At 70.5% G+C, this 112651-nt stretch carries 95 protein-coding genes, 4 pseudogenes and 1 riboswitch (2 of these 100 cut by a window edge); of the genes and pseudogenes, 40 read left to right on the top strand and 59 right to left on the bottom strand.

Annotated features, from left to right (window positions below):
• Positions 1–519: the end of a virulence factor family protein gene (locus RDV84_RS02645; protein WP_057946290.1), read on the top strand. The gene continues 936 nt to the left of window position 1, outside the view; the window shows 519 of its 1455 coding nt (coding positions 937–1455); the start codon falls outside the window, past its left edge; it ends in the stop codon at positions 517–519.
• A 50-nt stretch (positions 520–569) separates the two neighbouring features.
• Here RDV84_RS02645 and mprF read toward each other — a convergent pair.
• Together mprF and RDV84_RS02635 are read right to left on the bottom strand one after the other, a co-directional pair.
• A pseudogene (gene mprF / locus RDV84_RS02640) lies at positions 570–3149 on the bottom strand (bifunctional lysylphosphatidylglycerol flippase/synthetase MprF); the annotation flags it as partial.
• Positions 3150–3269: 120 nt separating this feature from the next.
• Entirely contained in the window at positions 3270–4235 is a 966-nt protein-coding gene (locus tag RDV84_RS02635) for a LysR family transcriptional regulator (protein WP_309152359.1), read from the bottom strand.
• 101 nt (positions 4236–4336) lie between these two features.
• Here RDV84_RS02635 and RDV84_RS02630 point away from each other — a divergent pair, with 101 nt between their 5' ends.
• Positions 4337–5347, top strand: a complete 1011-nt coding sequence (locus tag RDV84_RS02630; RefSeq protein WP_309152358.1) for a zinc-dependent alcohol dehydrogenase family protein — start codon at positions 4337–4339, stop codon at positions 5345–5347.
• A 133-nt stretch (positions 5348–5480) separates the two neighbouring features.
• On the opposite strand, the gene RDV84_RS25795 is transcribed toward RDV84_RS02630, so the two are convergent.
• The 5 genes from RDV84_RS25795 to RDV84_RS02610 all read right to left on the bottom strand — a co-directional run bounded on the left by RDV84_RS25795 (position 5481) and on the right by RDV84_RS02610 (position 9405).
• Entirely contained in the window at positions 5481–5609 is a 129-nt protein-coding gene (locus RDV84_RS25795) for a DUF6053 domain-containing protein (RefSeq protein WP_425606318.1), read from the bottom strand.
• Between the two features lie 18 nt (positions 5610–5627).
• Positions 5628–7340, bottom strand: a complete 1713-nt coding sequence (locus tag RDV84_RS02625; RefSeq protein ID WP_309153672.1) for an endonuclease — start codon at positions 7338–7340, stop codon at positions 5628–5630.
• 327 nt (positions 7341–7667) lie between these two features.
• Complete coding sequence (locus RDV84_RS02620; RefSeq protein ID WP_057946293.1) at positions 7668–8078, bottom strand: helix-turn-helix transcriptional regulator; 411 nt, start codon at positions 8076–8078, stop codon at positions 7668–7670.
• A 504-nt stretch (positions 8079–8582) separates the two neighbouring features.
• Positions 8583–8954 carry a cupin domain-containing protein gene (locus RDV84_RS02615; RefSeq protein ID WP_057946294.1) on the bottom strand — a complete coding sequence of 124 codons (372 nt, stop codon included), beginning with the start codon at positions 8952–8954 and terminating at the stop codon, positions 8583–8585.
• Positions 8955–9126: 172 nt separating this feature from the next.
• Entirely contained in the window at positions 9127–9405 is a 279-nt protein-coding gene (locus tag RDV84_RS02610; protein ID WP_309152357.1) for a hypothetical protein, read from the bottom strand.
• A 176-nt stretch (positions 9406–9581) separates the two neighbouring features.
• Between RDV84_RS02610 and RDV84_RS02605 the strand changes: the two genes are divergently transcribed.
• The 3 genes from RDV84_RS02605 (at position 9582) to groL (ending at position 12832) form a co-directional block, all read left to right on the top strand.
• Positions 9582–10394, top strand: coding sequence for an AraC family transcriptional regulator (locus RDV84_RS02605; protein WP_309152356.1), 813 nt, complete (start codon positions 9582–9584; stop codon positions 10392–10394).
• Between the two features lie 389 nt (positions 10395–10783).
• Positions 10784–11071 carry a co-chaperone GroES gene (locus RDV84_RS02600; RefSeq protein ID WP_057946296.1) on the top strand — a complete coding sequence of 96 codons (288 nt, stop codon included), beginning with the start codon at positions 10784–10786 and terminating at the stop codon, positions 11069–11071.
• A gap of 120 nt (positions 11072–11191) precedes the next feature.
• On the top strand, positions 11192–12832 hold the full coding sequence (gene groL, locus RDV84_RS02595; protein WP_078998496.1) for a chaperonin GroEL: 1641 nt from the start codon (positions 11192–11194) through the stop codon (positions 12830–12832).
• Between the two features lie 96 nt (positions 12833–12928).
• Here groL and RDV84_RS02590 read toward each other — a convergent pair whose 3' ends face one another.
• Positions 12929–13291 (bottom strand): hypothetical protein, encoded by a 363-nt coding sequence (locus tag RDV84_RS02590; RefSeq protein ID WP_078998498.1) that lies wholly within the window; start codon positions 13289–13291, stop codon positions 12929–12931.
• 151 nt (positions 13292–13442) lie between these two features.
• On the opposite strand from RDV84_RS02590, the gene RDV84_RS02585 reads away from it, so the two are divergent.
• Positions 13443–15551 (top strand): esterase/lipase family protein, encoded by a 2109-nt coding sequence (locus RDV84_RS02585; protein ID WP_309152355.1) that lies wholly within the window; start codon positions 13443–13445, stop codon positions 15549–15551.
• Positions 15552–15575: 24 nt separating this feature from the next.
• Here RDV84_RS02585 and RDV84_RS02580 read toward each other — a convergent pair whose 3' ends face one another.
• The 3 genes from RDV84_RS02580 to RDV84_RS02570 form a co-directional block, all read right to left on the bottom strand.
• Entirely contained in the window at positions 15576–15941 is a 366-nt protein-coding gene (locus RDV84_RS02580; protein ID WP_309152354.1) for a hypothetical protein, read from the bottom strand.
• A gap of 23 nt (positions 15942–15964) precedes the next feature.
• On the bottom strand, positions 15965–16450 hold the full coding sequence (locus tag RDV84_RS02575) for a hypothetical protein (RefSeq protein ID WP_309152353.1): 486 nt from the start codon (positions 16448–16450) through the stop codon (positions 15965–15967).
• Between the two features lie 291 nt (positions 16451–16741).
• A complete protein-coding gene (locus RDV84_RS02570) occupies positions 16742–18700 on the bottom strand; it encodes a multicopper oxidase family protein (protein ID WP_309152352.1) in 1959 nt (652 codons plus the stop codon).
• Positions 18701–19964: 1264 nt separating this feature from the next.
• Between RDV84_RS02570 and glnE the strand changes: the two genes are divergently transcribed.
• Positions 19965–22796: a bifunctional [glutamate--ammonia ligase]-adenylyl-L-tyrosine phosphorylase/[glutamate--ammonia-ligase] adenylyltransferase gene (gene glnE / locus RDV84_RS02565; RefSeq protein WP_309152351.1), complete on the top strand. Its 2832-nt coding sequence runs from the start codon at positions 19965–19967 to the stop codon at positions 22794–22796.
• 165 nt (positions 22797–22961) lie between these two features.
• On the opposite strand, the gene RDV84_RS02560 is transcribed toward glnE, so the two are convergent.
• Positions 22962–23888 carry a mitochondrial fission ELM1 family protein gene (locus RDV84_RS02560; protein WP_309152350.1) on the bottom strand — a complete coding sequence of 309 codons (927 nt, stop codon included), beginning with the start codon at positions 23886–23888 and terminating at the stop codon, positions 22962–22964.
• A 162-nt stretch (positions 23889–24050) separates the two neighbouring features.
• Here RDV84_RS02560 and RDV84_RS02555 point away from each other — a divergent pair, with 162 nt between their 5' ends.
• From RDV84_RS02555 to RDV84_RS02530, 6 genes are all read left to right on the top strand, one after another.
• Complete coding sequence (locus RDV84_RS02555) at positions 24051–24638, top strand: malonic semialdehyde reductase (RefSeq protein WP_250446173.1); 588 nt, start codon at positions 24051–24053, stop codon at positions 24636–24638.
• 134 nt (positions 24639–24772) lie between these two features.
• Positions 24773–25351: a YceI family protein gene (locus RDV84_RS02550; RefSeq protein ID WP_123649673.1), complete on the top strand. Its 579-nt coding sequence runs from the start codon at positions 24773–24775 to the stop codon at positions 25349–25351.
• 92 nt (positions 25352–25443) lie between these two features.
• A complete protein-coding gene (locus tag RDV84_RS02545; RefSeq protein WP_057946304.1) occupies positions 25444–26187 on the top strand; it encodes a pirin family protein in 744 nt (247 codons plus the stop codon).
• 253 nt (positions 26188–26440) lie between these two features.
• Positions 26441–26641, top strand: coding sequence for a zinc-finger domain-containing protein (locus tag RDV84_RS02540; RefSeq protein WP_057946305.1), 201 nt, complete (start codon positions 26441–26443; stop codon positions 26639–26641).
• 34 nt (positions 26642–26675) lie between these two features.
• Positions 26676–27791: a glycosyltransferase family 4 protein gene (locus RDV84_RS02535; protein WP_078996768.1), complete on the top strand. Its 1116-nt coding sequence runs from the start codon at positions 26676–26678 to the stop codon at positions 27789–27791.
• A gap of 58 nt (positions 27792–27849) precedes the next feature.
• On the top strand, positions 27850–29160 hold the full coding sequence (locus tag RDV84_RS02530; RefSeq protein WP_309153671.1) for an O-antigen ligase family protein: 1311 nt from the start codon (positions 27850–27852) through the stop codon (positions 29158–29160).
• A 71-nt stretch (positions 29161–29231) separates the two neighbouring features.
• On the opposite strand, the gene lpxL is transcribed toward RDV84_RS02530, so the two are convergent.
• Positions 29232–30161, bottom strand: a complete 930-nt coding sequence (gene lpxL / locus RDV84_RS02525) for an LpxL/LpxP family Kdo(2)-lipid IV(A) lauroyl/palmitoleoyl acyltransferase (RefSeq protein ID WP_309152349.1) — start codon at positions 30159–30161, stop codon at positions 29232–29234.
• Positions 30162–30766: 605 nt separating this feature from the next.
• On the opposite strand from lpxL, the gene waaA reads away from it, so the two are divergent.
• Positions 30767–32062 (top strand): lipid IV(A) 3-deoxy-D-manno-octulosonic acid transferase, encoded by a 1296-nt coding sequence (waaA, locus tag RDV84_RS02520; protein ID WP_057946308.1) that lies wholly within the window; start codon positions 30767–30769, stop codon positions 32060–32062.
• 441 nt (positions 32063–32503) lie between these two features.
• On the opposite strand, the gene RDV84_RS02515 is transcribed toward waaA, so the two are convergent.
• The 5 genes from RDV84_RS02515 to RDV84_RS02495 form a co-directional block, all read right to left on the bottom strand.
• Complete coding sequence (locus tag RDV84_RS02515; protein ID WP_057946309.1) at positions 32504–32836, bottom strand: hypothetical protein; 333 nt, start codon at positions 32834–32836, stop codon at positions 32504–32506.
• A gap of 369 nt (positions 32837–33205) precedes the next feature.
• Complete coding sequence (locus tag RDV84_RS02510) at positions 33206–33481, bottom strand: hypothetical protein (protein ID WP_139381862.1); 276 nt, start codon at positions 33479–33481, stop codon at positions 33206–33208.
• Positions 33482–33762: 281 nt separating this feature from the next.
• A complete protein-coding gene (locus tag RDV84_RS02505; RefSeq protein ID WP_057946311.1) occupies positions 33763–35190 on the bottom strand; it encodes a TolC family outer membrane protein in 1428 nt (475 codons plus the stop codon).
• Between the two features lie 88 nt (positions 35191–35278).
• Positions 35279–35947, bottom strand: a complete 669-nt coding sequence (locus RDV84_RS02500; protein ID WP_057946312.1) for a protein-L-isoaspartate O-methyltransferase family protein — start codon at positions 35945–35947, stop codon at positions 35279–35281.
• 173 nt (positions 35948–36120) lie between these two features.
• A complete protein-coding gene (locus tag RDV84_RS02495) occupies positions 36121–36804 on the bottom strand; it encodes a TetR/AcrR family transcriptional regulator (protein ID WP_078996772.1) in 684 nt (227 codons plus the stop codon).
• Between the two features lie 254 nt (positions 36805–37058).
• Between RDV84_RS02495 and RDV84_RS02490 the strand changes: the two genes are divergently transcribed.
• Positions 37059–38051 (top strand): efflux RND transporter periplasmic adaptor subunit, encoded by a 993-nt coding sequence (locus RDV84_RS02490; protein ID WP_309152348.1) that lies wholly within the window; start codon positions 37059–37061, stop codon positions 38049–38051.
• Between the two features lie 128 nt (positions 38052–38179).
• Complete coding sequence (locus RDV84_RS02485; protein ID WP_309152347.1) at positions 38180–41344, top strand: efflux RND transporter permease subunit; 3165 nt, start codon at positions 38180–38182, stop codon at positions 41342–41344.
• Positions 41345–41616: 272 nt separating this feature from the next.
• On the opposite strand, the gene glpK is transcribed toward RDV84_RS02485, so the two are convergent.
• From glpK to RDV84_RS02390, 19 genes are all read right to left on the bottom strand, one after another.
• Positions 41617–43122, bottom strand: coding sequence for a glycerol kinase GlpK (gene glpK / locus RDV84_RS02480; protein WP_309152346.1), 1506 nt, complete (start codon positions 43120–43122; stop codon positions 41617–41619).
• A 126-nt stretch (positions 43123–43248) separates the two neighbouring features.
• Positions 43249–43968, bottom strand: coding sequence for an MIP/aquaporin family protein (locus RDV84_RS02475; protein ID WP_309152345.1), 720 nt, complete (start codon positions 43966–43968; stop codon positions 43249–43251).
• Between the two features lie 235 nt (positions 43969–44203).
• Positions 44204–45709, bottom strand: a complete 1506-nt coding sequence (gene glpD / locus RDV84_RS02470) for a glycerol-3-phosphate dehydrogenase (protein ID WP_309152344.1) — start codon at positions 45707–45709, stop codon at positions 44204–44206.
• Positions 45706–45966 (bottom strand): hypothetical protein, encoded by a 261-nt coding sequence (locus RDV84_RS02465; protein WP_309152343.1) that lies wholly within the window; start codon positions 45964–45966, stop codon positions 45706–45708. Before RDV84_RS02465 ends, glpD begins: the two co-directional genes overlap by 4 nt.
• Before the next feature lie 69 nt (positions 45967–46035).
• Positions 46036–47124: a 3-isopropylmalate dehydrogenase gene (leuB, locus tag RDV84_RS02460; RefSeq protein ID WP_309152342.1), complete on the bottom strand. Its 1089-nt coding sequence runs from the start codon at positions 47122–47124 to the stop codon at positions 46036–46038.
• A complete protein-coding gene (leuD, locus tag RDV84_RS02455) occupies positions 47114–47734 on the bottom strand; it encodes a 3-isopropylmalate dehydratase small subunit (RefSeq protein ID WP_309152341.1) in 621 nt (206 codons plus the stop codon). The genes leuB and leuD overlap by 11 nt, the downstream gene beginning before the upstream one ends.
• Positions 47735–49165 (bottom strand): 3-isopropylmalate dehydratase large subunit, encoded by a 1431-nt coding sequence (gene leuC, locus RDV84_RS02450; RefSeq protein ID WP_309152340.1) that lies wholly within the window; start codon positions 49163–49165, stop codon positions 47735–47737.
• 144 nt (positions 49166–49309) lie between these two features.
• Positions 49310–50926: a 2-isopropylmalate synthase gene (locus tag RDV84_RS02445; protein ID WP_309152339.1), complete on the bottom strand. Its 1617-nt coding sequence runs from the start codon at positions 50924–50926 to the stop codon at positions 49310–49312.
• Complete coding sequence (locus RDV84_RS02440; RefSeq protein ID WP_309152338.1) at positions 50923–52071, bottom strand: threonine dehydratase; 1149 nt, start codon at positions 52069–52071, stop codon at positions 50923–50925. The genes RDV84_RS02445 and RDV84_RS02440 overlap by 4 nt, the downstream gene beginning before the upstream one ends.
• A 2-nt stretch (positions 52072–52073) precedes the next feature.
• Positions 52074–53105, bottom strand: a complete 1032-nt coding sequence (locus RDV84_RS02435; protein ID WP_057946322.1) for an aminotransferase class IV — start codon at positions 53103–53105, stop codon at positions 52074–52076.
• A complete protein-coding gene (locus RDV84_RS02430; protein WP_057946323.1) occupies positions 53096–53332 on the bottom strand; it encodes an ACT domain-containing protein in 237 nt (78 codons plus the stop codon). The genes RDV84_RS02435 and RDV84_RS02430 overlap by 10 nt, the downstream gene beginning before the upstream one ends.
• Positions 53316–55064, bottom strand: a complete 1749-nt coding sequence (gene ilvG / locus RDV84_RS02425) for an acetolactate synthase 2 catalytic subunit (RefSeq protein WP_309152337.1) — start codon at positions 55062–55064, stop codon at positions 53316–53318. Before ilvG ends, RDV84_RS02430 begins: the two co-directional genes overlap by 17 nt.
• A complete protein-coding gene (gene ilvC, locus RDV84_RS02420) occupies positions 55064–56098 on the bottom strand; it encodes a ketol-acid reductoisomerase (protein WP_309152336.1) in 1035 nt (344 codons plus the stop codon). The genes ilvG and ilvC overlap by 1 nt, the downstream gene beginning before the upstream one ends.
• Positions 56099–56151: 53 nt before the next feature.
• Positions 56152–57894 carry a dihydroxy-acid dehydratase gene (ilvD, locus tag RDV84_RS02415; RefSeq protein WP_309152335.1) on the bottom strand — a complete coding sequence of 581 codons (1743 nt, stop codon included), beginning with the start codon at positions 57892–57894 and terminating at the stop codon, positions 56152–56154.
• Between the two features lie 147 nt (positions 57895–58041).
• Positions 58042–58221 (bottom strand): hypothetical protein, encoded by a 180-nt coding sequence (locus RDV84_RS02410; RefSeq protein WP_057946327.1) that lies wholly within the window; start codon positions 58219–58221, stop codon positions 58042–58044.
• A gap of 180 nt (positions 58222–58401) precedes the next feature.
• The gene (gene thrC / locus RDV84_RS02405; RefSeq protein ID WP_309152334.1) at positions 58402–59709 is read right to left on the bottom strand and encodes a threonine synthase; all 1308 of its coding nucleotides are present in this window, start codon (positions 59707–59709) and stop codon (positions 58402–58404) included.
• A 103-nt stretch (positions 59710–59812) separates the two neighbouring features.
• On the bottom strand, positions 59813–60802 hold the full coding sequence (locus RDV84_RS02400; RefSeq protein WP_425606320.1) for a homoserine kinase: 990 nt from the start codon (positions 60800–60802) through the stop codon (positions 59813–59815).
• Positions 60799–63390, bottom strand: coding sequence for a bifunctional aspartate kinase/homoserine dehydrogenase I (gene thrA / locus RDV84_RS02395; protein ID WP_309152333.1), 2592 nt, complete (start codon positions 63388–63390; stop codon positions 60799–60801). The genes RDV84_RS02400 and thrA overlap by 4 nt, the downstream gene beginning before the upstream one ends.
• A 442-nt stretch (positions 63391–63832) precedes the next feature.
• Positions 63833–64402: a YbhB/YbcL family Raf kinase inhibitor-like protein gene (locus RDV84_RS02390; RefSeq protein WP_309152332.1), complete on the bottom strand. Its 570-nt coding sequence runs from the start codon at positions 64400–64402 to the stop codon at positions 63833–63835.
• Between the two features lie 129 nt (positions 64403–64531).
• Here RDV84_RS02390 and RDV84_RS02385 point away from each other — a divergent pair, with 129 nt between their 5' ends.
• Together RDV84_RS02385 and RDV84_RS02380 are read left to right on the top strand one after the other, a co-directional pair.
• Positions 64532–64717: a hypothetical protein gene (locus RDV84_RS02385; RefSeq protein ID WP_309152331.1), complete on the top strand. Its 186-nt coding sequence runs from the start codon at positions 64532–64534 to the stop codon at positions 64715–64717.
• A 245-nt stretch (positions 64718–64962) separates the two neighbouring features.
• Complete coding sequence (locus tag RDV84_RS02380) at positions 64963–66096, top strand: M23 family metallopeptidase (RefSeq protein WP_309152330.1); 1134 nt, start codon at positions 64963–64965, stop codon at positions 66094–66096.
• Between the two features lie 72 nt (positions 66097–66168).
• Here RDV84_RS02380 and RDV84_RS02375 read toward each other — a convergent pair whose 3' ends face one another.
• The gene (locus RDV84_RS02375) at positions 66169–66798 is read right to left on the bottom strand and encodes a hypothetical protein (RefSeq protein WP_425606321.1); all 630 of its coding nucleotides are present in this window, start codon (positions 66796–66798) and stop codon (positions 66169–66171) included.
• Positions 66799–66909: 111 nt separating this feature from the next.
• Positions 66910–67018: riboswitch (TPP riboswitch) on the top strand.
• A gap of 109 nt (positions 67019–67127) precedes the next feature.
• Here RDV84_RS02375 and thiC point away from each other — a divergent pair.
• The 7 genes and pseudogenes from thiC to RDV84_RS25780 form a co-directional block, all read left to right on the top strand.
• Positions 67128–69005, top strand: coding sequence for a phosphomethylpyrimidine synthase ThiC (thiC, locus tag RDV84_RS02370; protein ID WP_309152329.1), 1878 nt, complete (start codon positions 67128–67130; stop codon positions 69003–69005).
• 198 nt (positions 69006–69203) lie between these two features.
• Positions 69204–69884 carry an ion channel gene (locus tag RDV84_RS02365; RefSeq protein ID WP_057946333.1) on the top strand — a complete coding sequence of 227 codons (681 nt, stop codon included), beginning with the start codon at positions 69204–69206 and terminating at the stop codon, positions 69882–69884.
• Between the two features lie 378 nt (positions 69885–70262).
• Positions 70263–72617, top strand: a complete 2355-nt coding sequence (locus tag RDV84_RS02360) for a winged helix-turn-helix domain-containing protein (protein WP_309152328.1) — start codon at positions 70263–70265, stop codon at positions 72615–72617.
• A gap of 144 nt (positions 72618–72761) precedes the next feature.
• On the top strand, positions 72762–73685 hold the full coding sequence (locus RDV84_RS02355) for a helix-turn-helix domain-containing protein (RefSeq protein WP_057946335.1): 924 nt from the start codon (positions 72762–72764) through the stop codon (positions 73683–73685).
• A gap of 598 nt (positions 73686–74283) precedes the next feature.
• Positions 74284–74745, top strand: a complete 462-nt coding sequence (locus RDV84_RS02350) for a hypothetical protein (RefSeq protein WP_309152327.1) — start codon at positions 74284–74286, stop codon at positions 74743–74745.
• A gap of 106 nt (positions 74746–74851) precedes the next feature.
• The gene (locus RDV84_RS02345; protein ID WP_057946336.1) at positions 74852–77788 is read left to right on the top strand and encodes a TonB-dependent receptor plug domain-containing protein; all 2937 of its coding nucleotides are present in this window, start codon (positions 74852–74854) and stop codon (positions 77786–77788) included.
• 125 nt (positions 77789–77913) lie between these two features.
• A pseudogene (locus RDV84_RS25780) lies at positions 77914–78099 on the top strand (DUF6053 domain-containing protein); the annotation flags it as partial.
• Here the strand turns inward: RDV84_RS25780 and ppa are convergent.
• Positions 78066–78614 (bottom strand): inorganic diphosphatase, encoded by a 549-nt coding sequence (gene ppa / locus RDV84_RS02340; protein ID WP_057946337.1) that lies wholly within the window; start codon positions 78612–78614, stop codon positions 78066–78068. The pseudogene RDV84_RS25780 and the gene ppa sit on opposite strands and share 34 nt — an antisense overlap.
• 388 nt (positions 78615–79002) lie before the next feature.
• On the opposite strand from ppa, the gene RDV84_RS02335 reads away from it, so the two are divergent.
• Together RDV84_RS02335 and RDV84_RS02330 are read left to right on the top strand one after the other, a co-directional pair.
• Positions 79003–79995 (top strand): sterol desaturase family protein, encoded by a 993-nt coding sequence (locus tag RDV84_RS02335; protein ID WP_057946338.1) that lies wholly within the window; start codon positions 79003–79005, stop codon positions 79993–79995.
• Entirely contained in the window at positions 79992–80519 is a 528-nt protein-coding gene (locus RDV84_RS02330) for a discoidin domain-containing protein (RefSeq protein WP_309152326.1), read from the top strand. Before RDV84_RS02335 ends, RDV84_RS02330 begins: the two co-directional genes overlap by 4 nt.
• Before the next feature lie 114 nt (positions 80520–80633).
• Here RDV84_RS02330 and RDV84_RS25775 read toward each other — a convergent pair.
• Positions 80634–80786 (bottom strand): annotated as a pseudogene (locus RDV84_RS25775) (DUF6053 domain-containing protein); the annotation flags it as partial.
• A gap of 48 nt (positions 80787–80834) precedes the next feature.
• Between RDV84_RS25775 and RDV84_RS02325 the strand changes: the two are divergent.
• Together RDV84_RS02325 and RDV84_RS02320 are read left to right on the top strand one after the other, a co-directional pair.
• Positions 80835–82370: a M91 family zinc metallopeptidase gene (locus RDV84_RS02325; RefSeq protein WP_309152325.1), complete on the top strand. Its 1536-nt coding sequence runs from the start codon at positions 80835–80837 to the stop codon at positions 82368–82370.
• Positions 82371–82704: 334 nt separating this feature from the next.
• Complete coding sequence (locus RDV84_RS02320; protein WP_309152324.1) at positions 82705–83235, top strand: hypothetical protein; 531 nt, start codon at positions 82705–82707, stop codon at positions 83233–83235.
• Positions 83236–83339: 104 nt separating this feature from the next.
• Here the strand turns inward: RDV84_RS02320 and RDV84_RS25770 are convergent, their stop codons facing one another.
• The 8 genes and pseudogenes from RDV84_RS25770 to RDV84_RS27280 all read right to left on the bottom strand — a co-directional run bounded on the left by RDV84_RS25770 (position 83340) and on the right by RDV84_RS27280 (position 87864).
• Positions 83340–83414 (bottom strand): DUF6053 domain-containing protein, encoded by a 75-nt coding sequence (locus RDV84_RS25770; protein ID WP_425606451.1) that lies wholly within the window; start codon positions 83412–83414, stop codon positions 83340–83342.
• A 61-nt stretch (positions 83415–83475) separates the two neighbouring features.
• Positions 83476–84402, bottom strand: coding sequence for an alpha/beta hydrolase family protein (locus RDV84_RS02315; RefSeq protein ID WP_309152323.1), 927 nt, complete (start codon positions 84400–84402; stop codon positions 83476–83478).
• A gap of 186 nt (positions 84403–84588) precedes the next feature.
• Entirely contained in the window at positions 84589–84909 is a 321-nt protein-coding gene (locus RDV84_RS02310) for an OmpA family protein (protein WP_241833694.1), read from the bottom strand.
• A gap of 168 nt (positions 84910–85077) precedes the next feature.
• A pseudogene (locus RDV84_RS02305) lies at positions 85078–87102 on the bottom strand (sodium-translocating pyrophosphatase); the annotation flags it as partial.
• Between the two features lie 405 nt (positions 87103–87507).
• Positions 87508–87558: a DUF6053 domain-containing protein gene (locus tag RDV84_RS25765; protein ID WP_425606452.1), complete on the bottom strand. Its 51-nt coding sequence runs from the start codon at positions 87556–87558 to the stop codon at positions 87508–87510.
• Positions 87559–87585: 27 nt separating this feature from the next.
• A complete protein-coding gene (locus tag RDV84_RS25760; RefSeq protein ID WP_425606453.1) occupies positions 87586–87660 on the bottom strand; it encodes a DUF6053 domain-containing protein in 75 nt (24 codons plus the stop codon).
• Positions 87661–87687: 27 nt separating this feature from the next.
• Entirely contained in the window at positions 87688–87762 is a 75-nt protein-coding gene (locus tag RDV84_RS25755) for a DUF6053 domain-containing protein (RefSeq protein WP_425606454.1), read from the bottom strand.
• Positions 87763–87789: 27 nt separating this feature from the next.
• Positions 87790–87864 carry a DUF6053 domain-containing protein gene (locus RDV84_RS27280; protein ID WP_486624530.1) on the bottom strand — a complete coding sequence of 25 codons (75 nt, stop codon included), beginning with the start codon at positions 87862–87864 and terminating at the stop codon, positions 87790–87792.
• 8 nt (positions 87865–87872) lie between these two features.
• Here RDV84_RS27280 and RDV84_RS27275 point away from each other — a divergent pair, with 8 nt between their 5' ends.
• Positions 87873–88061 carry a hypothetical protein gene (locus tag RDV84_RS27275; RefSeq protein ID WP_486624541.1) on the top strand — a complete coding sequence of 63 codons (189 nt, stop codon included), beginning with the start codon at positions 87873–87875 and terminating at the stop codon, positions 88059–88061.
• Positions 88062–88118: 57 nt separating this feature from the next.
• Positions 88119–88649: a hypothetical protein gene (locus RDV84_RS02300; RefSeq protein ID WP_198944591.1), complete on the top strand. Its 531-nt coding sequence runs from the start codon at positions 88119–88121 to the stop codon at positions 88647–88649.
• Between the two features lie 104 nt (positions 88650–88753).
• Here the strand turns inward: RDV84_RS02300 and RDV84_RS02295 are convergent, their stop codons facing one another.
• From RDV84_RS02295 to RDV84_RS02275, 5 genes are all read right to left on the bottom strand, one after another.
• On the bottom strand, positions 88754–89563 hold the full coding sequence (locus RDV84_RS02295) for a hypothetical protein (protein WP_078996799.1): 810 nt from the start codon (positions 89561–89563) through the stop codon (positions 88754–88756).
• A 317-nt stretch (positions 89564–89880) separates the two neighbouring features.
• Positions 89881–90339 (bottom strand): VOC family protein, encoded by a 459-nt coding sequence (locus tag RDV84_RS02290; protein WP_309152322.1) that lies wholly within the window; start codon positions 90337–90339, stop codon positions 89881–89883.
• A gap of 265 nt (positions 90340–90604) precedes the next feature.
• Positions 90605–91498: an AraC family transcriptional regulator gene (locus tag RDV84_RS02285; protein ID WP_309152321.1), complete on the bottom strand. Its 894-nt coding sequence runs from the start codon at positions 91496–91498 to the stop codon at positions 90605–90607.
• A gap of 11 nt (positions 91499–91509) precedes the next feature.
• Entirely contained in the window at positions 91510–92388 is an 879-nt protein-coding gene (locus RDV84_RS02280; RefSeq protein WP_057946347.1) for a hypothetical protein, read from the bottom strand.
• Positions 92389–92524: 136 nt separating this feature from the next.
• Positions 92525–93817 carry a 6-phosphofructokinase gene (locus RDV84_RS02275; protein WP_309152320.1) on the bottom strand — a complete coding sequence of 431 codons (1293 nt, stop codon included), beginning with the start codon at positions 93815–93817 and terminating at the stop codon, positions 92525–92527.
• A 196-nt stretch (positions 93818–94013) separates the two neighbouring features.
• Between RDV84_RS02275 and RDV84_RS02270 the strand changes: the two genes are divergently transcribed.
• From RDV84_RS02270 to RDV84_RS02255, 4 genes are all read left to right on the top strand, one after another.
• Positions 94014–94592 carry an adenylate kinase gene (locus RDV84_RS02270; protein WP_057946349.1) on the top strand — a complete coding sequence of 193 codons (579 nt, stop codon included), beginning with the start codon at positions 94014–94016 and terminating at the stop codon, positions 94590–94592.
• A gap of 16 nt (positions 94593–94608) precedes the next feature.
• Entirely contained in the window at positions 94609–95013 is a 405-nt protein-coding gene (locus RDV84_RS02265; RefSeq protein WP_309152319.1) for a hypothetical protein, read from the top strand.
• Entirely contained in the window at positions 95010–96374 is a 1365-nt protein-coding gene (mpl, locus tag RDV84_RS02260; RefSeq protein WP_309152318.1) for a UDP-N-acetylmuramate:L-alanyl-gamma-D-glutamyl-meso-diaminopimelate ligase, read from the top strand. The genes RDV84_RS02265 and mpl overlap by 4 nt, the downstream gene beginning before the upstream one ends.
• A 1071-nt stretch (positions 96375–97445) precedes the next feature.
• Entirely contained in the window at positions 97446–98030 is a 585-nt protein-coding gene (locus tag RDV84_RS02255) for an LON peptidase substrate-binding domain-containing protein (RefSeq protein WP_057946352.1), read from the top strand.
• A gap of 19 nt (positions 98031–98049) precedes the next feature.
• On the opposite strand, the gene RDV84_RS02250 is transcribed toward RDV84_RS02255, so the two are convergent.
• Positions 98050–100059 carry a bifunctional DedA family/phosphatase PAP2 family protein gene (locus tag RDV84_RS02250; protein WP_250445950.1) on the bottom strand — a complete coding sequence of 670 codons (2010 nt, stop codon included), beginning with the start codon at positions 100057–100059 and terminating at the stop codon, positions 98050–98052.
• A 158-nt stretch (positions 100060–100217) separates the two neighbouring features.
• Here RDV84_RS02250 and RDV84_RS02245 point away from each other — a divergent pair, with 158 nt between their 5' ends.
• Positions 100218–100874 carry a protein kinase family protein gene (locus RDV84_RS02245; RefSeq protein ID WP_078999722.1) on the top strand — a complete coding sequence of 219 codons (657 nt, stop codon included), beginning with the start codon at positions 100218–100220 and terminating at the stop codon, positions 100872–100874.
• Positions 100875–101172: 298 nt separating this feature from the next.
• Positions 101173–101988 carry an SDR family oxidoreductase gene (locus RDV84_RS02240; RefSeq protein WP_057946355.1) on the top strand — a complete coding sequence of 272 codons (816 nt, stop codon included), beginning with the start codon at positions 101173–101175 and terminating at the stop codon, positions 101986–101988.
• Positions 101989–102093: 105 nt separating this feature from the next.
• Here the strand turns inward: RDV84_RS02240 and RDV84_RS02235 are convergent, their stop codons facing one another.
• The 3 genes from RDV84_RS02235 to RDV84_RS02225 all read right to left on the bottom strand — a co-directional run bounded on the left by RDV84_RS02235 (position 102094) and on the right by RDV84_RS02225 (position 106496).
• Entirely contained in the window at positions 102094–103365 is a 1272-nt protein-coding gene (locus RDV84_RS02235) for a DUF3472 domain-containing protein (protein ID WP_309152317.1), read from the bottom strand.
• 562 nt (positions 103366–103927) lie between these two features.
• Complete coding sequence (locus RDV84_RS02230) at positions 103928–105574, bottom strand: M20/M25/M40 family metallo-hydrolase (protein WP_198944683.1); 1647 nt, start codon at positions 105572–105574, stop codon at positions 103928–103930.
• Between the two features lie 49 nt (positions 105575–105623).
• Positions 105624–106496 carry an ion transporter gene (locus RDV84_RS02225; protein ID WP_057946357.1) on the bottom strand — a complete coding sequence of 291 codons (873 nt, stop codon included), beginning with the start codon at positions 106494–106496 and terminating at the stop codon, positions 105624–105626.
• A 135-nt stretch (positions 106497–106631) separates the two neighbouring features.
• Between RDV84_RS02225 and RDV84_RS02220 the strand changes: the two genes are divergently transcribed.
• The 3 genes from RDV84_RS02220 to RDV84_RS02210 all read left to right on the top strand — a co-directional run bounded on the left by RDV84_RS02220 (position 106632) and on the right by RDV84_RS02210 (position 110654).
• A complete protein-coding gene (locus tag RDV84_RS02220) occupies positions 106632–107852 on the top strand; it encodes an acetylornithine/succinyldiaminopimelate transaminase (protein WP_309152316.1) in 1221 nt (406 codons plus the stop codon).
• Positions 107853–107865: 13 nt separating this feature from the next.
• A complete protein-coding gene (locus RDV84_RS02215; protein ID WP_309152315.1) occupies positions 107866–108303 on the top strand; it encodes an HIT family protein in 438 nt (145 codons plus the stop codon).
• Positions 108304–108551: 248 nt separating this feature from the next.
• Complete coding sequence (locus RDV84_RS02210) at positions 108552–110654, top strand: TonB-dependent siderophore receptor (RefSeq protein ID WP_309152314.1); 2103 nt, start codon at positions 108552–108554, stop codon at positions 110652–110654.
• 87 nt (positions 110655–110741) lie between these two features.
• Here the strand turns inward: RDV84_RS02210 and hemL are convergent, their stop codons facing one another.
• A complete protein-coding gene (gene hemL / locus RDV84_RS02205) occupies positions 110742–112025 on the bottom strand; it encodes a glutamate-1-semialdehyde 2,1-aminomutase (RefSeq protein ID WP_078999735.1) in 1284 nt (427 codons plus the stop codon).
• On the bottom strand, positions 112018–112651 hold the 3' portion of the coding sequence (thiE, locus tag RDV84_RS02200; protein ID WP_309152313.1) for a thiamine phosphate synthase. 29 nt of this gene lie beyond the right edge of the window; the window shows 634 of its 663 coding nt (coding positions 30–663); the start codon falls outside the window, past its right edge — the gene reads right to left on this strand; its stop codon occupies positions 112018–112020. Before thiE ends, hemL begins: the two co-directional genes overlap by 8 nt.

Raw genomic sequence — 112651 nt, 5'->3', positions numbered from 1 at the left:
CTGGTCCGCGCCGGGGTGCCGGTGGTGGGCGTGGATTCGCTGCGCTACTTCTGGACGCCGCGCACGCCGCAGAGCTTCGGCGCCGACCTCGACCGGATCGTGCGCTACTACCGCGCGCAGTGGAAACGCGACAACGTGCTGCTGGTGGGGTTCTCGCAGGGCGCCGACGTGCTGCCCGGCGCGTACAACCGACTGCCCGCGGCGACCCGCGCGACGGTGCGGCTGACCGCGCTGATCTCGCCCGGACAGAACGCCGAATACGAATTCCACCTCAGCAACTGGATCGGCAGCAGCGGCAAGGGCCTGCCGATCGCGCCGCAGGTGGCGAAGATGCCGGCCGCGCGGGTGTTGTGCATCTACGGCAGCGAAGACGCCGACGCGCTATGCCCGCGCCTGCCCGCGGGCGGCGCGCGGATCGAGAAGATGCGCGGCGACCATCACGTCGACGGCGATTACGACGGCGTCGCCGCGCGGGCGCTGTCCGCGGCCGGGATCGCCGCGGCGCCCGCCTCGCCCTGAGCCGGCGGCGCGCTGCGCGGAAAACGCGCGACGTGGCGCTCGCCTTCGTCGTGGCGGCGCGGGTCCAGCGAGATCAGCCGGGTGACGTCGAGCAGCGCCGCCGGCAGGTGCATGCCGCCGGGCGCGGCGAGGTAGCGGGTGCGCCAGACCGGATCGAACTTGGCCTTGAACCGGCGCAGGCCGACGAAGCCGTAGAAGCGCTCGCCGTGGCGCGCGATGAGGTTGGCGAAGCGGTTCCAGCGTCCGGCCAGGCGATGCTGGGCCAGCCCCGACAGCGGCGCCATGCCCAGCGAGAAACGCTCGAAGCCTTGCTCGCGGCCCCACAGCAGCAATTCGGCGAACATGAAATCCATGCTGCCCTTGGGCGCGTCGGCCGCGTGCCGCATCAGGTCGATCGACAGCTCGCGGCCGTTGGTCGCGTTCCACACGTTGGCGAAAGCGACGATGCGGCCCTCGTGCTCGACCAGCGCCACCGGCAGGCGCTCCAGGTAGGCGTTGTCGAAACTGCCCAGCGAGAAGCCTTTTTCCTCGCCTGACTTGAACTCGAGCCAGTCGTCGGAGATCTCCTCCAGCGTCGCCAGCAGCGGCGCCACCTGCTCGGCCGGGACGATGCGGAAGCTCAGGCCCGAGCGCTTGCCGCGGTTCCAGGCCTGGCGCAGGTCGGCGCGGTTGGCGCCTTGCAGGCTGAAGTCGGCCAGCGGCACCAGCGCTTCCTCGCCGAGCTTGACCAGGGTCAGGCCGAGGTCGAGATAGGTTTGCCAGTGCTGTTCGCCGACCTGGTAGAACACCGGCCGCACGCCCATCCGGTCGGCCTCTTCGCGAAAGCGCCAGATGAGTTCGCGCGCGACTTCCGGCGGGCCGACCGGGTCGCCCATCGAGATCAGCGAACCGCCGTAGCGCTGCATCATCGCCAGCCCGCGTTGTTGCGGGTCCAGCAGCAGCGCCTTGTCGCCGGTCAGCGCCAGATGCGCCTGGCTGTCCTCGGCCTGGGCCAGGATCGGCCGGATCAGCGCGAGCTGGGCTTCGTCGGCCGCCGGCAGCGCGGTGCGCGCGGCGTGCAGCAGGCGCGCCAGGCCGAACGCGATCACCGCCACGCTGACCAGCAGCATCGCCCGCAGCGCGCGCGGGGCGTTGCCGGAGACCAGGAATTCCCACCACAGCTCGTTGCGGTATTCGACGTGGCTGTAGGCGAAGAACAGCAGCCAGATCGCCGCGACCAGCACCAGCCCGAGGTTGCGCAGCCAGCGCCACGACCAAGCCTCGTCGAGCAGCGCGCCCTGGCGGTAGAACTCGCGCCGCGCCGCCCACAGCGCCAGCGCCACCAGCGGCGGCGCCAGCGCCAGCAGCCAGTGGCCGCCGCGCAGCCAAGACGGCAGCGGCAGCAGGATGCACACGCCCAGCGCCAGCGCCCACGCCGCGTGGCTGCGCCGCTGCAGGCCCTGGCCGATCAGCAGCAGGCCGACGCCGCCGAGGCTGGCGAGCAGTTGCGAGGTCTCGATCAACGGCAGCGGCGCATGGGCGAGGCGGTGCTGCGGCTTGGGCAGGGTGCCGTCGAGGATCAGCGCGGCGCCGAGCACGAACGCGGCCAGCGCGATCACGTGCGGCAACCACGGCCGCACCGCCAGCCACGCGGTGCGCAGCGCGCCGGCGCTCTGCGCGACCGGCCCGCGCGCGGAGGCGACCAGGCCGAGGATCGTCGCCAGCACCAGCGGCGCGGCGTAGTAGGTGATGCGGTAGGCCAGCGCCGCGGCCAGCAGGCTGGCCGGCGCCACGCTCGGCAGCAGCTTGAGCAGGCTCCATTCGAACACGCCGATGCCGGCCGGCACGCTCGACACCAAGCCGGCCAGCACCGCCACCAGATACAGGCCGACGAAACCGACGAAGCCGGTGCCCGATTCGGGCGGGATCGACGGCGCCAGCAGCACGTACAGCGCGCCGCCGGCCAGGGCCAGTTCGACCACGCTCAACGCGGTGACGCTGAGCACGGTGCGGCGGTCGGGCAGCCACAGCGCGTGTTCGCGAAAACGCAGGGTGCGGCCGTCGCGGCCGACCGCGAGCAGCAGGCCGAGGAAGGCCAGCGCGATCGCGGCGCCGGCGACGCGGATCGCGTTCGCGCTCAGCGGCAGCAACAGCGCCGCCGGCGCGGGTTCGAGCATCAGCGCGCAGGCCAGCAGCACCCAGGCACCGAACACGAAGCCGAGCGTGCTCATCAGCACCACCTGGCCGATGTCGGCCAGCGACAAGCCGGCCGCGCCGTAACCGCGCAGGCGCACCGCGCCGCCGGTCAGCGCGGCGAAGCCGAGGGTGTGGCCGACCGCGTTGGCGAGGAACGCGGTGAGGATCAGCCGCACCGGTTTCACCTTGGCCGCGTTGCGGCGCAGGCCGATGGCGTCGAATCCCACCAGGCAGGCGTAGCTGGCGAGGCCGAGCAGAAACGCCGAGGCGATACGAACAGCATCGAGCTGCCGGAACGCGTCCTTGATCGCCCGCACCCCATGCCCGCTGAATTCCCCCGCCAGCGCATGCAGCGCCAGGGCCAGGATCGCCAGGCTGGCGAGCATCGGCAGGGCGCGGCGCCAGTGCGAGGGCGCGGTGGCGGCAGGGGACGTGGCGGCGGTCTGGGAACTCATGCGGCGGGGCGGGCGGGGGGCGGTAAAGCTTTCAGCAAACCGCGCTAAAACGGAATGAGGAGGCGGGGCGGGTTCGTATCGACAGGTAACGGCCGGCAGGCCGTGGGCGCGGGGCCGCGCTCAAACCGCGGGCGCCGGGCCGGCGGCGCCGGCGTCGGCGCGGGCCGCGCCGTCCAGCAGCCGGTCCCACACCGCCGGCGCGCCGACGATGCTTTCGAGGAAGGCCACGAAGGCCTCGACCTTGCGCGGCCGGTACTCGCGCCCCGGATACACCGCGTGGATGCCGATCGGCAACAGGCTCCAGTCCGGCAGCACTTCCACCAGCCGGCCCGCGGCCAGCTCCTGCGCCACCGCGAACGTCGCGGTCTGCAGGATGCCTTCGCCGCGCAGCGCCGCATCCACCAGCGGCGCGCCGTAGTTCGCGCGCAGCCGGCCGCGCACCGGGATCCGCAGCGGCTCGCCGCGGCCGTGGAATTCCCAGCTGGCGTTGCCGCGGAACAGGGTGTAGTGCAGGCAGTCGTGCTCGCTCAGCTGGGCCGGCGCGGTCGGCATCCCGCGCCGGGCCAGGTACTGCGGCGCGGCGACCAGGATGCGCCGGGTCTGGGCGATGCGCCGCGCGATCAGGCGCGAATCGGCCAGCGCGCCGATCCGGATCGCGCAGTCGAAGCCTTCGCCGATCAAATCGACGAAGCGGTCGTCGAACTGCACGTCCAGCTCGATCCCCGGATGCCGGGCGAGGAATTCGCCCAGGTGCGGCATCACGTACAGGCGGCCGAAGTTCATCGGCAGCGACACCCGCAACTCGCCGCGCGGCTGCGCGGCGCGGTCGCGGGCGCGCTCGCCGGCGGCGAGGATCTGCGCCAGCGCCGGCGCCACTTCGGCGTGATAGTCGCGGCCGGCCTCGGTCAGGCTCAGCCGGCGGGTCGAGCGGTTGAGCAGCTTGACCCCGAGCCGCGCCTCCAGCGCATTGAGCCGGCGGGTGATCGCGCCCGGGGTCAGTTCGAGCTGGCGCGCGGCGGCGGTGAAGCTGCCGTGGCGCAGAACCGCGTCGAAGGCTTCGAGCTCGGAGTACAGGCCGGCGGACATTATTGAGATCGGCTCAATGATCAGTTGTCGCGCCGATCCTATATCGGCGGGGACGGCAACAATAGCCTGTGCGTCCCGACCCCATCCCTGCGGAGCCCGTCATGGACGCCTTCCAACTGCACGGCACCACCCTCGATTCCCTGCGCCGGGTCGAACAGCCCGAACCGCGGCCCGGCCCGGGCCAGGTGCGTGTCCGCGTCGCCGCCGCCTCGGTCAACTACCGCGACTACGCCCTCGCCACCGGCCGCTACCAGGCCGACCTGCCGCGCCCGTTCGTGCCGCTGTCCGACGGCGTCGGCCGCATCGACGCGCTCGGCGCCGGCGTCGCCGGCTGGACGGTCGGCGAGCGGGTCCTGGGCCACTACACCACCGCCTGGCTGGACGGACCGTTCCGCTCGGCCAACCACCTCAGCAAGCTCGGCGGCCCGCTCGACGGCTGGCTGGCGCGCTGGATCGTGCTGCCGGCCGACGCGATCGCGCGGGTGCCGGCCGCGCTCGACGACGCGTCCGCCGCGACCCTGCCGGTGTCGGGCCTGACCGCGTGGAGCGCGCTGCGCACGCTCGAACTCGCGCCCGGCGCCAGCGTGCTGGTGCAGGGCAGCGGCAGCGTCTCGCTGATGGCGCTGCAACTGGCCGCGGCGCGCGGGCTGGACGTGATCGCCACCAGCGGCGACGCGGCCAAGGCGCAGCGGCTGCGCGAACTCGGTGCGCGCGCGGTGATCGATTACCGCAACACGCCCGACCTCGCCGCGGCGGTGCGCGGCCTCACCGGCGGCCGCGGCGTCGACGGCATCGTCGACGTGGTCGGCGGGCCGCAGTTCCTGAACCTGTTGAACGCAGCGGCCGACAACGCGCACATCGCGGTGATCGGCTTCCTCGACAGCATGAACGTGGACGGCAACCTGATCGGGCCGATCATGGCGCGCCAGCTCAACATCCACGGCGTCAGCGTCGGCAGCCTGCGCGACTTGCGCGCGTTCCTCGACGAAGTGGACGCGCGCGGCATCGCGCCGGCGGTCGGCGAGCGCTTCGCGTTCGAGCGCGGCGCCGAAGCGATCGCCTCGATCGCCGACCGGCGCGGCTTCGGCAAGCCGGTGGTGCTGTTCGATTGAGCGGCGGCGCGGCCGCGGCTTCGGCTGTTGTAGGAGGGCCTTCAGGCCCGATGCCTTCCGCTTCTGTGGGAGGGCCTTTGGGCCCGATGCTCTTCGCTTTTGTGGGAGGGCCTTCAGGCCCGATGCTTTTGTTTCAGGTCGCGGCGACCTGAGCGACGAGCATCGGGCCTGAAGGCCCTCCCACAGAAAGCGGGCCCGCATCGAAGCCAAGATTTCCGCAGCCCCGAAAAAGCGAAGGCCCGCATCGCGCGGGCCTTCGCATGCAGCGGTTACGACGCGATCACGGAATCAGCTGGCAGCTCGCCGGCTTGGTCGAGGTGAACAGCGCCGAAGTCGCCCACTCGGGATGATCGACGAACGGGTTGCGGTTGCCCTGGAAGCTGAAGATCACTTCGTTGCGCGCCTTCTCCGCCGCATCCGGCGGATCGGCCTGGTGCCACTGCAGCAGGGTGCTGAGCAGGCCCATGTAGGCCGGCGAGGACGAGGTGACGACGATCTTGCTGCGGTCGTCGGTCAGCTCCAGGTCCGGTTCGCCCTGCCCGGTGTTGGGATCGTTGCCGCCTTCGTAGCGGATCGCCATGTACAGCACCGCGCGGGCGATGTCGCCCTTGCGCGGGCTCCACACCTCGAACGAACCGCCGTTGCCGTCGGGCGTCTTGAACCAGTTGGAGTTGCCCGGGTACACGCCGCTGCCGCCGCCGGTGCCGTTGTTGACCTCGGTGACGCGCTCGCCGCAGCCGCTGGTCTTGGAGCAGTTCGCCAGCGGCTTGTTGCCGCGGTCGGCGTTGTAGGCCGAGTCGGTCAGGTACAGCATGTGGGTGTCGGTGTACGGCGCGTTCGGCAGGCCCTTGTTGCCGGTGGTCGAGCCGAAGCCCAGCGAGTTCGGCCAGGTGTGCTCGCGGTTGTAGCGCAGGCCGCTGCCGCTGCCGGCACGCTCGGTGACCTTGACGTAGCTGCGGTTGCGGTACGCGTCGAGGATGCGGCCGGAGTTGTTGGGATCCTCGTCGGCGATCTCCAGGATGGTCCAGGTGTTGGTGGTGCCGCCGCTGTACGGATAGACCGTGTGGCCCTTGATCGTGGCGTGCAGCGAGCAGCGCAGCTGGCTCGGGCTGGAGGTGTTGACGTGCTGGTAATAGCCGGTCGGCGTGCCGCCGCCGCTGGCGACGGTGAAGTTCACCACCGTGTTCGCGGCCGGGTTGGCGCCGCCGCCGTCGGTCACCTTGCTCGCCACCACGGTGAAGGTGCAGGCCTCGCCCGCGTGCAGCGCGGTGCCGGTGGAGGCGGTCACGGCGGTGCCGCTGGACGGATAGGCCAGCGTCACCGCGCCGGTGGTCGCGCACTGCAGGGTCAGCGCGCCGGCGGCCAGGCTCACCGCTTCGCTGAAGTTGACCGACAGGTCGCCCGCGGCCGGGAAGTTGGTCGCGCCCGCGGTCGGCACGGTCGAGGTCACGCTCGGCGGGGTGTTGGGCTGGGTGCCGGCGAAGGTCTGGCCGCTGTTGCAGGCGCCGAAGGTCTGCGTCGCCGAGGCGCGCCAGCCGAAGTTGGCGTAGGCGCTGCCGTTGCCGCCGAGCTGCAGCGAGGTGCCGGCGGCGGTGGAGCCGGATTCGGACACCGGCAGGTTGACGCTGGTCTTGCCCTTGGCCGGGCCGTCGGCGGCGGTGATCTGGCCTTCGTAGCTCAGGAACTGGACCACGTTGCCGGCGCCGTCGACCAGCGCCATGCCGTCGTTGGGACCGTTCTGCAGGCCGTTGGTCGGGTAGGTCAGGGTGGCGATGCGCGCGCTGCCGCCGCAGGTCACCGCGCTGCCGGCCGGCACCAGGTCGTTGTCGTACATCGTCGCCGCGCCCGGAGTGGCGCCGTTGTAGAGCACGATGCGGTAGTCGCTGAGGGTCTCGCCGGCGGTGGCCACGACCTCGATGCGCTCGCCGACGTCGCCGGCGGCGGTGGCGTCGTCGTAGTGGAATTCGTTGATGAACACCGCCGCCGGCGCCATCGTCGGCAGCAGCGAGGCGATCGCGACGGACAGCAACCCGGCGCGGCGCGCAATGCGCGCGCGCGAGGAAGCGAGAGGACGACCAGCAACGGACTTGCGCATCAAACGGCTCCTTGTGATTGGCGTCGCGCGCGCGGCCGCGGGCAGGTGCGGCCGGGCGGATCGGGGAAGTTCGGCGCCCTCCCCAGGGCGCGCGCCTGCGAGTCTAGTCGGGGTTTGTGACAGCGCCCGAGGAGGGCGGTCACATCCGCACGAAAAAATCGCGACCGGGTTCGCGCAATCGCGCATCCGGCTGCGAACTGCGGCACATCCCGCGGCCGCCGGCGGTCACGTCCCGCCGCGCGCCTTGCCCAGCGCGCGGCTGCGGCCGGTGCGCGACTGCGCCAGTTGCTCGGCGATCTCCACCAGCGGCACCCGCGCCCGCGCCGGCGCTTCGCGGAACGCCGCGAGCAGGCGCAGTTCCAGCGCGTCCTCGACCAACAGCGCGTCGGCGGCGGCGACCGAGTCCATCGCGGTGTCCTGCGACAGGTTCATGCGGCCGCGGCCGGTGGCCAGCCATTCGAACTGCACGCCGGTGGCCAGCGCGACTTCGCGCAGGTGGGTAACGCTGGGAAACTTGCCCTGGGCCGACTCCCAGTGTCCGACCGCGCTGCGTTGCACCCCGACCGCGGTGCCCAGGGCGGCCTGGGACAGGCCGGCGTGGCGGCGGGCCAGGCGGATGCGCTGCTGTGGCGTCATGTGACCTCCTGCGCAAAATTTCAGGGGTTTTTCCGCACTTGCTACCACTGTTCACCGGGTGAGCGATAGACGCCGCAGCCTGTGCGCTTTCGTTGTCGTCGTGCGTAAGGCGGTTCAATCTTTACAAGCGCTTGGCGGATAGAACAAGTGTTCGAGCTACCGAAAGTAGCGCGTTCCGCGGGGCCGACGGGTGGCAAGCGCAAAAAGGAGCCCGGAAGATGGCCCCACGCTGATACGGACGTCGGCTTACGACACGACGTCGGTTCGGGGGAAAGGGCGCAGGATCGCCATGCTCAGGACAGCCATCTCCGCACCAAAGAGCGCGTTCCACGGGACGCGCTCTTTCTTTTTGGGCGTTGGTTGGATGCATGGCGGCGGAGCGGAAAGCGTCGGGCCTGAAGGCCCTCCCACAAAAGCTATCCCACAAGCGCGGCAGTAGCGATGCACTAGCTGCTGTGGGAGGGCCTTCAGGCCCGACGCTTTCCGCTCCGCCGCGACACTGCCTCACTCCACCGGCCGCAACTGCTCGGCCAGCGAACGGGTCTTGTCGGTGACCTCTTCGCCGGTGTGCTGGGTGCTCTTGCGCTCGATCAACAGCAGGTGGCATTCCTCGTCGGCCACCGGGTTGTGGCGCACGCCCTTGGGCACCACGAACAGCTCGCCTTCGCCGAGCTCGACCGTGCGCGACTCCATCTCGATCCGCAGCCGGCCTTTGAGCACGTAGAACAACTCGTCCTCGTCGGCGTGGCTGTGCCAGGCCAAGGTGCCGTGCACGCGCGCGACCTTGACGTAGGCGTCGTCGACTTCGGCCACCACCCGCGGCGACCACAGTTCGGCGAGCGAGGCGGCGATGCGGGCGGGCGAGGCGATCGACATGGCGGGACCTGGCGGGGGGCGGGGTCGCGACAGTGTAGGCGCTTGCGCGACGGAAGCGCGGGACTTGCGCGCTGGCCGCAATGACGCGGATGCAGGCGCTGCGCAGGCTGCTACCTCGCGGCGGCGGGTTTGCGTCGTATGTGCGGTGTCGCGGTCGCGGCTCGCGCCGCTCCTACAGGGGCTTCGGCGGCAGCGCGGCCAAGTGTGCGCGGACCCAGTCGCGTACGCCGGCGTCGCGGATTTCCAGCACGTCGAACAAGCCCAGCGCGCGCAGCGCCGGCAGCAGTTCGCGGGTGTCGCGCTCGGCCTGCGCGCGCGCTTCGGCGCCGGCGGCCGGGTCGGCGAGCACGCGCGCGTTGGCGAGGAACGCGGCGACCGAGCCCTTGCGGGCGAGGACGTCGCCGAGGCGGACTTCGTTCTGCTGGTCGGGAAGGACATCTTCGGCGCGCATAGGGACTCCTTGGGATGGAAAGGTCTGAAAGTAAGGCCGAACAAAACTGCGGTAATCCGACGTCCGGAGGCCGCCGCCGAGGAGTCGGGCGGGTCGGCCGGATCGGTGCGTCCATGCTGGGCCGCGCGCGCCGGCTCTGCTACGTTGCCCCGGCCATCCGCTATCGCGTTCCGGCCATGTCCGATCCCCTGCTCGCGCGCGAACGCCTGGACGCCGCCGATGCGCCGTTCCTGCTCGCCGCGCGCCTGCGCGCGCCGGGCGTGCGCGAGACGCCCGAACATCGCCACGCGCGCGGCCAGTTGCTCGGCGCCGACCGCGGCCTGCTCAGCGTCGGCACCGGCCGCGGCCGCTGGCTGGTGCCGGCCAGCGACGCGGTCTGGGTGCCGCCGCACCAGCCGCATTCGTTGCGCTCGCACGGCGCGGCCTTCAGCGGCTGGAGCGTGTACGTGGCCGAAGCCGAATGCGCGGCGCTACCGGCGCAGCCGTGCGCGCTGGCGGTGTCGCCGCTGCTGCGCGAGGCGGTGGCGCGCGCGGCCGGCTGGCCGGCCGGCGCGCCGCTGGACCCGGCGCAGGCGCGGCTGGCGCGGGTGCTGATCGACGAGATCGCCCTGGCCGCCGGCGGCGAGGACGGCGGCCGGCTCGGCCTGCCGATGCCGCAGGACCCGCGCCTGCTGCGGGTCGCCCGCGCCTTGGCCGACGCGCCGGACGATCCGCGCGGCCTGGCCGCCTGGGCCGGCCTCGCGCACCTGTCCGAGCGCAGCCTGACCCGGCTTTTCGCCGCGCAGACCGGCTACAGCCTGCTGCAGTGGCGGCAGCGCGCCCGGCTGTTGCGGGCGCTGGAGCGGCTGGCCGCCGGCGAGGCGGTCACCGCGGTGGCGCTGGCCTGCGGCTACGACAGCGTCAGCGCGTTCACCGCGATGTTTCGCCGCCACCTGGGCGCAGCGCCGACCCGCTACCTGCAGGGGCGCGAGGACGCAACGGCGGACTGAGCCCGGCTGTTGTGGGAGGGCCTTCAGGCCCGACGCTTTTCGGTCCGGTCGGGCGATCTGGCACAAAAGCGTCGGGCCTGAAGGCCCTCCCACACAGCCCCGGGGTCTCAAGAGCCTTCCTGCAACCGCTCCGGGGCCTGAAGGCCTTCCTCAGCCGCTTCCGGCCCGAAGGCCCTCCCAGCGCCGCCGGCCGGCCCCGCGGACCGACCGCTGTCACCGTTCCGATGCAGGATTCGTCGCGCTCCCCCTTGAAAGCCGTTCGGGGCGCCCTATCTCCGGTCAGGTCCCGGTTCGCCGGGCGCTTTCGTCCCCGGCATTGGCACTCGCCTGGTACGACTGCTAAAATTCCCGTTCTTTACCCGCCAATTCAATTACTTACAGAGGTCGCCATGAATCTCAAGCCGCTCCACGACCGCGTTGTCGTCAAGCCGATCGAAGCCGATGAAGTCTCGGCCGGCGGGATCATCATCCCCGACGCCGCCAAGGAAAAGTCGACCAAGGGCGAAGTCGTCGCCGTCGGCCCGGGCAAGGCGCTCGACAACGGCAGCGTGCGCGCGCCGCAGCTGAAGGTCGGCGACAAGGTCATCTACGGCCAGTACGCCGGCAGCAGCTACAAGCAGGACGGCATCGAGTACAAGGTCCTGCGCGAAGACGACGTCCTGGCGATCGTGGGCTGAGAGCCGGCAACGGGGCATCGGGAAGCGTAGAGCGCTTGCGCCGACGTCCGATCCGCCCCTCCCGCCCGCCGCTCTCGCCATCCCCTAGTTCCTCATTCCCTATTCCCGGAGTTCGCAACAATGGCTGCCAAAGAAATTCGTTTCGGTGAAGACGCCCGCGCCAAGATGGTGCGCGGCGTCAACGTGCTCGCCAACGCCGTCAAGGCCACCCTCGGTCCGAAGGGCCGCAACGTCGTGCTCGAGAAGAGCTTCGGCGCGCCGACGATCACCAAGGACGGCGTGTCCGTCGCCAAGGAGATCGAGCTGGCCGACAAGTTCGAGAACATGGGCGCGCAGATGGTCAAGGAAGTCGCTTCCAAGACCTCCGACAACGCCGGCGACGGCACCACCACCGCGACCGTGCTGGCCCAGGCGCTGATTCGCGAAGGCATGAAGGCGGTCGCCGCCGGCATGAACCCGATGGACCTCAAGCGCGGCATCGACAAGGCCGTGACCGAGGCCGTGGTCGAGCTGAAGAAGCTGTCCAAGCCGTCCTCGACCTCGAAGGAAATCGCCCAGGTCGGCGCGATCTCGGCCAACTCCGACACCAACATCGGCGACCTCATCGCGCAGGCGATGGACAAGGTCGGCAAGGAAGGCGTCATCACCGTCGAAGACGGCTCGGGCCTGGAGAACGAGCTCGACGTGGTCGAGGGCATGCAGTTCGACCGCGGCTACCTGTCGCCGTACTTCATCAACAACCAGCAGTCGATGCAGGCCGAGCTGGACGATCCGTTCATCCTGCTGCACGACAAGAAGATCTCCAACGTGCGCGACCTGCTGCCGGTGCTGGAAGGCGTCGCCAAGGCCGGCAAGCCGCTGCTGATCGTCGCCGAGGAAGTCGAAGGCGAAGCGCTGGCGACCCTGGTCGTCAACACCATCCGCGGCATCGTCAAGGTCTGCGCGGTCAAGGCTCCGGGCTTCGGCGACCGCCGCAAGGCGATGCTGGAAGACATGGCCGTCCTGACCGGCGGCACCGTGATCTCCGAGGAAGTCGGCCTGCAGCTCGAGAAGGCGACCATCAAGGATCTGGGCCGCGCCAAGAAGATCCAGGTCTCGAAGGAAAACACCACCATCATCGACGGCGCGGGCGAGAGCTCGGGCATCGAGGCGCGCATCAAGCAGATCAAGGCGCAGATCGAAGAGACCTCTTCGGACTACGACCGCGAGAAGCTGCAGGAGCGCGTGGCCAAGCTCGCCGGCGGCGTCGCGGTGATCAAGGTCGGCGCCGCCACCGAAGTCGAGATGAAGGAAAAGAAGGCCCGCGTCGAAGACGCGCTGCACGCCACCCGCGCTGCCGTGGAAGAAGGCATCGTCCCGGGCGGCGGCGTCGCGCTGATCCGCGCCAAGGCCGCGATCGGCGGTCTGAAGGGCATCAACGAAGACCAGAACCACGGCATCGCCATCGCCCTGCGCGCGATGGAAGCGCCGCTGCGCGAGATCGTGACCAACGCCGGCGAAGAGCCGTCGGTCATCCTCAACAAGGTCATCGAAGGCAAGGGCGCCTACGGCTACAACGCCGCCACCGGCGAGTACGTCGACATGATCGAGGCCGGCATCCTGGATCCGACCAAGGTCACCCGCACCGCGCTGCAGAACGCCGCGTCGATCGCCGGTCTGATGATCACGACCGAAGCGATGGTCGCCGAGCTGCCGAAGAAGGAAGAGCCGGCGATGCCGGGCGGCGGCGGCATGGGCGGCATGGGCGGCATGGACTTCTGATCCGGCCGTTCGCCGTAGCGAACCGAAAAACCCCGCCGCGAGGCGGGGTTTTTTTATGCCTCGGGCCCGCGCCGCCGCGGCCGCGCCGCGCGCCGCTCAGGCTTGGCCGATCGAAAACGCCAGCGTGGTGCCGCGAACGCTGAAGACGGCGGTTTCGCCGTTGGGCGCGTAAGCCACGTCGGGACCGTTGCGGCGCACGCCGCCGACCGCGCCGACCCGCAGCCGCACCCGGTCGCCGACCTCGAGCGGCTGGCCGTGGAAGCGCAGTGCGCTCAGGTCGACGCGGCGGGTCTGGCCGGAGTGGAACGGGCCGACGCGATGGCTCTGGCTGATCGCGCGGCCGCCGTCGAGGCGCTGGACGACGAAGCGCAGGACGAAGGCGGCGTCGTTGCTGCAGTCGATGTGCTGCACGTGCGGGTCGGGCGCGCCGGATTCGGCGGAAAATTCGGATGGATGCATGCGGGCGCCTCGTGCGCGCGGGATCGAAGGATCGGGGAGTCGCGGCGGGCAGCGTCCCGGCCGACCCGCGCGGAGGCGCGCGGCGGGCCGGTATTTACGCCGGCTCGGCCGCGCTCGACAATGCCAACGGTATTCCCCCTGCGGATCGGACATGCGCGTTCTAGTCGGCTTGTTGGCGGGCCTGTTGCTGCTGGGCGGCAGCGGTTGCGCCGTGGTCAAGGTCAAGGAGCGCGCGTTCGGCGACATCGCCGCCGAGCGCAACGTCGATGCGCTCAGCGGCGGACGGCTCAGCATCGCCTCGTCCACCGCGCTCAATTCCGCCGGGCTCGATCCGGCCGCCTGCGCGCGCGATCCCGATCCGTGCATCGCGCAACTGCGTCCGCTGAGCTCGGCCGAGGAGTGGCTGGCGACGTCGGCCGAACTGCAGTTGCTACGCATGAACGCATTGCCGGCGACGGTGGAGCGCAGCGCCGAAGCCGGCGCGTTCAAGCGTTCGCGCCAGGCCGCGGCCGAGATCGCGCAGGTGCCGGCCGATGTCGCCGCCGCCGACCCGCGCACCCGCGCCGCGGTCGCCACCGCGCGCTACGCCTACGCTTATCTGTTCGCGACCGCGCGCACGCCGGAGCAGCGCGTGTTCGAGGCGCGCCAGCAGCAGGTGCTGCAGTACTACAACCGCGCGGTCGAGGCCATCGCCCAGGCCGCGTTCGCGGCCAGCGCCGGCAAGGCCGAGGCGGCGACGCTGGACGTCGGCGGGCTGGAACTCGGCGCGGTGCTGCACGGCTACGACCCGGCCGACATCCGCCAGGACCCGCAGGCGCTGCTGGCGTCGGACACGCTCGGCTTCGCCAACCTGCGCGCGGTGTACCGCCGCGACGGCTTCGGCACCGCGCTGGTCGCGGTGTTCCCGCCGCGCCACGGCGCCGATGCCGCGTCCGCGAGCGCCGAGTCGGCCGCGGCCGATTCCGAAAGCGCGGCGTCCGCGAACGCCGCCGCCGCGAACGCTACTTCGCCGGCCGCGTCGTACACGTTCGCGAACGCGCCGCGCCGGCGCCCGACCGCCGGCGTCCGCAACGACGCGCCCTACCGCGACACCCGCTACCTGCCGGTGACGGTGACCCTGCGCTTCGACGGCGAGGGCCTGGACGGCGTGCTCGCCAGCCGCCGCGCGCAGTTGGATGTGTACAACCCCTACCGCATCGACAGCGAGACCATCGCCGGGCGCAAGGTGCCGCTGGCGGCGAACTACTCGGCCGCGTACGGCATCTGGCTCGCGCGTTCGGAACTGGCGCGGCTGAGCCTGTCGAGCCTGCTGCGGCCCAAGCAGGCGCGCGCGTTCAAGCCGCGCGTCTACCTCAACCAGCCCTACGATCCCGACAAGCGCGTGATCGTGCTGATCCACGGCCTGGCCAGCAGTCCGGAGGCCTGGGTCAACCTCGCCAACGAACTGCTCGGCGACGAATCCCTGCGCCGCCGCTACCAGCTGTGGCAAGTGTTCTATCCGACCAACATCGACATGCTGTCCAATCGCGCGGCGATCGCATCGGCGCTGCAGCAGACCTTCCGCCACTACGACCCGCAGGGCGACGACGTCGCCAGCCACGACGCGGTGCTGGTCGGCCACAGCATGGGCGGGGTGATCGGGCGGCTGCTGCTCAGCGACAGCGGCGGCCACGTCGCCGACGCGATGCTCGAAGGCTTGGACCCGGCGCTGATCGCGCGCGTGCGCAAGGACCCGTTGCTGCGCCAGTTGACCGTGTTCCAGCCGATGCCGCAGTTCGGCCGCGCGGTGTTCATGGCCTCGCCGCAGCGCGGCGCGGTGGTCACCGACGGCTGGCCGCTGCGGATGGTGCGCAAGCTGATCCGGTTGCCGCTGGACGTGCTGCGCGAAACCGCCGAACTGATCCAGCGCTACGACGTCAGCGAATCCGACCTGGAGCGCATCGGCCTGCGCAAGGGCAAGCCGCCGACCGGGCCCGACGATCTCAGCCCGAACTCGCGCTTCATGCACGCGACCCGCGACCTGTCCATCGAACCGGGCCTGCCGTACCACGTCATCGTCGCCCAGCGCGACCCGAAACTGCCGCTGGCGCAGTCCGACGACGGCGTGGTGCCGTACCCCAGCGCGCACATGGACGGCGCGGTGTCGGAGAAGGCGATCGCGTCCGGCCACAGCGTGCAGGAGACGCCGCAGGCGATCGCCGAACTGCGGCGGATCCTGCACGAGGACGTCGCCACCTTCGAGAGCCGCGGCAAGCGTTGAGCGCCGCCGCCGCGGCGGCACCGCTCAGCGGTGCGCGGGCTGCGGCTGCGATGGGGTCTGGGTTTCGCTCTGCACCGGCGCGGGCGTCGGCGTTTCGCGCGGCAGCGCCGACGCCTGCCGGCTCGATTCCTCCACCGGCGTGCGCAGCGCGTCCTGCATCGCGACGCCGGCGCGGCGGTGGGCGGCGCTGCCGCCGGCATGGGCGTCGCTCTTGAGTTCGAAATGCCGCAGCTCGCGGCTGTCGGCCGCCGCGTTCAATTGCCGGGTCAGCGCCGGCGAACGGACGATCGCCGCCTCCAGGTTGCGCGCGGCTTCCGCGGTGACGCCCGGTTGGCGCGCGAACTCGTCCAGGCGTGCGCGCAACCCCGTTCCGATGGGTTCGGCGCTCATGCTGCCTCCTTGCGTCGCTGGCGTTATTCGACCGTGATCAGGCTGACGCACTCGTGCTCGTAGGCGTCGTCGGATTCGGCGCGGGTGTAAATGCGGATCCACAACTGCGGACGCTGGAAGCTCCAGCCCAGCGGCCGGTCGTGCTCGGCCGTCATCGGGCTGCGCTGGTAGCCCAAGCCTTCCAAGGTCTTCGCGTAGCGCTCGAAATCGGGAGTGCAGATCGCGCTGGCGTCGGCGTCCTCGCGCTTGCGCCGGTATTCGAAGCGCAATTGCGGGCGCTGCGAGCCGGCCGGCACCAGCAGTTCGAGCGAGTAACCCCAATCCGGCCCGAGCGAAGCGCCGGTGCGGGCGCTGTTTTCGGAGCGTCGCAGGCTCCAGCCGGTGTCGCGCTCGATCCGTTCCGCGCTGAGCTGCTCGCGCGCGCCCAGGTCGGCGAGCAGTTTCAACACGGTTTCGCCGACGGCTTCGGCGTCGGCCTTGTGGCCGGGAGATTCGTCGGAAGGATTCATCCTGGACTCCTTGACGGACACCTTGGCCGGACCGGCCGCGGCGCAGGCGCTCAACAACACGATGCTCAATGCGCAGGCCAGCGCCGGGGCGGTTCGGCCGGAAGCGGTACAGGCTGGGCGAAGGCGGAAAGGCATCCGGGGCGTCCTGCGTGCGTCGGCTCGGTATGGATCAAACCGCGGGCGCGGGCAAGCGGCGGCGCGAATCGCTGGATAAATCGTGGATTTTTCGCCCCGATCGGGCCCCGCGCCGGCCAGGCTCCGCGCGCGGCGGAGCCTGGCCGCACACCGCGGTCAATGGTGCGCGTTGGCCGGAATCCCGCCGCCCTTGCCGTCGGGCACCAGCATGCGCACGTTCTGCATCATGCCGCGGTCCTCGTGGTCGAGTATGTGGCAGTGCAGGACGTATTCGCCGATGTAGCGCTCGTAGCGGGTGCGGATCACCACGTTGTAGCCCTGCTTGACGAACAAGGTGTCCTTCCAGGTGCCGCGCAGGTTGGCGTACTGCGGGTCGGAGGCCTCGCCGCTCTGGCTGACGTCGTTGCCCTTGGGGTCGTAGATCGCCACCACCTGGAACGGATTGACGTGGATGTGGAAGGGATGGCCGCCGCGCTTGGAGGTCAGCGTCCATTCCTCGGTGCGGCCGAGCACCAGGTCGCGCGCCTGGGTCGGCGCGTAGGAGTTGCCGTCGACCTGGTACTGGTCGTCGTCGGTGATGTTGAAGAACAGCGATTGCTGGCCGTTCACTTCGTCCTTGGGGATGTCGCGATGCGGCACGAACGCGCTCAGGCGCAGGCCGTTGTCCAGATCGGCGAGCACCCGTTGCTGCACGTCGGCGGGCATGTTGCGCTGGGCCGAGGCGCCGAGCTGGCGCGCGATCAGGGCGCGCGTGCCGATCTGCTCGGCGAAGCCGCTGACTTCGGCGATGCCGAGCAACTGGCGGTCCTCGGCGGCCTGGGTGACGCTGGCGCTGGCCGGCGCGGCCGCGTCGATCACGCAGTAGCGGCCGGGCCGGGGGAACGCCACCAGCACGTCGCTGCGGTAGCCCGGCTGCAGCACGTTCTCGCGCTTCTCGATGATCTGCCCGTGGGTGAGGCCGTCGGCGGCGACTTCGAACTGGCTCAGCACCTCGCCGGTGCAGTTCTTGCCGACCCAGGTCTCCAGCGCGTCGCCGGCCAGCCCCACCGGCGAGGACGCGCGGCTGCGCAGTTCGCGCAGTTGCAGGTTGACGGTGTCGCGCACGCCGGCGTGCAGCAGCCGCCAGCGCTCCAGCCGCCCGGCCTGAAGGCCGGAGAAGGTCGGCAGGACCACGCCGTTGACGCTGGTGTAGCGCCCGGACTTCTGCCAGGTGCCGAAGCCGAACTGGTCTTCGTAGTTGTCGATCCGGCCGACGTCGCCCGGATCGCAGATCCAGCGGCCGTCGGCGGCGGTCTTGATCTTGCCCTCGCCGTTGCGGCAGGCGTAGGCGACCTGCTGGAACATCAGCAGGCGCTCGGGCATCGGCTGCTCCGCCGAGGCGTCGCGCAGCAGGGTGTCGAGATCGCCGTTGCGGGTCGGCGAGGGCAGGCGCTGGCCGCGCACCAGCAGCGCGCCGGCCATGCCGCTGGAGACCTGCAGCGCGGTCGAGCCGTGCAGGTGCGGGTGGTACCAGAACGTCCCGGCGGGATGGTCGGCCGGCAGGTTGTACTCGTACTCGAACGCCACGCCCGGGCGCAGGGTCAGCAGCACGTTGTCGCTGTTGCCGGTCGGGCTCACCCACAGGCCGTGCGAATGCAGGTTGGTGGAGTTGAAGCAGTGCGGCGTGTTGAGGCTGGGCTGGGCGCAGTCGGGTTCGGGCTTGAGGTCGTTCTTGAGCGCGATGCGCACGGTTTCGCCCGGCGCGGTGACCACGGTCGGCGCGACGAAGGGAATCGCCGGGTCGGTGCCGGGGCTCTTGTAGGAACGCAGTTCGACGGTGTCGTAGCGCGAGGTGCCCGGGTTCCAGATCTGCGAGGTGGTCGTGTCGACGACCAGTTCGAGCCGCGCCTCGCGCGTGTCCAGCGGCCGCGCGCCCTCGGCGGTGAGCAGCTTCTGCGCGGTTTGCGGCGCGTCGGTGGAGCGCTGCATGAGCGCCAGCACCGGCGGCGCGGCGGCGCGCTCGGCGCCGGCGTCCTGGGCCAGCGCCGCGCCGGGCGCGGCCAGGGCCAGGCACAGCGCCAGCGCGTTGCGCGGGCGCGCGATGGCGGGCGCGGATTTGGGAGCGGAAATGTCCATGCGGAACCCCTGTGGCATGAAGCGTGCCGTCGCGGCACGGTGGTGCCGGCGCGCGCGGCGCGAACGGGCGCGCCGCGCCGCGGCGGCGGCTCGGTGAATCGGATTGCGTGTCGTCCCCTGCGGCGCCGCGCGCCGCGGCGATCGCGGCGCGTGCGCAGCGCGGACCCTCGCGCGCGGGCGAGGGCCGCCCGATGCCGCGCGCCGCGCGCGATTCGCCGACCCAGCGCGAATCCGTTCGCGATGCGCGCGCTGCCGCGGCATCGAGTGCGGGCCGTCGCGTCGCGGCGGCCGTTCGCGCTCGCTTGATGAACGGTGAAAGCCGGTGCGGCAGGACAGCGCGATGGGCCGCTGCGCAGTCGGGTGCGAGGTCCGGGGTGGGCGTCGTTCGCGGCATGCGGCGGCATCGCGCGCGGGAGGAGGCGAGCGCTGTCGCCGATCGCGACGACAACGCGCGGCGCAGCGTTGCGCCGTGCGACCGACGCGCGCTGCGGTGCGCGAGCTAACGCGGCCATGCGTGTTCGCCGCTTGCGCTTTCGCTGCGAGGCCACGGGGCGTTCGCGACGCGCGCGGTCGTGGCGGGATGCTGCGCCGACGCGCGGCATTCCAATCCGGCATCCCGATGCAGAGGATCGCTGGCGCGAGCGCATCGGTCGGCTCGAACGCCCGCTCGCCGCGGGCGCGACCTACCCGAGCAAGCCGCGCCGGACAAGCCGAGCCGGGCAGGCACCGAGCGACACCCGAGCCGCGCGGCTGCGGCCTGGGGCACGAATCGCCTGCGACGAGCGCCACGGGCGGAATGCGGTTTAGCGCAAATCGCGCGGCCACTCCCTATTCAGGTTTCGGCGAACAGCGCGCGGCGGTTCGCCCGAGGTCTGATCGGGGTTTCACCTGTCATCGGTAACAAACCTTGCGCCGCAAGGTTTTCGCGTTGGCGGGCGGTTTTGCGCGAGAGCGTTTCAAATGAACCGGCAAGTTCTGTTTTGCAGTGCAGCGTGCAAAGCCCCTAACGGTTCCTTCACGATCAGCCCGCATCCCGACGTGGGGGAGGGAGCAAGCCCGCAACCGGTTCATCCGGAAGCGGGCTTTTTTATTGCCCGGCTTTTTTATCCGCAGCTTCGCGCGATCGGGCGCGCAGCGTCCACACGGGCGGGCCGGCGCGGTCGCCTCGCGTGCGCGCCGGACGAACGCGCGGCGGCTTCGGCGCACGCCCTGCGAAGAGGCTTCGATCCAAGGCCACCCGCGGCGCCATGCGATCATCCGGCGCATGCATGCTTCCGTCCCCGCCGCTCCCGTCGCCGACTTCTCCGCCCTGACCGAACGCGCGCTCGCGCGCCTGCGCAACGCCTCCGACGATGCGCGCGCCGCGCTCGAAGACCCGGCCTTGGCCGCGCGCGTGGCGCGCGTGGCGGTGGTCAGCGACTTCGCCATCGACACGCTCGCGCGCCAGCCCGCGCTGCTGCTCGCGCTGGCCGCCGACGACGGCGCCGCGCCGCTGCCGCCGCAGCTGGACGCCGAAGGTCGCGCCGATTGGGCCACGCGCCTGCGCCGCTACCGCGCCGCCGGTTCGACCCGGCTGATCTGGCGCGACGCGCTCGGCCTGGACGCGGTCGGCGACACCTTGCGCGGCAGCACCGAACTGGCCGAAACCTGCCTGCGCCTGGCCCACGACGCGCTCGAAGACGAGTTCGAGCGCCGCTACGGCGCGCTGCGCACGCCCGCCGGCGAACGCGTGCGGCTGGTGGTGTTCGGCCTGGGCAAGCTCGGCGGCGGCGAGCTCAATTTCAGTTCCGACGTCGATCTGGTCTACGCCTACGAGCACGATGGCAGCACCGAATTCGACGGCCGCGACCCGGCGCGCGCGCTCGACGCGGAGAGCTACTTCGCCAAGCTAGGCCAGCAGTTGGCGCGGCTGCTCGACGAACTCACCGCCGAAGGCTTCAGCCATCGCGTCGACCTGCGCCTGCGCCCGTACGGCAACGCCGGCCGGGTGGCGTGGTCGTTCGCGGCGATGGAGCAGTATTTCCAGCGCGAAGGCCGCGACTGGGAACGTTACGCCTGGCAGAAGGCGCGGCCGGTGGCCGGCGATCTCGACGCCGGCGAACGCTTCGTCGATGCGCTGCGGCCGTTCGTGTATCGGCGCTATCTCGATTTCGGCGCGCTCGACGGCCTGCGCGCGATGAAAGCGGCGATCAGCGCCGAGGTCGCGCGCAAAGAGCTGGCCGACGACATCAAGCGCGGGCCCGGCGGCATCCGCGAGATCGAGTTCCTGGTCCAGGCGCTGCAGCTGATCCGCGGCGGCCGCGAGGCCGAACTGCGCGGCCGCCGCCTGTTGCCGGCGCTGGACGCGCTGGTCGCGCAGCGCCAGATCGGCGAGGACGCCGGCGACGCGCTGGCCGACGATTACCGTTTCCTGCGCCGGCTGGAGAACCGCCTGCAGATGCTGCGCGACGCGCAGACTCATGCGTTGCCCGGCGGCGAGGCCGAGCGCGCGCGCATCGCCGCCGGCCTGGACTACGCCGACTGGGACGCGCTGCGCGCCGAGCTGGAGCGCCGCCGCGAACGCATCACCGCCGAATTCGACGCGCTGCTGGCGCCGCGCCGCCGCCGCGCCGCGCCCGACGCGCTGACCGCGTACTGGCGCGCGCTGCCGGAGGCCGGCGAGGCGCAGGCGCTGTTGGACGCGGGCTTCGACGCCGCCGGCGATGCCGACGCGGCGCTGCGCGATTTCGCCCGCAGCCCCGGCGTGCGCGGCCTGTCCGACGCGGCGCGCGCGCGCCTGGACCGGGTGCTGCCGGCGCTGCTCCAGGCCGCGGCGGCGTCGAGCCAGCCGATGCTCGCGCTCAAGCGCCTGCTCGCGTTGCTGCACAACGTGCTGCGCCGCAGCGCCTATCTGGCCTTGCTCGACGAACAGCCGGCGGCGCTGTCGCGATTGGTCGAAGTGGTCTCGCGCAGCGCGTTGCTGGCCGAGCGGCTGGCCTCGCATCCGTTGTTGCTGGACGAACTGCTCGATGCGCGCGTCGCCGGGCCGTTGCCGGACCGCGAGGAACTGCTCGCCGCCTGCGCCGGCTTCGATGCCAGCGGCGATGTCGAGGAAGCCTTGCAGGCGATCAACGAAACCCGCCAGGCGTTGAGCTTCCGCATCGCCATGGCCCTGCGCGACGGCCGCCAGTCGGCCGAGGACAGCGCGCGGCAACTGGCGTGGCTGGCCGACGCGGTGGTGGCGCAGGTGCTGGCGATGGCGCAGGCCGAAGTCGCCGCCGCGCACGGCCGGGTGCCCGGCGCGCGCTTCGCCGTGCTCGGTTACGGCAGCCTCGGCGGCGAGGAACTGGGCTTCGGTTCGGACCTGGATCTGGTGTTTTTGTACGAGGCGCCCGCGGTCGAGGGCGGCGCCGCGTCCGACGGTGCGCGCGCGCTCGACGCGCCGCGCTGGTTCGCGCGGCTGGCGCAGAAGATCGTCGCCCTGCTCGGCGCGGTGACCGCGGCCGGGCGTCTGTTCGACGTCGACGTGCGGCTGCGCCCGGACGGCGCCAAGGGCCTGCTGGTGTCGTCGCTGGCGAGCTTCAGCGAGTACCAGGACGAGCGCGCCTGGACCTGGGAACACCAGGCGCTGGTGCGCGCGCGCTTCATCGCCGGCGATGCCGGCCTGGGCGAGCGTTTCGAGCAAGTCCGCGCGCGCACCCTGACCCGCGCGCGCGACGGCGGCAAGCTGCGCGGCGACGTCGCCGCGATGCGCGCGCGCATGCGCGCCGAACTCGACCGCAGCGACGCGGCGTTCTTCGACCTTAAGCAGGGCGAGGGCGGGCTGGTCGACCTGGAATTCCTGTTGCAATACCTGGTGCTGCGCGACAGCGCGCGCGCGCCGGCGCTGCTGGCGCCGCGCGATACGCCGGGCTTGATCGAGGCGGCCGAACGCGCCGGTGCGCTGGAGGCGGACACCGCGGCGGGTTTGCGCGGCGCGCATCTGGCGCTGCTGGCGGCGGGGCTGGAATGCACTTTGGACCGGCGCCCGCGGCGGGTGGCGGAGACGGCCGGGATCGCGCAGGCGCGCGCGGCGATCGGCGCGGCGATGGTGCGGTTCGGGTTGCGCGAGGGGTGATCGGGCGGGCCGGGCGCGGCGATCGGAGCGGAACGCATCGGGACTGAAGTCCCTCCCACAGGAGCCGTCGCCGCCCTGCGCCGGCTCTTGTGGAACGGACTTCGGCTCTTGTGGGAGGGACTTCAGTCCCGACGCTCTTGTCTCAGGCCGCCGCGCCGCTCGCGATCACACGCCCAGCCGCGCCGTCACCATCGCCGCCACCCGCGCCGTCTCGCGCAGCGGCTCCACCGGAAACGGCCGCAAGTGCGGATCGAACGCATGCGCGCGGCGCAGGCCGATCAGGCTGTCGACGAAGCGCCGCGGCCGGCCTTCGACCCGGTCGATGCCGAACACGAACAACGGCGCGCGCGTGGCCGCGGCCTCGGACAGCATGTTGACCGAGTCGGCGGTGCAGACGATGCGGTCGGCCCAGCCGAGCAGGCCGGGGTAGGGGTTGGCGCCTTCGCCGGGTTCGTACCACGACACCTGCGGCAGCGACGCCAGCCGTTCGCGCAGGCGCGCGCGGATCTCCGCCGGGGTACGCCGCGAGGTCGTCGCCAGCAGGCTGCCGCCCTCGCGTTCGAGCTGGGCCTGCAGGCGCGAGGCCAGCGCGTCGAAGGCGGCGCGGTCGAAACGGGCGTGGGCGCTGGAGCCGCCCAGCAGCAGCGCGGTGCGCGGGCCGGGCAGTCGGCCGAAGGCGGGGAAGGTCTTGCGCGCGCCGGCCAGCCACAGGTCGTCGACCGGGTTGAGGCTGCCGAGCAGGGTGATCACGTTGGGGCCGCGCAGGCCGTCGTGCTCGGGCGCGATCACCAGGTCCCAGTGACCGGGCGGGATGCGCGGGTCGAGGATCTGCACCGCGCGCGCGCCGGTGTCGCGCATCAGCCGGGTCGCCAGCGCGGCCTGGCGGCCGCAGCCGATGACGAGTTCCGGGCGCTCGCCCCGCAAGGCCTGGGCGAAGTCCTCGCCGAAGGCGCGATCGGCGCCCGGCAGCCGTCGCGGCGAGGCCCAGCGCCACGGCGCCCGCGGTTGCAGCACCCAGGGCCGGGCCGGGCGCCCCAGGGCCAGGGCCAGGGCGGAGGCCTGGCGTTGGTTGCCGGCGAGGCCGTCGGTCAACAGCCAGGTTGCAGTAGTGGCGTCATTCTTCGCCGAAATGCCGTTTCGTTGCACAGATGCGGGTAATCCGTTCCGGGAGTGTCGATTTAGCGGCCGGGTCGAGACTCTACACTTCCGTCTCCCGATCACTTGCCCCAGCTTGGCAGCCCCATGGAGAAGACGATGTCCAAGGCCCTTCCCGACGACGCCCTCGATCAGCTGTTCCGCAGCGCCCGCACCCACAACGTGCTCGGCGGCGAGATCAGCGACGAGACGCTGCGCCAGCTCTACGACCTGACCAAGTGGGGCCCGACCAGCGCCAACGGCTCGCCGGCGCGGTTCGTGTTCGTGAAGTCCCCGCAGGCCAAGGAAAAGCTGCGCCCGGCCCTGTCGGAAGGCAACCTGGCCAAGACCATGGCCGCGCCGGTCACCGTGATCGTCGCCCACGATCTGGAGTTCTACGAAAAGCTGCCGTACCTGTTCCCGCACGACGACGCGCGCAGCTGGTTCGCCGGCAACGACGCGGCGATCAACGTCACCGCGTTCCGCAACGGCAGCCTGCAGGGCGCCTACCTGATCCTGGCCGCGCGCTCGCTGGGCCTGGACACCGGCGCGATGTCGGGCTTCGACAACGCCAAGGTCGACGAGGCCTTCTTCGCCGGTACCAAGATCAAGTCCAACTTCCTGATCAACCTGGGCCACGGCGACCACGACAAGCTGTTCCCGCGCTCGCCGCGGCTGCCGTTCGACGAGGCCGCGCGCATCGAGTGATGCGTGCGCGCCGGCACGGTTCCGCGCCGCCGCCGCCCTGGCGCGGCGCGGGCCGGGCGATAGTGGTTCCCCCGCAACACCGCGACACCTACAACGACCAGCGTCCACCCGACGACATTCCGAGGAGTTCTCCAATGAAGCGCATCCTGCTCGCCGCCGCCCTGGGCCTGGCTTTCGCCGGCGCCGCCACCGCCGCCCCGGTGACCTACAAGATCGACCCCAACCACACCGACGTGATCGCCAGCTGGAGCCACTTCGGCTTCTCCAACCCGATCGCCCACTTCGGCAAGGTCGACGGCACCATCACCTACGACCAGGCCAAGCCCGCGGCGTCCTCGGTGCAGGTGACCATCCCGCTCGACGGCCTGGCCTCGCACGTCGGCGATTTCGACGAACACCTCAAGAGCGCCGATTTCTTCGACGCCGCCAAGTACCCGAACATCACCTTCAAGAGCACCAAGGTCGAAGCCGCCGGCGCCAACAAGCTCAAGGTCACCGGCGACCTGACCGTGCACGGCGTGACCAAGCCGGCGGTGCTGGACGTGAACATCAACAAGATCGGCGAGCAGCCGATGGCCAAGCGCGCCGCGGCCGGCTTCGACGCCACCACCACGCTCAAGCGCAGCGAGTTCGGCATCGGCAAGTACGTGCCCAACGTCAGCGACGAGGTCAAGATCCGCATCACCACCGAAGCGATCGTGCCGAAGAAGTAAGCGGCTCCGCTTGCGAACGGCGTCGCCCGCGGGCGGCGCCGTTCGCGTTTTAGCGGCCCGAAGCACGCCGCGTTGCGCGCTAAAATGCCGCGATGATCATCCAACGCCTTTCCCGCGAGCGCGGCCGCGTCCCGGCCGACGGCAGCGACAGCCTGCACACGTTCTCCTCGGGCGGTTACTACGACCCGGCGTGGATGGGGTTCGGCGCGTTGCGCGTGTTGCGCGAAGTCCGCGCCGAGCCCGGCGCCGGCCTGGCCGTGCATCGCCACGCCAACATGGACGTCTTCAGCTACGTGCTGGAAGGCGCGATGGGCTTCGAAGGCGCGGCCGGTTCTGAGTTCGGCGAGGCCGCCGAGGGCGACATCGTCACGGGCGCGGTGCGCGCCGGCGAGCTGCAGTGGCTCGGCGCCGGCCACGGCATGCGCCATCGCGCGTTCAACGCCGCGGCCGACGCGCCGCTGCGGTTCCTGCAGATCTGGATCCAGCCCGACCGGCTCAACGCCCGGCCCGCGTACGCGCTGTCGGCGGCGCCGGCCGCGGACGCGGGCGGCTGGGTCCTGCGCGCGTCGCGCGACGGCGGCGAAGGCGGAGTGCCGGTGCGGCAGGACCTGCGGCTGTTCACCGCCGCGCTCGCGGCCGGCGCGGACCTGCGCCGCGCGCTCGACGCCGGCCGCGCGTACTGGCTGCAGATCGTGGCCGGCGAGGTCCGCGCCGACGGCCGCGCGCTGGCCGCCGGCGATGCGCTCGGCCTGGTCGCCGAAACCGGCGAACTGGCGCTGACCGCCGGCGAGCGCGGCGCGCAGGCGCTGCTGCTGGAGCTGCCGCCGCCGGGCTGATCGCGGGCCTTGCCGGCGTTGCCGTCGCAGTGTCCGGCGCGTAACGGCCCGGGACGACCCAATACGGCCTGACACGGCGCCTCGCTGCGGCAAACCTCCGGCCCGGCGCGGCCCAACGCGTCCGCAGCGCTTGTCCGCGTCTGGCGCCAACCCCGCGTCGCCGCGGCCTCGCCGCCGCTGGCGCGGCCGCGTACACGCGCCGCCGCGCCCACGCTGCTAAAATGCCTGCCCGCGTCGCCACCCGTCGTGCCCCATGACCACCGCAGCCAACGCCCACCCCACCCAGGCCAACGCCGATCAGCGCTACACCGTGACCCGCGCCGACCTGCCGCTGAGCTGCCCGCTGCCGTCGATGGCGCTGTGGAACTCGCATCCGCGCGTGTACCTGCCGATCGAGGCCGAGCGCGAGTGCCAGTGCCCGTACTGCGGCGCGCACTACACCCTGGTCGACTGACCTCGCCGCCATGACTTCGCCGCAGCCGACTCCCATGCGCCGGCTGACGGCGATGCAGTTGCTGCCGGCGCTGGAATCCGGCGGCGTCGAACGTTCCACCCTGGAAATCGCCGACGCGCTGGTGCGCGCCGGCCATCGCGCGATCGTGGTCTCCGCCGGCGGCCGGCTGGTGCCGCGGCTGCTGCAACTCGGCGCCGAGCACATCGAGCTGCCGATCGGGCGCAAGTCGCCGTCGACCTTGCTGCATGCCTTCAAGCTGCGCCGGCTGATGACCGAACTGGGCGTGGACCTGCTGCACCTGCGCTCGCGACTGCCGGCCTGGGTCGGTCTGCTGGCCTGGCGCGGCCTGCCCGACGGCGCGCGGCCGGCGCTGGTGACCACGGTGCACGGGCTCAACTCGCCGTCGCGCTACAGCCAGGTGATGACCCGCGGCGAACGCGTGATCTGCGTGTCCGACACCGTCCGCGACTACGTGCTCCAACACTATCCCGACACCGATCCGGCCACGCTGCGGGTGGTGCCGCGCGGGATCGACCCGGCCGCGTTCCCGCGCGCGCCGTGGCCCGACCGCGACGCGCGCGCCTGGGCCGCGGCGCAGCATCCGCAGCTCGCCGGCGACGGCCCGCTGCTGTTGCTGCCCGGCCGCGGCACGCGCTTGAAAGGCCATGCCGACGGCCTGCAACTGTTGGCCGACGTGCGCGCCGACGGCATCGATGCGCGGCTGTGGCTGCCGGGCGCGCGCGAGCCCGGGCGCGAGGACTACATCGAGGAAATGCAGCGGTTCGCGCAAGGCCTGGGCATCGCCGACGCGGTCGCCTTCACCGCGCCGACCGACGCGATCGCGCGCGCCTACGCCGCCAGCGACCTGGTGCTGCAACTCTCGCGCAAGCCCGAGGCGTTCGGCCGCACCGTGGTCGAGGCGCTGGCCTGCGGCCGGCCGGTGCTGGGCTGGAACCACGGCGGCGTCGGCGAACTGCTGGCGCGCCTGCAGCCGCGCGGCGCGGTCGCGGCGTTCGATCCGCTCGCGCTCAAGCGCGGCGCTTGCGAATTGCTAACGCATGCGCCCGCGCCAGTGGATACGATGGCGTTTTCCCTGCGCGCCATGCAGGAGGCCACGCTTGCCGTCTATGCCGAACTCGTCGATGCCTGAGCCGGCCGCGCCGTCGCCGGGCGCGTCCGCGTCGTTCGCCGCGGACGCGGTCGGCGCGATGCGCGCGCCGCCGCCGCAGGAGATCGTCGGCTGGCGCTGGGCGCCGGCCTGGGTGCTGGCCTATGTCGCCTTGCTGTTCGCGCCGGGCTTCGCCGAGACGGTGTTGAGCCTGGGCGCGCTGACCATGCTGGTGAAGCTGACGCTGGGCCGCATGCGCACCGGCCCGCGCCTGCTCAGCGACGCCGCCTGGGCGCTGACCAGCGCCCTGTTCGCGGCGTACTGGCTGCCCGAACTGGTGTCGGCGATCGACGCGGTCGACCCGGCGCGCGCGCTGCGCGAGGCCGCGGTGGACCTGCGCTATCTGCCGTTCCTGTGGCTGGTCGCCGCGGCGGTGGCGTCGCGGCGCGGGCGCAACATCACCTTCGGCGGATTGGCCGCGATCCTCGCGCTGTGGATCGCCGACGCGCTGTTGCAGGCGCTGTCCGGCGGGATCGAGAGTCCGTTGTTCCGCGCCATCGACGCGGCCAAGCAGGCGATCAGCGGGCACGGCATGTGCACCGCGAGCGAACTGGCCGTGGTCGATCGCCTCGGCGGCGTGCTCGGCCCGTGCAACCTCAAGCTCGGCCAGGTCATCGCCAGCTTCTCGCCGTTCCTTCTCTATGCCGTCGGCCGCCGCTTCGGCCTCGCCGGTTGGCTGACCGCGACCGCGCTGACCGGCATCGTGGTGGTGCTGGCCGGCTCGCGCGCCTCGTGGATCACCTTCGCCCTGGTGCTGCTGCTCAGCGGCTGGCGCCTGCTGGGCTGGAAGAAGCTGTTGGCGTTGTTCGCCTGCGGCCTGCTCGCGCTGGTGGTGCTGGACCGCAGCTCCAGCCAGGTGCACGAACGGCTGGTGCGCACCGCGCACATCGTCAGCGCCGACGTGGCCGGCCTCGACGACGCGCTGTCGGGGCGCGCGCGGATCTGGCGCGCGGCCGGCTGCATGATCGCCGCGCATCCGCTCAACGGCGTCGGCGCGCGCGGTTTCCGCGAAGCCTTCCCGGGCTGCGACCCGATGCCCGGCGTGACCACGTCCTGGGGCGACGGCCCGGCCCTGCATGCGCACCAGCTGCTGCTGGAAGTGCTCAGCGAAACCGGCGGGTTCGGCCTGCTGCTGTGGCTGGCCGGCGCCGCGTTGGCCTGGCGCGCCTGGGCCTTCGCCGACGCGCAGGCGCGCGAACGCGCGCGCCCGGCGATGGTGGCGCTGGCGGTGACGGTGTTCCCGCTCAACACCCACCTGGCGTTCTATTCGACCTTCTGGGGCGGGCTGACGCTGCTGCTGGCGGCGTTGTATGCGGGCAGCCTGCTGGCCCAGCCCAGGAGCGAGGGGTGAGCGCGGAGGAGTGAGGAGTGAGCGAGAGCCGCTTGCGTCGCCGCTCTCGCTCACTCCTCACTCCTCCACGCTCACTCCTCAGGTTTCTTATACGGCGAAACCATCCCCGCCGGCCGGCGCTTGAAGCGCCGGTGGATCCACAGGTACTGGCTCGGCGCTTGCCGCACCATCGCTTCGATCTGGGCGTTGACCCGCGCGCTGTCGGCGGTGGCGTCGCTGGACGGGAAGTCCGACAGCGGCGCGCCGACGCGCAGGATGTAGTCGGCGCCTTCGCGGCGATGGAAGAACGGCACCACCGCGCAGCCGGCCAGGCGCGCGAACTGGTGGGTGGCGGTGATCGTCGCCGCCGGCACGCCGAAGAACGGCGCGAACACGGTGTCCTTGCCGCGCATGTCCTGGTCCGGCGCGTACCACAGGAAGCCGCCCTGCTTGAGGTGGCGCATCGCCGGGCGGATCTCTTCGTTGGTGAACATTGCCGCGGCGTAGCGCAGGCGGCCGCGCTTGACCGCCCATTCCATCACCGGATTGCGGTGCTTGCGGTACATGCCGGCCAGCGGCAGGCGGTCGCACATCAGCCGGCCGCACATCTCCAGGGTCATGAAGTGGCCGGACACCATCAGCACTCCGCGGCCGGCGGCACGGACCTCGTCGAGCAGCTCCAGGCCTTCGATCCGCACCGTGCGCCGCATCGGTTCAACCCCGCCCCACCAGGCGCGGGCGAATTCGAAGAAGCCGATGCCGAGGTCGCGGAAACTCTCGCGCAGCAGGACCTCGCGCTCGGCCTCGCTCTTCTCGGGGAAGCACAGTTTCAGGTTGATCTGCGCCGCGCGCCGGCGGGTGCCGGCCGCGCGCAGCGCGAACGCGCCGATCAGCGCGCCGAGCCGGCGCTGCAGGCCCCACGGCAGGCGCGCGCCGGCGCACATCGCGGCCAGCGCCAGCCACATCGGCCACAGCCGCGGCGAGAGCAGGGAAGGACGGGGGGGCAGGGCGGGTTCGGCCATGGCGATAGTTTATTCGCTGCGGGCGGCGATGCCGTGAGCGCAACGCATCGCCCGGCGCCGAGGCGTGGCCCGTGGCGCGGCGGGCGATGAAGGGGCGACGTGGGATCGGGCGACGCGGGTTTGGGCGAAATCGTGGCGTGGGTACCGCGACCATGGCCTGGCGTCGCCGTATCGCCACGCCGCCCGCTCCCACGTCCATGTCCATGTCCATACCTGCACCGTGCCGTCGGGCCGTTCCGACCCCGTCGTTCCGGCGAAAGCCGGAATCCATTTTGACGTTGCCGTTGATGCAGCGCCTGAGCCGCAGCTCACCGCGAACGCAAAACAGCGGCGGACTCGCGACGGGAATCGCGAACCGCCGCTCTTGTGGGAGGACCTTCAGGCCCGACGCTTTTGTGTCCGAAGCGACGCGGCGATCCGAGCGGAGATCATCGGGGCTGAAGCCCCTCCCACAAAAGCGGCCAGGTCGCGGTTTTCGCCGGAGCGACGAAGCCCGAACGACGGAGCCCGAACAGCGCCGACGGCAGACGGCCGCAAACGCCGGATCTGCTTCATGAACACCGCCTCCACCCCGAACCGCCGCCGCAGCCTTTATCCTTGGCGCCATGCGGAAGGATTTGATCGAGCGCCTGTTGCGCGGCCTGTATTCGGTCGCCCTGTACCTGTTGGCTCCGGTCACGGTCTATCACCTGATCTGGCGCGGTTTTCGCCAGCCGGCGTATTTCCGCGGCTGGCTGGAGCGCTACGCGGTCTACCGCGGGCCGGCCCAGACCCGCACCCTGTGGCTGCATGCGGTTTCGGTCGGCGAGGTCAACGCCGCGATCCCGCTGGTCAACGCGCTGCGCCGCGGCCGCCCGGACCTGCGCCTGCTGGTGACCACGATCACGCCGACCGGCGCCGACCGCGCGCGCGCGGCCTGGAGCGATTCGGTCGAGCACGTCTACCTGCCCTACGACCTGCCCGGCGCGGTCGGCCGTTTCCTCAAGCATCACCAGCCGTGCGCGGCGCTGATCATGGAAACCGAGCTGTGGCCGAACCTGCTGTTCGGCTGCCGCGACCGCGGCATTCCCGCCTACATCCTCAACGCGCGCCTATCGGAGCGTTCGCTGCGCGGCTATCGGGTGCTGGCGCCGCTGGTCAGCCGCGCGTTGCGCACGGTGCGCACGGTCGCGGCGCAATCGCACGCCGACGGCCAGCGCTTCGTCGAACTCGGCGCCGATCCGCGCCAGGTGGTGGAGACCGGCAACCTCAAGTTCGACGTCAGCGTGCCCGATGCGCTGGAAGACTTCGCCCAGGAATGCCATCGCCACACCGGCGAGCGCCCGGTGTGGATCGCCGCCAGCACCCACGAAGACGAAGAGGCGGTGACGGTGGCGATGCACCGGCACCTGCGCGAGCGTTTCCCCGGGCTGCTGCTGCTGTGGGCGCCGCGCCATCCCGAGCGTTTCCGCGTGGTGGCCGAGAACGCGCGCAGCGCCGGCTGGCAGGTGTCCACGCGCTCGCGCGCGCGCTGGCCGCAGCCGGGCGACGACGTGTTCGTGATCGACACCCTCGGCGAACTGATGAGCTTCTACGCCTGCGCCGATGTGGCCTTCGTCGGCGGCAGCCTGCAGCCGATCGGCGGCCACAACCTGCTCGAACCGGCCGCGACCGGCACCGCCATCGTCACCGGCCCGCACTTGCACAACTTCGTCGAGATCGCCCAGCGCCTGGACGACGCCGGCGCGCTGCGCATCGGCCAGGACGCCGAGCAGGTCGAAGCGGCGGTTGAGCGCCTGCTGGCCGATCCGGCCGAGCGCGCGCAGATGGTCGCCGCCGGCCGCGCGCTGGTGGAAACCGGCCGCGGCGCGCTGGCGCGGACGATGGCGCTGCTGCAGCCGGCGTTGCCGCCGCGGCAGTGAGGCCGTGGCGGTGAAGCTGCGTTGCTGAAGCCGCGTTGCTGAAGTCGCGCGGCTGACGGCGGGCGATAGACGACGGGCCATAGACGATCAGCGACAGACGGCGCGCGGTGGATGGCGATCGATCGACGCCGCGCCATCGCCATTGCGCGATCGATGGCGAACGACCGATGCGCGGGCGACGCCGCAAGCTCGGATAGACCGGGCAGTCGGCGTGGCGGCTGCCGATGCACCGTGTCGCTGCGTACGCCGGTGGCCGTACGTGCCGTGTTGCGGCGGACGAACTTCGCGACGCTCGAGGCGTCTGCAGACTGCAGTCTGTTGTCGCCGGCGACCGCGCCGCGCCCGACCGGCGATGGCTTGCTGCGCGCTGCCGAAGCGCCCGAAGCGATTGCGCCGGCACGCGCCGGCGCAATCGAGGCGATGCCTGCCTTGGCTTACGACTCAGAAGTTGCCGGTCTGATTGTTGTCGCCGTCCGGGACTTCCTTGGTGCAGGCGACCGAACCGGTGGCCTCGTAGCTGGTGACGATGAAATCGCCGCCGCCCTGATCGGTGCCCAGGACGCGGAAGATCTTCGCGCTGGGCTGGCCGGCGACGCTGCCGCCCTGCGCGGTGCAGGCGTTTACCGCGGCCTGTTTGGCGTTGGCGAGCGCGGCGGCTTCGGTGTTGCCGCGGACCAGGCTGGTGGCGTCGAAGCGGACGGTGCGGGCGTGGGCGGCGCTGGCGAACAGCGCGGCGGACACGGCGGCGGTTGCGACGAGAGTGCGCAGGGTCATGAGGTCGTTCCTGAGTTGGGAGGATTGCGGCCGCGTCCGAGGGATGCGACCGGGAGCGCCGCGCGATCGGCGACGACGCGTCCGTTCACGAAGCTAATCGCGCAGCGCGGCCGTCGCTGTCGCTGCGCGTCGGGCTTTTCCCAGGCGCCTGTGACGCTGTGCGCGGAAGCGGGTGCAATCAGACGAATCAGAACGTTTTTTTCGCTCTGCCGCCGGACGCGCGGCGGCGACGACGTAGCCTGTGCGGCGAACGAAAAGCCGCCGTGCAGGCGGCTGGTGTATGCATCGCGAAGGCAGGCATCGCGAACGCGCGCGGCGCCGTTCCCGGCGCCATCGCGCGCGCCGCGAACGGCGCGCGCGGGCGAAGCCTTATTGCCGATGGCAGACGATGCTGGCTTCGGCGAAGAGCACATAGTTGTAAGGGTCGGGATGGATGCCGAGGACGGTCACCGCCCCGGCGCGGTCGCCGTTGCCTTGGCAGTACGCGACGAGTTCGCGACTGACGTTGGCGACGGCTTCTTGTTCGGTGAGGCCGCTGGAGGACGCAGTCGCGGTGTAGCTGCCGGCGGCGACGGCGGCGGACGAGGCGGCGAGCAGCGCGGCGAACGCCAGGCGCGAAAGCGGTTTGCGGACGGACAGGTTCATGATCGGCTCCATGCTGGGAAGGAAGCGCTTCGTGGCGAAGCGGCGGCGCCGCGCGGGTGGGGGCCGCGACTACGATTCTTGTGCGCCGTCGCGCTGCACGGACAGCGGCGGATCGGACGAGGGCGGCCGCGCGCGTGACGACGCTAGCGATAGCGGCGCTTTCGGACGCGTCTGAAGACGCTCCCGCGCGGCATCTCCCACCGATTCCCGCGCAATCGCGCGCAACGAAAAACCGCCGGAAGACCGGCGGTTTTTCGTCGTTCCCGCTGCGCAGCCGCGCGTCAGCGCATCGTCGGCGGCGGCGCCAGGTTGGTGGCGGCTTCGGCGGTCAGCAGGCGGTTGACGTCCTGCACGTCGGCGATGTCGAGCGAGCCGGCGGCCTGTTCCAGCAGCAGGCGGTTGAGCAGGAAGTTGTACTTGGACTGGGCGTAAGACTGCTGCGCCTGCAGCAGCGTGCGCTGGTTGTTGAGCACGTCCAGCACGGTGCGGGTGCCCACTTCCAGGCCGACCTGCGAGGCGTCGTACGCGGCCTGCGCCGAGACCACGGCGAGGCGGCGCGCTTCGACTTCGCTGATGCCGGCGACCAGGGTCTGGTAGGCGTTGCGGGTGTTGCGCACCAACTGGCGGCGTTCGAGTTCGTACTGGTCCTGGGCGGCGTCGCGGCGCGCCAGCGCCTGGCGCACGCCCGACTGCACCGCGCCGCCGGCGTACAGCGGCACCGAGAAGGTCAGGCCGATGCTGGGGCCGTGGCTGGCGCTGCCGGGCTGGCCGAAGGTCTGGCCGAGCGCGTGGGTGTCGCCCCAGGTCGCGTTGTCGCCGTAGCCGCCGGTCAGGCTGAGCGTCGGCCAGTGGCCGGAACGCGCGGTTTCCACCCCGATGTCGGCCGATTCCACCGCCAGCTTGCGCGCGCGCAGCGCCGGGTTGGTGGCGACCGCGTTGTCGACCCAGGCGTCGACCTGGCGGGTTTCCGGCAGGTTCGGCTTGAAGTCGGCCGGCAGCGCCTTGAGCGTGGTCACCGGCTGGCCGGTGATCTGGCTCAGGCCCTGGTAGCTGTCCTCGACCGTGTTGCGCGCGGTGATCGTCAGCGCGCGCGCGTTGTCGTACTGGGCGCGCGCTTCGTGCACGTCGGTGATCGGCGCCAGGCCGACTTCCAGGCGCTTGGTGGTGTAGTCGAACTGCTTCTGCAGCGCGGTCTCGGCGGCTTCGGCGGCGGCCAGGTTCTCCAGCGCCACCAGCACGTTGAAGTAGGCCTGCGCGGTGCGCACGATCAGGTCCTGGCTGGCCGATTCCAGGGTGAAGTCGGCCGCTTCGCTGAGCTTGTTCTCGCTCTGCAGGTTCTTGATCAGCGAACGGTCGAACAGCACCTGGCTGGCGTTGATGCCGTAGCTGCGGTTGGTGCTGTCGGAACGCACGTCGGTGCCGTTGGGGATGTCGACGTCGTCCGGATCGGTCGAGGAGCCGTTGCGGGTGGCGCGGTACACGCTCTCGCTGCGGCTCTTGGTCAGCTTGGCGTCGGCCGACAGCGAGGGCAGCAGACGCGCGCGCGCCTGGATGCGGCCTTCCTTGGTCGCCAGCCGGTTGGATTCGGCCTGGGACAGGCTCGGATCGCTCTGCCGCGCCTGTTCGTAGGTCTGCAGCAGGTCTTCGGCCGACGCGGCCGCGGGCAGCAGGCCGACGACGAGGGCAAGAACGAGCGGACGGCGAATCATGCGGCTTCCTTGAACTTGCGTGTTTTGATGGGTCCGCATGCTGGCACGCGGGCTCTTACGGGGTGCTGACGTACAACTGACAGGACGGTCAGAACTCGAAGGCGGGCGCGGGCGCGGCGCCTTGCAAGTAAGCCAGGTCGGTTTCGAACAACGACTGGATGCGCGAGGCGTTGACTTCGTTGCGCTCGCCGCCGCCGACCAGCACCGCTTCCATGGCCGGCGAACGGCCGCGGACCACGAACAGGCGGCCGCCGGGCTGCAGCCACTGCAGCCACTGCGCCGGGATCTGCGACACCGCGCCGGTGACGCAGATCGCGTTGAAACGGCGGTCGGTGCTGTAGTTCAGCGCGTCGGCGTCGACCACCTGGGCGTTGAGGATGGTCTGCGCGGCCAGGCGCTGGCGCGCGGTCGCGGCGAGGTCGGGGTGGATCTCCAGGCTCACCACTTCGCGCGCCAGGCGGCCCAGGCAGGCGGTCAGGTAGCCGCTGCCGGTGCCGATCTCGAGCACGTCGTCGGTCGGGTCCACCGCCAGCGACTGCAGGGTGCGGCCTTCCATCACCGGCTTCATCATGAACTCGCCGTGGGCCAGCGGCAGGGCCAGGTCGGCGTAGGCGAGGTTCTTGTGCGCGTCGGCGACGAACGCCTCGCGCGGCAGCTCCGCCAGCACGTCGAGCACGCGCGGGTCGAGCACGTCCCAGGGCCGAACCTGTTGTTCGACCATCAGTTCTCGGGCCTTGGCGTAATCGATCGTAGTCATTGGGGGTTCTTCGGAATTCGTGCGCGGGAACCGCGAATTCTACCGGGACCGCGCGCGCCCGGCGGAAAAAGAATTAACCACCCGGGCAACCTGGCTCAGTGCCGAAAGTCACCAGAACTCCTGGCACGCCGGGGACTTAGCGTTGCGCGCGGGCGCCGCCAAGCTCGGCACGGTCAGCCCCCGCGCCGCGCATAGGCGCGCAGGAACATGTCCACCGAGGCCTCCAGGTGGGCGCGGGTTTCGGCCTTGCCGGGCAGGGGATAGCCCAGCATCAGCAAGGCGTACGGCTCGCCCTTGAGCACGGCGAAGAACTGGCGCGCGGCGGTGTCGGCGTCGGCCAAGTCCAGTTCGCCGGCCTCGGCCCGGCTGCGCAGCAGACCGGCGAATTCCTCGTGCAGGCGCTGCGGGCCCACGTCCCAGAACAGTCGGGTCAGCGGCGACTGGGCCAGTTGCGGGGTGCACAGCAGGCGGTGGATGCGGATCGCCTCGGGCGCGCTGGCCATCTCGAAGAAGGCCTGGGCGATCGCCAGCAGGCGCTCGCGCAGTGGCGTGCCGGGCTCGGGCGCGAACAGCAGGGCCGGCAGGTGCTGCTCGCAATGGGCGCGCACGGCGGCCGCGAACAGCGTCTCCTTGTCGCCGAAATGGCTGTAGACGGTGAGTTTGGAGACGCCGGCCTCGGCGGCGATCTGATCCATGCTGACGCCGTCGTAGCCCTCGATCAGGAACAGCCGCTTGGCCGCCTCGAGGATGGCGTTGCGCTTGCTCAGGTCCTTCGGGCGGCCGGGGCCGGCCGGCTTCGCGGCGGAAGCCTTCTGACCGGCGGCATCGGTTTGGCTGGAGGGTCGGGGCGAGACCATGCTTAAATACTGGACTGTTGGGTTTGATATTTATACAGTACTGGCAAGTACATTAATTCTCAAAGAGGCCGTCCGCAATGCGCAGCCGGATTTTTTCTGCCTCCGTCGCAGATCATGCCTGCTTCGGTCATGTCCGTCCCGCAGGCCGCTTTCCCGTCGCCGGCGCTTCCGCCCGGCTGTGGCCGGCGGCCGCACTGGTCCTGGCCCTGAGCGCTTGCGGCGGCGGCAAGCCCGCCGCTGAGGGCGCGCGGCCGGTGCTGGTGGCCAAGCCCGGCGGCGCGGTCGCCGCGATTTCGGCCTACGCCGGCGAAGTGCGCGCGCGCGAGGAAAGCCCGCTGTCGTTCCGGGTCGGCGGCAAGCTGGTCGAGCGCAAGGTCGACGTCGGCGCGCACGTGGCCGCCGGGCAGGTGCTGGCGGTGCTCGATCCCGGCGATCTGGACGCGCAGACCCGCGCCGCCCAGGCCCAGCTGGCCGCGGCCGAGGCCGAGTACGCCCGCGCCCGAGCCGACCAGGTCCGCTACGAGCAACTGGCCAAGGACCAGTTGGTCAGCCGCTCGACCAAGGACGCCCAGGACGCCCAGGCCAAGGCCGCGCAAGGCCAGCTCAATTCGGCCCGGGCCAATTGGGAAGTGGCGCGCAACCAGTCGGGCTACACCCAGTTGCGCGCGCCGGCCGCCGGGGTGATCGCCTCGCGCGCCGCCGAGGCCGGGCAGGTGGTCGCCGCCGGCCAGCAGGTGTTCGCGCTGGCCGCCGACGGCGCGCGCGAAGTCGCCTTCGCCGTGCCCGAAGGCGTCATCGCCGCGTTCAAGCCGGGCCAGCAGGTGCAGGTGGAGCTGTGGTCGATCCCGGGCAAGCGCTGGCCCGGACGGGTGCGCGAAGTCGCCCCGGCCGCCGATCCGGCCTCGCGCACCTACGCCGCGCGGGTCGCCGTCGATGCGCCCGCCGGCACGCTGGAACTGGGCCAGAGCGCGCGCATCTACCAGGCCAACCCCGCCGCCTCGGGCCTGAGCGTGCCGCTGGCCGCGGTCCAGCAGACCGGCCAGGGCCGTGCGGTGTTCGTCGCCGATCCGCGCACCGGCACGGTCAAGCTCAAGCCGGTCGCGACCGGGCCCTACGGCCCCGAGCGGGTGCCGGTGCGCGCGGGTCTGGGCCCGGACGACTGGGTGGTGGTGGCCGGCGGCCATCTGCTGCGCGACGGCCAGAAGGTGGCGCCGGTGGATCGCGAGAACCATCCGGTGGAGCGGTGAACGCCGCCGCCCCGCCCGCTCGCGCCGACGCTTCGCCGCGCCGCGCGCCGCGCCCGCACCTTCCGGCCCGCCGGACCCCGCGCCCGCTTGTGTGCGCGCGTTAAAGAACGCAAGAGCGAACCGACCCCATGCGCTTCAATCTTTCCGAATGGGCGCTGCGCCACCGCAGCCTGATCGTCTACGCGATGCTGGTGCTGGCCCTGGCCGGCGCGATGTCCTACCTGCGCCTGGGCCGCAGCGAGGACCCGGCCTTCACCTTCAAGGTGATGGTGGTGCGCACGCTGTGGCCCGGCGCCACCGCCGAGCAGGTCTCGCGCCAGGTCACCGAGCGGATCGAGAAGAAGCTCATGGAGACCGGCCAGTACGAGTTCATCCGCTCGTACTCGCGCGCCGGCGAGTCGCAGGTGATCTTCGCCGCCAGGGACTCGATGCGCTCCAAGGACATCCAGCCGCTGTGGTACCAGGTGCGCAAGAAGATCGGCGACATCCGGCCGACCATGCCCGACGACATCGTCGGCCCGTTCTTCAACGACGAATTCGGCGACACCTTCGGCAACATCTACGCGCTGACCGGGCCGGGCTTCGACTACGCCGTGCTCAAGGACTACGCCGACCGCGTGCAACTGGCGCTGCAGAGCCAGCCCGACGTCGGCAAGATCGAGCTGTTCGGCGTGCAGGACGAGAAGATCTGGGTCGAGCTGTCGAACGTGAAGCTGTCCACCCTCGGCGTTCCGGCGCAGGCGGTGCAGGATGCGCTGAACCAGCAGAACGCGCTGGTGCCGGCCGGCTTCTTCGAAACCCCGTCCAGCCGCGTGCCGATCCGCGTCGACGGCCAGTTCAAGACGGTCGAGCAGATCCGCGAGTTCCCGATCCGGGTCGGCGACCGCACCTTCCGCCTCGGCGACGTCGCCGACGTGCGCCGCGGCTTCGCCGACCCGCCGCAGCCGCGCATGCGCTTCATGGGCGAGGACGCGATCGGCATCGGCGTGTCGATGAAGGAAGGCGGCGACATCCTCAAGCTCGGCAAGACCCTGGAAACCGAATTCGCGCGCCTGCAGCAGACCCTGCCGGCCGGCATGCAGCTGCGCAAGGTCGCCGACCAGCCCGCGGCGGTGGAGGAGTCGGTCGGCGAGTTCGTGCGGGTGCTGGCCGAGGCCGTGGCCATCGTGCTGCTGGTGAGTTTCTTCTCGCTCGGCCTGCGCACCGGCCTGGTGGTGGCGCTGTCGATCCCGCTGGTGCTGGCGATGACCTTCGCGGTCATGGACTTCTTCGGCGTCGGCCTGCACAAGATCTCGCTCGGCGCGCTGGTGCTGGCGCTGGGCCTGCTGGTCGACGACGCGATCATCGCGGTCGAGATGATGGCGATCAAGATGGAGCAGGGCTACAGCCGCCTGCGCGCGGCCGCGTTCGCCTGGGAAAGCACCGCCTTCCCGATGCTGACGGGTACCCTGATCACCGCGGCCGGCTTCCTGCCGATCGCCACCGCCGCGTCGAGCACCGGCGAGTACACCCGTTCGCTGTTCGAAGTGGTGACCATCGCGCTGTGCGTGTCGTGGATCGCCGCGGTCGCGTTCATTCCGTTCCTCGGCGACAAGCTGCTTCCGGACTACGGCCATGCGGCCGCGCCGCCGAAGCCCGGCTCGCTGGCCGCGCGCTGGAACGGCGCGCGCGAGGGCCTGGCCCGACGCGTGCCGGCGCTGCGCGAGGTGATCGCGCCGAAGCCGGCGATCGACGGCCACGCCCACGATCCGTACGAGTCGAAGTTCTACGTGCGCTTCCGCGGCTGGGTGCTGTGGTGCGTGCGCCGGCGCTGGCTGGTGATCGCGGTGACCGTGGCCGCCTTCGTCGGCTCGATCTTCCTGTTCCGCTTCGTGCCGCAGCAGTTCTTCCCCGACTCGGTGCGGCCGGAGCTGATGGTCGACATGGAACTGGCCGAAGGCAGTTCGTTGCGCCAGACCGCCGAGCAGGCCGCGCGCCTGGAAGCGCTGCTCAAGCAACGCAAGGACCTGGCCAACTACGTGGCCTATGTCGGCACCGGTTCGCCGCGCTTCTATCTGCCGCTGGACCAGCAACTGCCGGCGGCCAACTTCGCCCAGTTCGTCTTGATGCCCAAGAACCTCGAGGCGCGCGAAGCCTTGCGCGAATGGGTCATCCGCGACGTGGTGCCGCGCTTCCCCGAGCTGCAGTTGCGCGTCACCCGGCTGGAGAACGGTCCGCCGGTCGGTTACCCGGTGCAGTTCCGCGTCTCCGGCGAGCACATCGACCAGGTCCGCAAGCTCGCCTACCAGGTGCGCGAGAAGATCCGCGAGAACCCGCACGTGGCCAACGTGAACCTCGACTGGGACGAGCCGAGCAAGGTGGTGCGCCTGCAGGTCGACCAGGAACGCGCGCGCGCGCTCGGCATCAGCTCGGCGCAGCTGTCGCAGTTCCTGTCCAGCTCGCTGTCGGGCTCGCACATCAGCACCTACCGCGAGAGCAACCGCCTGATCGAGATGCTGTTGCGCGGCCCGGACCAGGAGCGCATCCAGCTCGACATGCTCGGCAATCTGATGGTGCCGACCAGCAGCGGCCGCAGCGTGCCGCTGACCCAGATCGCGACCCTGGAGTACGGCTTCGAGGAAGGCATCATCTGGCATCGCGACCGCCAGCCGACCATGACCGTGCGCGCCGACATCTACGACGGCACCCAGCCGGCGAGCGTGACCGCGCAGATCTCGCCGACCCTGGACGCGTTGCGCGCGCAGCTGCCGTACGGCTATTCGATCAAGGTCGGCGGCAGCGTCGAGGATTCCTCGCGCGGGCAGAAGTCGATCAACGCCGGCATGCCGCTGTTCCTGTTCGTGGTGTTCACCCTGCTGATGCTGCAACTGCGCAGCTTCTCGCGAGCGTTCATGGTGCTGCTGACCGCGCCGCTGGGCCTGATCGGGGTGACCTTGTTCCTGCTGGTGTTCCGGGTGCCGTTCGGGTTCGTGGCGATGCTGGGCACGATCGCGCTGGCCGGCATGATCATGCGCAACTCGGTGATCCTGGTCGATCAGATCGAACAGGACCGCGCCGAGGGCCACGAGCCGTGGAAGGCGATCGTCGATGCGACCGTGCGCCGCTTCCGCCCGATCGTGCTGACCGCGCTGGCGGCGATCCTGGCGATGATCCCGCTGTCGCGCAGCGCCTTCTTCGGGCCGATGGCGGTGGCGATCATGGGCGGGTTGCTGGTCGCGACGGCGCTGACCTTGCTGTTCCTGCCGGCGTTGTACGCGGCGTGGTTCAAGGTGAAGGTGCCGGAGCAAGACTGAGTCGGGGTTGTGGCTCCGGCTGCGGTCGCGATTGCAGCCGCGGCTGCGGCCGCAGCCTCGCCCGCCCAACCCATTGCTCGTTGCGAAAAACCGTCATTCCGGCGAAAGCCGGAACCCATTTTGATCTTGCCTTTCGTTGTTGATCTTGCCTTTCTTTGCCCGCGAGCAGCGATAGCAACAGCAACAGCAAAGTCAAAATGGGCTCCGGCTTTCGCCGGAATGACGGGGTTGTGCGTGGCGCAGCGGAACGGATCGGGTTACGGGGTTGCCGCCTACGCATGCCCGACGCTGAAAGCGAGCGTAGCCTCGATCGCCCGCTTCCACCCCGCGTACAGCTTCTCGCGCTCGGCCTCCAGCATCTTCGGCGCGAAGCTGCGCTCGATCTGCCACTGCTGCGCGATCTGTTCGCGGCTGTCCCAGAAGCCCACCGCCAATCCCGCCAGATACGCCGCGCCGAGCGCGGTGGTCTCGTTGATCCGCGGCCGCTCCAGGGCGACATCGAGGATGTCGGCCTGGAACTGCGCGGTGAAGTCGTTGGCGATGGCGCCGCCGTCGGCGCGCAGCGAGGTCAGTTCGATCCCGGCGTCGGCCTGCATCGCGCTGAGCACGTCGCGGGTCTGGTAAGCCAGCGATTCGAGCACGGCGCGGACGAAGTGTTCCTTGCTGGTGCCGCGGGTCAGGCCGAACGCCGCGCCGCGCACGTCGCTGCGCCAGTACGGCGCGCCCAGGCCGACGAAGGCCGGGACGAAGTACACGCCCTCGGTCGAGCGCGCGCGCTCGGCGTAGGCCTGCGAGTCGCTGGCCTTGCCGAGCATGCGCAGGCCGTCGCGCAGCCATTGCACCGCCGAGCCGGCGACGAAGATGCTGCCCTCCAGCGCGTACTCGACCTTGCCGTCGATGCCCCAGGCGATGGTGGTCAGCAGGCCGTTGTCCGAACGCACGGCCTTTTCGCCGGTGTTCATCAGCAGGAAGCAACCGGTGCCGTAGGTGTTCTTGGCCATGCCGGCCTCGAAGCAGGCCTGGCCGAACAGCGCCGCCTGCTGGTCGCCGGCGACGCCGCAGATCGGCACCGAGTTGTTGAAGAAATGGCGCGCGCCGGTGTGGGCGTAGACCTCGCTGCTGGAGCGGACTTCCGGCAGCATCGAGGCCGGCACGCCGAGCATCTCCAGCAGTTCCGGGCACCACTGGCGCTTGTGGATGTCGTACATCAACGTGCGCGAGGCGTTGGAGTAGTCGGTGACGTGGGCCTTGTTTTCCGACAGGTTCCAGATCAGCCAGGTGTCGATGGTGCCGAACAGCAGGTCGCCGCGCTCGGCCTTGGCCCGCGCGCCCTCGACGTTGTCGAGGATCCACTTGACCTTGGTGCCGGAGAAATACGCGTCGATCAGCAGGCCGGTGCGTTCGCGCACCATCGCCTCGTAGCCGTCGGCCTTGAGCTGCTCGCAGATCTGCGCGGTCTGCCGCGACTGCCAGACAATGGCGTTGTGCACCGCCTGCCCGGTGTGGCGGTCCCACACCACGGTGGTCTCGCGCTGGTTGGTGATGCCGATTCCGGCGATCTGCGACGCGCTCACCCGCGCCTTGGTCATCACCTCGATGGCGGTGGTCTGCACGCTGGCGAGGATCTCGCTGGGATCGTGCTCGACCCAGCCCGGCCGCGGGAAGATCTGCTCGAACTCGCGTTGCGCCACCCCGACGATGCTGCCGTCGCGGTCGAACAGCATGGCGCGCGAGCTGGTGGTGCCTTGGTCGATGGCGAGGATGTAGCGCTGGTTCATGGCGGTCAGGGCGAGGAGTGAGCGGAGAGGAGTGAGGAGCGAGAAAAAGCTTCAGGCCGCGGGCGGAGGATAGCGTGGAGGCGAAGGGAGCGCTTTCGCTCACTCCTCACTCCTCTGCGCTCGCTCCTAGCCGTAAACGGCTTGGAACGCGAACGCCCCCAGCACCGCGCCGACGATCGGCGCGACCACCGGCACCCAGGCGTAGCCCCAGTCCGAGCCGCCCTTGCCGGCGATCGGCAGCAGCGCGTGGGCCAGGCGCGGGCCGAGGTCGCGCGCGGGATTGATGGCGTAGCCGGTCGGGCCGCCGAGCGACATGCCGATCACCACCACCAGCAGGCCGACGCCGAGCGGGCCCAGGCCCGGAGCGAAGTTGTTGGCGCCGATGGCGAGCGCGCCGAAGGTCAGGGCGAAGGTGCCGATGACTTCGGTCAGCACGTTGGCCTTGGTGTCGCGGATCGCCGGCGAGGTGCAGAAGATCGCGCGCTTGAGTTCGGGATCGTCGCTGACCCGCCAGTGGGCGAGATATGTCAGCCACACCAGGGTCGCGCCGACGAAGGCGCCGGCGATCTGGGCGATCACGAAGCCGGGCACCAGCGCCCACGCCAGCTTGCCGATCGCGGCCAGGCCGATAGTCAGCGCCGGATTCATGATCGCGCCGCTGGTCGGACCGGCGATGCAGATGCCGATCAGTACCGCCAGGCCCCAGGCCGCGGTGATCACGCCCCAGCCGGCGCCTTGCGCCTTGGACTGGTTCAGCAGCGCGCCGGCGACCACGCCGTTGCCGAGCAGGATCAGCATCGCGGTGGCGATGAATTCGCTGAGGTATTGCGCCATCGGTGTCGCCATTGCGGTGGATCTCCTTGGTGTCGCAATTACATCGATGTTGTCGGACGGCTACCTGTAGGAGCGGCGCGAGCCGCGACCAACCGAAGCGCCGAACGAAAGCGCTCCATCCGAAGCCCGGCAAGACGGTAGAGCCCGGCATGCATTCGCAACTTCGGACTGAGGCGTGGCATTGCGTCGCTTCGGTTGGTCGCGGCTCGCGCCGCTCCTACAGGGAGGTTTGGCGAGAACGCGGCGGTCATGTGCGCTGCGCGACATAGCGCTGCAGGGCCTCGCGCCCCGCGGCATCGAAGCGCAGCCCGAGCTTGGAGCGCCGCCACAGGATGTCTTCGGCCGTGCGCGCCCATTCGAAGTCGATCAGGTAATCCACTTCGGCCCGGTACAGATCGGCGCCGAAGCGCTCGCCGAGGTCCTCCAGGCGCACGCAGCTCTCGACGATGCGCAGCGCGCGGCTGCCGTAGTTGCGGCACAGGCGGTAGGCCAGCGGGTCCGGCAGCCACGGCCGGCGCAGGCTGAAGTCCTCGAAAAACGCCTCGAAATCGGCGTCCGGCAGGTCGCCGCCGGGCAGCTTGGAGGCGCCGGTCCAGGCGCCGCGGCGGTTGTCCAGCAGCGGCGCCAGGGTGTCGCAGGCTTCCTCGGCGAGCTTGCGCGCGGTGGTGATCTTGCCGCCGAACACGCTCAGCAGCGGCGCGCCTTCGCGGTCGAGGTCGAGCACGTAGTCGCGGGTGACCTGCGAGGCCTTGTCGCTGTCGTCGTCGAGCAGCGGGCGCACGCCGCTGTAGGTCCAGACCACGTCCTCGGCCAGCACCGGGCGCTGGAAATAGCGCGAGGCGGCGGCGCACAGGTAGTCGATTTCCTGGGTGGAAATGCGCGGCGCCGACGGGTCTTCGCGGTAGTCCACGTCGGTGGTGCCGATCAGGGTGTAGTCGTGTTCGTAGGGAATCGCGAACACGATGCGCCGGTCGGGCTGCTGGAAGATGTAGGCGTGGTCGTGGTCGAACAGGCGCGGCACCACGATGTGGCTTCCCTTGATCAGGCGCAGGTTGCGTTGGTGGGCGACGTGCGCGACCTGGTCGAGGAAGCTCGCCGCCCACGGCCCGGTGGCGTTGACCAGGGCGCGCGCGCGGACCTGGCGCAGCGCGCCGTCGGGGCCGCGCAGTTGCGCCTGCCAGTGCCGCGCGCCGCGTTCGGCGCCGATGCAGGCGGTGCGCACCCACACCTGCGCGCCGCGTTCGGCCGCGTCCATGGCGTTGAGCACGCACAGCCGCGCGTCCTGCACCCAGGCGTCGGAATAGACGAAGCCGCGGCTGAATTCCTCGCGCAGCGGCCGACCGGCGATGTGCTTGCGCAGGTTGACCGAGCGCGAGCCCGGCAGCTCGCGGCTGCGGCGCCCGCCGAGGCGGTCGTAGAGGAACAGGCCGATGCGGATCATCCACGCCGGACGCAGGTGCGGCTGGTGCGGCAGCACGAAGCGCAGCGGCCAGATGATGTGCGGGGCCATGCGCAGCAGGCGCTTGCGTTCGGCCAGGGCCTTGCCGACCAGGGCGAACTCGAACTGTTCGAGATAGCGCAGCCCGCCATGGATCAGCTTGGTGCTGGCGCTGGAGGTGTGCGAGGCGATGTCGCCGCGCTCGCACAGCACCACGGACAATCCGCGTCCGGCCGCGTCGCGCGCGATCGCCGCGCCGTTGATGCCGCCGCCGACGATCAGCAGGTCGGCCGTGGGTGCTTCTGCTTCGGTCATGCGGTTTCGGGGGCGCGTTCGCTTCGGACTGCGGGCTGCGTGGCGCCTGCCCAGGGTGCGTCGGGATGATCGCACAGCGTGTTGCCGCGATTGTTGCCTGGGTTCACATCAATGGCGAGTGAGGGATCGATGTCGGTCGCGCGCCGGCGCGCGGACGAAAAAAAGCCCGATGCGAGGGAGCATCGGGCGAGGGGAATGGTGTTGCCGGAGAGAGCGGTGGGTCCGCTTTGTTGTCGGGGAATGCGGTCGCGATGCATGGGCCCTGTGCCGTTGGGAAGGAGTCCGCGCCGTCGCTCTCCCGCCGGGAGAGCGACGGCCGCCGCGTTTCAGTCGCGCAGTTCGGCGACGTGGCAGGGCAGGTCGAGCTGGGCCAGCACCGCGGCGGTGAACTGGGCGGTGGTCGCGGCCTCGCCGGCCGGGGCCAGGTCGGCGGTCAGCACGCCGGCGTCGAGCACCGCGGCCACCGCCTGTTCCAGGCAGGCCGCTTCCGCGTCCAGGCCCAGCGAGTGGCGCAGCAGCAGGGCGGCGCTGAGGATCGTGCCGCAGGGGTTGGCGATGCCGCGGCCGGCGATGTCGGGCGCCGAGCCGTGGATCGGCTCGTACAGGCCGACCTTGCCCTCGCCCAGCGAGGCCGAGGGCAGCAGGCCGAGCGAACCGGCCAGCATCGAGGCTTCGTCGGTGAGGATGTCGCCGAACATGTTCTCGGTGACGATCACGTCGAACGCGCGCGGCTTGGCGATCAGATGCATCGCCATCGAATCGACCAACTGGTGTTCCAGGGTCACGTCGGGGAACTCCTCGCGCGCCACCCGCGTCGCCACCTCGCGCCACAGCCGCGAGGTTTCCAGCACGTTGGCCTTGTCCACGCTGACCACGTGCCCGCGGCGGCCGCGCGCCAGCTGGCAGGCGCGGCGGACCACGCGTTCGATCTCGGCCACGCTGTATTCGCACAGGTCGCTGGCGGCCGACGCGCTGCGCTGCTTGTCGCCGAAATAGATGCCGCCGGTGAGTTCGCGCACCACGATCATGTCCACGCCGGCGAGCAGGTGCGGCTTGATCGGCGAGGCGCCGAGCGTGGCCGCGTGCGGCTGCACCGGGCGCAGGTTGGCGTACAGGCCCAGGCCCTTGCGCAGCGCCAGCAGGCCCTGCTCGGGGCGCACCTTGGCCTTGGGGTCGGACCACTTCGGCCCGCCGACCGCGCCGAGCAGCACCGCATCGCTGCGCTGGCAGGCCTGCAGCGTCGCCGCCGGCAGCGGCTCGCCGCTGGCGTCGATGGCGGCGCCGCCGATCAGGTGGCGCTGCAGTTCGAACTGGTGGCCGTAGCGGGCGGCGAGCGCCTGCAGCACCTGGACCGCGGCGGCGGTGACTTCCGGACCGATGCCGTCGCCTTCGAGAACGACGATGTCAGCGCGCATGGACTTGCTCCTGTGGGGATTCTTGGTGGGCCGCGGCGCGGCGTTGTTCGTAGACGTGGATGGCGTCGAGCTGGCGCAGCAGGTAGCCGAGCTGGTCGACGCCCTCGATCAGGCAGGTCTGGGCGAAGGCGTCGAGCGGGAACTGGACGCTGCGCCCGTCGGGCAGGTGCAGGCGGCGGTCGCGCACGTCGATGCGGAGCTCGATGCCGGGCCGGTCCAGCAATTCGTCCAGCAGTTCCTGCTCGACCACGATCGGCAGCAGGCCGTTCTTGAGCGAGTTGCTGCGGAAGATGTCGGCGATTTCGCTGCTGATCACCGCGCGCAGGCCCAGGTCGGTCAGCGCCCACGGCGCGTGTTCGCGCGAGGAGCCGCAGCCGAAGTTGCGTCCGGCGACCAGGATCGCGGCACCGGCGTTGGCCGGCTTGTTGAACTCGAACTCCGGGTTCGGCGCGCCGTCGGCGAGATAGCGCCAGTCGTTGAAGGCGAACCTGCCCAGGCCCTTGCGCTCGGTGGTGGTGAGGAAGCGCGCGGGGATGATCTGGTCGGTGTCGATGTTGCGTTCGCGCAGCACCACGGTGCGCGAGACGACTTCGGAGATGCCGTTGGACATTTACGCGACCTCCTTGACGTCGGTCAGATACTCGCGCGGATCGACCACGTGACCAGCCACGGCGCAGGCCGCGGCGGTCAGCGGCGAGGCCAGCAGGGTGCGCGCGCCCTTGCCCTGGCGGCCTTCGAAATTGCGGTTGCTGGTGGACACGGCCAGTTGGCCGGCGCCGACCAGATCGCCGTTCATGGCGATGCACATCGAACAGCCCGGCTCGCGCCATTCGGCGCCGGCCGCGCGCACCACCGCATCGATGCCCTCGGCCTCGGCGTCGCGCTTGACCTGTTCGGAGCCGGGCACCACCAGCATGCGCACGCGCGGATGCACGCGGCGCCCGCGCAGCACCTGCGCGGCCTGGCGCAGGTCGGACAGGCGCGAGTTGGTGCAACTGCCGACGAACACCACGTCAACCGGCCGCCCCGCCATCGGCGCGCCGCCGTCGAAACCCATGTAGGCCAGCGCTTTGGCTTCGTCGGCGTCGTCGGCCTGCGGCAGGCGCGCGTCGATCGCCGCGACCTGGCCCGGGTGCGTGCCCCAGGTCAGGGTCGGCTTGATCGCGCCGGCGTCGATATGCACTTCGCGGTCGAACGCGGCGCCGTCGTCGGTCTTGAATGCGCTCCAGCGCGCGACCGCGCGATCCCAGTCGGCGTCGCGCGGCGCGCGCGGGGTGGCGGCGAGATAGTCGAAGGTGACCCGGTCCGGCGCGATCAGTCCGGCGCGCGCGCCGGCCTCGATCGACATGTTGCAAACGGTCATGCGCTCGTCCATCGACAGCGCGCGGATGGTCGAGCCGCGGTACTCGATGACGTGGCCGGTGCCGCCGTTGACGCCGATCGCGCCGATGATGTGCAGGATCAGGTCCTTGGCGCCGACGCCGGGCGCGAGTTCGCCTTCGACGTTGATCGCCAGGGTCTTGGGTTTGCGCTGCAGCAGGCACTGGGTGGCCAGCACGTGGCCGACTTCGCTGGTGCCGATGCCGAAGGCCAGCGCGCCGAACGCGCCGTGGGTGGCGGTGTGGCTGTCGCCGCAGACGATGGTCTGGCCGGGCTGGGTCAGGCCCAGTTCCGGGCCGATCACGTGGACGATGCCGCGGTGCGCGCTGTCGTAGTCGAACAGTTCGACGCCGTGGCGCGCGCAGTTGCGGCGCAGGGTGTCGACCTGGTGCTCGGCTTCGGCGGTGTAGTAGGGCAGGCGGCCGTCGGCGCCGGCGGGCAGGGTCGGGGTGGAGTGGTCGAGCGTGCCCTTGGTCAGGTCGGGCCGGCGCGGGCCCAGGCCGCGCGCTTCGAGTTCGGCGAAGGCCTGCGGCGAGGTCACTTCGTGGATCAGGTGCAGGTCGATGTAGAGCACCGCCGGCGCGGCCTCGGATTCGGGCGCGACCAGGTGGGCGTTCCACAGTTTGTCGAACAAGGTGGTGGGTTGAGTGGCTGCAGTCATGGTGGAGTCGACTATGGCTTTGTGCTTTGAGTTATTGGTTTTCCTTCTCCCGCGTGCGGGAGAAGGTGGCCCGAAGGGCCGGATGAGGGCGCGCGGCCCTCACCCCAACCCCTCTCCCGCAAGCGGGAGAGGGGCTTTGGTGCTTTATGCGGTCGCGGCGACCTTGCGCGGCGCCGCCGCCGGCTGCGGTTGCCGCTGCGTGCGCACCACGCGGTTCGCCAGTTCCAGCCACGCCAGCGCGCTGGCCTCGAGGATGTCGGTGCTGGTGCCCGAGCCGGTCAGCTCGACCCCGTCCACGCGCGCGGTCACGCTGGCCTGGCCCTGGGCGTCGTCGCCGGTGGTCACGCTCGACACGTGGTAGTTGTCGATGTTCAAGTCCACGCCGGTGGCGCGCGCCAGCGCGGCGAACATCGCGTGCACCGGGCCGTCGCCGACCGCGGCTTCGCTGACGGTGGCGCCGTCGGGATCGACCAGTTGCACGCTCGCGGTCGGCAGGCTGCCGTCGGATACGCCGGTGCTGACGTGGGCGCGCACCAGCCGGTAGCCGCGTGCGGCCTTGGCGTCGGCGCCGAGCACCAGCGCTTCCAGGTCGGCGTCGAACACTTCGCGCTTCTTCTCGGCCAGGGTCTTGAACGCGGCGAACACCGAATTCAGGCGCGCCTCGTCCAGGCTGAAGCCCAGCGTCTGCAGGCGGTCGCTGAGCGCGGCGCGGCCGCTGTGGCGGCCCATCACCATCTGCGACTGGGCCCAGCCGACGTCTTCCGGCGCCATGATCTCGTAGGTGCCGCGGTGCTTGAGCATGCCGTGCTGGTGGATGCCCGACTCGTGCGCGAACGCATTCTGGCCCACCACCGCCTTGTTGCGCTGGACCACCATGCCGGTGATGCGCGAGAGCAGGCGCGAGGTCGGCACCAGCCGGCGGGTGTCGATGCGGGTGGTCGCGTTGTAATAGGCGTTGCGCACGCGCAGCGCCATCACCAGTTCTTCCAGCGCGCAGTTGCCGGCGCGCTCGCCGATGCCGTTGATGGTGCACTCGACCTGGCGCGCGCCGCCTTCGATCGCGGCCAGGCTGTTGGCCACGGCCAGGCCCAGGTCGTTGTGGCAGTGGGCGCTGAACACCGCCTTGTGCGCGTCGCGGACGTTGTCGCGCAGGTATTCGAACAGCGCGCGGATCTCGCTCGGCGTGGTATAGCCGACGGTGTCGGGAATGTTCAGGGTGCGCGCGCCGGCGGCGATGGCGACGCCGCAGATCTCGACCAGGTAATCGTGCTCGGTGCGCAGCGCGTCCTCGCAGGAGAACTCGACGTCGTCCACGTACTTGCGCGCCTGCTCGACCGCGGCCACCGCGCGTTCCAGCACCTGCTGCTTGTCCAGGTTGAGCTTGTGCTGGCGGTGCAGCGGGCTGGTGGAGATGAACACGTGGATGCGCGGCTTGGCCGCGCCTTCCAGCGCGCGCGCGCAGGCTTCGATGTCGCCGGGATGGCAGCGCGCCAAGGTCGCCAGCGACGAACCGCGCACTTCGCGCACGATCGACCGCACGCCCTCGAGGTCGGCCTCGGAACTCGCGGGGAAGCCGGCCTCGATGACGTCCACGCCGAGCTCGCTGAGCGCATGGGCGAAGCGCAGCTTCTGGCTGGCGCTCATGCTGCAGCCGGGCGACTGTTCGCCGTCGCGCAGGCTGGTGTCGAAGATCGTGACGTGCTGGGGCGTTTCGGCGGTTCCCGTAATCGGGGGAACTACCGGGCCGGGCGAGTCGTTCATGGGGTGACGTCCTCTGTAACGGTGCGATGCGGGGAGGGGGAAGGTCGAGCGGAGGCCGCGGCCGCGCGCGGCGGCGGCAGATTGGCGAGTTGGTAAATGTCCACCTCGATGCTGGCGCCGGCGCGCGACAGCGAGGTGTCGCGATTGCGACGGCGCGGGCGCCGCGGTGCGCGCGGTCGCACTTCCGACAGCAACTGCGCCAGCACGCCGGCGTCCACGTTGCCGCCGGAGACCACCGCGCACTTGCGCTTGGCGGCGATGCGGCGGCCGGCGGCCAGCGCCAGCGCGCCGGCGCCTTCGGCGATGATGTGTTCTTCCAGCGCCAGCCGGACCAGGGTTTCGCGCAGTTCGGCTTCGCGCACGATCACCACGTCGTCGAGCAGGTCCGCCAGCAGGCGTTCGGTCAGGCGGCCCGGGTCCTTGACCCGCACGCCGTCGGCCAGGGTCGCGACCGGTTCGATCAGTCGGCGGTCGCCGCGCAGCGCGCGCGCCATCGAATCGACGCCTTCGACCTGGGCGCCGATGATGCGCACGCCCTGAGACTTCAACGCCAATGCGACGCCGGATGCGAGACCGCCGCCGCCGATCGGCACCAGCACCACGTCGGGCGCGAACGCGGCCAGCTCCAGGCCGACCGTGCCCTGGCCGGCGATCACGTCGGGATCGTCGAACGCCGACAGCAGGCGGTAGTCGTGTTGCTGTGCCAGTTCGATGGCGAAAGCCTTGGCTTCGTCGTAAGTGTCGCCGTGCAGGCGCACGGTCGCGCCCCAGTGGGCGACGCCGGCGATCTTGGTCTGCGGCGCGCAGCGCGGCATCACCGTGATCGCGTTGACGCCGAGGCGATACGCGGCCCAGGCCAGGCCCTGGGCATGGTTGCCGGCCGAGGCGGCGATCACCGGGCGGTGATCGCCGCGTTCGCGCGCGGCCAGCAGCGCGTTGAGTGCGCCGCGCACCTTGTACGAACCGGTGCGCTGCAGGTTCTCGAGTTTCAGCCAGCAGCCGAAGCGCTCGGCGTGGTGCAGCGGGGTGACGCTGAGGTAGCGGCGCAACCGCGCCTGCGCCGCCAGCAGATCGGCGGCGCCGACGTCGGGCCCGCGCGCGGCGGCGCCGGCGCGGACTGGGTTGCGTACTACGTCGCCGTCCATGCTCAGACCGCCGTCAGCCAGTGCGCGTAGCGGCTGTCCTGCCCGCGCACGACTTTCGCGTACAGCGCCGACAGCTCGCGGGTGACCGGGTTGTCGCCGAACACGCGACGGTCCAGCACGTCGATGGCGCAGGCCTCGGCCGCGGTGCCGCAGACGAACACTTCGTCGGCGTCCAGCAGCTCGTGCAGGGTGACTTCGCGCGAAGCCGCGCCGGACAGCGCGATCATGGTGTCGCGGGTGATGCCCGGCAGCGCGTCGCGGTGCTCGACCGAGGTCACTTCGCCGTTCTTGACCATGAACACGTTGGCGCCGGTGCACTCGACCACATAGCCCTTGTCGTCGGTGAACAGCGCTTCGTCGAAGCCGCGTTGCTTGGCCTCGCGCTTGGCCAGGATCGAATTGACGTACGCGCCCGACAGCTTCAGCGGCGGCAGCGAGGTCGCCGGGTTGCGCTTCCACGGCGACACCGTCAGCCGGGTGCGCGCGCCGCCCAGGTGCACGACCTTGGCGATGGTGGCGACCATCAGGTGCTGGCTCAGCGGGTCCACGTCCAGGCCGATGCTGCCGGTGCCCATCCAGGTCAGCGGGCGGATGTAGGCGTCGCGGTGGCCGTTGGCGCGCAGCGTGTCCAGCACCGCGCGGCCGGCGCGTTCGACGTCGAAGTCGATGCCGAACATGTCCGCGCCCTTGCGCATGCGCTCCAGGTGCTCGGGCAGGCGGAACACCGCCGCGCCGCCGTCGCCGGTGGCGTAGCTGCGGATGCCTTCGAACACCGCGGTGCCGTAGTGCATGGCGTGGGTGGTCAGCGGCGCTTCGGGGGCGTCGCCGGCGATGAACTGTCCGTCGAACCAAATGACGGGCTGACGCTGGGAAACCGGGACTTCGCCGCGAGCGCGGGACTCGGAGCCCTCAGCCGCATCGAAAGCCTCCCCACTGCGGCTCGGCGCCGGCGCCCGCTCGCGCACCGTCGCGGCCGCATGCGCCGGCGCCTGCGCTTGTTCGGGACGTTCGAGAACTTCGGTAGTCAGGTGCATGGCGAAACCTCAACGGCAAGACAGTCGTAGAGCTTGGCGAGCTGGCTCTGCAAAGCGGTGTCGGCGCGGTCGCCTTCCACGGTCATGCGCAGGTGCCAGCGGTCGCCGTCGGGTTGCGCTTCGCCGTCCACCGACAGCGGACGGAAGCCGCGGCGTTCGGCGGCGCCCAGTACCCGGGCCAGGGCGCCTTCGGCCTGGCGCAGGGTCAGATCAAGCTGGTATCGCATGGGCGCTCTCCTTTTCGGCGGGGGGCGTCAGGCTGGCGATCGCGTCGGCGTCGCTCGCTTCGGGGTCCAGCATCTGCGCGTTGTTGTGGTTCGGCGGAACCAGCGGCCAGACGTTGGCGGCCTGGTCGATGGCCACGTGCAGCAGCACGGGGCCGGGGGTGTCGAGCATGTAAGTCAGCGCTTCGTCGACCGAATCGGCGCGGTCGACGTACATCGCCTTGATCCCGAACGCGGCGGCGATCGCGCAGAAGTCCGGGTTGTCGGACAGGTCGATCTCGGAATAGCGGCGCTCGAAGAACAGCTCCTGCCACTGCCGCACCATGCCCAGGGCCTGGTTGTCGAGCAGCACGATCTTCACCGGCAGGCGGTAGCGGGCGATGGTGGCCAGCTCCTGCACGTTCATCAGGAACGAGCCGTCGCCGCTGACGCAGATCACGGTCGCTTGGGGGTTCTCCAACTGCGCGCCCAACGCCGCCGGCACGCCGAAGCCCATCGCGCCGAGGCCGCCGCTGGTCAGGTGCTTGCGCGGATCGTCGAAGCGCCAATGCTGGGCGACCCACATCTGATGCTGGCCGACGTCGCAGGCCACCACCGCCTGCGGCGCGCGTTCGGACAGCGCGCGCAGCAAGGCCGGCGCGTACACCGTCTCGCCGGGCGCGTCGTAGCGCGGCGCGCATTCGCGCTTGCGCTGCAGGCAAGTGTCGCGCCAGGCGCGACGCGCGCCGCCGTTGCGGCCCTGCAACTGCGCGGTGATCGCCGGAGTCAGCGCGTCCAGCGAGCGGCGCAGGCAACCGCGCACGCCGGCGTCGGCGTGGCGCAGCTTGCCGATCTCGCAGGCGTCCAGGTCCATGTGGACCACGCGCGCGTTCGGCGCGAACTCGGCCAGCTTGCCGGTGGCGCGGTCGTCGAAGCGCGCGCCCACGACGATCAGCAGGTCGCACTCCTGCACCGACAGATTGGCCGCGCGGTTGCCGTGCATGCCGAGCATGCCCAGGTTCAGCGCGTGATCGGCCGGCAGCGCGCCGAGTCCCTTCAGCGTCAGCACCGCCGGGATCTGGCTGCCTTCGACGAAGGCGCGGAACGACTCGACCGCATCGCCCAGCGAGATGCCGCCGCCGCCGTAGACCAAGGGCTTGCGCGCATGCGCGATCAGCGCGGCGGCCTCGTGGTACGACGCATCCGGCGCGGCTGGGACCGGATCGGTCGGCAGCGGCGCGTGCGCCGGCAGGTGCGAGGCGTCGGCGTTCTGCACATCCTTGGGCAGGTCGATCAGCACCGGCCCCGGCCGGCCCGAACGCGCCAGCCGGAACGCTTCGCCGAGCATGCGCGGCAGGTCGTCGACGCTGCGCGCCAGGAAGCTGTGCTTGACGATCGGCAGGGTCATGCCGAACACGTCCAGCTCCTGGAACGCGTCGGTGCCCATCAGCGAGGTCGCGACCTGGCCGGTGATGCAGACCATCGGCACCGAGTCCAGCATCGCGTCGGCGATGCCGGTGACCAGGTTCGACGCGCCGGGGCCGGAGGTGGCTACGCAAACACCGACTCGCCCGCTGGCACGGGCGTAGCCGTTGGCCGCGAAAGCCGCGCCTTGCTCGTGGCGGACCAGGATGTGCTTGAGGTCCGATCCATGCAAAGCGTCGTAGAAAGGCATGATCGTGCCGCCCGGATAACCGAACAGCGTGTCCACGCCTTCTGCGGCCAGCGCTTGCGCCAGCCAGCGGGCACCGTTCATCAGGCGGCCTCTTCCTGTCGTTCGCCGCGGTCCGCGGCCGGCGCGGGCGCCGGAGCGGCCGCGGTCTTGGGAGCGTTGTCGAGCCACTTCATGTTCGCGCGCAGCTTCTTGCCGACCGCTTCGATCGGATGCTCCAGATCGCCGCGCTTGAGCGCCTTGTAGTTGGCGTTGCCCGAGGCGTATTCGGCGATCCACTGCTTGGCGAAGGTGCCGTCCTGGATCTCGGCCAGCACCTTGCGCATCTGCGCGCGGGTGTTGTCGTCGACGACATAGGTGCCGCGGGTCAGCGCGCCGTACTGGGCGGTCTCGCTGATGAACTCGTGCATGCGGGTGATGCCGCCTTCGTAGAACAGGTCGACGATCAGCTTCAGCTCGTGCAGGCACTCGTAGTAGGCGACTTCCGGCTGGTAGCCGGCCTCGACCAGGGTTTCCCAGCCGGCCTGGACCAGCTTGGTCGCGCCGCCGCACAGCACCGCCTGCTCGCCGAACAGATCAGTCTCGGTCTCTTCCTTGAACGTGGTCTTGATCGCGTTCTGGCGCGCGCCGCCGATGCCGGCGCAGTAGGTCAGGGCGAACTCCTCGGCGCGGCCGCTGGTGTCCTGGTGCACGGCATAGACGCTGGGCACGCCGCGGCCGATCTCGTATTCGCGGCGCACCAGCGCGCCCGGGCCCTTCGGCGCGACCAGCACCACGTCGAGGTCGGCGCGCGGCGCGATCTGGCCGTAATGCACGTTGAAGCCGTGCGCGAACAGCAGGCAGGCGCCTTGGCGGATGTTCGGCTCGATGACGTCGCGGTAGAGCTGCGGCTGGACCATGTCCGGGGTCAGCACGGCGACGAGGTCGGCGCCGGCGACCGCTTCGGCGGGCGTCTTGACGGTGAAGCCGTCGGCCTTGGCTTTGATCTCGGTCGGACCGCCGGGGCGCAGGCCTACGGTGACGTCGAAACCGGAATCGCGCAGGTTGAGGGCGTGGGCGCGGCCCTGGCTGCCGTAGCCGACGACGGCGATCTTGGGACGGGAGGCGGTGCTGGTCATGGCGGGTCTCGTAGGGAGGAGTGAGCGGAGAGGAGTGAGGAGCGAGAGAGAGGTCAGGCGGGTTCGGAGGTTTCGGGTTCTAACGCTGCGGTTTCGATCAGGGTCGCTTCGATCTTTTTCTGCGCCTGCAGCGGGCCGGGCGCGGTGACCGCGCCGCGCGAGGCCGAACCGACGCTGCGCGCGTACTTGGCCAGCACGCCGGTGGTCACGCGCGCGGCGATACGCGCGGGTTCGCGCGACGCCAGCTCGGCGGCGACGCTGAGGGTGCGGGTCTTGACGTCGATGACGACGCGGTCGCCTTCGCGCAGCCGCGCGATCGGGCCGCCGTGCGCGGCCTCCGGCGAGATGTGGCCGACCATGAAGCCGTGGGTCGCGCCGCTGAAACGGCCGTCGGTGATCAGCGCGACGTCGTTGCTCAGCCCCTGGCCGACCAGCGCCGCGGTCACCGCCAGCATCTCGCGCATGCCGGGGCCGCCGGTGGGGCCTTCGAAGCGGATCACGACCACGTCGCCGGCCTGGATCTGCCGCGCCTGCACCGCCGCGAACGCGGCTTCTTCGGAATCGAACACCCGCGCCGGGCCTTCGAAATGTTCGCGGCCGTGGCCGGCCAGCTTGAGGATGCAGCCTTCCGGCGCGAGGTTGCCGTAGATGATCGAGTAACCGCCGCGCGGCTTGATCGGATCGCTGACCGGGCGCACCACGTCCTGCTGCGCGGCCATCGTCGCTTCGCCCAGCTCCTGGAAAAAGGAACGGCCGGTGACCGTCGGAATATCCTCGATCAGACCGGCCGTCTCCAGCTCGCGCGCCACCAGCGCCGCGCCGCCGAATTCGAACATTTCCGCGGCGGTGTAGCGCCCGCCGGGTTTCAGGTCGGCGATGACCGGGGTGTGCGCGGCGGCTTCGAATTCTTCCAGGTCGAAGGCGACGCCGGCCTCGTGGGCGATCGCCAGCAGGTGCAGCGCGGCGTTGGTCGAGCCGGCGGTGGCCGAGACCGCGCGCGCGGCATTGCGCAAGGACGCGGCGGTGATCAGCTGGCGCGGCGTCGGCGAACCGTCGCGCAGCCGCTGCATCACCAACTCGCCGCACAGGCGCGCGGTTTCCGGCTTGTCGTCGTGGATCGCCGGGACGTCGTTGTAGCCCAGCGGCGACAAGCCCAGGAAGGTCAGCACCATCGCCATGGTGTTGGCGGTGAACTGGCCGCCGCAGGCGCCGGCGCCGGGGCAGGCGTGCGACTCGATCCGGTGCAGTTCGGCGTCGTCGATGCGTCCGGCCGAATGCGCGCCGACCGCTTCGAACACGTCCTGCACGGTCAGCGGCTTGTCGTCGGCGCTGTTCTTCTTCGACGGGCAATGGCCCGGCATGATCGTGCCGCCGTAGAGGATCACGGTCGGGATGTCCAAACGCGCGGCGGCCATCGCCGCGGCGGGAATGGTCTTGTCGCAGCCGACCAGCAGCACCATCGCGTCCAGGCAGTGGCCCGAGACCGCCAGTTCGATCGAATCGGCGATGGTCTCGCGCGAGGCCAGCGACGCGCGCATGCCGTCGCTGCCCATGGCGATGCCGTCGGTGACGGCGATGGTGTTGAACTCGATCGGCGTGCCGCCGCCGTCGTGCACGCCGCGGCGCACGTGCTGGGCGAGGTCGCGCAGGGTGATGTTGCACGGCGAGACGTCGCTCCAGGTGTGGACGACGGCGACCAGCGGTCTGGCGATGGCCGCGTCGTCCAGGCCGGTGGCGCGCAGCATCGCGCGCGCGGGGGCTCGGGCCGGGCCTTGCTTGATGGCGTTGCTTCTCACGAACGGCGTTCCTTGGGGGCGAATCCGTCGCCGTGTCCGCACGTCCGCGTGCGGTATTGCAAGGAACCCAGGGCCGCATAACGAAAAACCCCGCGCCTTTTCGGGCGCGGGGTTCGAGGTTCTTCGACCTTGGGCTGTGTGGTTTTGCTACACGAACCCGACTCCCGCGCTGGTAAGCGAGGTAATAAGTACGAGCGCAAGAATAATGCTGGCGATGGCCGGAGCGGCCTTGAGCAGGGTGTTGCGGAGCTGCGCGGCGCGCGCGGACTCGGCCGAGGCCGCGATGGCCTTCGAAGTCGTCTGGCGGTGGTTGCTGCGCTGCGTCATAGGTCGAGAAGAACATGGCCGTTTGGGGCTTGTCAATAGTTTCCGCGGCAATCATCGCGAGCCGCTTAAACCGTCACAGGCCGGGCTTGCCGCAGGCCCGGCCCCTGTCGGCGAAGGGCTGGGCCGCGTTCATGCGAGTCCCGATCGCCGGCATGGCGGCGGCGATAGAACGCGCGTTCCTTAGAGTGCGACGACCGTGGCTCCGGCCAGCAAGCGCTCGCGCAACGCCGCATAGTCCGCCGCCATCGGCTCGGCCGAGGCCGGCCGCGCCAGCGATTCGGCCAGCGCCGGCGGAGGCTGCACCGCATGCCCGACCAGCGGCTCGACGATGCTGTCGAACTTGGACGGATGCGCGGTCGCGACCACCGCCCACGGCCGTTCGTCGCCTTGCGCGCGCAGGGTCTCCAGCACGCGCAGGCCGGTCGCGGTGTGCGGGCAGGGGACGATGCCGTAGCGCTGCGGCGCGGCGCGGATGGTCTGTTCGATGCTGGCGTCGTCCACGCCTTCGGCATGGATCGCCGCGCGCAGTTCGGCGTCGTCGCGGTGCCAGTGGCGCAGGCGTTCGAAATTGCTCGGCGCGCCCACGTCCATGGCGTTGGCCAGGGTCGCGCGGGTCGGCTGGGCGGAATAGTCGGCGCCGGCGAAGTAGCGCGGCAGGGTGTCGTTGGCGTTGGTCGCCAGGCGCAGTTCGCCGACCGGCGCGCCCATGCGCTTGGCCACCAGCGCGGCGCAGGCGTTGCCGAGGTTGCCGGTGGGGACGATGAAGTTCAGCGGCTCGCCGTGGTCGGCGTAGTAGCGCGCGGCGGTGTGGGCGTAGTACGCCGCCTGCGGCAGCAGCCGGCCCAGGCTGATGCTGTTGGCCGAGCTCAGCGGCAGTTGCGCGCGCAGCGCTTCGTCGCTGAGCGCTTGCTTGGCCAGGCGCTGGCAGGCGTCGAAGTCGCCGTCCACGCGCAGCGCCTGGACGTTGTCGCCCCAGCAGCCCAGGCCGTGGGCCTGGCGCGGCGAGACCCGGCCGTCGGGGTACAGGATCAGCACGCGGAAGCCGGGCCGGCGGTGGAACGCCGCGGCGACCGCGGCGCCGGTGTCGCCGGAGGTGGCGACCACGATGGTGGTGTCCGGCGCGTCGGGCGCGCGCAGCGCCGACAGCGCGCCGCCCAGGAAGCGCGCGGCGTAGTCCTTGAACGCGGCGGTGGGGCCGTGGAACAGCTCCAGCAGCCAGCTGTCGGGCTGGGCCAGCGGCCGCAGCGGCGCGTCGAACGAGAACGCCTGCGCGCAGATCGCGCCGAGCCGGTCGCGCAGCGCGGAATCCACGAAGTAGGGCGCGAGCACGGCGTGCGCGGTTTCGTGCAGGGCCCGCGCCGGCAGCGGCCGGTCGAGGGTCGGGATGGTTTCGGGAACGTAGAGGCCGCCGTCCGGCGCCAGGCCCGCGGCGAGCGCGGCGTCGAGGGCGGTGGGCGCGGTCTGGCCGCGGGTGCTGAGGAAGTTCATGCGCAATCCGGTTGAAGGCGCCGCGCCGGCGTCGCGTTCGCGAACGCGGGGCCGGTGCGGGGCAGGGGACGAGGGCGGAGCGTTGCGGCGCGGCGGCTCCGGCTCAGTCGAGCACCTCCGCGCGCGGCCCGGCCACCGGCGTGACATAGGCGCGCGAATCGAATCCGGCTTGGGCGAAGGCCTGGCGCATCGCGATCGCCGCCGCCGCGGCGTCGGCGCGCGAAGCGAACCAGGCGAAGCAGCTCGGCCCGGCGCCGGAAATGCTGGCGCCGAGCGCGGCGTGGTCGAGCGCGGCCGCCTTGACTTCGGCGAAGCCGGGAATCAGCGGCGCGCGCCGCGGTTCCACCAGCAGGTCGACCAGCCCTTCGCGCAGCAGGCCGGCGTCGCCGCGTTGCAGGCCGGTCAGGAACAGCGCCAGGTGCGCGCTCTGCTTGACCACCTGCGCCAGCGGATACGGCTCGGCCAGCACCGCGCGCGCGCGCCGGGTTTCCAGCACCTGGTCGGGGTGCACCACCACCGCGTACAGCCAGTCGGGCGCCGCCAGCGGAATCATCCGGGTCGCGGTCGCCATGACCACGCCGCCGAGCAGCATCGGCGCGACGTTGTCGCCGTGGCGGCTGCCGCTGGACACCGATTCGCCGTCCAGCGCGAATTCGTACAGCGCCTCGCGCGGCAACGGCCTGGCCAGCACCGCGTTCGCCGCGACCAAGGCCGCGACGCACGACGCCGCCGAGCCGCCGAGGCCGGAGCCGAGCGGAATGCCCTTGTCCAGTTCCAGTTCGAAACCGTGGGCGAGGCCGAGTTTTTCCCGCAGCGAAATCAGCGCCTGCCCGGCGGTGTTGCGCGCGGCTTCCAGCGGCAGCGCGTCCGCGCCGGGCACCGCGCCGCGGATCGCGCGGATGCGCACGCTGGGCTCGTCGATGCGCCGCACCGTGGCGACGTCGCGCACGCCGTCGATGGAATGGCCGAGCACGTCGAAGCCCACGCCGATGTTGCCGACGCTGCCGGGCGCGAACGCGCGCGCCTGCTGTGGGGGAGCGTGCTGCGCGGGCATCGCGTCGGCCTCGTCGGCGGAGGGAAGGGCGGCGCTCATGCGCGGGCTCCGAGGGTCTGGGCGATGGTCAACATATCGCCGAACACGCCGGCGGCGGTAACGTCCGGGCCGGCGCCCGGGCCTTGCACCACCAGCGGGTTGTCGGCGTAGCGACGGGTGCGGAACTGGATCAGGTTGTCGGTCAGCGCGCCGTGCAGCGCGGCGTGGCCCGGCTGCGGGGTGACTACGCCGACGCTGGCGCGGCCGTCGCGGTCGAGGCGGGCGAGGTAGCGCAGGCTCAGGCCGGCCGCGCGCGCGGCGTCGAAGCGTTGCTGCAGCGGCGCGTCGAGTTCGTCGAGGCGGGCGAAGAATTCCTCCTTCGACACCGCGCGCAACTGCTCCGGCACCAGGCTCTCGACTTCGATCTGATCGAGCGACAGCGGCCGCCCGGCTTCGCGCGCCAGGATCACCAGCTTGCGCGCCACGTCGGTGCCGGACAGGTCGTCGCGCGGATCGGGCTCGGTGTAGCCCAGTTCGTGCGCCTCGCGCACCAGCGCCGAGAACGGGGTGCGGCCGTCGTAGCGGTTGAACAGCCACGCCAGGGTGCCCGACAGGATGCCTTCGACCTCGGTCAGTTCGTCGCCGGTGTCGAGCAGCGAGCGCAGGGTCTGGATCACCGGCAGGCCGGCACCGACCGTGGCTTCGTAGCGGAACTGGCCGCCGTGGCGCGCGGCCTCGCGGATGGCGTCGTAACGCGCCAGCGGGCCGGCGCCGGCGTGCTTGCTCGGGGTGACCACGTGGATGCCGGCGGCGAGCCAGTCGGGATAGCGCGCGGCGACCGCGTCGGAGCCGCTGCAATCGACGATCAGCGCGTGCGGGATGTGCTCGGCGCGTACGTGCGCGGCGAAGCGGTCGAGATCCAGCGGCTCGGATTCGTGCTCCAGCGCCTGCGCGTCCTCGAACTCCAGCGCGCGCGGCGCCAGGCGCATGCGCCGGCTGTCGGCCAGCGCGCGCAGGCGCAGGTCGAGGCGGAACTGCGGGCGCGCCTCGCGCTGGAAGCGCGGCTGCGCGGCGGACAGCTGCGCGAGCAGGGCGCGGCCGACCTTGCCCGGGCCGATCACGCCGACCGAAATGCACTGCGGCGACAGCCAGAACGCCGAATGCGCGGCGCGCAAAGCGCGGGTCGCGTCGCGCGCGGCGATCGCCACCGAGATGTTGCGCTCGCCCGCGCCCTGGGCGATCGCGCGCAGGTTGACCCGCGCCTTGGCCAGTCCGTCGAACAACTGCGCGGCGACGCCGGGCAGGCCGACCATGCCGTCGCCGACCGCGGCCAGCACGCAGATGTCCGGCGTCACCAATACGTGCTGGGCCTGGCCGTCGGCCATGGCCTCGGCGAACGCGGCGACGATCGCGTTGCGTCCGCGCTGGGCCTGATCTGCGCGCACCACGCAACAGATCGAATGTTCGGACGAACCCTGCGAGATCATCGTCACCGACACCCCGGCCGCGCGCAGCGCGCCGAACAGGCGCTCGGCCGCGCCGGGCACGCCGACCATGCCGTTGCCGACCAGCTCCAGCACCGCCAGGTCGTGGACCAGGCTGAGGCCCTTGACCGGCGCGGCGCCGGGCTGCGGGCGCAGGCTGATCAGGGTGCCGGGCGCCTGCGGGTTGCGGGTGTTGCGGATGCGCAGCGGAATGCCGCGCTGTTGCACCGGCGCCATGGTCTGCGGGTGCAGCACCTTGGCGCCGAAATACGCCAGTTCGCAGGCTTCGGCGTACGACATCGAGGGCAGGCAGACCGCATCGGGGACCAGCCGCGGATCGGCCGAGAGCACGCCGTCGACGTCGGTCCAGATGGTCAGCGCGTCGGCGTCGAACAGGTTGGCGAAGATCGCAGCGGAGTAGTCGCTGCCGTTGCGGCCCAGGGTGGTGTCGCGGCCGTGCGGGTCGCGGGCGACGAAGCCGGTGACCACGACGTTGGCGGCGTCGTTGCGTTTTCGCCATTCGCCCAGGTTCTCGCGGCTGCGCGCCCAGTCCACCGCCACGCCCATCTCGCCCGGATGCACCACCAGCACTTCGCGCGCGTCCAGCCGCGCCCAGCCGGCCGGCGCGCCGCCGAGCGCGGCGTGGATCAGGTACGAGGACCACACCTCGCCGAGGCCCGACAGCGCCGCGGCGAGCGTTTCGTCGTCGTCGCGGCGCAGGCCTTCGAGGGTGTCGCGCAGACGCTCGAATTCGCCTTCCAGCGCTTCGATGGTGCCGTGGCGGCGGTGCGGGTCCAGCGACAGCGCGGTGTCGAGATGGCGCTTGCGCAGCGCGCTCCACGCCGGCGCCCAGTCCTGGCCGTCGCGGACCGCGGCGACCAGCGCCAGCAGCGCGTCGGTGACGCCCTGCATGGCCGAGACCACGGCGACGCGTTCGCGCGCGCCGTCGTCGAGCAGGCCTACGGCGACGCGGTAGCGGTCGGGATCGGCGAGGCTGCTGCCGCCGAACTTGTGCGCGTGGCGCGCCGGCGACAGGGTCGCCTCGGCGTAGGCGGCGGCCTTGGCCGCGGCGTCGGCGGCAAGGTGGTCATCGGCCGCGGCCGCATCGGGCTGGGTGTCCGAGGCGTGGTGGACCGACGCGGCTTGAGGTGGGGCGGACGACATGGCAAGGCTCCTGGTGGAGCTCCGCGGTCCGTTCGAGTGGGGGCCGGCAGCCCGCACCCGGGATCGGGTGCGGAGCGGCGTGGTGGTTCAGCTGGACACGCCCGTCCGCACCCGTTGGCGGGTGGTACCGGTACCGGTAGTGGTAATCGACATCGCCGCGACGGCGCCTACCCGGCCGTGCGGCAGGGTCGAGACGGAGCGGACGAGGGCGAGGGCGGCGTGCATGGGCCTAGCAATACCGTGCCGTTGTGCAGCGCGTCAAGAGGGCCGAAAAAATTTCATCGGCAAACTGTGCGCCGCGCTGGACTCCCCTGTCCGCGCGGGTCGGCGCGCGCTCGCGCGGCGGCGGCCGGCCCTGTCCGAACGGCCAGGGCCGATGGTTTCGGCGGTTACCGATCCCGGCGATGCCCGCCGCGCCGCGGCGTCGCTCCATTCGCTCGATTCACTTTTTGGCCTGGCCGTACTGCACCGTGATCGTGGCGTGGCCGAGCGCGTCGGCGCGGGCCATCGCGCCGGCGATCGCCGCCGGCGCCTTGGCGTCGAGCCGCAGCGCGTCGCTCTTGAGCGCCCACACGGTGAATTCGTAGCGGTGCGGCTTGCCCGGCGGCGGGCAGGGGCCGCTGTAGCCGGTCTTGGCGAAATCGTTGCGCAGTTGCAACGCGGGCTTGGGCGGGGCGGCGCCGCGTTCGAGCGAAGTCGTCGCGACAGGGAGGTTGACCACCGCCCAGTGCCACCAGCCGCCGCGGGTCGGCGCATCGGGATCGAACACGGTGATGGCGAAGCTGCGGGTGCCTTCGGGAACGTTCTTCCACTCCAGCGCCGGCGCTTGATTGCCGCCGCCGCAGGCGATCGACACGTGCGCGGCGGCGATGGTCTCGCCTTCGCGCAGGTCGGCGCTGTGCAGCTCCAGGCCCTGCGCCTGGGCGAGCGCGCTCAGCGGCAGGGCGGCCGCGAGCAGCAACGGCGCGGCGCGGCGGACGATGCGGGCAAGGGACGCAGAGGAACGACGCACGACCGGGGAACCGGAAGCGGACGAATCAGGCGCGGACGAATCAGAGGCGGACGAAGCAACAGCGGACGAAGCGAAAGCGGACGAAGCGAAAACGGGCATGCGCGGCTCTCCTTGGCGTGCAAGGCGCCAGTGTCGCAGATGCGCGCGGCGCGCGTCGCCGACGCGGCGCGCGCCGCCAGCGCCGCGCTCGCCCACGCGGCATCGCAGCATTGTCTGCAGCGCGCGTGCGCATTGTGTGCGCCGCGCCCGATTGCGTTCATGCTCGCGGCGCCGCGCCACGGCCGCTTTGGCGACGCGCTCGCGCATCGGGTGTGAAGCGCATTGAGGAATGGCCGTGCGCCGGCGCATGTGCGGCGCCGATTTGAACTGCGTCGCACGACAGCGCCGACCGCTGCGGTCACAGTCCGGCCGCCCGCGATTTTACGGACTGCCGTCGCGGGCGTTCCGCTGGCGACGAACGGTCGTGCGCACTGGCGCGCGCATCGGCCATCGCCCGGTTCGGCCCGCGCGGCCGCCGCGCCGTCCATTGCACGCTTCGACGTCTTTCTCGGGAGAAGAACATGAAGACGATTTCCAAGGCGGGACTGGGGCTGGCGCTGTGCTGCGCGCTGGCGGCGATCGGCGGTACCGCCAATGCGCAGGGCCAGGGCCTGCAGGGCGAGGACCTGGTGTATTCCTACGACGAGATGTTCGACTTCGACATCGACGCCTACTTGGCCAAGCGCGCGCCGCACCTGCGCAAGCATTCGGAGGAGATCTCGCACTGGGCCGGCTACAGCGGCATCAGCCCGAAGGTGCTGATCGCGCTGATGGAGCAGCAGAGCGGCGCGGTCAGCGCCAAGCGCGCGCCGGCGCGTCCGTTCGGCAAGCTCGCCCGCGCCGACGGCTTCGGCGCGCAGACGCGCGAAGTGGCGCTGGCGCTGCGCGAGTCGCTGTACGAGCGCGATCCCGACGGCGCCAAGGGCCCGGTGACGCTGGCCCGCGCCAATCCGCTGCAGGCGCTGTTCGAGCGCTCCGGCGACAACGAGCCGGCCGCGGCGTTGCGCGGCGACGGCGAATTCCAGCTGGTCTACGGCCGCCTGTTCAACGAGGCGCGCCAGGCCAAGGCGCCGTCGGACCGCTTCGCCAAGGCCGGCCCGGACGTGCAGCCGTTGTCGCCCAACGGCCTGTTGCAGTTCCCGTTCCCGCGCGGCGCCAGCTGGCATGTCGGCGGCGCGCACACCAACACCGGCTCGGGCAATTACCCGATGTCGTCGCTCGACATGTCGCGCGGCGGCGGTTGGGGCAGCAACCAGAACGGCAACTGGGTGTCGGCGTCGGCGGCGGGCTCGTTCAAGCGCCACTCCTCGTGCTTCGCCGAAATCGTGCACACCGGCGGCTGGTCGACGACCTACTACCACCTGATGAACATCCAGTACAACACCGGCGCCAACGTGTCGATGAACACCGCCATCGCCAATCCGGCCAACACCCAGGCGCAGGCGCTGTGCAACGGCGGCAGCTCGACCGGTCCGCACGAGCATTGGTCGCTGAAGCAGAACGGCAGCTTCTACCACCTCAACGGCACGTATCTGTCCGGCTATCGGATCACCGCCACCGGCAGCAGCTACGACACCAACTGCAGCCGTTTCTATCTGACCAAGGGCGGGCAGAACTACTGCTACGGCTACTACACCAACCCGGGTCCGAACTGAGGCCCGCGCGGCAGGTCCGCGTGTTCGCGGCGGCGGCGGCTCGTGTCGTCGCCGCTGCGGCGGGTCCGCGCCTCAGCCGCCCCAGGGCGGCGGGGGCGCGGGCACCGGCCGGGTCAGGTCGAACTCGACCCGGAACAAGCGGCCGGGACGTGCGAGTTCGTAGACGAAGCGCTGCGCGTCGATTTCCACCGCCCACACGTTCGGCACCGAGACTTCGCGGCCGAGCCGGCGGAACAGCGCGCGGCTGTGCGAGTCGGCGGGGAATTCGTAGCGGCCCGGCGCGCCGCCGGGCTTGAGCTCGCCGCCGTACATGGTCAGCTCGTCCTCGCTGCCGTCGCGGTGGCGATGGTCGTGCTTGAGGCTCAGGCCAATGGCCAGGTGCTGGAACACCCAGGTGCGCGAGCGGTCCTCGCCGACCTGGAACGGCACCCGGATCGCGTCGTCCTCGCAGCCGCGCACGTGCATGACCAGGGTCTTGCCGATGAAGGGATCGTCGGCGCTGCGCGGGGTGTCGGCGACGATGCGGCCGGCGAAGGCCTGGCCGCACAGCGGGCGCAGGCGTTCGAGCAACTCGCCGGCGCGGGCGCGTTCGGCCGCGAGTTCGGCTTGCGGCGCGGGCCGCACGGTGTGGCCGAGGAGACAGCCGCCAAGCAACAAGGCGGCGGCGAGGGGCAGCAGGGCGAGCGGGCGCAGTGGGTTCATGCGAGCACGCTAGCGAGCGCGCGTGACGCCGGCAAGGCGGGCCGCGCCGGCTTGCGACGGAGGTCGCCGCGGGCGGGATTGGCGCCGGCGCCGGTTTCCGGGTCTAATGCGCACTTGAAGCGGGGGTACCGCGGCGGGCCGGCACGGTCGCGCGGTTGAGACAGTCCCTTCGAACCTGATGCGGTTGAGACCGCCGTAGGGAAGCTTCGCAGGACGCGAATCCAGCGTCCGCGCGCCCGCTTTGCGCGAGCCTTCCGGCTCGCAGCGCCGCACCGTCAGGTGTGCGGCCGGCTTTTCCTCACAAGCCCCTCCAAAGCGGACGAATTTCCATGAACGCGGTTCCCTCCGAGCTGATCCAGCAAGCCGAGAAGTTGTCGGCCGACGTCACCCGCCCGATCCCCGGCTCGCGCAAGATCCATGTGCAAGGCTCGCGCCCGGACCTGAACGTGCCGATGCGCGAGATCGCGCTGGATCGCACGCCGACCATCTTCGGCGGCGAGGACAACGCGCCGCTGGCGGTGTACGACACCTCCGGCGCCTACACCGACCCGGACGCGAACATCGACCTGGCCGCGGGCCTGGCGCCGCTGCGCGCGAACTGGATCGCCGAGCGCGGCGACACCGAACTGCTCAAGGGCCTGTCCTCGGAATTCGGCCGCCAGCGCGAGCACGACCCCAAGCTCGCCCACGTGCGCTTCGGCAACCGTCCGCTGCCGCGCCGCGCGATCGCCGGCGCCAACGTCACCCAGATGCACTACGCACGCCGCGGCATCGTCACGCCGGAGATGGAATACATCGCCATCCGCGAGAACCAGCGGCTGGAGTCGATCCGCGAGGCGCACCTGCTGCGCCAGCACCCGGGCCAGAGTTTCGGCGCCGACATCCAGAAGATCATCACCCCCGAGTTCGTGCGCGAGGAAGTCGCGCGCGGCCGCGCGATCATCCCCAACAACATCAACCATCCCGAAAGCGAGCCGATGATCATCGGCCGCAACTTCCTGACCAAGGTCAACGCGAACATCGGCAATTCGGCGGTGTCGTCGGGCATCGCCGAGGAAGTGGAGAAGCTGGTGTGGTCGATGCGCTGGGGCGCCGACACGGTCATGGACCTGTCCACCGGCAAGCACATCCACGAAACCCGCGAGTGGATCATCCGCAATTCGCCGGTGCCGATCGGCACGGTGCCGATCTATCAGGCGCTGGAAAAGGTCGACGGCCGCGCCGAGGAGCTCAACTGGGAAATCTTCCGCGACACCCTGATCGAGCAGGCCGAGCAGGGCGTGGACTACTTCACCATCCACGCCGGCGTCTTGCTGCGCTACGTGCCGCTGACCGCACGCCGAGTCACCGGCATCGTCTCGCGCGGCGGCTCGATCCTGGCCAAGTGGTGCCTGGCGCACCACAAGGAAAACTTCCTCTACACCCATTTCGAAGACATCTGCGAAATCATGAAGGCCTACGACGTGGCCTTCTCGCTCGGCGACGGCCTGCGTCCGGGCTCGATCGCCGACGCCAACGACGCGGCCCAGTTCGGCGAGCTGGAAACGCTCGGCGAGCTGACCCAGATCGCCTGGAAGCACGACGTGCAGACCATGATCGAGGGCCCCGGCCACGTGCCGATGCAGCTCATCAAGGAAAACATGGACAAGCAGCTGCAGGTGTGCGGCGAAGCGCCGTTCTACACCCTCGGCCCGCTGACCACCGACATCGCGCCGGGCTACGACCACATCACCTCGGCGATCGGCGCGGCGATGATCGGTTGGTACGGCACCGCGATGCTGTGCTACGTGACGCCGAAGGAGCACCTGGGCCTGCCCAACAAGCACGACGTGCGCGAAGGGTTGATGGCGTACAAGATCGCCGCGCACGCGGCCGACCTGGCCAAGGGCCACCCGGGCGCGCAGGCGCGCGACAACGCGATGAGCAAGGCGCGTTTCGAGTTCCGCTGGGAGGACCAGTTCAACCTCGGCCTCGACCCGGAGCGCGCGCGCGAGTACCACGACGAGACCCTGCCCAAGCAGGCGCACAAGGTCGCCCACTTCTGCTCGATGTGCGGCCCGCACTTCTGCTCGATGAAGATCACCCAGGACGTGCGCGACTACGCCAAGGAGCACGGCCTGGACGAGAGCGCGGCGGTGAACGAGGGCATGGCCGAGAAGTCGGCGGAGTTCCGCGCGCAGGGCGCGGAGGTCTACCACCGCGCCTGACGGCGCGGCAGGAGTGAGCGGGGAGGAGTGAGCGAAAGCGGGGCTCCTCGCTGCTTGCGGCTCATCGCTCGTCTTCGCCGAGCGCGCCGGGTCGTGGGAGCAGCGGATGGGGCGTGAGGAACGAGCAAAAGCAGGGCATGCTGTCGCCTGCTTCTTCTCGTTCCTCACTCCTCTCCGCTCACTCCTCGCCCTAGCCCCATGCCCAGCTACGCCTCCCTCAAATGGCGCGCTCTCGCCCGCCGCCACCCCTCGGCGTTCCTGCTGGCGGCGCAGTTGCTGAGCCTGGCGGTGTATCCGCTGTTCGAACCCGCCGGCGGCGGGCGGGTGGTGTTCGGCGCGTTCGGGGTGCTGGTGTTGGCGCTGGCGGTGTGGGTGGTCAACCGCAGTCCGGCGATCAAGTGGATCGCATGGATCATCGCGATCCCCGCGTTCGCGCTGTCGGTGCTTTCGGTGCTGTTCGCCAGCCCCGGGTTGCTGGTGCTGTCCTCGGCGCTGGAGGCGGCGCTGTATTTCTATGCGGCGGGCGCGTTGATCGCTTACATGATGAGCGACCACAAGGTCACCGCCGACGAGCTGTTCGCGGCCGGGGCCACGTTCACTCTTTTGGCCTGGGGCTTCGCCTACGCCTTCCTGGTCTGCCAGGCGTGGTATCCGGACAGCTTCGTCGGCGCGCAGCGGCCGGGCGAGCCGCGCACCTGGCTGGAACTGCTGTTCCTGAGCTTCACCAACCTTTCCGCGGTCGGCCTCGGCGACATCCTGCCGATGTCGCCGGCGGCGCGCGTGCTGACCATGTTCGAGCAGTTCGCCGGGGTCGGCTACATCGCGGCGGTGGTGTCGCGGCTGATCGGGCTGACCATGCTGCGGCAGCCGCGGCCGTAGGTGCGGATCGTGCGCCTGACGGGCGCCGCGGAGCTGAACGCCTGAACGGGGGCGAAACGCTGTCACAAAGGCACGCGATTCGCAGCGTGATGACGTAATCGGTGTAGCTGCGGTGCGTTACACATGAACACGTGCCGGCGCGCGCGTTTTGGAACGATACGTTTCGGCGTTTCCGGCCCCAAAGCCGCCCCTGCGACGTTGCGGACCGGGGCGGCGCGGCTTGGCGGGGGCTAGAATAGGCGGCTAGAACAAGCAGTGTCGGCGCGCCTTTCCGATCGCGCCACCGCGCCATGCCGGATATGTCGGTTGGTCTGTCTTGTGCCTAGGCGTTCAGGCACATGACCCACCGCGGGCAAGTGCGCACCATCAGCAGGATTCATGCCGCGAACCCACGAGCCATCCACGCCGTCCTTGCCCGCCGAGCACCTGCGGGTAGGCGATTGCGTGGTCGACATCCCCTTGCGCGAGATCCGCGCGCCGGGGGCGCGTCGGCCGCGCCGGATCACGCCCAAGGCGATGGGCGTGCTGCTGGTGCTGGTCGATCACGCCGACCGGGTGGTCAGCCGCGACGCGCTGCTGGCCGAGGTCTGGCCCGACACCCTGCCGACCGACGACGTGGTCACCCAGGCGGTGACCCAGCTGCGCAAGGCCTTCGATGAGGACCGCGGCAACCCGCGCTACATCGAGACCATCGCCAAGAACGGTTACCGGCTGCTGGCCAAGGTGCGCTGGCTGGTGCCGGAGCAGGCGGCCGCGGCCGGCGAGGCCGAGCCGGCGGGCGAAGGCGCGAGCGTCGCGACGGCGGGTGCCGACGGCGCCGCGGCCGCGGTGGCCACGCCCGCCATCGCGCGCGCCGAGCGGATCGAACCGGTCCCGCTGCCGAACCAGCCGCGTCCGCGCGGCACCTGGCGCTCGCTGGTCGCCACGGTGGCGGTGGTGCTGGTCCTGGTCGTGCTGCTGGTGTGGTGGTCGCTGGCCCGACAGGCGCACGCGCCCGGCGCGGCGCCGGCCGCGCTCGACCCGGCCCGGGTCGCCAATGCCGCGCGCCCGTACCGGCTGATCACCTCGATGCCGGGCTTCGAAGTCCAGCCGACCCTGTCGCCGGACGCGGCCCTGGTCGCCTATGTCGCCATTCCCGACGGCCAGCGCGGTACCGCGATCCTGGTCCAGACCACCGACCAGACCCCGCCGCGCCAGCTGACCCGGCCCAGCGGCCTGGCCGAGGACAGCGCCCCGGCGTGGTCGCCGGACGGACGCTCGATCGCGTTCCTGCGGGTCGACCCGGCGCGCGCGTGCAAGGTCCTGCTGATCGCGGCCAACGGCGGCGCCGAGCGCGAGATCGGCGATTGCGACCCGCGCAACCCGCCGACCTTCGAATGGACCCCGGACGGCCGCGGCCTGATCTTCGGCAGCATGCAGACCGCCCAGGGCATCGTCGGGATGCGCGTGCTCGACCTGGCCAGCGGCGAATGGCGCGCAGTGCCGTACCGCACCGGCGCCGGCAACCTCGACCTGTCGCCGCGGTTCTCGCCCGACGGGCGCTGGATCGTGTTCCTGCGCAACAACCCCCAGGGCGACTTCTGGCGCCTGCCGGCCGAGGGCGGCACGGCCGAGCGCCTGAGCCAGCTCAGCGCCGACGTGCGCGGCTGGGACTGGCTGCCGGACAGCCGCAGCATCCTGTTCGGACGCATGATCGACGGCGACACCCGCCTGTACCGGCTGGACCTGGAAACCGGCCAGGCCCGCGACCTGGGCATCGAGTCGGCGCAGTTCCCGGCGGTGGCGGCCTCGCGCCCGGCCGCGGCGTTCGTCCAGCGCAAGCCGTACTTCGGCCTGTTCCGGGTGGTGCTGGGCGACACCTCCAAGGGCGCGGTGCACGTGGTCGACCCGCTGTTCCCGTCCTCGGCGCGCGACATGCTGCCGGCGGTGGCCCCGGACGGGCGCCAGATCGTGTTCTTCTCCGACCGCTCCGGCAGCAACCATCTGTGGTGGGCCGACCTGGACCAGCCCGATTCGCTGCGCATGCTGCCGGGGGTGACCCCGGGCACCCGCTACGGCGCCTCGTGGTCGGCCGACAGCGGCCGGGTCAGCGTGGTCGGGCCGGACGCGGACGGGCGCAACGTGATCTTCGAGGTGATCCCCGCGAGCGGCCGGGTCACCCGCCTGCCGGCGCCGGTGGACGAGCCGATCCAGGCCATGCAGCTGCCCGATCCGAACCGGATGCTGGTGCTGGCCGGCGCCGGCGACGGCCGCCTGCGCCTGCACCTGTTCGACCGCAGCCGCTCGCCGTGGAAGCTGCTGGCGGCGATCGACGACGTGGTCGAAGCCAAGGCCGACCCGGCCCACAACCGCCTGCTGTTCGCCCGCCAGACCCAGTCCGGGCTGTGGCAGGCCGACCTGGGCCTGGCCGCGGCCAGCATCCGCCAGATCGACGACAGCGAACCGGTCGCCGACCGCTACCGGCTGTGGGACGTCGCGGTCGCCACCGGCGAGCTGCGCTACATGGACCAGCAGCCGACCTGCCTGTCGCTGATGCGGCGGATGGCCACCCCGGAACTGCCGCCCTCGGTGCTGTGCCTGGACCAAAGCCGGCGCTCGGCGATCAATGGATTCAGCCTGAGCCCGCGCGGCGACACCGTCTATCTGGCCCTGGCCAAGTGGGATGGCGCGGATATCGGTTACATGGACCTGCCCGAGGAACCGAAGACCTTCGTCCCCGGCTGGCTCAACTGATTGATCTGGTTGGGAAAAGACCTTTCGGAAGTTCGTCGGATGTGACATCGTTCCGAATTCGCCTAACTCTCCGTCAAATTTCCTGCGCCGGGGTTCGTTGCTCGCGCAAATAAAAACCTCATTCCCCGCAAATGAGGTGGACCAATGGAGCAAGCATTGTGGGCGGATCGCGGACAGCTGCTGCAGCTGGACGCGCAGGATCACTCCGCTCAGGCAAGTTGCGTCGGTGTCTCGCGACTGGGCAGCGCCCAGTTGTCCGGGACTCACTTCTCGATATGGGTCCAGCTGCGCGGCAGCTCGTGGGTCGAAGCCAAAGAGGGCAAGTTCCGCCTCAAGCGCGGCGACTGGATCGCGTTCGAGCGCGACTCCAAGCCGGTGCTGCAGGCCGACCGTTACGGCGTCTGCATCGGCCTGAACCTGACCCCGGACGCGATCAAGGCGATGGCCCGCCTGGCCGACAGCACCCTGTACGCCGGCCGCGGCCGCATGAACCGGCACGACGCGCGCATCGCCCTGCGCCTGTGGCGCCAGGCCCATGCCCGCAACGGCGAAGCCGACACCGGCTTCGATCTCAACGCCCTGCGTCCGATCCTGCTGCACCTGGCCGGCGTCCAGCGCGAGCTGACCGCGCGCATCCAGCGTTGCCCGGGCCGTTCGCGCAGCCGCAAGCGCCAGGTCTTCGGCCGCCTCCAGCGCGCCCGCCTGTACCTGGAAGGCAACTGCGACCGGGTCGTGCGCATCAGCGAACTGGCCGAGCTGACCAGCTTCTCGAGCTGGTACTTCTCCAAGACCTTCCACAGCCTGTACGAGGAGAGCCCCCAGGCCGCCTCCGCGCGCATGCGCCTGGAACATGCCGCGGACTTGTTGAAGAACACCTCGATGATGATCGGCGAGGTCGCCGCCGCCAGCGGTTTCGACAACTGCTGCAGCTTCGCCCGCGCCTTCCGCGCCCGTTTCGGCACCTCGGCCACGCGTTACCGCAGCGCTGCCGCGGCCGCCAAGGCCGAAGCCGCGCGTGCGGCGGTGGTCTCGGCGGTGCCGTTGCGCAAGCTGGCGATGGCGAGCTGACGTCGGCCGGCGCAGGCGACGAAAGCGTTACGAAACACCGAAGCGCGTTCCGAAACGGCCGAAACCTGGCCGGGCAACACGATCCGAAGCGACAGTTGGCAACAAACGCAGCAAACGCAGTCCTCCGAGCCCGCTGTATCCGCCGTGTCACGGCCCGCCCGATGCGAATCCGGCGCCGCCGCCAAGCCGATACCGCCAGCCGCCTCCCCCCGTAGGCCGGACTTCAGCGACACCGCAGCAACGCCCCGAGGTTTCGACTGCGCGCACCGCGCGCAGCCGGACCTCGGCGGCGGCATCGGGCCGGCGCGCTCGCGCCTTCGCGCCTTGCGGGTCGTTCCCTCTCTCTCCTTACTTATCGATCGACACGCTGCGTTGGCGCAGCGGTTTGCATCGCGCGTCGTTTGTGCGCGAATGCGGGCTCGCGGTGCGTTCGTGCTTGCATGTGTCCGTGTGTGCGTGTGCAAGAGCAGTGCGAGCATGAACGAATCGTTCAGCATCGCAGCGCGGATGCGCTGAGCATTCGTTGCGTTGCGTTGCGTTGCGTTGCGTTGCGTTCGTTGCGTCGCGTTGCATCGACGCTGATGTCCGCATCGCAAGAATGCGATCGCCACGCGCATCGCGATCCATTCCCTACTTCTCGCCGACTGAACGATTCGTTCAGCTCGAACGCGCGAACTCGCATCCGCGCGCGTCGAGCGCGATGCGCGCCAACCGCGCAAATGCCGCGAAAATCGCTCGAATCCACTGCGTCGCGATCGTGTCGGCGCGATGCGCTCGCGTCGTGCGCGCATCGAAGTCGATACGGATCGCAGCGCATGCGTATGCGCGCGGCGACCAACAATCAGCGGCTTCTCCGCGAGCGGACACGCAGCGCAAAGACGCGATGCAAAGCTTCGCGACGGATTCGGCAAGCGATTCGCCAATGCGCGGCAAGCCGCGCCGCTACGCGCGCGTCGATCGCGGCGATGCGCCGCGAACGGTCAAAAACACCGGGAATTCATCACGTTTCATGCGTGCGTCGCGTTTTCTCGAATGCGATGACAGTGGCTTCCACGCCTGACTTCGCAAAGTCTCCCGTTGGCACCCGCAAAGCAGTGCGGAGACTTCGAACGTACTTTTGCAAGGCGTTTTAACACGCCCATAACGAGATTACTGGAGAGAGATAGATGAACCATCGTAGTCTGCGCCCCACGGCGCGGTACGGCGTTCTGCCGTCCGCCATCGCCGCGGCGCTTGTGTCGGCACTGGTCCCGGCGATCGCCGGCGCTCAGGAAGCCGATGCCTCCAAGACCCCCACCACTCTCGATCGCATCGAGGTGACCGGTTCGCGCATCCGCCAGGCCAACCTGGAGACGTCGCAGCCGGTCGTCACCATGTCGCGCGCCGAAATCCAGAAGCAGGGTTTCACTTCCGTCGCCGACATCGTCCAGAACATCACCGCCACCGGTTCGCCGGCGATCTCGCGCGCCGACGCGCTCGCCTCGGGCGAGAACGTGGGCGGCCAGTACGTCGACCTGCGCAACCTCGGTCCGGAACGCACCCTGGTGCTGATCGACGGCAAGCGCATGGGCATCAGCTCCAGCGGCTATTCCGACCTGGCTTCGATCCCGACCTCGATCATCGAGCGCATCGAAGTGCTGACCGACGGCGCCTCGGCGCTGTACGGCTCCGACGCGATCGCCGGCGTGGTCAACATCATCACCCGCAAGCGCTTCGACGGCCTGGAAGGCAGCGCCTACCTCGGCCAGTACGGCCAGGGCGACGGCAACAAGGAAACCTACAACTTCGTCATCGGCCAGACCGGTGAGCGCGGTTCGGTGACCTTGGGCGCCGAGTACAGCAAGGAAGATCCGGTCATGGCCAAGGATCGTTCCTTCACCCGTTACCCGAACGGCCGCGGCCATCCCTCGCCGGTCGCCGGCGACGACAACGGCTGGAACGGCATCACCCAGTGGGGCGCGTTGATCGACAACCGCCAGACCCCGCTGAATCCGAAGGACGACATCTCGTACACCGCCAACCGCGGCAGCACGAGCACCGGCTCGCTGGGCAACTTCCACGAGACCGACATCAACGACCTGTCCAATCCGAACGAGCAGATGTATCTCTCGACCGGCCTGGAGCGTCGTTCGGTGTTCGCCAACGCCGAGTTCGACATCACCGACAACCTGCGCGCCAAGGCCGACATCCTTTATACGGATCGCGAAGCCACCCAGCAGATCGCCGGCTATCCGTTCCGCTCGGTCGGCTTCGGCCGTTACGACGGCGACCTGAGCCTGAAGGGCAGCAGCGCGTTCAACCCGCTGGGCTACGACGCCAACGTCATCCGCCGCACCTGGGAAATGCCGCGCCAGACCAAGTCCGAGCTGAGCACCTATCGCTTCAGCGGCGGCCTGGAAGGTTCCTTCGAACTGGCCGGCAAGACCTGGGACTGGGACGCGAGCTACCTCTACAACCAGAACAAGGGCAGCAAGACCGGCACCGGCAACCTGTTCCTGCCGAACGTCGAGAAGGCCCTGGGCCCGTCGTTCGTCGACGCCGGCGGCGTCGCCCGCTGCGGCACTCCGGATGCGCCGATCGCCGGCTGCCTGGCGTGGAACCCGCTGCTGGGTCCGGACTCCAACGGTCCGGGCGCGCTGAGCAATCCGGAACTGCAGAAGTACCTGTTCCTGCCGACCCACGACAGCTACACCAACAAGACCCAGGTCTACAGCCTCAACCTCAGCGGCGTGCTCGCCACGCTGCCGGCGGGCGACCTCGGCCTGGCCGCGGGTTACGAGCACCGCAAGGAAACCGCCAACTACGAGCCGGACGCCCTGCTGCAGTCGGGCCTGAGCTCGGATCTGGCCGGCAGCTCCACCCACGGCGGCTACTCGCTCGATGAGTTCTACGTCGAACTGGCCGTGCCGGTGCTGTCGGATGTGGCCTTCGCGAAGGAGCTGTCGTTCAACATCGCCGGCCGCTACTCCGACTACGACACCTTCGGCGACACCACCAACGGCAAGTTCAGCCTGAAGTGGAAGCCGATCGACGACCTGCTGGTCCGCGGCACCTACGCGACGGGCTTCCGCGCCCCGACCGTGAACGATCTGTACGGCGGCGTCGGCGAGAGCTTCGACAACTACACCGATCCGTGCGACACCCTGTTCGGCGCGGCCGTGCGCAACGGCCAGGTCGCGCAGCGTTGCGCGGGCGTGGTCCCGGCGAACTTCCGCCAGGCCGCCGCGGGCGGCAATCCGGCCACCGGCCCGAATGCCCAGTCCGACAGCGCGTTCCTGTCCGGTTCCAACCCGCTGTTGAAGCCCGAGACCTCCAAGTCGACCAACATCGGCTTCGTCTACAGCCCGAGCTGGTTCAGCGGCTTCGACATCAGCCTGGATTGGTGGAAGATCAAGATCGAGAACGTGATCGCGTCCGAGACCGTCACCTCGATCCTGAACAACTGCTACGTGCTCGGCATCGACTCGGCCTGCGACCGCTTCGTCCGCGACACCGATCCGCTGAACCAGGGCCAGGTCGTCGACGTGACCCGCACGCTGATCAACGCCGGCTACCAGGAGACCGCGGGCTACGACCTGGGCATCTCCTACCGCCTGGCCGACACCGCGTACGGCAACTTCGCCTTCACCTGGAAGACGACCTACGTCGACTACTCCGAGTACAAGCGCGACGGCGAAGCCAACACCCCGGTCGAGCAGCGCACCAGCTGGGTGGCCGACGGCGCGAGCAACTTCCGCGTGCGTTCGAACTTCAACGCCGACTGGAGCCGCGGCGACTTCGGCGCGAGCTGGGGCATCCGTTACTACGGCGGCCTGAAGGAAGAGTGCGCGTACGATCTCGACGGCGGTCCGGAGTGCAACAAGCCGAACTACCAGTCCTCGTACCGCGGCATCGTGCCGGTCCGCGAAGTGGGCGCCAACACCTTCCACGACGTGCAGGTCCGCTACAACACTCCGTGGAACGCCACCGTGGCGCTGGGCGCGAACAACGTGTTCGACCACATCGGCCAGACCATGTACAGCCAGCCGAACAGCAGCTTCGTCTACAACGGCAGCTTCGACATCGGCCGCTTCGTGTACATGAAGTACACCCAGCGCTTCTGATCGAAGCCTGAGCGGTACTTGCGACACGACTACGGCCCCGAAAGGGGCCGTAGTTTTTTGCGTTGGCGGATCGCGCGACGAACTCGCGCCAAGCTTTTGTGGGAGGGGCTTGAGCCCCGACGCTTTCCCATCCGGTCGCGGCGACCGGATGGGAAAGCGTCGGGGCTCAAGCCCCTCCCACAAAAGCCCGGCGCGGGCGATGCGAACGACGCGAGCGCGCGGCAACGAAAAAGGCCGCCCGAAGGCGGCCTTTTTACGCGTGCATGGCGTCGCGCGCTCAGAACTTCGGCTTGTCGTCCTCGGCCGCGTAGCGCTCGATCGCCTCGACCAGGATCTTCTTGGCCTCTTCGGCGTTGCCCCAGCCGTCGAGCTTGACCCACTTGCCCTTCTCCAGGTCCTTGTAGTGCTCGAAGAAGTGGCCGATGCGCTCGAGCCAGTGCGGGCTGACCTGGTCGATGTCGTGGATGTGCGAGTAGCCGGCGAAGACCTTGTCGACCGGCACCGCCAGCAGCTTCTCGTCGCTGCCGGCTTCGTCGCTCATGCGCAGCACGCCGACCGGGCGGCAGCGGATCACCGAGCCGGGGATCAGCGGCAGCGGCAGCACCACCAGCACGTCGGCCGGGTCGCCGTCGCCGCAGACGGTGTGCGGGACGTAGCCGTAGTTGCAGGGGTAGCGCATCGGGGTCGAGAGGATGCGGTCGACGAAGATCGCGCCGGAGGCCTTGTCGACCTCGTACTTGACCGGCTCGGCATCCTTCGGGATTTCGATGATGACGTTGATCTCGTGCGGCGGGTTCTTGCCGGTGGGGACGTGGTCCAGACCCATGTGTGCTCCGACTGCTGGGGCCCGCGTCGCGCGGGCCGGATGGAATGGGGCCCGCAGGGGAACGGGCCGGAAAGGGGGCCTATTTTACGCGTCCGGCTGCTGCGATGCAGCACGCGCGGCGCCCGGCCCCTGGGGCGGGCCCGAGGTCGGGCAGCGCCGGCGTAATCGTCGAACGGCGGCGAAGCGGCCGGCTTCGGCGTCGATCGATGCGCCAGCGGCGCCCGGCGCCGGCCCGGGCCGGCGGCGCCGCGCGCCGCGTCCAAAACCCGCCAAGTGCCCGTCCAATGCCTTGCGCGTGCATTTTCCAGCCCGCGCTTGAGACCGGCCCGGGCCCTGGCTATACCGATATAGATCGATCTAAACGCCCACTCGGAGCCGGGGGAACGCGATGGACTGGGGATCGCAGGCGCTGCACGAACTGGTGGACTTCTTCGGCCTGGGGGCCTTGCTGGAGCTGCTGGCCGCCGACGGCTACCGCGCCCTGCTCAGCGCCGACGGGGCCAAGGCGCTGCTGTACCCGGTGATCCCGGTCCTGCTGCTGTACGAGTTGTTGCGCACGCTGGCGCGGCGGAAGTTCCGGCTCGAGGACTACAAGATCCCGTTCATCACCCTGGTCGCCAACCGGCTGATCGGCGCGGTGCTGAGCTTCGGCATGATCGCGGCGTGCATCGCGTTGTTCCAGCCGCTGGCGCTGTTCCAGGTCGAGCTGAGCGGGTGGGGACTGCTGTACGGCTACGTGGTCTGGGAGTTCGCCCATTTCGTCTACCACTACCTCGCGCATAAGGTGCGGCTGCTGTGGTGCCTGCACTCGACCCACCACGCGCCGACCGCGATGAACCTGTCGGTCAACTACGCCCATCTGTTCCTGGAAGCGCCGTACGCCGACATCGTGCGCACCACGATCTGCATCCTCGCCGGGGTCAGCCCGCCGCTGTTGCTGCTGATCATGTTCATCGACGGGTTGTGGGGACAGTTCATCCATCTGGGCGAGCACGTGCTCAAGGACGGGCGGCTCGGGCGGCTGCACCGCTGGATCCTCACGCCCGCCCATCACCGCGTGCACCACGCGCGCAATCCGCTGTACATGGACACCAACTTCTGCAATCTGCTCAATGTCTGGGACCGCGTCTTCGGCACCTATCAGGCGCAGCGCGAGGACATCCGCATCGAGTACGGCATCACCCGGCCGATGAAGCCCGGCAGTTTCCTCGATGCGTATCTCGGCGAGTTCCACGCGCTGGCGCGCGACGTCGCCGCCGCGCCGGGGCTGGGCAACAAGCTGCGCTACCTGCTGATGCCGCCGGGCTGGAGCCACGACGGGCGCTACAAGACCGCGCTGCAGAGCAAGCGCGAATGGCTGCAGCGGCAGGAGGCGGCATGAACGACGCGAACCTGGCGATCGCCCGCGCGATCGTGGTGGCGTGCGCAGCGCTGGCGGTCGCTTGGCCGCGGCCGGGCGCGGCCGGCGACGATGGTAGCCGCGGCGAGAACTACGCGCTGAATCGTCCGGCCACCGCTTCGCCGATCTGCAAGCCCGGCGAAGAAGCGGGCAAAGCCTTCGACGGCCGGCTCAGCAGCAAGACCGAGCACAAGTACTGCACGCTGCAGCGGCCGGCATGGCTGCAGGTCGACCTGCAACAGCGCCGGCGGGTGCGCGAGTTCGTGCTCAAGTATGCCGGCGCCGGCGGCGAACCGGCGGCGATGAACACCCGAGCCTATACGTTGTCGCTGTCCGAGGACGGCGAGCGCTGGCAACCGGCGGTGCGGGTGCGCGACAACCGCCGATCCGTGCGCCGCCACGCGATCGCCCCGACCTGGGCGCGCTACGTGCGGCTGGAGGTGAGCGAACCGGCGCAGGACCCGGCCGATCCGGCGACGCGGATCTACGAGCTGGAAGTGCGCTGAGCGTTGTGGGAAGACCTTCAGGCCCGATGCTTTTCTTTCCGCGGCGATGAAGCCCCAGGCGACCTGAGCCGAAAGCGTCGGGGCTGAAGCCCCTCCCACATGGGCTCTTGTGGGAGGGCCTTCAGGCCCGATGCTTTTCTCTCCGCCGCGATGAAGCCCCCAGGCGACCTGAGCCGAAAGCATCGGGGCTGAAGCCCCTCCCACCGCGATGCCGCCCGGCCTGGGGCCGACCCTAGCTGGGGTCGGCGCTAGCTTGGACGCAGCCATACCTGTGCGTATCTAGGAAGCCTCGTACTCCTACCGCGCAGGTCCGCCATGTCCGTACAGCTCGACGCCACCCGCCCCGCGCCGCCGCAGGCCGATGCCTACTGGGACAACCCGGCCGCCTCCGACCCGAACCGGCAGGTGACGCCCGAGCCGCTGACGCTGCTGCAGACCGCGGCGATCGAACCGACCGCGCGCCTGGCCGCCGACGGCACGGTCGAGATCGACGGCAGCGCGACCAATCCGCAGCAGCGCACCCAATCCAGCACGCCCGACGGCAAGCCGGTGCAGGTCGACCCGCTGCACGACGGCACCGAGGTCTCGATCGCGCGCGAGCGTACCCTGGCCGACGCCGGCGGCGGGCGCCAGTACGTCAGCGCCGACCAGATCGTGCTGACCACCGGCGCCAAGAACGACCAGGTCAACGTCACCCAGCGCGACGACGGCACCCTCGACGTCGGCGTCAACGGCGAAAACTACGCGGTGCGCCTGACCGAGAACCAGGAGCTGACGATCCGCAGCGGCGACGGCGACGACACCATCACCGTCGCGCCGAACGTCAAGGTCAATATCGTGGTCGATGCCGGCGCCGGAGACGATACGGTGACGACCGGCGCCGGCAACGACCGCGTCGACGGCGGCCTGGGCAACGACCGCATCGGCACCGGCGCCGGCCGCGACGACGTGTTCGGCAACAGCGGCGACGACGTCATCGACGCCGGCGACGGCGACGACGTGGTCTACGGCGGCGACGGCGCCGACCGCCTGCTCGGCGGTGCCGGCACCGACTTCCTCGAAGGCGGCAGCGGCAACGACGAACTCGACGGCGGCGGCGGCCACGACATGCTTTCCGGCGGCCTCGGCGACGATGCGCTGCGCGGCGGCGAAGGCGACGACGCGGTCTATACCGGCGACGGCCGCGACAGCGTCGACAACCGGTCCGGCAACGACACCGTCTACGCCCAGCGCGCGGTCGATCTGATCAACGCCGCCAGCGGCGCGCGCAACACCGTAGTCAACGTCGAGATCGGCGCGGCCAAGGGCGTGACCATCGAAGGCTCCGACGCGTTCAAGCAGCGCGTCGGCGCCGAAATCGAATTCCTGCGCGCCTCGCCCAACGGCCAGCGCATGCTCGCCGAGTTCGACAAGGCCGCCGCGCGCGGCAACACGGTCACCATCAAGGAACTGGCCAACGAAGAGAACGGCTACGCCCAGACCTTCAGCAACGACGCCGACATCGTCAACGGCCGTCCGGGCAAGGGCGGCGACGTGCAGATCAGCTACAACCCCTCGTTCCACATGGACGCGTTCCCGGCGCCGGTGGGCGTGCTCTACCACGAGATGTCGCACGCCTATAACGGCGTCACCGGCACCTTCCAGCCCGGCACCTACGTCGGCAGCGGTCCGGACAGCGGCCGCGTGCCCAACGCCGAGCGCCAGGCGGTGGGCTTGGAGACCAGCGCGCCGGCCTACGACTTCGACGGCGACCCGGCCACGCCCAAGACCACGGCCAACCCCGACCACCTCACCGAGAACGGGATGCGCGCCGAACTGGGCCTGCCGGACCGGCCGAACTACAGCCTGTGACCGGTTCGGGGACGAAGGCCGCCCGCATCCATCGCCGGCGGCCTTCGTATCGATCGCGGCCGGCGCTCGCATCGTGGGAGGGGCTTCAGCTCCGATGCCTTCCGCTCAGCCGCTACGATGCTTCCCGTGCCAGCGCGATACTCGCATCGTGGGAGGGGCTTCAGCCCCGATGTTTTCCGCTCAGCCGCTACGATGCCTCCCGCGCCAGCGCGATAGCCGCTACAGGAAGCGAATCGAACCGATGAGTACGCAACCGCCGCCGCTCCCGCGCCACCTTCGCGCCGCTTCCCTGGCGCTTTTCGGACTTCTCTCCGCCACCGCCGCGCACGCCGCCATGCCCGCCACCGCCGCCGATATCCAGGGACAGGGCGCGACCCTGCACGCCGAGTTCGCCTACGACCCGGCGCAGCGCGGGTTGCGCGTGAGCTATCGCCTGCGCAACACCGGCGATGCGCCGCTGGCGGTGTTCGACCGCGGCGACCGCCACCAGGCCGGTATCGGACGGCAGACGCTAGGCGCGGTCGCATCGCCGGCGCTGGTCGAGCGCGACGGCGACGTGGAGCTCGTGCACGCGGCGCAGCCGCTGTCCGTGCCCGCGCCGACCTCGCCGCCGACGCCGCTGGCGATGAAGCTGGCGCCGGGCGCGACCCTGGCCGGCCGGTTCGAGATCCAACTGTGGAGCAAGGCCGAGCCCAAGCGCCTGCGCTGGTGCCTGGGCGTGATGCCGTTCGAGGCGTCGCTTTTCCATGCGCCGGCCAAGACCGCCGACGGCGAAGTGTGGAGCGCGTCGTTTTCGGCCTCCGACGCGCAGCAGATGCTGTGCACGCCGTGGTTCGACGTGGCCAAGGGCGCGTTCGCGGCTTGAGGCTCGATGGCTGCGTCCGATACGGCGACGCGGCCTGAGCGAAAAGCGTCGGGCCTGAAGCCCTCCCACGGGATCGGCGTGGCCCGGCTTTTGTGGGAGGGGCTTCAGCCCCGATGCCTTTGTTTCCGATGTGGTGCAGCGACCTGATCGAAAAGCATCGGGCCTGAAGGCCCTCCCACAGAATCGGTGTGCCCCGGCTTTTGTGGGAGGGGCTTCAGCCCCGACGCTTTTCGTTCCGCTTCAGCGCACCAGGCCTTGCAGTTCGGCCGAGTCGAACGCGATCGTGGTGCGCGGCCCGGTGTCGGCCTGGATCTTGCGCGCGATCAGTTCGTTGGTCGGCGCCAGCACGCTGAAGTGGTTCGCGCGCGGCACCACGTACCAGTGCGCGAGCGGGTTGGCGCTGGCCTTGCGCATCGCCTCCAGATCTTCGGTGTTGGCGTCGTGGTCGCCTTCGAAGACGAACACCGGGCTGCGGATCGAGGCCAGCCAGTAGCCGGGCGAACGCAAGCGGATTTCCTTGTCGTCGTCCTGCGCCACCGGCACGTAGCGCTCGCCATAGCCGGACACGTCGGCGACCGGGCCGAACGCGAACACCGCGCGGAAGCGCGCATCGCTCTGCGCGACCAGCAGCGCCAGGGTGCCGCCGGTGCTGTGGCCGCCGAGATAGATGCGCTGCGGGTCGACGTAGTCGAGCTTGGCCAGGTAATCGGCGGCGGCGAGCACGTCGTTCACTTCGCCGTAGAAGCCTTCGCGCACGCCGGGGTTGTCGTTGCCGCCGCGCAGCGAGGGGTACATGACCACCAGGCCGGCGTCGCGGAACGCGGCCGCGGTCTGGTCGTTGTCGCGCGGCTGCTCGCTCCACACGTCGCCGAGGGTGTTGCTGTCGCCGCCGGTGATCCAGACGATCGCCGGGCGCTTGCCGGCGGCGTCCGGACGCGGCGTCTGGTAGGCCGACAGCTGGCCGCCTTCGGCGCGGTACTGAACGAGTTGCAGCACCTGCGGCGGCGGCGCGAGCGCCGGGCTGCCGTCGCGCACGCGTTCGCGCAGTTGGGTGGGGTGGGCGGCGCGCGCGGCGGCGAGGTCGTCGCCGGCGTCGGCGAGCGGCGGCCGCGAGCAGGCGGCGAGGGCGGCGAACAGCAACAGCGACAACAGCGGCAGCGGGCGCATCGGCGGCGGTCCTTGCACATGAGCGGGTCGCCAGTGTGCGGCAAACCGCGGCGCCGCGCCTGTCTGCGCGAGCGCGGACAGCGCCGGGGCAGGGCGTCGCGCACGCGCGGCGCCGCAAGCCGGCAACGAAAACGGCGGCCGCGAGGGCCGCCGTTTTCGTGGATCTACGAGGCTCGCAGCGTGCGCTTACTCGACGCTGACCTCGACCCGCCGCGCTTCCCTGGCGTCGCCGCCGCCCTCGGTCACCGTGGGCTTGTCCAGTTCGATGCGCTCGGCCGCGATGCCTTGTTCCTGCAACCAATGCTGCACCGCCTGCGCGCGCTGCTTGGCCAGTTCGGCGTTGGTCGCGGCGCTGCCGGATTCGTCGTGGAAGCCGGAGATGCGCGCCTTGCTGTCGGCCTTGGCCTGCAGCGCGGAGAGCACGCCGCCGAGGTCGCCCGCGGCGGTGGCCGGCAACTGCGCCGAGCCGAGATCGAAGTATAGCTTGGCGCGATCGGTGGCGGCCATGGCCATGTCGGCGCCCGCAGCGGCACCCCCACCCTCGTTGCCGTCGGCCGTGCGGCTCGATCCGGAGCCGGTTTCGGAGCCGCCGGATGCGGCGCTGTCGCCGTGCGCCGACGCCGTCGCCGCGGGCGGCATGGCCTCGGCCGCCGCGCTGGTCGCATCGCCGACCGGCAACAACGGCACCAGCAACAGCGCGACGATGTTGATGATCTTGATCAGCGGATTGATCGCCGGGCCGGCGGTGTCCTTGTACGGATCGCCGACGGTGTCGCCGGTGACCGCGGCCTTGTGCGCTTCCGAACCCTTGCCGCCGTGGTGACCGTCCTCGATGTACTTCTTGGCGTTGTCCCAGGCGCCGCCGCCGGTGGTCATCGAGATCGCGACGAAGATGCCGGTGACGATGGTGCCGATCAGCAGACCGCCCAGCGCTTTCGGCCCGAGCAGCAGGCCGACGACCACGGGCACCGCGACCGGCAGCAGCGAGGGCACGATCATTTCCTTGATCGCCGACTTGGTCAGCATGTCCACGGCCTTGTCGTACTGCGGCTTGCCGGTGCCTTCCATGATCCCGGCGATGTCGCGGAACTGCCGCCGCACTTCCTCGACCACCGCGCCGGCGGCGCGGCCGACCGCTTCCATCGCCATCGCGCCGAACAGGTACGGGATCAGGCCGCCGATCAGCAGGCCGATGATGACCATGTGGTCGGACAGGTCGAACGCGAACACCTTGCCCGGATGCGCGGTCTGCAGGTTGTGGGTGTAATCGGCGAACAGCACCAGCGCGGCCAGCGCGGCCGAGCCGATGGCGTAGCCCTTGGTCACCGCCTTGGTGGTGTTGCCGACCGCGTCGAGTGGATCGGTGATGTCGCGGATCTCCGACGGCAGCTCGGCCATCTCGGCGATGCCGCCGGCGTTGTCGGTGATCGGACCGTAGGCGTCGAGCGCCACGATCATGCCGGCCATCGACAGCATCGAGGTCGCGGCGATGGCGATGCCGTACAACCCGCCCAGCGCATGCGCGCCCCAGATCGCCAGGCACACCGCGATCACCGGCAGCGCGGTCGACTTCATCGACACGCCGAGGCCGGCGATGATGTTGGTGCCGTGGCCGGTGGTGGAGGCCTGCGCGACGTGCTTGACCGGACTGTATTGGGTGCCGGTGTAGTACTCGGTGATCCACACGATCACCCCGGTCAGGACCAGGCCGATCAGCGCGCACCAGTACAGGTTCATCGCGCCGACGCTGGAGTCGCGCATCAACTCGGTGGTGATCGGATAGAACGCGATCGCCGCCAGCACCGCCGAGACGATCACGCCCTTGTACAGCGCGCCCATGATCGAGCCGCCGGCCTTCACCTTGACGAAGAACGCGCCGATGATCGAGGCGATGATCGACACGCCGCCGAGCACCAGCGGATACAGCACGCCGTTGCCGCCGACCGTGCTCGCCATCAGCCCGCCGAGCAGCATCGTCGCGATCACCGTGACCGCGTAGGTTTCGAACAGGTCGGCGGCCATGCCGGCGCAGTCGCCGACGTTGTCGCCGACGTTGTCGGCGATCACCGCCGGGTTGCGCGGGTCGTCCTCGGGGATGCCGGCTTCGACCTTGCCGACCAAGTCGGCGCCGACGTCCGCGCCCTTGGTGAAGATGCCGCCGCCCAGGCGCGCGAAGATCGAGATCAGCGACGAGCCGAACGCCAGGCCGACCAGCGCGTGCAGCGCCTTCTCGCCGGCGATGCCGAGCTTGGCCAGCGCCAGCCAGTAGCCGGCCACGCCGAGCAGGCCCAGGCCGACCACCAACATGCCGGTGATCGCGCCGCCGCGGAAGGCGACGTCCATCGCCGGGCCCATGCCCTTGCGCGCGGCCTCGGCGGTGCGCACGTTGGCGCGCACCGACACGTTCATGCCGATGTAGCCGGCCGCGCCGGAGAGCACCGCGCCGAGCAGGAAGCCGATCGCGGTAGGCCAGTTGAGGAACAGTCCGATCAGCACGAACAGCACCGCGCCGGCGATGCCGATGGTGGTGTATTGGCGGTTGAGATAGGCGCGTGCGCCTTCCTGGATCGCGCCGGCGATCTGCTGCATGCGTTCGTTGCCGGCGGGTTGTGCGCTGATCCAGCGCGCGGACACGATTCCATAGAGGATCGCGATGACGGCGCAGCCTAGCGCCAGAATCAAACCGTACTGCTCCAGCATGAAACCCCTCCCCAAGTGGAAAAGTGGACATCACGGGACAACGGATTCGACTTGTGCCGCGTACGGTCGTGGACCGGTGTTCCGCGGATCGCGTTGTGCGCGGCGCGTGTTGCATCGCAGCGATGCCGAGTTGCGGACGCGGCATGCGGCGACTATCGCATAGGGGATGGGCCGGAGGAACCGCCGCGACGGCGCCGGCGGCGCGCATCGCGCGGCGTGCGGCGGGGCTGCGAACGAAGTCACGAAACCCTTGCGCCGGCGGTCCGTCCAGCCGTCACGCGCGCTTGACGGCGACGACTTTGGCGGCATTGCGCGCCGCGATTTAGTGCGCCGGCATGTTGCGTAGCCGCATCGTTTGCGCCGGATGCGGTGGTCGGGAGGGCCTTGAGGCCCGATGTTGCGGTTTCAAATCGCGGCGACCTGAGCGGAAGGCGTCGGGCCTGAAGGCCCTCCCACAGGAGCGCGGCGGTTGTGGGAGGGGCTTCAGCCCCGATGCTTTTGTTTCCGACGCGACGCGGCGACCTGAGCGGAAAGCATCTGGCCTGAAGGCCCTCCCACAGGAGCGCGGCGGTTGTGGGAGGGGCTTCAGCCTCGACGCTTTTGTTTCCGATGCGACGCGGCGACCTGAGCGGAAGGCGTCGGGCCTGAAGGCCCTCCCACAGGAGCGCGGCGGTTGAGGGAGGGGCTTCAGCCCCGATGCTTTTGTTTCCGATGCGACGCAGCGACCCGAGCGGAAGGCGTCGGGCCTGAAGGCCCTCCCACAGGGAACGATGCGGTTGTGGGAGGGGCTTCAGCCCCGATGCTTTTGTTTCCAATGCGACGCGGCGACCCGAGCGGAAGGCATCGGGCCTGAAGGCCCTCCCACGACAAGCGGAGCGCCTTCAGCCTCAAGGCTCTTTTGTCCGATGCGGGGTGGCCCCGGGCCGAATTGGCTCCGCGCGGCCGGCGGGCGAGGGTGAAGTGGCGGTTCAGCCATCGCGTGCGAGGCTGCCCCGGCCCCGCAATCAGGAGCCGCCATGCGCAGACTTCTTCCCGCGTTCGGCGCCGCCATGGCGCTCGCCGCATTCGTATCCCCGGCCGCGTTCGCGGCCGATCCGGTCCCCGAGATCCAGCGTTCCGGCTCGGTGCCGGCGCAGCCGGCGGGCAGCGTCCACACCCTGCGCCAGATTCCCGAGGCCTGCGCGCGCCTGGAAGGCGCCTTCACCGGCCAGGCCGCCGAGCCCTACAAGTTCGCGGTGGTGCGCAGCAGTCCCAACTGCCAGCCGCGCGCGCGCTTCGTCGACGCGGCCAAGGCGCGGCCGTCGGAAGCGGCGGGCTGGAAGTTCAACGATGTGATCCGCGTGCCCAGCGCCGCCTGTCCGCAGCAGCAGGCGGTGGTGCGGGTGTGGCGCAAGCCGGCCGCGGTGGCGCCGCCGGAGCTCGACGCGCAGGGCCGCGCGCGACTGTATCTGCAGGACGAGAAGGCCCGCGCCGAAGCGGCCAAGCTGGCCGCGGTGCCGATGTTCGCCGCGTCGATGACGATCGAAGGCAAGGCCTGCGGCGGCTGAGCGCGTCGCCCCGCCGCAAACGACGAAAGGGCCGCTCGCGCGGCCCTTTCGCTTGTTGCCCGGCGGGCGCGGACGCGCAGGTCCGCGCCGGCCCGAGCCGCGGCTTACTTGACGCCGACGCAGTCGTTGAGCTCGACCACGAAGTCTTCGGCGTTGTACTCGCGGAAGGTGCCGGTGAGCTGGATGCGCTCGTTGGCGCGCAGGGTCAGCGCATAGGCCTTCTGGCTGGGCTGCAGTTCGCAGCGCACGCGGGTGTCGAACAGCTTGCTGTCGCTCTCGACCAGGCCCGGCAGCAGCGAGCCGCCGGTCTGGAAGGTCACGTAGTAGCGGCCGCTCTTGCCGTCGCTGACGCCGGCGTTGACGCCCTTGACCGTGTACTGGCGGCCCTTGTAGCGGTCGGCGATGACCGCGGCGTTTTCCTTGGCCTGGGCGTCGATTTCCTGGGCCAGCTGCTGCGCGCTGATCTGGATCGGCAGCGGCTTGGGCGCGGCCGAGCGCGGCGGCGCGGTCTTGCCCGGCTTGAGCGAGCCGATCAGGTCGCACATCGACTTCTTGATCTCGTTGGCGTTGCCGAACGAGCCCTTGCGCAGCTTGAGCGAGATGGTGACGGTGCCGGCGTTGTCGGCGGTGACCTGGACCGGCAGCGGGCGGTGCAGGGTCGAGGACGGCTGCTCCAGCACCAGGGTGCCGGCGCTGAGGTCCTCGTCGAGCACGACCATGTTCTGGCCGATGCCGTTGTTGCGGACCTGGCCGATGGCGCTGGCGGTCGCCAGGCCGTTGACCTGCACCGAGGTGAAGTACTCCTGTCCCGAGAGCGGATTGCCCTTCTTGGTGAAATTGTCTTCGCACTGGCCGGCGACGGCCGAGACGGAAGGGACCAGCAGCATCAACGGAACCAGAAACCTGCCTTTCATGAAGGACTCCCTGTAATGGCCTAAAGCCTGTAAAGCGTTGCGTCCCTGCGCCCCGCATGAACGCTTGCGGCGGCAGATTGCCGCAATCGGGTGGGCGGTTCAACGTTTTTCGGTTGCGCGACCGGCGCGGCACGGGACATTGGCGACGCCGCGCACAGATAAGCGCGGCGCAGGCCGCGACGCCGAGGGCCGTAGCCCGCACGAGCGATGGGCGGCGCGGCGCGGCCCGTGGGCGAATCCGGGGCCGCGCGCCGATCCGCGGCAGGCGGGGCGGTTCGATCGGCAACGCGCAGGCGCGAGCCAGCGGGCGGGGCGGCTCAAGCGCCGGTCGCGTCGCCGCAGCCGGGGTCGCGGTCGTAGCGGCGCCGCATCTCGTCGGGTTCCAGCGCCTCGATGCTGTGGCCGATGTTCCAGCGATGGCCGAACGGATCGATCACCGTGCCCGAGCGCTCGCCGTAGAAATGATCGCGCGGCGCCATCGCCAGCCGCGCGCCGGCAGCGACCGCGCGGGCGACCACGTCGTCGGCGTCGTCCACGTGCAGGTGCAGGGTATGGCTGTGGCCGGCGCCGGCGACCGGGCGGCGGATGTCGACCTCGGGGAATTCCTCGCACAGCATCAAGGTGGTGCCGCCCAGGTCGAGCTCGACATGGCCGATGCGGCCGCCGGGTTCGACCAGGCGGAACTTCTCGGTCGCATCGAACACCTTGCAATAGAACGCCACCGCGGCCTGGGCGTCGCCGACGCAGAGATAGGAGAACAGTTCGTGCACGGCCATGGCGGGCTCCTGGAATGGGGTGGGCGCAGCCTGCGCGCGCAGGCGCTGCCGCGTATTGGACGAAATTTACCCGCAGCGCGCGCTGATGGCCTTGCCCCTGTAGGCGCGGCGCGAGCCGCGACCGCGCTGCGGCCGTTCGCGGCGCGGGCGTGGCATCGAGGTCGTTCGTGCCGGAAGGCTGAAATCGTGGTCGCTCGGGCGATCGGTGCGAGTCACCGCGGCTTGCGCCGTAAGCGCAGTGGCGCGGTCGCGGCTTGCGCCGCTCCTACACGGGCTCCGGGCCGCCTATCGGCAGGTGATGCGGCGAGGCCGCCGCGGCGGCCAGGTAGGCGCGCGGCGACACGCCGGCGAACTCGCGGAATTCGCGGATCAGGTGCGATTGGTCGAAATAGCCGCCGTCCAGCGCCAGCTGCGCCCAATCCGGTCGCGGCGTCGCCGCCAGCGCGCTCAGCAGGCGCTTGAACCGCAGCACCCGCGCATAGCGTTTCGGACTCAGGCCGGCGGCGTCGCGGAAGCCGGCGATGAAACGGCGGTGGCTGCGGCCGCTGGCCGCGACCCAGCCGGCGACGCGGCGTTCGTCGGCGCCGGCGGCGCAGTCGCCGCCCGGCGCGGCGCCTTGTAGCGACCGCACCGCGCGCACGATCTGCGGATCGAGTCCGCGCACCGGCCGCAGCCGCGCGCGCAGGAACGCTTCGAACAGCCCGCGCCGCGACCGCGGGTCGGCCGCGGCGGCGAGCCGCTCGTACAACCCGTCGGCCGCGCCTGCGCCGCACAGTTCGTCCAGGCCGACGTAACCGCCCTCCAGTTCCGCCGCCGACACGCCGAACAGCGCCAGGGCCGCGCCCGGCCGCAGCATCGCGCCGACCGAGGCGGCCGGGCGCGAGGCGTCCTTGATCACGTAGCCGGCGCGCGCGCCGGCGAGCAGCGCGGGCGGATGCGAGCGGCCGAGGGCGTCGTCGGCGTCGGCGTACGTGCGCAGCGGCGGGCCGTCCAGGCGTAGCGCCAGATGCAGGCTGCCGGTCGGCAGCGAATGTTCGCGCGGCCAGGCGGGCGCGCTCGCGGGCCGCGCGCTGGCCCAACTGCGCTCCACCCACGCCGCCAGCGCGGGCGGCAGCGGTGCCCCGCTGTGCGGCGTCGCGCGGACGGGGCGGGCGCTCATGCCGCGGCCGCTCAGTCCGGGCGACAGCCGGTGAGGATGAACTGGCCGCCTTCGTAGATGCGGAAGGTGCCGGTCAGGGTCATGTAGTCGCCGGATTCCAGCCGGTCGGCATAGCCTTCCTGGCCCCGCGCGAGTTCGCATACGATCTGCGTATGGGTGTGCGCGACCACGCCCACTTCCGCGGCCCTGATCAGGCCGCCCTTCTTGACGATGTCGAAGGTCACCTGGCGGCCGTGGCTGTTCGGACGCGGGCCGTAGGTGTCGGTTTCCTTGGTGTAGAGCTGGCCGTCGATGCGGTAGCGGCGCCCCTTGTAGCGCTCGTTGATGATCTGCGGCGACGCGCCCGGGCCGCGCAGGCTGTTGCGGATCTGCTTCTCGATCTCGTCGGACAGCTTGCGCGGCGCGATCTGCACCACCTGCGAGGTGCCCGCGCCTTCGGCCTTGCGCACGCTCGCGGCGAGGGCGTCGCCGCGGGCGCCGGACTTGACCTGGGCGAGCAGCCCGCACAGGTGCGCGCGCGATTCGGCGTCTTTGAAATTGGTGCCGCGGCTGGTGCGCGTGTGCACGGAAAGCTCGGCACCGCCGTCGCGGGCGGTCGCGGTGAAGGCGACCGGGAACGCCTCGTAGCCCAGCGCGCGCGGATACTCCATCGTCAGCGTGCCGCTGCGCGCGTCGCCGGTTTCGTTCAAGTATTTGTACTTGTTGCCCTGGGCGATCACGCGCAACTGGGCCAGCGCGCTGCCGACGCCGACGCCTTCGACGACGGTCGAGGTGCGGTACTCGGCGCCGTTGCGCGGGTCGCCTTGGCTGGTGAAGTTGTTCTCGCACGCGCCGGCGAGCGCGACGGTGGGGCACAGGGCGAGGGCGGCAAGCAGCGGCAGGGCTTTCATCGGTGACGTCTTCCTTGGACGGCGCCCGCCGGGGCGGCGGGCGCGTGGCCGCCATCTTAGCCGCGCGCCCCGGGCCTTGGTCCGCCGCTGCGGCCGCCGCGCGTCGGACGACGACGAGCGGCGGCCGGCGTCGCCCTCAGCCCTCGAACGGCGGCAGCTTGGCCTTCACCGCCACGTTCTTGAGCGTCACGTACTGCGGCAGGCCGTCGCGCCCGTACGGCGGCGGCACCTCGCCGCGGATCAGCGGCTCCAGGTACTTGCGCGCCGCCGCGGTGATGCCGTAACCGTCCTTGCGGATGAAGTTCGCCGGCATCTTCTTCTCGTGATTGGCGACCTTGCTCAGCGGCACCGGTTCGATCTTCCAGCGGTACGGCGCATCGGAACTGCGCACGATCGCCGGCATCACCGAGTTCATCCCCTTGAGTGCGTACTCCACCGCCGCCTTGCCGACCGCGCGCGCCTGCTCGACGTCGGTCTTGGAGGCCAGGTGGCGGGCTGAACGCTGCAGGTAATCGGGCAGGGCCCAATGCACCTTGTAGCCGAGCGCGTCCTTGACCCGCCCGGCCAGGTGCGAGGCGACGCCGCCGAGCTGGGTGTGGCCGAAGGAATCCTTGCCGCCGCCGGCGTCGGCGACGAAGCGCCCGTCCGCGGTCTGGATGCCTTCGCTGGCGACCACCACGCAATAGCCCACGCGCTCGACCGTGGCCTTGACCTTGGCGAAGAAGTCGGCCTCCTCGAACGGCCGCTCGGGGAACAGGATCAGGTGCGGCGCCGCGTCGGCGTCGGCGCCGGCCAGGCCGGCCGCGGCGGCCAGCCAGCCGGCGTGGCGGCCCATGGCCTCGTAGACGAACACCTTGGTCGAGGTCTCGGCCATCGCGGCCACGTCCAGCGCGGCCTCGCGCACCGACACCGCGGTGTACTTGGCGGCCGAGCCGAAGCCCGGGCAGCAGTCGGTGACGGCGAGGTCGTTGTCGACCGTCTTGGGCACGCCCACGCAGGTCAGCGGGTAGCCGTACTCGGCCGCCAACTGCGAAACCTTGAGCGCGGTGTCGGCCGAATCGTTGCCGCCGTTGTAGAGGAACCAGCGCACGTCGTGCGCCTGCAGCACCGCCAGCAGGCGTTCGTAGCGGGCGCGGTCGGCGTCCAGGGCCTTGAGCTTGAGCCGGCACGAGCCGAACGCGCCGCCCGGGGTATGGCCGAGCGCGCGGATCGCCGCGGCCGACTCCTTGGAGGTGTCGATCAGTTCCTCGCGCAGCGCGCCGAGGATGCCGTTGCGGGCGGCCAGGACCCGGACCTTGCGCGCCCGGGCGGCCTCGATGACCCCCGCGGCGGTGGCGTTGATGACGGCGGTCACACCGCCGGATTGCGCGTAAAGCAGGTTTCCGGCGGGTTTGCCGGCGGATTTTCTGGCGGTTTTGGCAGTCGGCATGGGGATTCCAGGATTGGCGCCGGTTTGCGGTAAGCTGGCCGCAATATTCCGCCCGGCGGGTGGCAGGCCGCTTCGAGTGTAGCGCCGCCTCTCGTTCAGGCCAGCCCGCGGCGAGGCCCGGCGGGCGGCCGCAGGGCTCCGGGACCGCCGCGATGCGACGGCCGCCAAGGTTTCATCTGTTCTAGGAGCGATGTAGATGCGATTGGTACTTCTGGGCGCGCCCGGTTCGGGCAAGGGCACGCAAGCCGCACGGCTCAAGGACCACCTGCAGGTGCCGCACATTTCCACCGGCGACCTGCTGCGCGGCGAAGTCGCCGCCGGCACCAAGCTGGGACTGGAAGCCAAGGCGGTGATGGACGCCGGCAATCTGGTCAGCGACGAGATCCTGCTGGGCATGCTCGAGGACCGCTTCTCGCGTCCGGACACCCGCGGCGGCTTCATCCTCGACGGCTACCCGCGCAATCTCGCCCAGGCCGACGCGCTCGACGCGCTGCTGCAGAAGATCGGCCAGCCGATGGACTTCGCCGTGCAGCTGGAAGTGCCGACCGAACTGCTGGTCCAGCGCATCGCCGGCCGCGCCGCCGAGCAGGGCCGCATCGACGACAGCCCCGAAGCCGTGCGCACCCGCCTGAAGGTCTACGACGACGTCACCGCGCCGGTGATCGAGTACTACCGCCAGCACGGCCGCCTGACCGTGGTCGACGGCGTCGGCTCGCTGGACCAGGTGTTCACCCGCATCGTCGAGGCGCTGGAGCCGGCGCCGACGGTGGGCTGAGCCGGTCGGCCGATTCGTGAAGTCGTTTACGGAGTGCTTCGCGTCTTTCGGCGCGAAGCTTCCGAATCCGCAATGGGCTGTCTCGGCCCTAGCCGAGGACGACGCGTTGGTGATCAGTTGCTGGAGCCTGTATTTCGACAGGCCCGACGCGAGCACGCTGCGCTACCGCGATCGCCTGTCGCGCTGGCTCGGTAATGAATCGGGCAACCGTTTGCTCAAAGAGCATCTTGCTCAAGCGGTTGCGTCGTCTTTACCGGTGCGCCTGGTCGTTGCGACCCCTCTGTCCCGCGAAGGGATCGATGCCGGTCGCGATGCCAGTGCGGTGCGCAAGAAATTCCACACCAAGCCCGAAGTAACAGGGCGTGTCGTCGATTTCGACGGCGATTCTTTTGTGATCGATTTTCAGCGTATCTCCGAATGAAACTCCATATCCTCGGCATCGCCGGCACCTTCATGGGCGGCGTCGCCGCGCTCGCGCGCGAACTCGGACACGACGTGGAAGGCAGCGACCAGGCGGTGTATCCGCCGATGTCGACCCAGCTCGAACGCCTCGGCATCGCCCTGCGCCAGGGCTACACGCCCGACAACATCTCCGCCGACTGCGACGAGATCGTGGTCGGCAACGCGCTCTCGCGCGGCAATCCGGCGGTCGAGCAGGTGCTCGACGACGGCCGCCGCTACACCTCCGGCGCGCAGTGGCTCAGCGAACGCGTGCTGCCGGGCCGCGACACCCTGGCGGTCGCCGGCACCCACGGCAAGACCACCACCACCACCATCCTGACCTGGCTGCTGGAAGCCGCCGGCCGCGCGCCGGGCTTTTTGATCGGCGGCGTGGCCGAGGACTTCGGCGCCTCCGCGCGCATCGGCGCCGGCCGCGAGTTCGTGGTCGAGGCCGACGAGTACGACACCGCGTTCTTCGACAAGCGCAGCAAGTTCGTCCACTACCGGCCGTTGGTGGCGATCCTCAACAACCTGGAATACGACCACGCCGACATCTTCCCCGACGTCGCCGCGATCCAGCGCCAGTTCCACCACCTGGTGCGCACCGTGCCGCGGCGCGGCCGGTTGATCGTCAACGGCGAAGACGCGCGCCTGGCGGAGGTATTGGCGATGGGCTGCTGGACGCCGGTGGAGCGTTTCGGCCTCGACGGCGGCGACTACGAATGGAGCGCGCGCCTGATCGAAGCCGACGGCAGCGCGTTCGCGCTGCTGCATTGCGGCGCGGAGATCGGCGAAGTGCGCTGGCCCTTGCTCGGCCGGCACAACGTGATGAATGCGCTGGCGGCGCTGGCCGCGGCGCACGCGGTCGGCTTGGACGTCGCCGCGGTGCTGCCGGCGCTGGCGAACTTCCGCAGCGTCAAGCGCCGCCTGGAAGTGATCGGCGAGGCGGCCGGCGTCACCGTCTACGACGACTTCGCCCATCACCCGACCGCGATCGAGACCACGCTGGCCGGCCTTCGCGCGCGCGTCGGCGCGGCGCGGATCGTGGTGGCGATGGAACCGCGCAGCAACTCCATGCGTCTGGGCGCGCACGCCGACGCCCTGGCGCCGTCGCTGCGCGAGGCCGATACGGTGGTGTTCCTGCACCGCCCGGAACTGGCCTGGGATGCCGGCAAGGTCGTCGCCGGCCTGCGCGGCGAAGGCGTGGCGGTGGCCGACGCCGACGCGCTGATCGCGGCCTTGCGCGAACGCGCGCGCGCGGGCGACCACGTCGTGTTCATGTCCAACGGCGGCTTCGACGGCGCCCCGCGGCGGTTCTTCGCGGCGCTGCAGGGCGGTTGAGGGGCGTCCGCGGGGTACGTTCGGGCGGCGGCGGGACAGGCTGCGGCTACGCGCCGCGGCGGGACGTTCGCTGCGACCGCGACAAGCCAACTGCGGCGAATCCTACCTGCCGTCATTCCGGCGAAAGCCGGAATCCATGTTGCCTTGCCGTTGCCGTTGCTTGTGCTCGCCCCCGAGCGCGATGCAGTCGTCTTGCAGCCCCGGAGGGCGTGCGCATGGATGCGCACGCGCGCCATGGGGCAGGATGCCCCTTATGGCGCGGCCCCGCGCCCCTTTCGAGCCCTAGTGGCTCTTGATCCGAAAAAGATAAGGCCCTTTCTTTGGTTACTTTCTTTGTGGCTTCAGACAAAGAAAGTGACCCGGCCGCTTGCGGACGGAAGCTCTGGATCTTCGCTTGTCTTCACCCGAACGAACGTGCAAACGCAGACCCCACCGCGGCACGCCCCCTGTAGGAGCGGCGCAAGCCGCGACCGCGCCATCGCACCTGCAGCGAAAGTTACGGCGTGCGTTGCCGCGGTCGCGGCTTGCGCCGCTCCTACAGTCGGATACGCATCCTCACAACCGTCATTCCGGCGAAAGCCGGAATCCATGTTGACGTTGCTGCTGTTTTCGCCGTAGCGATGTGTCGCGTGACGACAAGCCACCATCAAAAGCTTTCGTCCGCAAGCGGCCGAGCTACTTTCTTTTGTCAGCGCGACAAAAGAAAGTAGCCAAAGAAAAACGCTTGTTTAAGGTCAAAAGCCACTAGGTCCAGCACCGGACGCGGGGCTGCGCCATAAGGGACATCCTGTCCCATGGCGCACGCGCGCATCCATGCGCGCGCCCTCCGGGTCCGCCGGGCAGGGGCCTCGCGTGGGGTTGCGTCAAAGCGAAACGGCAACGGCAGTATCAACGGCAACGGCAACGGCAACGGCAACGGCAACGGCAGTAAGGTCGAAATGGGATTCCGGCTGGTGCCGGATCGGCGTTGGGATCGCAAGGCCCAGGCGAATCGGAATTCGGTCACGCCCTCCGCCCCGCAACCGCCCGACCCGGTTAGATGCTCCAACCTGCGCCGGTTACACTGCCGCCATGCCCACCTCCGACGCCGATTCGCTGGGCCTGTTCCCACTGCACACCGTGCTGCTCCCCGGCGCGAGCCTGGGCTTGCGCGTGTTCGAACGCCGCTATCTCGACCTGGTGCGCGAATGCGGCCGGCTCGGCCGCGGGTTCGGCGTCTGTCTGATCATGCAGGGCGAGGAGGTCGGCGAGCCGGCGTCGGCGGCCGCGTACGGTACCGAGGCGCTGATCGAGGATTTCGGCACCGGCGAGGACGGACTGCTGACCCTGCGCGTGCGCGGCGCCCGCCGCTTCCGCGCCGAGCGCGCGCGGGTGCGCGACAACGGCTTGCAGGTGGCGCACGTGCGCTGGTGCGAGCCCGACGGCGAGGAGGTGGTGCGGCCGCAGCACTCGCTGCTGGTGACCTTGCTTGAGCGTCTGCTCGAACAGGCCGGCGGCGAGCACGCGCTGGCGCCGCATTCGCGCCTGGACGACGCGGCCTGGGTCGGCTGGCGCCTGGCCGAACTGCTGCCGCTGGCGTTGCAGCAGCGGCAGATGCTGCTGCAACTGGACGATCCGCACGAACGCCTGGAACGGCTGCTGACCTTGTTGCCCTGAGCGGCGCGCCTGACGCCGCTTACTGCGCGGCTTGCGGCCCGGAATACTGCGAACGCAGCCGCAGCACTTCCACGCCGTTCTTCGGGTGCGCCTGCTGGACGGTGACGAAACCGACCAGCGCGCGCCGCACCTGAGCGTGCGCGGCGCCGTCGTCGGGCTGCGGCAGCCACAGCGCCGCCGCGCCGAACGGCTTGTTGAGCTTCAGCGTCTGGGTGGTGCCGATCCACAGCGGGGTGCCGTCCGACAGCACCGCCGGGGCCGGCCACAGCCGCAGCGCGTACTGCACGTCCGGGGTCGGGCCGTCGCGCAGCATCAGCAGCGATTCGGCCTGCGCGTCCAGCGTTGCCGGCAGCACCACCTGGTCGCGCGGCGGGGTGTCGTCGTCGAGCAGGGCGATGGTGGCGAGCCAGCCGGCCTGCGGTTGCACCCGCCAGCCGGCCGCTTCCAGGGTCGCACGCAGCGGCGGCAGGGGACCTGCGACCTGCAGGTCCAGCGGCCAGCGCCGGCGCGCGTCGCGCTCGTTGCGCTGCGCCGGCAGCGTGGCCCAGTCGCCGCGCCACCAGCGCTGGGCGTCCAGGGTCGCGGTCGGCGTGGCCGAGGCGAACTTGGCCAGCAGCGGGTCGGCCGCGCGCGGCGCATGCCACAGCGCCGCGATCGCGAACACGGTGTAGAACAGCCACGCCAGCGGCCGCATCCAGAACGAGCGGGCGACGTGGCGGCGATAGGCGATGCCCAGCGCCAGCAGCCAGAAGATGCCGAACAAGGTGCCGCCGATGAGATCGCTGGGCCAGTGCGCGCCCAGGTACAGGCGGGCGAAGCCGACCAAGGTGGTGACGACGCCGGCCAACAGGTAGGGCCACACCCGCTGCCGCCCCGGCAGCTCACGCGCGATCAGCACGGCGAAGAAGCCGAACACGATCGTGGTCATGGTCACCGCCACCGACGGGAAGCCGAAGCCGGCCGGCGCGGTCGGCGGGCGCGGCATGTCGATCGCCCATTCCAGCAGCGACGTCAGCGCCAGCCCGAACACGATCGCCGCGACCCAGTGCGCCGCGGCCATCCAGCGCCGCCGCCAGGCCAGGTAGGCCAGCACCGCGATCGAGGCCGGCGCCAGCACCATCGGGTCGCCCAGGCAGGCCAGCGCCGCCATCAGCCGGTCGGCCAGCGGATTGCGCAGGGTCCACATGAACTCGTGCACGGTGTGGTCGATCTGCAGCGGCCCGCCGCTGGCCAGCAGCGTCGCCAGCAGGGTGAACCAGATCCAGCTGATCGCCAGCAGGCAGACCGCCAGCATCACCAGCGAGGCCGATTCGGGCCGGTTGGGGTCGATCAGCGCCGCGGCGTAGCGGCCCAGGCGCGGATGCGCGCGGGTCCAGCGCAGCGCGCGCGCGAGCATCTGGTCGGCGTGGTTGGCGAACCAGCGCCAGGTGTAGAGCACGCCGGCCCAGACCGCCGCCACCGCGATCAGCAGCGCGCCCAGCACCACCGCGAGGCGGTCGGCGACCGCGGCCACCGCGTCGTAGGACGCGCCCAGCACCCAGCCCGGGGCCAGGAACAGCGCCGACCAGGTCACGCAGGCGAACAGGCTCGGCAGCGCATAGCGGCGCATCGGCATGCGCAGCATGCCGGCGATGGCCGGTACGAACGGCCGCACCGCGCCGACGAAGCGCGCGATCACGATGCTCTTGCTGCCGTGGCGGTGGAACAGGTTTTCGCCGCGGTCGATCCATTGCGGATACTTCGAGAACGGCCAGCGCTGGCGCAGTTGCGGGCCCCAGCGATAGCCGACCCAATAGCTCAGCGCGTCGCCGGCGAAGGCGCCCAGGGTCGCGCAGACCAGCGCATAGGGACCGTTGATGTGGCCCAGCCCGACCAGGGTGCCGACCGCGAACAGCAGGGGCAGCGCGGGAACGGCGATGCCGAGGATGATCAACGCGTCGCAGAACGCGATCAGGAAGATCACGACGCCCGCGGCGATGGGATGGGCCGCGATCCATGCGGTCGCGCTTTCGAGCCAGGCTGAATCCATCGGTCGATTATAGGCAGGGCGGGCTGTGGCGAGGATGAAGCGGCAACGTGACCGCAGGCACTTGGCGTGACCGCGGGTAACGGCCTGTAACCCCGTCGGCGGCCCGTCCGCGGGCCTTGCGGAACCGGGCCGCGCCGGCCCGAAGTACACTGCGTCGCATGTCGGACGTGATCGAAGTGACCGCGCTGAAGGCCGATAGTTTCGGCCGCATCGCCCTGATGCGCGACGGCCGCGGCCTGTTCGTGCGCCGCGACCTGGGCCACGTGCCGTGGTGGCTGCGGCTGCCGGCGTGGTGGCTGGCGCGGCGCGAGGCGCGCGCGCTGGAGCGGATCGACGGCCTGGAGGCGACCCCGCGCTTGCTGGGCTGGGACGGCCGCAAGCTCGATCGCAGTTACATGGAGGGCGCGGCCATGTACCAGCGCCCGCCGCGCGGCGACCTGGCCTATTTCCGCCGCGCCCGGCGCCTGCTGCAGCGCCTGCACCGGCGCGGGCTGGCCCACAACGATCTGGCCAAGGAGGCCAACTGGCTGGTGCTGGCCGACGGCGCCCCGGCGATCATCGATTTCCAGCTGGCCGTGCGCGGCGACCCGCGCTCGCGCTGGATGCGCCTGCTCGCGCGCGAGGACCTGCGTCACCTGCTCAAGCACAAGCGCACGTACTGCCCGCAACACCTGACGCCGGTCGAGCGGCGCGTGCTCAAGCGCCATTCCTGGGTGCGCGAGCTGTGGTTCGTCACCGGCAAGCCGGTGTACCGCTTCGTGACCCGGCGCATCCTGCATTGGGAAGACAACGAAGGGCAGGGCCCCAAGCCCTGAGCGCGCGGCGCGGACGCCGGCCGCGCAGAATTCGCGACGGGCGCGCTTCGAACGATGGCGCTTCAGACGATAGCGATTCAAACGATAGCGATTCAAACACCATCGTTTGAAACGTACGGTCCGGGTGGCGCGGCCCGTGTTGCGAATCCGCGGCCAACCGCGTGCAGGCGAGCGCGATGCGGCGCCGATAACGGCGGCGCCCGCGGCTTGGTATTAGGATGAGGGCGACGCCCGCGCCGAACGCATTCCGTTCGATTCCATCTCCTTCGATCCCAACTCTTCCGATCTCAGGCCGCCCATGTCCACACTCCAAGGCAAAACCCTCTTCATCACCGGCGCCTCGCGCGGCATCGGCCGCGAGATCGCGCTGCGCGCCGCGCGCGACGGCGCCAACATCGCCATCGCGGCCAAGTCGGCGGTGGCCAATCCCAAGCTGCCGGGCACCATCCACAGTGTCGCCGCCGAGGTCGAGGCCGCCGGCGGCCGCGCGCTCGCGCTGAAGTGCGACATCCGCGAGGAAGACGAGGTCAACGCGGCGGTGGCCGCCACCGTCGATGCGTTCGGCGGGCTCGACATCCTGGTCAACAACGCCAGCGCGATCTGGCTGCGCGGCGCGCTGGACACGCCGATGAAGCGCTTCGACCTGATGCAGCAGGTCAACGCGCGCGGCAGCTTCCTGTGCGCGCAGGCCTGCCTACCGTACCTGCGCCAGGCCGCCAACCCGCACATCCTGACCCTGGCGCCGCCGCCGAGCCTGGACCCGAAGTGGTGGGCGCCGCACACCGGCTACACCCTGGCGAAGATGGGCATGAGCTTCGTGACCCTGGGCCTGGCCGGCGAGTTCGGTCCAACCGGAGTAGCGATCAACGCCCTCTGGCCGAAGACCATCATCGCCACCGACGCTCTGAACATGATCCCCGGCGTCCCCCTCGACCGCTGCCGCAAACCGCAAATCGTCGCCGACGCGGTCCGCGAAGTGCTGGTGCGCCCGGCCCAGGACTTCTACGGCCGCTTCCTCATCGACGAAGACGTATTGAAGGAAGCCGGCGTCAGCGACTTCGCGCAATACGCGGTCGAGCCCGGCAAGCCGCTGCTGCCGGACTTGTTCCTCTGAACTGCCGGCGCCGACAAACCGGCGAATAAACCCGCGACCGACAAAAAGCCCCGCGAATGCGGGGCTTTTCGCCGATGCCGAAGCGTTTCGCCGATGCCGCTTCGCTTACGGCGAAGGCTCGGGCAACGCCGCCAGGTTCACGTTCGGCCGCTGGTGCGAACGCTGGCGGACGATGGTCGTCCCGGGCGTTTCCGCGCGGCTGAAAAAGCCGGTATTGCGCAGATAGAACGCCGGCGCGACTGCGCCGCCGGTGATGTCCAGGCGCTGGCGGTTGCTGGCGGTGGCATCGACGGTGAAGCGCGCGGAGGTGATCTCGGTCCAGGCGCCGGTGTTGCTGACCGCCCACTGGTTGCCGTACCACGCCCTGCGGTCCAGATAGCCCAGGTCGGGGTTGAAGCACTCGATGAAGGAATACACGCCCTTCTGATAGGTGGAGGCGCCGTCGTACTTCCAGGTGGCGATGAACTTCCACGGACAGTCGCGGCGGCCGTTCGCGCAGGGCAGGCCGAACCACGCCGAATACAGGGTGCTGCCGTGTCCGTCCGGATGCGCGCGGGTGATGAAACGATAGGTCTGGCCGGGCTTCCAGTCGTAGCGCAGGAAGCTCTGGCCGCCGGTGCCCTCGCCGCCGAAGTCCTGCGCGATCACGTCCGCGCCCTTCTTCAGCAAGGTGGTCTTGCCGGTCGGCGAATCCCACACCGAGAACAACACCCGCCGTTCGCTGGCCGAATTGACCTGGATGCCGGAATAGCCGCCGTTGAAGCCGTTGGCCATGAAGTACGAACCGATGTGGTCGTGGCCCTTGGGCACGGTGACTTCGCTGTAGAAATACTCGGTGTCGGCCGGCACCGAGAAGCCCAGGTGACCCGACGGCCCGCGCCGCGACCAGTAGAAATTGGCGGGATCGTTTGCGAACACCAGGCCCGCGGACGCGGCGTTGCCGCCGACTTCCAATCCGCTGATGTCGCCGTAGTAATCGCCGTCGCTGCGCACGCCGCGCAGGTCGACCTTGACATAGCCGGGGCGCGACACGCGGAAGCGGCCGACCGGGAACGCGGTCGCGCCGCTGGACAGCAGCGCGAGCCGGCGCTGGCCCTCGACGCTGACCTCGACCGTGCTGCGGGTGGCGCCGTTCAAGGCGCCGACCAGGCCCAGGTCGAGTTGGCCGGGCTGTTTGACGTAGAAGTACACGCTGGCGACGGCCCGGTTCGAGCTCCAGTTGTGCAGGCCGGTGTCGTCCACCAGTTCCTCCCGGGCCGGGGCGGGACGGGTGATGAAGGCGTTGCCGCCCAACGGCACCACCGTCTTGGTTTGCGCGAGCGCGGCGCCGGACAGCAACGCGAGGGACAGCAGGAGCCATGAAGCGGGATGTCGCATGGTCGTTCTCCGGGTGCGGGAGTGATCGCCGCGGGGCGGCGTTGCGCGGATCGCCTGGAACCTTGTCGCCGCATCGACGGCGCGAGCGCGGCGAAGACGGCGGCGGCGATTACTCCGCCGCTTTCTCGGCAGCGTCAATGCGCTCGCGGGCGTGTAAATCCGCGCGCCAATGCCGGCGCGGATTAGCGCCGCAAACAAACGCGGGGTGAAAGTTTCCGGGCGCGTCGGCAACAGGGAAAAAGGCCGGAAACGCGCGGTGCGGCGCGTGCGGTGCCGCGGCAAAGCGAAAGCTGCGAGGCGCGCGGGCTTTCGTTGCGGCGAACGGCGGCGCGGTTTTCGGCGGCGCGTTCGCGATGCGGCGCGTTAAAGCGAAAGCCGAAATGGATTCCGACTTTCGCTGGAATGACGCTCGCCGGCGTGGCGTCCGTCGAGGCGGTGGCGCGGCACTTCTCAGGTGTTTTGCGAAGCGATGCACGCGGACGCGTCCGGCCTTCATGTCGGCCGCCGCCGCCGCGCGCACGGCCGGCGCCTGTCGAGCCGCCGGCCGCCGCGCTTCATCGCGTTACGGCTTCGGCCGCTTCAACGCATCCGACAGCGAATACAGCAGGTCCACGTAGAACCGTTCCACCTGTTCCAGGCTGGCGACCTTCGAGCCCGCGGCCGGCTCCACCACCATGTATTCGTTCGGCGCGTGCGCGCCGCTGCCGTGGCCGAGGCCGCCGGAAATCATCGGCAGGCCCAGGGTCTGGGTGAACACGTAGTACGGCGCGCTGCCGCCGATGCGCGGCGCCACCGGCGGGGTCTGGCCGTACTTGCGGTAGACGCTCAGCGCGGCCTGGGTCAGCGGCGCGGTCACCGAGGTCTGCGCCGGCGGGTAGCCCGACAGCTTGCGGATCTCGACATCCTGGAAACCCTTGTCGTCGAGCCGCTTGCGGATCAGCGCCAGCGCCTGGTCCGGAGTCTGGTCGGGCACCAGCCGTGAATCGACCTTGGCCACCGCGCGGTGCGGCAGGATGGTCTTGACCCCTTCGCCGGTGTAGCCGGCGACCAGGCCGTCGATGTTGAGCGTGGTGTCGAATAGTTCCGCCGCGGTCGCGTCGCGGTAGTCGCGGCCGTTCTTCCAGCGCGCCGCGCCCAGCGATTCGAGCTGCTTGGCGGCATCGGCCTCGCGTCCGCGCACGATGCCGTTGAACAACTGCTGTTCCTCGCGATTGGGCGCGCGGATCGCATCGCGGTAGCCGGGCACGGCGATCTCGCCGTCGGGCCCGGTCAGCGTCGCCAGCGCCTGCACCAGCCGCCAGCTCGGCGAGTCGAGCTTGGCCGCGAGCGAGCCGTGCACTTCCGCGCGCTGCGGGCCGCCGCTGCTGGCGTTGCCCTTGGCTTCCAGTTCCATGTAGACGATGCCCTTGACCCCGAGGAACATCGAGGCCTCGCCGTCGCGGCCCTGGGTGTTCATCGGGAAGAACACGCCGTCGGCCTTGCGCAGGGTGTCGGCGTACTTGGCTACCACTTCAGGATAGTGCGGCGAGCCCAGTTCCTCCTCGCCTTCGGCCAGCACGATCAGGTTCACCGGCGGCTTGCCGCGGGTCTTGATCACCGCCTCCAGCGCGTTGAGGAAGGCGCGTTGCGGGCCTTTCTGGTTGGTCGCGCCGCGCGCCATCAGCACCTTGCCCAGGCCGGGCTCGTCGACCAGCGAACCGGCGAAGGCATCGACCTTCCAGCCGGTCGGCTCGATCGGCTGCACGTCGTACATCATGTAAACCACCAGCGTGTGCTCGGCGCCGGCGTCGAGATAACCGTACACGCCGGGATGGCCCGAGGTCGGCACCAGCGCGGTGTCGCGAAAGCCCAACTGCTGCAGATCCGCGCGCAGCAACTCGGCCATCTGCGCGATGCCCTTGTTCTGCGCGCTGATCGAAGGCTGGCGCACCCAGCGCTGCAACTGGGCGAGGTTGCGCTCGCGCTGCTTGCCCAGGTAGGCGTAGACGTCGGCGTAATCGCCGGCGAACGGCGCGACCGAGGCCGCGTCGAACGCGGCGGTCTCGGCGATGGCGATCTTCGGCGGCGCGGCCCGGGCGGGCAGGGCGCACAGCAGCGCGGCGGACAACACGCTCGTGTACAGCAGGCTCGTGCACAGCATGCTCGTGGACAGCAGGCTCGCGGACAGCGGTGTGGCGGACGACGGCACAGCGGTACGGCGACGGCGCATGGCGTTTCCCCTCGGCGTGGACGGTGTCGGCCCGGGCCGCCGCGCGCGGCTAGCCCATGGGCGTGGGCAGATGATGCCCGCAATTGCGGCAGAACAGCGCTTCCGGGTCGTGCCCTTCCAGACCGCATTGCGGGCAACCGCGGCGGTCGAGGTGGCCGCGCTCGTGGCTGGCTTCGCGCAGGCTGCTGGCCAGTTCGGCGGTGTAGATGCCGGTCGGGACCGCGATCACGCTGTAGCCGATCAGGATCAGCACCGAGGCGATGAAGCGACCCAGCGGCGTGCCCGGCGCGATGTCGCCGAAGCCGACCGTGGCCATGGTCACGATCGCCCAGTACATGCCGGTGGGAATGCTGGTGAAGCCGTGTTCCGGCCCTTCGACCACGTACATCAGTGCGCCGAAGATCACCACCACGGTCAGCACCGCGCTGATGAACACGAAGATCTTGCGCCGGCTGCGCCACAGCGCGCCGACCAACATGCCGCCTTCCTCGACGTACTGGGTCAGCTTGAGGATGCGGAACAGCCGCAGCATGCGCAGCACCCGCACCACCAGCAGGCTCTGGCTGCCCGGGATCAGCAGCGACAGGTAGGTCGGCAGGATCGACAGCAGGTCGATCAGGCCCCAACTGCTCAGCGCGTAGCGCCACGGCCGGCGCACCACCGCCAGGCGCAGGCCGTATTCGATGGTGAACAGCACGGTGAAGATCCACTCCAGCCCGTACAGCCACGACGACCAGCGCGCGTGGAAGCGCGGCACGCTGTCGCCCATGATCACCAGCACGCTGGCCAGGATCAGCGCGATCAGCAGCAGGTCGAAATTGCGCGACGGCGGGGTGTCGTGGCGGTGGATGATGTCGAACCAGCGCCGCCGCCAGCCCGATTCGGCGGCCGGATTGAGTTGCGGGTCCAGCAGAAGTCGCATGCCTGTCCTCTCCTCGCAGGCCGGCCATTGTGCCCGCTGCCGCGCAGCGCGGCGTGATGCCGCCGGCGGGCCTGCACCTGCCGTGGCGACCTGCGACAATGGCGGTTCTCTTCCCCTCCGCATGCCCCGCCGCCCATGGACACCGCCTCGCTGTACGCCCTTTCCGAGCGTTACTACCTGCCCGTCTACCGCCCGCGCCGGATCGTGCTCGACCACGGCAAAGGCTCGCGGGTGTGGGACCTGGACGGCCGCGAATACGTCGATTTCGGCGCCGGCATCGCGGTCAACGCGCTCGGCCACGCCCATCCGGCGTTGGTCGCGGCGCTGACCGAGCAGGCCGGCAAGCTGTGGCACACCAGCAACGTGTTCGTCAGCGAGCCGCCGCTGCGGCTGGCCGAGCAACTGGTGTCGGCGTCGGGCTTCGCCGAGCGGGTGTTCCTGTGCAATTCCGGCGCCGAGGCCAACGAGGCGGCGATCAAGCTCGCGCGCAAGTGGGCCACCGGCGAGGGCCGCGAACCCGAGCGCCGCGTCGTTCTGAGCTTCCGCGGCAGCTTCCACGGCCGCACCCTGGCCGCGGTCACCGCCACCGCCCAGCCCAAGTACCACGAAGGCTTCGAGCCGCTGCCGCCGGGCTTCCGCTACAGCGAGTTCAACGATCTGGCCGCGGCCGAGGCGGCGATGGCCGACGGCGCGGTGTGCGCGGTGCTGGTCGAGCCGGTGCAGGGCGAGGGCGGGGTGACCCCGGCCAGCGACGCCTTCCTGCGCGGCCTGCGCGAGTTGTGCGACCGCCACGGCGCGCTGCTGATCCTCGATGAAATCCAGTGCGGCATGGGCCGCACCGGCGAGTTGTTCGCCTGCCACGCCTACCAGGTGAGGCCCGACGTGGTCACCTTGGCCAAGGCGCTCGGCAGCGGCTTCCCGATCGGCGCGATGCTGGTCGGCCCCAAGCCGGCGCAGTCGATGCAGTTCGGCGCCCACGGCACCACCTTCGGCGGCAACCCGCTGGCGGCGGCGGTGGCCGGCGCGGCGCTGCGCGAGCTGCGTTCGCCCGAGCTGATGGCCAATGTCGCGCGCCAGGCGCAGGCGATCCGCGCCGGCGTCGCCGCGCTCGACGCCGAGCTGGGCCTGTTTTCCGAAGTGCGCGGGCGCGGCCTGATGATCGGCGCGCAACTGCGCGACGAGCACGCCGGCAAGGCCGGCGAGATCCTCGACCGCTGCGTCGAGCAGGGCCTGCTGCTGCTGCAGGCGGGCCCCGATGTGCTGCGCTTCGTGCCGGCGCTGAACATCGGCGATGCCGACATCGCCGACGGCCTGCAGCGCCTGCGCGCGGCGCTGCTGCAGTTCCTCGGCCGCTGACTGGCGCGGCGCGGTGGCGACGTCCTGCGTCTTCTGCGAACTGCTCGCCGGGCGCGCCCCGGCGAGCTTCGTCCATCGCGACGAGCATCTGGCCGCGTTCGTCGATTTGCGCCAAGCCGTTCCAGGCCACGTGCTGATCGTGCCGAACCGGCACGTGGAAACCCTGTACGAACTCGACGAAGCCACCGCCGGCCGGATGATGGCGCTGGCGGTGCGGATGGCGCGCGCGCTCGCCGCCGAATTCGGGCCGCCGGGCCTCAATCTGTGGCAATCCAACGGCGAGGCCGGCGGCCAGGAAGTCCCGCACGTGCATTTGCATGTGCAGCCGCGCCGAGTCGGCGACGGGCTGCTGCGCGTGTACCCCAAGGGCATCCCGGCGCCCGGCCCGCGCCCAGTTCTCGACGAGCTCGCCGCGCGTCTCGCCGCGCGTCTGCCCGAAGCCTCCCTGTAGGAGCGGCGCAAGCCGCGACCGCGCCAACGCAACCACGACGAACGCCGCGCGCAGCCGGTACGCCTGCCACGCGCGTTCGGACGTACGCCGTGAACGGATACTCCGCGGTCGCGGCTCGTGCCGCTCCTGCAGGGTGCTGCGGCCACGGCATCGCGCCCGAAACCCGTAGAAATCCCGCTCTTTACCCCCGGGCACGAATCAAACGATAATAATTCTCGTTTGCCGTAGCCTTCCGGAGCCTCCCCCTCATGTCCCGCCGCCGCCCCTCCCTGGCGCCCCTGACCCTGGCCATCGCCTTTTCCCTGAGCCTGCCGGCCGCCGCCGCGGACGAAGCCGACGCCGCCGCGGCCGAGGCCGCACGCGACAAGGCCACCACCCTCGACCACGTCGTCGTGCAGAGCGCCGGCGACGGCTACAAGGCCGCCACCGCCGCCACCGCGACCAAGACCGAAACGCCGATCGGCGAGACCCCGCAGTCGATCACCGTGATCACCCGCGAGCGCATGACCGACCAGGGCGCGACCAACGTGCAGGACGCGCTCAACTACGCCGCCGGCGTGCGCTCGGAAGCCTACGGCCTGGATTCGCGCGGCGACTGGACCCTGATCCGCGGCAGCTCGCCCGACGAATACCTCGACGGCCTGCGCAGCTCGTTCAACTACTACACCAGCTCGGCACGCACCGATCCCTACATGCTCGAGCGCATCGAAGTGCTGCGCGGCCCGGCCTCGATGCTGTTCGGGCAGGGCAGCACCGCCGGCGTCGTCAACCTGGTCAGCAAGCGCCCGCAGGCGCAGGCCCGGCGCGAAGTCGGCGTGCAGCTCGGCAGCTTCGAGCGCCGCCAGGCCAACGCCGACTTCACCGGCGCGCTGACCGACGACGGCACCTGGATGTACCGCCTGATCGGCGTGTACCGCGACAGCGAGACCCAGGTCGACCAGGTCGACGACAACCGCCGCCTGTTCGCCCCCTCGCTGACCTGGAAGCCGAGCGAGAACACCTCGCTGACCCTGCAACTGCGCTGGCAACAAGACCGCACCGGCTCGACCTCGCAGTTCTTCGGCTGGAGCGGCTTGCAGGCGCCGAACCCGAACGGGCGCGTCCCGGCCAGCCGCTACATCGGCAATCCCGGCGATCACTACGACACCGACCGCACCACCGCCGGCTGGCTGTTCGAGCACCGCTTCAACGAAAACTGGGTCGTGCGCCAGTCGTTCCGCGCCGCGCGCAACAAGGTCGACTACGTCAGCGCCTACGGCAATCCGTACGCGAACCCCACCGATCCCTTCATCGATCCGCAGCAGCGCCTGCTGCCGCGCGAAGGCTGGTTCGCCAAGACCAACGTGCGCATGCAGAACATCGACCAGCACGTCGAGGGCCTGTTCAAGACCGGAGCGATCGAGCATCAGATGGTGGCCGGGCTGGACGCGGTGCGCTTCAAGCAGGACGAAGCGCAGATGTTCGACACGGTGCCGCCGATCGACATCTTCAACCCGGTCTACGTACCGTACACGCGGCCGCCGATGCCCACGCCGGTCAAGACCAGCCAGCGCCAGGTCGGTGCATACCTGCAGGACCAGATGAAGCTCGGCGAGCACTGGATCGTGGTCGCGGGCCTGCGCCACGACCGCGTCACCAACGGCCTGGAGGGCGCCGCCGACGAGAAGTCCAGCGCCACCACCAAGCGCCTCGGGGTGATGTTCCACGACTGGGCCGGCTGGTCGCCGTACGTGAGCTACAGCGAATCCTTCACCCCGCTGGCCGGCACCAACGCCCTCACCGGCGCGCGTTACCGGCCGAAGAAGGGCGAGCAGGTCGAAGCCGGCGTCAAGTTCGAGCCCGCCGGGCGCGATCTGAGCTTCACCGCGGCGACCTACGAGCTGCGCGAGGAAAACCGGCTGGTCGCGGACCCGAGCAATCCGAACGTCAACATCCAGGCCGGCAAGACCAAGGTCAGCGGGCTCGAGCTGGAAGTCACCGGCAAGGTGACGTCCTCGTTCGACATCACCGCGCACTACAACTACCTCGACAACGACAAGCAGCTCGAAGCCACCCCGCGCCATCAGGCCGCGGTGTGGGGCAAGCAGCGCTTCAGTCTCGGCGGCCGCGACGGTTTCGCCGCCGGCCTGGGCCTGCGCTACATGAGCGCGTTCGACAGCCCGCCGGCGCCGACCACGCCGGCGGTGACCCTGGCCGACGCGATGGTGTCGTACGAAACCGGCGCGTGGCGCTGGGCGCTCAACGTCAACAACCTGACCGACAAGCGCTATTTCAGCATCTGCATGGGCCGCGGCGACTGCTGGTTCGGCGCGCGCCGCAACGTCGGGCTGAGCGCGACGTTCACGTTCTGAGCGCGCCGGCGACGCCGGCGCGGATACAAAAAGGGCCGGCGATTCGCCGGCCCTTTCGTTTGCGCGCTAACGGCAACGCCGCGTGTTTTACAGCGCCGCGAACGCCGCGCGCGCCGCTTCCAGGGTCTGCGCGATTTCCGCTTCGCCGTGCGCGCTGGACACGAACCCGGCCTCGAACGCCGACGGCGCCAGGTACACGCCGCGCTCGAGCATGGCGTGGAAGAAACGGTTGAATTTGGCCGTGTCCGAGGCCTTGGCGTCGTCGAAGGTTTCCACCGGCCCCTCGCGGAAATACAGGCCGAACATGCCCGGCGCGCGGGTGGTGTGGAAGGCCACGCCGGCCTCGCGCGCGGCCGCTTCCAGCCCGTCGCACAGGGTGTGGGTGCGGCGTTCCAGGTCGGCGTGGAAGCCCGGCGCCTGGATCAGTTCCAGCGTCGCCAGCCCCGCCGCCATGGCCACCGGATTGCCGCTGAGCGTGCCGGCCTGATAGATCGGCCCGGCCGGCGCGACCTGGCTCATCAACTCGCGCCGGCCGCCGTACGCGCCGACCGGCATGCCGCCGCCGATGATCTTGCCGAAGGTGCTCAGGTCCGGCTCGATTCCGTACAGCTGCTGCGCGCCGCCGAGCGCGACGCGGAAACCGGTCATCACTTCGTCGAAGATCAGCAGCGCGCCGTGCTGCGTGCACAGAGCGCGCAGGTGCTGCAGGTAGCCGTCGCGCGGCAGGATGCAGTTGGCGTTGCCGACGATCGGCTCGATGATCAGGCCGGCGATTTCACCGCCGACCTCATCGAACAGTTTCGTCGCGGCGTCGAAGTCGTTGTACGCCAGGGTCAGGGTCAGGTCGGCCAGCGCCGAGGGCACGCCCGGCGAATTCGGCAGGCCCAGGGTCATCACGCCGCTGCCGGCCTTGACCAGGAAGCTGTCGCCGTGGCCGTGGTAGCAGCCTTCGAACTTGACGATGCGGTTGCGGCCGGTGGCGCCGCGCGCGACCCGAATCGCCGACAGCGTGGCCTCGGTGCCGGAGTTGACCATGCGCACCATCGCGCAGCTCGGCACGATCTTGACGATCTCCTCGGCCATCGCCACTTCCAGCGCATTGGGCACGCCGAAGCTCAGCCCGTCGCGCATCGTGCGCTCGACCGCGGCCAGCACCTGCGGGTGGGCGTGGCCGGCGATCATCGGGCCCCACGAGCCGACGTAGTCGACATAGCGGTTGCCGTCGACGTCGATCAGGTACGCGCCTTCGGCGCGCTGGGCGAAGAACGGCTCGCCGCCGACCGATTTGAACGCGCGCACCGGCGAATTGACGCCGCCGGGCAGCAGTTGCGAGGCGCGGGTGAACAGTTCGTGCGAACGGGCGTTATTCATGGATGGGATCTTCGAAGCAGGAAAGGTAGGCGCGCGCGGCGGCGGCCGGATCGGGCGCGTCGAACACGCCGCTGATCACCGCCAGCAGGTCGGCGCCGGCGCGGACGAGACTGCGCGCATTGTCCGGGGTGATGCCGCCGATCGCCACCCGCGGCAGGCCCAGCGCCGCGGCCTGTTGCAGCAGATCCGGCGCGGCGCGGCGCGCGTTGGGCTTGGTCGGCGAGGGGAAGAACGCGCCGAAGGCGACATAGCTGGCGCCCTGCGCGGCGGCGGCGCGGGCCAGGGCGATGTCGTCGTAGCACGATGCGCCGAGGATCGCGTCCGGCCCGAGCGCGGCGCGCGCGGCGGCCAGTTCGCCGTCGTCCTCGCCCAGGTGGGCGCCGTCGGCGCCGATCCGCGCGGCCAGGCGCCAATCGTCGTTGACGATCAGCGGCACGCCGCGTTCGCGGCACAGCGGCAGCAGCGCGAGAGCCTGTGCTTCGCGTAAGTCGGCGTCGGCGAGTTTGTTGCGGTATTGCAACCAGGCGGCGCCGGCGTCGAGCACCGTCGCCGCGCGCGCCAGCAGGCGGGCGGTGTCGGCCTCGTCGGGCGTGATCGCGTACAGGCCGCGCGCTGGCGCCTGGGGC

Source organism: Lysobacter yananisis (assembly GCF_031199375.1).
In the GTDB taxonomy this organism is placed as follows: Bacteria; Pseudomonadota; Gammaproteobacteria; order Xanthomonadales; family Xanthomonadaceae; genus Lysobacter; species Lysobacter yananisis.
This window is presented reverse-complemented; position numbering and strand designations above follow the sequence as displayed.

What these genes read in the sequence shown, in the direction of transcription:
- RDV84_RS02635 (WP_309152359.1), bottom strand. Translation starts at nt 4,235, where the DNA reads ATGTCCGCCGGCCTGTACTCCGAGCTCGAAGCCTTCGACGCGGTTCTG.
- RDV84_RS02630 (WP_309152358.1), top strand. Translation starts at nt 4,337, where the DNA reads ATGGACGCCTTCCAACTGCACGGCACCACCCTCGATTCCCTGCGCCGG.
- RDV84_RS25795 (WP_425606318.1), bottom strand. Translation starts at nt 5,609, where the DNA reads ATGCGAAGGCCCGCGCGATGCGGGCCTTCGCTTTTTCGGGGCTGCGGA.
- RDV84_RS02625 (WP_309153672.1), bottom strand. Translation starts at nt 7,340, where the DNA reads ATGGCGCCGGCGGCGGTGTTCATCAACGAATTCCACTACGACGACGCC.
- RDV84_RS02620 (WP_057946293.1), bottom strand. Translation starts at nt 8,078, where the DNA reads ATGACGCCACAGCAGCGCATCCGCCTGGCCCGCCGCCACGCCGGCCTG.
- RDV84_RS02615 (WP_057946294.1), bottom strand. Translation starts at nt 8,954, where the DNA reads ATGTCGATCGCCTCGCCCGCCCGCATCGCCGCCTCGCTCGCCGAACTG.
- RDV84_RS02610 (WP_309152357.1), bottom strand. Translation starts at nt 9,405, where the DNA reads ATGCGCGCCGAAGATGTCCTTCCCGACCAGCAGAACGAAGTCCGCCTC.
- RDV84_RS02605 (WP_309152356.1), top strand. Translation starts at nt 9,582, where the DNA reads ATGTCCGATCCCCTGCTCGCGCGCGAACGCCTGGACGCCGCCGATGCG.
- RDV84_RS02600 (WP_057946296.1), top strand. Translation starts at nt 10,784, where the DNA reads ATGAATCTCAAGCCGCTCCACGACCGCGTTGTCGTCAAGCCGATCGAA.
- groL (WP_078998496.1), top strand. Translation starts at nt 11,192, where the DNA reads ATGGCTGCCAAAGAAATTCGTTTCGGTGAAGACGCCCGCGCCAAGATG.
- RDV84_RS02590 (WP_078998498.1), bottom strand. Translation starts at nt 13,291, where the DNA reads ATGCATCCATCCGAATTTTCCGCCGAATCCGGCGCGCCCGACCCGCAC.
- RDV84_RS02585 (WP_309152355.1), top strand. Translation starts at nt 13,443, where the DNA reads ATGCGCGTTCTAGTCGGCTTGTTGGCGGGCCTGTTGCTGCTGGGCGGC.
- RDV84_RS02580 (WP_309152354.1), bottom strand. Translation starts at nt 15,941, where the DNA reads ATGAGCGCCGAACCCATCGGAACGGGGTTGCGCGCACGCCTGGACGAG.
- RDV84_RS02575 (WP_309152353.1), bottom strand. Translation starts at nt 16,450, where the DNA reads ATGAATCCTTCCGACGAATCTCCCGGCCACAAGGCCGACGCCGAAGCC.
- RDV84_RS02570 (WP_309152352.1), bottom strand. Translation starts at nt 18,700, where the DNA reads ATGGACATTTCCGCTCCCAAATCCGCGCCCGCCATCGCGCGCCCGCGC.
- glnE (WP_309152351.1), top strand. Translation starts at nt 19,965, where the DNA reads ATGCATGCTTCCGTCCCCGCCGCTCCCGTCGCCGACTTCTCCGCCCTG.
- RDV84_RS02555 (WP_250446173.1), top strand. Translation starts at nt 24,051, where the DNA reads ATGTCCAAGGCCCTTCCCGACGACGCCCTCGATCAGCTGTTCCGCAGC.
- RDV84_RS02550 (WP_123649673.1), top strand. Translation starts at nt 24,773, where the DNA reads ATGAAGCGCATCCTGCTCGCCGCCGCCCTGGGCCTGGCTTTCGCCGGC.
- RDV84_RS02545 (WP_057946304.1), top strand. Translation starts at nt 25,444, where the DNA reads ATGATCATCCAACGCCTTTCCCGCGAGCGCGGCCGCGTCCCGGCCGAC.
- RDV84_RS02540 (WP_057946305.1), top strand. Translation starts at nt 26,441, where the DNA reads ATGACCACCGCAGCCAACGCCCACCCCACCCAGGCCAACGCCGATCAG.
- RDV84_RS02535 (WP_078996768.1), top strand. Translation starts at nt 26,676, where the DNA reads ATGCGCCGGCTGACGGCGATGCAGTTGCTGCCGGCGCTGGAATCCGGC.
- RDV84_RS02530 (WP_309153671.1), top strand. Translation starts at nt 27,850, where the DNA reads ATGCGCGCGCCGCCGCCGCAGGAGATCGTCGGCTGGCGCTGGGCGCCG.
- lpxL (WP_309152349.1), bottom strand. Translation starts at nt 30,161, where the DNA reads ATGGCCGAACCCGCCCTGCCCCCCCGTCCTTCCCTGCTCTCGCCGCGG.
- waaA (WP_057946308.1), top strand. Translation starts at nt 30,767, where the DNA reads ATGCGGAAGGATTTGATCGAGCGCCTGTTGCGCGGCCTGTATTCGGTC.
- RDV84_RS02515 (WP_057946309.1), bottom strand. Translation starts at nt 32,836, where the DNA reads ATGACCCTGCGCACTCTCGTCGCAACCGCCGCCGTGTCCGCCGCGCTG.
- RDV84_RS02510 (WP_139381862.1), bottom strand. Translation starts at nt 33,481, where the DNA reads ATGAACCTGTCCGTCCGCAAACCGCTTTCGCGCCTGGCGTTCGCCGCG.
- RDV84_RS02505 (WP_057946311.1), bottom strand. Translation starts at nt 35,190, where the DNA reads ATGATTCGCCGTCCGCTCGTTCTTGCCCTCGTCGTCGGCCTGCTGCCC.
- RDV84_RS02500 (WP_057946312.1), bottom strand. Translation starts at nt 35,947, where the DNA reads ATGACTACGATCGATTACGCCAAGGCCCGAGAACTGATGGTCGAACAA.
- RDV84_RS02495 (WP_078996772.1), bottom strand. Translation starts at nt 36,804, where the DNA reads ATGGTCTCGCCCCGACCCTCCAGCCAAACCGATGCCGCCGGTCAGAAG.
- RDV84_RS02485 (WP_309152347.1), top strand. Translation starts at nt 38,180, where the DNA reads ATGCGCTTCAATCTTTCCGAATGGGCGCTGCGCCACCGCAGCCTGATC.
- glpK (WP_309152346.1), bottom strand. Translation starts at nt 43,122, where the DNA reads ATGAACCAGCGCTACATCCTCGCCATCGACCAAGGCACCACCAGCTCG.
- RDV84_RS02475 (WP_309152345.1), bottom strand. Translation starts at nt 43,968, where the DNA reads ATGGCGACACCGATGGCGCAATACCTCAGCGAATTCATCGCCACCGCG.
- glpD (WP_309152344.1), bottom strand. Translation starts at nt 45,709, where the DNA reads ATGACCGAAGCAGAAGCACCCACGGCCGACCTGCTGATCGTCGGCGGC.
- RDV84_RS02465 (WP_309152343.1), bottom strand. Translation starts at nt 45,966, where the DNA reads ATGCATCGCGACCGCATTCCCCGACAACAAAGCGGACCCACCGCTCTC.
- leuB (WP_309152342.1), bottom strand. Translation starts at nt 47,124, where the DNA reads ATGCGCGCTGACATCGTCGTTCTCGAAGGCGACGGCATCGGTCCGGAA.
- leuD (WP_309152341.1), bottom strand. Translation starts at nt 47,734, where the DNA reads ATGTCCAACGGCATCTCCGAAGTCGTCTCGCGCACCGTGGTGCTGCGC.
- leuC (WP_309152340.1), bottom strand. Translation starts at nt 49,165, where the DNA reads ATGACTGCAGCCACTCAACCCACCACCTTGTTCGACAAACTGTGGAAC.
- RDV84_RS02445 (WP_309152339.1), bottom strand. Translation starts at nt 50,926, where the DNA reads ATGAACGACTCGCCCGGCCCGGTAGTTCCCCCGATTACGGGAACCGCC.
- RDV84_RS02440 (WP_309152338.1), bottom strand. Translation starts at nt 52,071, where the DNA reads ATGGACGGCGACGTAGTACGCAACCCAGTCCGCGCCGGCGCCGCCGCG.
- RDV84_RS02435 (WP_057946322.1), bottom strand. Translation starts at nt 53,105, where the DNA reads ATGCACCTGACTACCGAAGTTCTCGAACGTCCCGAACAAGCGCAGGCG.
- RDV84_RS02430 (WP_057946323.1), bottom strand. Translation starts at nt 53,332, where the DNA reads ATGCGATACCAGCTTGATCTGACCCTGCGCCAGGCCGAAGGCGCCCTG.
- ilvG (WP_309152337.1), bottom strand. Translation starts at nt 55,064, where the DNA reads ATGAACGGTGCCCGCTGGCTGGCGCAAGCGCTGGCCGCAGAAGGCGTG.
- ilvC (WP_309152336.1), bottom strand. Translation starts at nt 56,098, where the DNA reads ATGACCAGCACCGCCTCCCGTCCCAAGATCGCCGTCGTCGGCTACGGC.
- RDV84_RS02410 (WP_057946327.1), bottom strand. Translation starts at nt 58,221, where the DNA reads ATGACGCAGCGCAGCAACCACCGCCAGACGACTTCGAAGGCCATCGCG.
- thrC (WP_309152334.1), bottom strand. Translation starts at nt 59,709, where the DNA reads ATGAACTTCCTCAGCACCCGCGGCCAGACCGCGCCCACCGCCCTCGAC.
- RDV84_RS02400 (WP_425606320.1), bottom strand. Translation starts at nt 60,802, where the DNA reads ATGAGCGCCGCCCTTCCCTCCGCCGACGAGGCCGACGCGATGCCCGCG.
- thrA (WP_309152333.1), bottom strand. Translation starts at nt 63,390, where the DNA reads ATGTCGTCCGCCCCACCTCAAGCCGCGTCGGTCCACCACGCCTCGGAC.
- RDV84_RS02380 (WP_309152330.1), top strand. Translation starts at nt 64,963, where the DNA reads ATGAAGACGATTTCCAAGGCGGGACTGGGGCTGGCGCTGTGCTGCGCG.
- RDV84_RS02375 (WP_425606321.1), bottom strand. Translation starts at nt 66,798, where the DNA reads ATGAACCCACTGCGCCCGCTCGCCCTGCTGCCCCTCGCCGCCGCCTTG.
- thiC (WP_309152329.1), top strand. Translation starts at nt 67,128, where the DNA reads ATGAACGCGGTTCCCTCCGAGCTGATCCAGCAAGCCGAGAAGTTGTCG.
- RDV84_RS02365 (WP_057946333.1), top strand. Translation starts at nt 69,204, where the DNA reads ATGCCCAGCTACGCCTCCCTCAAATGGCGCGCTCTCGCCCGCCGCCAC.
- RDV84_RS02360 (WP_309152328.1), top strand. Translation starts at nt 70,263, where the DNA reads ATGCCGCGAACCCACGAGCCATCCACGCCGTCCTTGCCCGCCGAGCAC.
- RDV84_RS02355 (WP_057946335.1), top strand. Translation starts at nt 72,762, where the DNA reads ATGGAGCAAGCATTGTGGGCGGATCGCGGACAGCTGCTGCAGCTGGAC.
- RDV84_RS02350 (WP_309152327.1), top strand. Translation starts at nt 74,284, where the DNA reads ATGCGATCGCCACGCGCATCGCGATCCATTCCCTACTTCTCGCCGACT.
- RDV84_RS02345 (WP_057946336.1), top strand. Translation starts at nt 74,852, where the DNA reads ATGAACCATCGTAGTCTGCGCCCCACGGCGCGGTACGGCGTTCTGCCG.
- ppa (WP_057946337.1), bottom strand. Translation starts at nt 78,614, where the DNA reads ATGGGTCTGGACCACGTCCCCACCGGCAAGAACCCGCCGCACGAGATC.
- RDV84_RS02335 (WP_057946338.1), top strand. Translation starts at nt 79,003, where the DNA reads ATGGACTGGGGATCGCAGGCGCTGCACGAACTGGTGGACTTCTTCGGC.
- RDV84_RS02330 (WP_309152326.1), top strand. Translation starts at nt 79,992, where the DNA reads ATGAACGACGCGAACCTGGCGATCGCCCGCGCGATCGTGGTGGCGTGC.
- RDV84_RS02325 (WP_309152325.1), top strand. Translation starts at nt 80,835, where the DNA reads ATGTCCGTACAGCTCGACGCCACCCGCCCCGCGCCGCCGCAGGCCGAT.
- RDV84_RS02320 (WP_309152324.1), top strand. Translation starts at nt 82,705, where the DNA reads ATGCCCGCCACCGCCGCCGATATCCAGGGACAGGGCGCGACCCTGCAC.
- RDV84_RS02315 (WP_309152323.1), bottom strand. Translation starts at nt 84,402, where the DNA reads ATGCGCCCGCTGCCGCTGTTGTCGCTGTTGCTGTTCGCCGCCCTCGCC.
- RDV84_RS02310 (WP_241833694.1), bottom strand. Translation starts at nt 84,909, where the DNA reads ATGGCCGCCACCGATCGCGCCAAGCTATACTTCGATCTCGGCTCGGCG.
- RDV84_RS27275 (WP_486624541.1), top strand. Translation starts at nt 87,873, where the DNA reads ATGCGGTTGTGGGAGGGGCTTCAGCCCCGATGCTTTTGTTTCCAATGC.
- RDV84_RS02300 (WP_198944591.1), top strand. Translation starts at nt 88,119, where the DNA reads ATGCGCAGACTTCTTCCCGCGTTCGGCGCCGCCATGGCGCTCGCCGCA.
- RDV84_RS02295 (WP_078996799.1), bottom strand. Translation starts at nt 89,563, where the DNA reads ATGAAAGGCAGGTTTCTGGTTCCGTTGATGCTGCTGGTCCCTTCCGTC.
- RDV84_RS02290 (WP_309152322.1), bottom strand. Translation starts at nt 90,339, where the DNA reads ATGGCCGTGCACGAACTGTTCTCCTATCTCTGCGTCGGCGACGCCCAG.
- RDV84_RS02285 (WP_309152321.1), bottom strand. Translation starts at nt 91,498, where the DNA reads ATGAGCGCCCGCCCCGTCCGCGCGACGCCGCACAGCGGGGCACCGCTG.
- RDV84_RS02280 (WP_057946347.1), bottom strand. Translation starts at nt 92,388, where the DNA reads ATGAAAGCCCTGCCGCTGCTTGCCGCCCTCGCCCTGTGCCCCACCGTC.
- RDV84_RS02275 (WP_309152320.1), bottom strand. Translation starts at nt 93,817, where the DNA reads ATGCCGACTGCCAAAACCGCCAGAAAATCCGCCGGCAAACCCGCCGGA.
- RDV84_RS02270 (WP_057946349.1), top strand. Translation starts at nt 94,014, where the DNA reads ATGCGATTGGTACTTCTGGGCGCGCCCGGTTCGGGCAAGGGCACGCAA.
- mpl (WP_309152318.1), top strand. Translation starts at nt 95,010, where the DNA reads ATGAAACTCCATATCCTCGGCATCGCCGGCACCTTCATGGGCGGCGTC.
- RDV84_RS02255 (WP_057946352.1), top strand. Translation starts at nt 97,446, where the DNA reads ATGCCCACCTCCGACGCCGATTCGCTGGGCCTGTTCCCACTGCACACC.
- RDV84_RS02250 (WP_250445950.1), bottom strand. Translation starts at nt 100,059, where the DNA reads ATGGATTCAGCCTGGCTCGAAAGCGCGACCGCATGGATCGCGGCCCAT.
- RDV84_RS02245 (WP_078999722.1), top strand. Translation starts at nt 100,218, where the DNA reads ATGTCGGACGTGATCGAAGTGACCGCGCTGAAGGCCGATAGTTTCGGC.
- RDV84_RS02240 (WP_057946355.1), top strand. Translation starts at nt 101,173, where the DNA reads ATGTCCACACTCCAAGGCAAAACCCTCTTCATCACCGGCGCCTCGCGC.
- RDV84_RS02235 (WP_309152317.1), bottom strand. Translation starts at nt 103,365, where the DNA reads ATGCGACATCCCGCTTCATGGCTCCTGCTGTCCCTCGCGTTGCTGTCC.
- RDV84_RS02230 (WP_198944683.1), bottom strand. Translation starts at nt 105,574, where the DNA reads ATGCGCCGTCGCCGTACCGCTGTGCCGTCGTCCGCCACACCGCTGTCC.
- RDV84_RS02225 (WP_057946357.1), bottom strand. Translation starts at nt 106,496, where the DNA reads ATGCGACTTCTGCTGGACCCGCAACTCAATCCGGCCGCCGAATCGGGC.
- RDV84_RS02220 (WP_309152316.1), top strand. Translation starts at nt 106,632, where the DNA reads ATGGACACCGCCTCGCTGTACGCCCTTTCCGAGCGTTACTACCTGCCC.
- RDV84_RS02210 (WP_309152314.1), top strand. Translation starts at nt 108,552, where the DNA reads ATGTCCCGCCGCCGCCCCTCCCTGGCGCCCCTGACCCTGGCCATCGCC.
- hemL (WP_078999735.1), bottom strand. Translation starts at nt 112,025, where the DNA reads ATGAATAACGCCCGTTCGCACGAACTGTTCACCCGCGCCTCGCAACTG.